This is a genomic window from Paenibacillus sp. WC2504 (assembly GCF_052682475.1).
On record NZ_JBQZFH010000001.1, the window covers coordinates 4,536,626 to 4,651,968 of the forward strand.

Below are 115,343 nucleotides of genomic sequence, written 5' to 3' on the forward strand. Positions count from 1 at the left end.
TCGCCAAGGAATGCACGGAAAGGAGCAACCCCAGTTCCAGGTCCGATCATAATGATTGGTGTATCTGAACTTTCCGGCAATTTGAAATTCGGATTGTTCTGAATGTACACCGGCAGCGAATCGCCTGCCTTCACTCTTTCCGCCAATTGCACAGAGCACACGCCGTAACGTTCACGACCACGCGCTTCATAGCGTACCGTACGAACCGTTACATGCACTTCGTCCGGATATGCTTTTGAGCTGCTGGCAATAGAGTATAAGCGAGCAGGCATTTTGCGAAGAACCGAGATGAATTCAGCTGCTGCAATACCTTTTAGCGAATAATCCTGAACCAGATCAAGCAGATCTTTGCCGTTGATGTAGGCTTTAAGCTCTTGTTCATTGCCTGCAGCTACAAGCCCGTTCAGGTCTGTATTTACAGTCAATTTTGCAACTTGTTCTACTAGTGGTTTTGTCAGAACTGTAATTTCAAAATTATGTGTTAATGCTTCACGCACAGAGCGTTTGTCACCGTTTTTATTAATCGTAACGAGCTCTTCCGCATTCCAGCCCATGGCTTGAATTAATTCCTCGACAAGTTGAGGATGATTTTCCGGATAAATGCCTAAGCAGTCGCCTGGCTCATACTGAAGGTTCGATCCTTCCAAGGAAATCTCCACATGCCGCGTTTCGCGGTCCGATCCGCGTCCATTCAGATTCAAGTTCTCAAGAACTTCAGCCTGGAATGGATTCGTTCTGGAAAACTCGGATTCAGGTGCGCTTGCAGTGCTTACAGCGGCGCCTGCTGCTGCCGCGGATGATGAGCCTGAAGATGCGCTCAGCGAGCTTAATACGCTGCTCATCCATTCTGCTGCAGGTTCGTCGAAATCAACATCGCAATCTACACGCGGAGCAAGCTGCTTGCCGCCAAGTTCACCCAAACGCTTGTCGAAATCTTTCCCCGTCTGACAGAAGAACTCATAGGACGTATCGCCGAGCGAAAGCACGGAATACTGAAGTCCGTCTAATTGAGGAGCTCTTTTACTATGAAGGAAATCGTGGAAGGAAATCGCATTATCCGGTGGAACCCCTTCGCCATGCGTGCTGACAAGAACCAACAAAGTTTGCACCTTTTTCAAAGCATTCGGCTTGAAATCGGACATCGAAGAAAGCGTTACCTGAAATCCTTGTTCTTCAAGCTTTTTGGAAAACTTTTTGGCCAAACCTTGCGCTTTCCCGGACTGTGATCCGAAGAGAACTGTTACTTCTTTGGAAATAGCCGCTACGCTTGGTACTGCATTAGCTGCTGGTACTGCAGGAACTGCGCCAGTGCTAACTGATCCCGCCACACCATTCATTGCTGCGAAATAACCGCTTAACCAGACTCTTTGTGAATCTGTTAAAGTAGGCAGTAGACGATTAAGCAGTTCTACTTGTTCCTGATTAAAAGGACTGTTTGTTACTTGAAGTTCCAACAAAATCCACCTCTCATATGCTGCAGTAATAAGAAATTCCCCAATTAATTTGTCACATAAAATTTCACTCTCTTGAACCTATCATAGGTTTAGTTGCAGGTCAATTATAATGAATTTATAAGTTCTATCAGATTATCTGATATGGCGCATAAAAAACCTTAGCGGCATTCCCGCTAAGGCTCTATGTAACTCCCCAATCACAGCCGCATCAACGCCCGACGTTCCGCCTGCGGCCTGCAATCGGAGCAAACCCCAACGACCCGCCCCTCTTCATCCGAGTAGAACGCCAGCTTTTTTTGCTTCTTCCGGCAGAAGGAACATGCCTGCGTATTCGTATTCGTAGGAGTTTTCTTTTTGGATTGATACGAGGACATTTGAATGACTTTCGAAGTCTCGACCTTAACCCTGGCTTTTCGAGTCATTTTAACCACGCCATAAATCATCAGTGCGAGTACGGGAATTAGAACAATTACATAGAGCATAGCTCACCCTCCCTATTTCATATAAAAACCTTTTCAGCCCACTTGATCCTCCAAAGTTGTTACACACTTATCAAGCGGAAGGAACAACGTCATTCGGGTGCCACGACCGACGCTGCTCTCGAAGCGAAAATGAGCATCATCGCCATAGTACATTTTCATACGGGCGACTACATTGCGCAGGCCAAACAGATCTTTCTCTTTTTTTCGATCCGTAGCATTGCCTTCAACTGCTTGTTTGGATGCTTCCTCCAGTTTACCACAGATGTAAGCAAGTCTTTCCCGATTTACGCCTACCCCATTATCACTAACCTCCAACACGAGATTAGGTTCCTGTAAATAGGAGGAAATGACGAGTTCTCCGCCTTCACTTTGTTTCTCCAATCCGTGAATAACGGCGTTTTCCACTAACGGCTGCAAAAGGAGCTTCAGCACAGGATAAGGTTTGCTTTCCTCCGCAATTTCGTACCTGACGGTAAAATGGTCCAAAAACCGCAACTGCTGGACTTTAATATAATATGTCAAATGAATGATTGTCTCTGCAACTGAAAAAGTCTCGTTTCCTTTATTCAAGCTTAACCGGAAAAACTTCGACAGATTCAAGACCATCTCGCTGATTTCATCTGCCTCATAATTTTTGGCCGTCCAATAGATCGAGTCCAGCGTATTATATAGGAAATGCGGATTAATCTGTGACTGCAAAAATTTCAGTTCCATTTTGGACAATAATAATTGCTTTTCATAATGGTCGCGGATCAACGTCTTCTGATTTTCCGCCATTCGGTTAAAGGACTCAATCACATATCCCAACTCGTCAACGCGTTTATCTTCTAATTGAATGGTAAAATTGCCGGTACGCAGCTGCTTCATCCCATAGGCCAGTTTCCGCAGAGGAGCTGAAATGCCGCGATAAACGATCCAGGAAATAATAATCGCAAGAACCAAACTGACGACTACAATGCCATAAGTAAACACTTTTAAGGAATCGGTATGACTTCGAATTTCCCACAGCGGCTGTTCCATTCTAAGCGACCAACCGGACAACTTCGACTTGACGCTAATGGTGACCATTTCTTGCCCGGTCTGAGGAGATTTGCGAATCGATCTCACTTCTTCTTTTTTTTCCCAAACTTGCGCATTGACGCCTGCACCCGTTCCGGTAATCAGCTTGCCGTTGCTGCCAAATAAGGAAATATTCGCATTCTTGGATGGCAGGAGCGGTTTGGCCTGCTCAATCAAAGCGCTCTTTTTAATCGATATGATTAGTAAATTGGGATTAATCAACGTTCGATTATAAGGATCCATAGTCCGGATCAAATGAACGCTGTCCGCATCGAAATACGACTCCCCATCTTGGGGAGTATAAAAATACGTCCCGCCTCCCGCTTCCATTAGCCGCTCATACCACTCCTGCTTCTCAGCGCCCTCAGGCAGCTTGCTGCCCCCCAGTTTCGTAGAAATCACGGTACGCGACGGCATATGGATAATCGTAATTTGATCAACCATGAGATTCACATTCGTCATACTTGTGATTTGGTCCATCACCTGAGCGAATTGAACGAACGATTGCTTCTTCGGCTCTTGACCAACAGACTGCAGGGTCGAATTGATATTCATATCAAAAGCAATTAAAGAAGAAAGCTGCTCAATGTTTTGAAGCGAGAGGTCAATGTAATCCGCCATCGTGTGCAAGGCCCCTTGGGTTCTCTCACCCGTCTGCACTTCCACGATCATCTGTGATTTGGCAATAGCAAAAAGACTGAATCCGGAAAGCGGGAGTAGAATCAGTAAAAAATACCATGTTAATCTAACCTGAATGAACCCGGTTAGCACTTTTTGCAATTTAGCCGCGATGTCTATGGCCATGCTGGTGATCCCTCCATTGGTACCAGGTCATTTTCCCGGCTGCTTCCCGGTATCCCGCCACCATTCGTTCACTTCCCCGGTAATCTCATCACCGCCTGCCTCCTTCCATTTTTTCGCAAAATTATCGAATTCCTCTATGGGACTCATGCCCGCTATCATGCGCGTGAATGTTTCTTCCTGCAGCTTGGAAAGCTTCACTTGATGCTTGCCCATTGCGGGGGTAGGCGGCCCATTAAAGCGATTTTCCATGAGATTGCCTTCAATCTGCTGCAAATTTTCATACAGCTTGAACGGTTCGCCCAGCGCTTTCAACCGATCCCGGGTCATCTCCGGGTCAACCGTATCCGCCAGAGCTCCATAAATCCCCCTATAACCTTGCTTGATATGCTCATCAAATCGAATGGACAGCTTGCCGCCTGCTTTTGTCCAAACCTCATTTTCAAACCCAAGCTTCAAATTTTGCTGACCTGGACCTGCAATGAAATCAAGAAATTTGACCACGGATTCTGCCTGTTCGCTCTTAAGAGGCACAACATTGTAGGATCGGACGTTGGACGTGCTGTATACCCCGTGTTTACCGCTGCGTCCAATTGGAAAATCAAGTGGAATCCATTCCGCTTTCGGATCAATCTTACGGTTTGCCGCAATAAGCGAACGGGTATCTGACCATGCCGCTGAGTAGAGGCCAACCTTTCCGGAAGCGATCTTTTCGCCAAGGACATCGATTTTGTTCAAAGGAAATTCCGGGTCTAGAATGTCCTGTTCATACAAGCTGTGCAGGTAGGTGAGCGCTTCTTTCATTTCGGGCATAATGCCGGAGTAGACCAGTTTGCCGTCTCTTTCGTACCAAGCGTTCATCTGAACCCCGAAGGCCCCCAGAAAGGGTGAGGTTCTCCCTAATCGCTCCAAGATGGAAAGTCCGTACGTGTCCTTCTGACCGTTGCCGTCCGGATCCCTTTCTGCAAAAGCTTTCATCACAGTGGTGTACTCCTGCAGGGTGCGCGGGGGACGAAGACCAAGCTTGTCCAGCCAATCCTTCCTGGCGTAAATAAGCTCCGTCCCTTTTACCTCATTCAGGCTCGGAATTGCATAAATTTTGCCGTCCACGGTTACGTTATCCCAGGCTTCTTTGGGAATTCTCGCTTTCAGGTTCGCGCCGTACTTATCGATGTAGTCGTTCAGAGGTGTCAGCGCTTTTTGATTGACAAAATTAATAAACCAAGAGGGACTGCTTGTATTAAGCAAATCCGGCGGCTCCCCGGACGTCATCATGACGTTCAACTTCTCATCATACCCATTCAACGGGGGCAATGTGACACCCACTTGAACTCCCGTATTTTTCTCGATGTAGGATAGGTACGGATTGTTGTTTTCATCCATGCCTTCCGGGAAAATCACACCCAGACTGTTTACCACAATTCGGATGGCGGAAGTTGTATCCTTTTGACCAGCTTCCGTACCTTCCTTATTATCTGCTTGAACGCTGCAGCCAGAGGCGGTGAAACAAGTGACTATCGCGAGAGCAACGAGACCGGACGATTTCGATCTTAGTTTCATTCAACCACCCCTTCAAGCAAACGTTATCCTAGAATCTCCCTTAGAATCGTCGTCAATCCGTCGGCCATCCGAAGAAAGCCAAGATCAGTCGGATGAGAACCATCTACTGTACATTCTTGCGCGTGTTCCCCTAAAAGCAGAGAACCGTCGCAGAAATAAATGTTGGCGTCATTTCTCTCACGCCGCTCTTCCACGGCCTGTCTGGCAATCTGTTTGCGGTCCGCCCGATCCTTCGCCATCTGAACATCAAAATACTCTTTCGCATGCGTAATCCGGGATATCACCAAGATGGGTGTTAAAGGGTGCTTCTCACGATAAATGGATATAAAATTCGGCAGCGTTTGCTGCAGCAGCTCCGTGGTTACACAGTTAGCCTCGTAGTCCAAGATCAGACAAGCCGGATCTTGGATTTCCGCCAATAGATGGGCTAACTCGGGCTCGCCTTTCCCGTTTCCAGAAAACCCTAGATTGAGGAATTCCACATTGAAACGGCGCGATAAAATGTTCGTGTAGGACATCCCCGGGCGCGAGGCGCAGGCTCCTTGGGTGATGGAGGTTCCGTACACGATGATTTTTTGATTATTCTCATACGCAGGAGGCTGTGTAATACGTGCTTCCGGATTCAAACCGATCCAGACCTCATCTACTCCTTGGTACAATGGAAAATTCAGTGTAATAACCCTTTGTTCACGGCTCATATCAGTAAATAATACGCTTTCATATTCCGTCAGCTGATGATTGTATTTTGTCGTATCGAAATAAATTTGCTCGCCAGGACCGCCTATATAGCAATCAAATCCGCATTGTCCAGTAGCCGGCATATGATACATATCCGCAGCCCCGGTCAGCTTTACCTTGACGGAAAGTGAGACCGCGTCTGTTGTAAAGCGAATTTGGCCGCCGGTCGTGCAGTTGGCCAGCAAATCAACCGCTAGCGGCAGCTTCCACGCTGGTGCTGATGGAAGTCGGCGATACCGCCGCTCTTCTTCCAACCAGCCGAAGCCAGCTACTTGAAAAGGTTTCTCCATCGGAGAGTGCCATTGAAGTCTATTGTCACTAGTCTCAATCTGCATATTCGTATCAAGTTGTACAGCGTTAACGGTTTTTTTATCGCTCATCCGGATAACGACCCCTTTTCGTCCACTGATAAATGCTTCTGTAAAAATTTTCGTCATCTAGACGTTGAATCCTTTTTTTCAATACATCAAAGGTTATTAAAGTACCAAAAGAAGTCATGGTCCTCTGCTGTGGCTATTTTCCCGCTGTAATACAATGAGAATAGCCTGTGCAGCCGCTGCGCAAACAGGAGAAAAGGAGGGATCTTTGTTGACTAACAAGATCAATACATCATACACCGCCGATATTGTCATAATCGGTGGCGGTACCGGCGGATGTGCCGCTGCGCTTGCTGCTGCCAAATCCGGGAAATCGGTGATTTTAACCGAAGAGACCGATTGGATCGGGGGGCAATTGACAAGCCAAGCCGTCCCCCCCGATGAACATCGATGGATTGAGCAATTTGGCTGTACGCGTACATACCGCGAGTTTCGCAATGAAGTTCGCGACTATTATCGACGCCATTTCCCGCTTACCGAAGAGGCACGATCCCGCATTCATTTGAACCCGGGTAACGGCGGCGTTTCCCGGCTGTGCCACGAGCCGCGAACCGCATTAGCCGTCCTGCAAGCGATGTTAGCTCCTTATGTTCACAGCGGCAGGTTGCAGATCCTATACCGATATCAAGTACAGGCTGTTTCCGTTGACGGAGATGACATTCAATTCGTTAGGATGAAGAATTTGCAGACAGATGAAGTTATTGAACTAACTGCCGCTTACTATCTGGATGCGACAGAATGTGGAGATGTTCTGCCGCTTGCCGGAGCGGAGTATGTGACAGGAGCGGAATCATTCAACCAAACGGGCGAGCCCCATGCCGTTAAGGGCGATGCGCTCCCTCAGGATATGCAGGGCTTCACCTACTGTTTTGCCATGGACTATATCGAAGGTGAAGATCATACGATTGAGCGACCTGAACGCTACGATTTTTGGCGTACGTACAAAGCCGACTTCTGGCCAGATCGCTTGCTCAGTTGGACGGGCGTCCGGCCACATACGCTTGAAGCTGTCGACTACGAACTATTCGAGGGTACGGAGCGTTACTCCCTCTTCTACTATCGTCGAATCATCGACGCTGCTCAGTTTGAGGAAGGGACTTATCCCGGGAGCATCACGCTGGTAAACTGGCCACAAAACGATTACTGGCTGGGCTCCGTCATTGATGTGAGCGAAAGTGAACGGCAGCGCCACCTGTGGGATGCCAAGCAGCTCAGCCTCTCCCTTCTCTATTGGCTGCAGACGGAAGCTCCCCGCCCTGACGGCGGCACAGGTTATCCGGGGCTGCGGCTGCGTAAAGACGTCGTCGGTACGGATGACGGGCTAGCGATGTATCCCTATATGCGGGAATCCCGCCGGATTAAAGCCGAATTTACCGTGCTGGAGCAGCATGTAAGTACGGATTGCCGCGCAGATGGCCAAGCAGAGCAGTTCCACGACTCCGTCGGAATTGGCTGTTATCGCATCGACTTGCATCCAAGCACAGGCAATCGGCATTATATCGATATTTCCTCCCTTCCGTTCCAGATTCCACTGGGCAGTCTGATCCCTATTCGGATGAATAATCTGCTGCCCGCCTGCAAAAATCTTGGCGTTACCCATATCACCAACGGCTGCTATCGTCTCCATCCCGTCGAATGGAATATTGGGGAAGCCGCGGGTTTTTTAGCTAGTCGTTGTATCGATCGCAAGCTGAAGCCACGGGACATTCGGAACCAAGAGTCCGAGCTTCGGGAATTTCAACGCATGTTGGTAAGCTTCGGAATTGAGCTGGAGTGGCCGACTATGCATGCTGTATAGACTTACCAAATATATCCAAAGATGAGGTGCTTTTTACGATGAGCAAATTACAAGTCGCTGTAATCGGAGCTGGCTCCATTTCTGAAATGCATTTAAGATCTTATCAGGGCAATCCGGATGTTGAGCTATACGCCATCTGCGATTTGAATGAAGAGCGCGCAAAAGCGAAAGCCGAGAAATATGGCATTAACCGTGTGTTCACGGATTATAAAGAGCTACTTGCTGACTCGGCTATAGATGCGGTAAGCATTTGCACGTGGAACAACAGCCATGCCCCTATTTCCATCGCTGCGCTTGAGGCAGGCAAACATGTGCTCACGGAGAAACCGCTCTGCAAAACTGTGGAAGAAGCGTTAGCTGTTGAAAAAGCGGTTCATCGTTCCGGAAAAACGCTGCAGGTTGGTTTTGTCCGCAGATATGCTTCGAATACCGGTATCGTCAAATCTTTTCTGGATCATGGAGAATTAGGTGAGATTTATTATGCCAAAGCTTCCTGTATCCGCCGTCTGGGCAACCCGGGCGGTTGGTTCTCCGACGTGGAACGTTCAGGCGGCGGGCCGCTTATTGATGTCGGCGTTCATGTGATTGATCTTTGTTGGTATCTTATGGGACGGCCGAAGGTCAAATCCGTTTCCGGCAACACGTATAACAAGCTTGGCAATCGTGCCAACGTGAAAAACCTCGCTTTCTATAAAGCGGCCGATTATGACTCCACCCACAATACCGTTGAGGATATGGCAAATGCGTTAATTCGTTTCGAAAATGGAGCTTCCATTCTAGTTGATGTCAGCTTCACGCTTCACGCCAAGGAAGATGAGCTTACGGTCAAGCTTTACGGCGATAAAGGCGGCGCAGAATTAGAGCCTGAGCTGGCCATCGTGACTGAGAAATACGATACGATTTTAAACCTGACACCGCAGATCAATAATCTCTCCTTCGATTTTGTGGCCGGTTTCCAGCAAGAAATTAATTACTTCGTTGAAGTGTGCCAAGGTAAAAAGGAAACTCTTTCGCCTGTGCAGGACGGCGTTGAGATGATGAAAATTCTTTGCGGCATCTATGAATCCAGCAGATTGGGAAAAGAAATAAGCTTCTAGGCTAAGGAAAGAAGTGATGAGAAGGTCAACCTGGAATTAGAGAGAGAATTGGATGAAATTCCATCCGGAGAGCTTGAATGAAGGTAGAATAGACGTGAAAAAGCATCCGTCTCCTCCTTACCGTGAGGGAGATGGATGCTTTTTTTGACGTGACAACCCCGCTAGGCTTTAATAAGGGAACTGGAGGCCTCTATTTCGAGGAAAACGAGCTTTTCCCTCTCGAAGCGGAACTACAGGGTCTTATCCGACCCCCGTGACACGTTTTTCCAGTGAAACCGCGGAAATAGCGGAACGTAGTTCCTTCCACTCGTGGAAAATGTTCGTTTTCACCGAAATGGTGCCCTGTAGTTCCCACTGGACGAGTATTTCCGCTCACTACGGCAAATCCACCCACTGAAACGGTAATGCCGCAGCCTTTTTGCCATATTCCAAAATAGCAGCGATGGCAATCGTTTCCTCACGTGGAACGGCAGGAACTCCCGTTTCAAAAAAACGGACAAGATTCGCAATAAATGCTCCGAAAAAATTGGAATCAATTTTCAGAAATTGCGACTCCCCCTGCTCGGATCGCAAGGCCATGCTGAACGGACAGTTAGGCCCATAATGGTTGATAGTAGCCTGGCGTCCATCTGTGAACCCAATGACTAGTGACGGCGCGTTCGGCGTGCCCGTCCACATCACACGTTGCACATCCGTTCCCATGAGCGCAACGATTGGCTCAACCTGGTGAATCGCATAGGTTTCAAAGCTCCCAGGACCCAAAGCGCAAATGGACTCAATTCCCTCCATGTTAAGCTCCGTATACTCCGCAGCAAACCGCAACGCCGAAGTCGAATACATTGGCGTCCCATGCTGCTCTGCGAGCTCAAACATCCGGATGGCGGCAGCCCTGTCCGGGGCAAAGGTTTTGTCGACGTAGGTCGGCTTGCCTGATTGAAGAGGAAGCTGCGAAAGCTCCTCATGGAACTCGGAATGATCCGGTGACAGCACGATCAAATAATCACTTTGCTCGACGACGGCTTCAATGGAATCGAGCAGCTGAATGCCTTTTTTCTCGCACCAAGCCGCATTGCTCAGTTTGCCTTCGAGATTTGTCATACCGTAGGCATAGGTGACTTTCATTCTGCCTTCGGATGCGGTTTCTATCCACTCCGGATATTTCTCCGCATGCCATTCATCCAAATAATAATCAATAAATCCGATTTTTTTCATCTCTTGTCACTCCTTCCAGAAATAAACCCCCGTGGAAGAACCACAGGGGATGCCTCTTCTTACTTCTTGTTCGCTGCGTACCATTCATTGGCCGCTTTCGTCATATCGTCGCCGCCGTCGGCTTTCCACTGAGCCAAGAATTTATCATAGTTTTCAAGCGGTTCAGCACCCGTGATGTACTTCAGGAAGGTGTCTTCCATCAGCTTTTGCAGCTTCTGGCTATTTTTGCCGATAGCCTCAAGCGGTGGTGCAAAGGCAAGGGGATCAACGACCATATTCCCTTTTGCAGCTTCTTGATTTTTATTAAACGCATCCGTCAAAATGGGATCTTTGCGCACGCGTGCTTGCCAGTAGATCGGATAGTTTTTCTCATCTACACCAGTCAGGAACGAAGAAGCGTTGTTGTATTGATCATTAAAAATCGGAAGAATCGGGTAATAGTTTCCATTTTCTACTTTATAATGAACGCCTTCTTTGCCAATACTCGCTTCTTTATGAATATCTTTGTCCAACTTCAAATCCAAATATTTGATGATCTCATCTTTCTTCTCCGCCCACTTCGGAATTCCTACGTAAAAGCTGATTCCTGCACTAGCCATGACTTGAACTTTGCCGTCGTCCCCCTTGAGGTAAGGCAGACTGGCAATTTTGGCGTTCGGCGAATTTTTAAGCAAAGCGTTTTGAACCGTTGGCGCATTAAAATAACCATTTGAAATGATCGCTGTCTTACCGCTTGTAAAATTTTCGATGACTTTATTCGCTTGGTTAAGCGACCATTCTTGGTCGATCAATTTCTCGGAGTAAAGTTTTTTCATGAACTCCAAATATTTTTTCATATTCGGATTTTCAACGGTATTCACGAGCTTTCCATTTATATCCTGCCAACCCGTTGTTAACGTTGATTGTATCATGGTTAGACCGAAGGTCGGTAGTACTTCAGGAAGCAGCGGGCTTTTACCACCTGACATGGCCATGACATTTTTCTTTTCTTTAATCGTTTTCATCACATTGTACAGTTCATCGCGCGTCGTTGGCGGCTTAAGTCCCAGCTCATCCATCCAATCTTGTCGTATGATTAGCGCCGAATTAACGACCGTTCCTGATCCCGTTTGCGGGATACCGTAAATTTTGCCGTTTAGCTTAGCCCCGTTCCACGAATTTTGGGAAATCACATTTTTCATATTGGTCCCGTATTTGTTGACCAGCTCATCAATTGGTTCCAAGGCGCCTGAGGAAGCCAGTTTTGAATACTGTGGACCCGTGAGCAGCATGAACGCATATTGCTCTTTATTCGCCATAAGCAAATTCAGTTTGTCGTCTGGATTTTCAACCGGCAGCATGTCATACGTGACTTTGTAGCCTGTTTTCTCATTCAGGAACTTCGCCACAACTTCCGCGTTTGGATCAAATCGCGCGTATTGCAGAAGCGCCTTGAATTCTGGCTTGGCTGCATTGGCACTTGCGGTTGTGGCAGGAGCCCCAGAAGTAGATGGTGTCGCCGTACCGGACGAAGCCCCTCCTCCACATGCGGCCAAAGACGCCGCCAAAGTTGTGATCGACAGTACAGTTAAACATTTTTTTAACATGCATGTGCCTCCCTTTTATTCATATCTCAAACAATGCCTTCTCCCCTGCAAAATGAAAGGTCCCCTCGACTTGCCCACCACCACCCTTCGAGTAGTTCCAGCTAGCCTTGCGGCATTTAACCTTTAACTGAACCAACCAGAACGCCTTTAACAAAATATTTCTGTAAAAAAGGATAAACGATCACGATGGGAAGCGTAGCCAGAATAATCGATGCGGCTTGAATCGATTGCGGTGATACATTCAGCGAGGCATCCACATTGGTACGCAGAAATGCATCCGTGGAAGAGACGAAAAGTTCTTTTAAATACAGCTGGAGTGGTTTCATATCGGCTGAATTGATATAAATCAAGGAAGTAAAATAATCGTTCCAGTAAGTAACCGCATAGAACAAACCGATCGTCGCAAGCACGGGCAGCGATAACGGCAAAATAATGCGCCAAAGAATCGTCATATTGCTGGCACCGTCAATTTTCGCGGATTCCTCCAGGCTGTCGGGCAAGCCCTCGAAATAATTTTTGATAATCAGCATGTTATACACGTTAATCATATATGGCAGAAAGAGCACTGGTAGTTTATCGATTAAATGTAGGGTGTGCATGAGCAAATAGGTTGGGATCAAACCGCCACTGAACAGCATCGTGAATAAATAGAGGAGGATAAAAAACTTACGGCCCCTCAGCCTTGGCTTCGAGAGCGGATATGCGGCCAGCGTTGTCATGAATAAGGAAAGCAGAGATCCTATCAACGTCACCGTGATTGAAATCGTGAATGCGTTAAGAAACATCGCGTTGCTGGCAACATACCGGTAAGTCCCTATTTGAAAATCGATGGGATATAGAGATACCATGCCCGAAACAACGGCTGCCTCACTGCTGAGCGATTTCGCGATCAGATTAACAAATGGAAATATCGTCGAAAGTCCTAATAAGATAAAGAACACATAGTTGAGTACGGTAAACACTTTTTCGCTTAGAGAAGTGCGGATTGCGCTTGTAGCTTTGGTGACCGGTGATTTCAAAGAATGATTCATTTGCATGACTTGCCTCCTTTCTTCCGTTTACCAAATCCCACGTCCAAAAAACTTTCGAGCCAAATGATTTCCGGTAAGTATTAAAATAAAGGCAACCACTGATTCAAACACGCCGACAGCAGTTGAAAAACTGTAATCCTGCTCACCCAAACCGACCCGGTATACATAGGTGCCTATCACATCAGCTACGTTGTATACGCTCGGGTTGTACATAACGAGAACTTGTTCCGTCCCTGCTTCCAAAACATAACCAAGGCGGAGGATAAACATCAGCAAGATGATAGGCAGCAAACCGGGAAGTGTAATATGGAGGATTTGCTTCCACCTGTTGGCGCCATCGATTTTCGCTGATTCATAGAGTCCCGGGTCGATGCTGGCAAGAGCAGCCAAGTAGATAATCGTATTCCAGCCCGTCTCCTTCCAACCTGCGGAGGACACCAGAACAGAACGGAAGATATGGCTGTCCAGAAAAAAACGAACGGGTTCGCCGCCCATAGCGACGATCATTTTATTGACGATTCCGCCATTGGTGGAAAGTAAATCGATGAACAAGCCGCTAACAATAACCCATGAGAGGAAATGCGGCAAATAAATAACCGTTTGGACACTTCGCTTGAACGCCATATTCTTTAATTCATTGAGAAGGATGGCGATAACGATCGGAAGCGGAAAAAGAAAGACGATTTTATAAATCGAGATGGCTAACGTATTCTGAAATACCTGCAAGAAGCTATCGGAGGACAACAATTTCTCGAAATGCTTCCATCCCACCCAAGGACTTGCGGCCATGCCTTCAAAAATATTGAAATCCTTGAAAGCAATGATAATCCCGTACATCGGCGTGTATTTAAAAATCAGCAGAAATGCGATACCTGGAATTAGAGCCAGATATAGATCCCAATCCTTTCGGATATCGATCCACAATTGCCGTGCATAGCTCTTTTTTGCGTTATTTGATGTAAGCATGACGGTTTCCTCCGTTGCGGTAGTTTCTCTCAAGCTGCCCGCTCCTTCTTGTCTGTCAGTTATAGATTTAGTGTATCATCCGCCGATTTATTGCGAATTAGAGTAATATTACTTGTTTTGGTACTTTCAGTACTTCTCGATCGAGTCACGGCTTCACAAGTGGAACAAAAAAACCTCCTCCGATAAAGGAGAAGGTTCTATTCAGAAATGAAGAGGAATCATGAACGAATTTCCCCAGGGGTTACCCCCCAATATTTACGGAATACTCTTGTAAAATAACTCACATCCCGGTACCCTACGGCCGCAGCTGCATCATAAACGCGAACGCCTTCTTGCAGCGTAGCCTTTGCCCGTTCCATTTTTCTTTCCATCACATAGGTCGAAAAGGCCTTCCCGGTTTCCTGCTTGAACAAACGGCTTAAATAAGAGGAATTGACATACAGCCGATCAGCTACGGCATGCAGCGTCATCTCCTGGTCGATTTCATTTTCCACGAGGCTTAAAATCGTTTTGATCATATCATGGCTTGTTGATTTTCGACGTTCTCTGGCATAGGTTAAATAAGCTTTGATCATTCTTTGCAGCCAAATTAAAATTTGCTCTTTGACCATCAGCTCCCGGTGATTGTGGAAATAAACATAATCTTCTCCTGCGACCTCCCGTACGGACCATCCCTGCTTTTGAATCATACGTACAAAAAGGCTTTCGAAATATAAAATATGCTCATGAATTTCCTCGATGGTTTCCGCTTTGGCCATGCCTCCCTCCCATAGTGCAGAGAGCATATCAGCCGCCTTATTCTCCTCTCCCGTTTCAAGAGCGATCTCCAGCGCTTTCTCCAAATTCGGCTGCAGCACGAACTCCGGCTCTCTTCCTTGTACTTCCTGATAGGGGATAGCGAGATCGTGACCCAGCATAATCCGATTCTGCAGCGCCCGTACAGCTTGTACGTACAGCTTATTCAGATCCTCGCAACCGCCTATCGTCCCGCTAATTCCCGCGCTCGCCGTAAGTCTGAGGCAGCTTAGGACGGTAAAAAGCAGCTTCTCCGTCAACACATTTATCCTTTGCAGGGCTTCCTTCGGGGCTTCATCCCCTGATAGCTTATACACGACAACCGTATAACCCGCATAATCCGACACAACCCAGCAAGGAGTAGACTGCAAATATTCCTGCACAATGCTTCCCAGTGAAAATTGGAGCAAGGACATATCTTTTCTGCTGAATCGGGTTTCCGTGTCCGGCAGCGGGTCCATATCGACAACAGCCACTGCAAATTGCGCGCCCTTCAGCATATTCATTTGAAGATACTTGCTTCGCTGTTCAATCTCCCACAACTCGAATTTACCTTTCAGCCATCCTTGCAAAAAGTCGTTCACCAAATAAGGAAGATGCTGCTCCCATCTCTGTTTCAGCTCATCCTCGTTATGGCGCTGTTCCAGTTCTGATCTCAGCTTCTCGGCCGCTTCGAGTACCGTCTCCAAAATTTCTTCGTCGCCAGCCGGTTTCAGCAAGTATTTCATGACTCCTATGGAAAGCGCCTCCTGCGCATAAGCGAAATCATCATGCCCGCTTAGCACGATGATCTTCAACAAAGGATCGCTCTGACGAAGCTGTTTCGCCAAAGTTAACCCATCCATCTCCGGCATCTGCAGATCGAGCAGAATGATTTCCGGCTTTTTACGGTCGATGAACCGCAGCGCTTCCACTCCGTTCCCTGCTTGCCCAACGACTTCAATCCCATGTTTGTCCCATGGAATGTTATTGGCCAGCGCATTTCTGAGGCGAACTTCGTCTTCCACAATTAATAAATTCATGAGATGGACTCCTTTATGGATACGATTTGTATGGAACTTCATTCGCTTCATGTGCTTGCTTTTCCTGCGAAAATCTTTGGATAAAAAAAAGGACCGAAAAGGCTGCTTCAGCCCTCTCCGATCCCTTATCTTCACGATTATTACGTTCTTTGCAATTGAACGCCGATTCTGCCGTCAAGTACGCTGACTTCGAACGTCTTCAACCAAATCTTCTCGCTGAACAGCGACTTGCCGGTTCGGATATCGAATTCCCAGCCATGCCAAGGGCAGCGCAAGATCTCCCCTTTTTTACCATACTCATATTCGTAGACGTCTGAAGGGAGCGTCGTTCCAGAGACGAGTCCGGCACACATGGGCGCACCTTGGTGCGGACAATAATTATTGATCGCGTAAAAGGCACCTTTAATCCGGTAAACACCGATACTTTTTCCCTCGATGGTGACGACGGCGTGCCCGCCTTCGGGAACTTCGTCTACATCAAGCACATAATGTACCGTCATAAGCTCCTCCATCCATTACAGGTTATATAAGCTTTTGGCGTTTTCATAAAAAATTTTCCTCTTGGCTTCGGGCTTTAATCTTCGCAGTATCATATCGGGTGAATCGAAATCCCAATGCGGATAATCGCTTGAATAGAGGATCATATTCTCTGCATCGATCATATTGAATAAATCAATCAAGTGCTGCGGATTGTCCGGCTCCTCGATGGGCTGCGTCGTCAAATAGCAATGCTCACGGATGTATTGACTCGGCATCTTCTTAAGCCATGGGACTGTGGAGCGCAGCGCTTTATAGTTCTTATCCAGCCTCCACATCAGATGCGGCAGCCAGGCAATGCCACCCTCGGTCAACACGACTTTCAGTCGAGGGAATTTCTCGAATACCCCTTCGCAGACCATCGACACGAGATGAGCCATGAACATTTGAGATAGACACGTATGCCACTCAATGTAACGGGAAGGATATCCAGCCGCCGTAGGCGCTGTTGAACCACCACCGCCCTCCGCTCCGGGATGCAGCGCGATAGGTAGACCATTGCGTTCAGCCGCCTCATAAATCGGATGAAACTGCCGTTGGCCGAGTGGCGCGCGCGCCGCACTGGAAATCATCACTTCGACGAAGTCGGGATGTCCTCCCATACGGTCTATCTCTCTTGCAGCGAGATATGGATCCTGCGTAGCGACAGCCAAAGCGCCCTTAAACGCCTTATGCTTGCCAAGCCACTCAGCGGCCAAATAATCATTATAGGCTGAGCAGATTACCGCTGCATAATCCGCATCATGCGTCGTTGAAATGTTATACACAACGCCTGTTAATATGCAGTATTCGACGTTATAGCCTTCCAGCAATTGTTTGATCATCAAATCCGGGTCTGAACCCGCTTTGCCCCCGCCCGGCGGAATGGCGTCTTTCTTCATGACGCCAACCGGTGAGTAATAGCCGGAACCGGAATATCCGATGCCGGTAGCCGCAACGCGTGAACGCCAAGGCTCAGCCAAGTACGGCAGCAAATCGGAATCGTTCTGCTCGTTGTGGACATCCACATCAATGACCTTCATCTTTTCGGCCATCCATCATCCCTCCATTTCGGAGGCCCGTTCTGGGTGAATGAGCCTCCTTGCAGTAACAGTGCTATTATTTTTTGCCGTATGTGCGCGTGTAAGAAGCATTGTACATATTCAGCAGTTCGTCGGCGCCCAGCTTTTTCGTTTGATCAATAAATTCTTGCCACGTTTTATCGTTGATCGGTGTTTTACCGGACACGAATTCAGTCAGCTTTTGTTCCAAATACTTGTTCAAATTGTTCAGCTTCGATTTTTCCAGCTCCAACTCTTCACTGGTTTTAACAATCTGTTTCGGTGCTGGGATAATAACCGGTTCATATAGTTTGTTAATCGCTTTGCTCTTATCGCTTAAACCGCTTTCCCATACCGCGCGGGATTTGGCATTGTCCAGCGTAATCATGTCATACCAGACGCCCCAATCTTTCCGCAGTGTTGTAAATGGCGACGCACCGAAATCCTTGTTATACACAGGCACGCCGTTTGACTTCGTATAGGTTTTGCCCTCGATTCCCAGGGATAGATAATTCGAACCTTCTTCACTGAGCAGGTAATCAAGGAATTGAACGGCTCTGTCTTTATCTTTGACCTTGGCGGAAATCGCGCGACCCGTGGCACCTACAACAGAACGCGAGAACTGATAGTTCTTAATGCCGTCGGCAGCGAACTGCGGAATCGCATCCAGCGTGTAATCGGCAATTCCTGCTTTACGTCCTTTATCCATAAGCGTCTCTAGATCGGCCTTCCAGAAGAAGGTAACCAACGATTTGCCCTTAAGAATCCGTTCCTCCCACTGCGCTTGCGTGATCATCGAGAATTCAGGATCCAGCAATTTTTCGTTATACAGTTTGTTGAGGAAAATCAGAGAGTCCTTATACCCTTTATGGTAAGGTGCAAAAGCATATTTATCCGTAGCTGGATCAACGTTATAGAAGCCGTGAATGCCTGTGAAGGCTCTGCCGAAGGTCGTGAATAACCCTGTATCGCCTGTAATTGCGTTATTGATCAATGGGTATGTATCCGGCTGTTTTTCTTTCAAAGTTTTCAGGAACTGGTAAAATTCTTCCACCGAGGTCGGCGCTTTCAAACCGTATTTATCCATAATGTCCTTACGCGTATACCAAATAAAGTTGAACCCTTTGCCTTCGGCATCGCCCTCGATAACCGGCACGGTGTAAATTCCTCCGTCGGCTCCCGTTGCAACAGCCTTAGCTTCCGGATATTTATCGAAAAACGCCTTCATATTCGGGGCTTTATCCATGTAATCCTTCAGATTCAGAAACACTTTATCCGGCCCATGCTGTCTGCCTTCCAATGTATCTACCTGAATGAAGTCAGTAACCGCATTGGTCGCGATCATAATCTGTTTCTTCTCTTTCAGACCTTCCTGACTGACCACTTGAAACTCCACTTTCACGCCGGTTTTTGCTTCGATTTCCTTGAATATTTCCCAATCTTGACGTACTTTCCCTTCGGGACGGTCATAAGCCAGCCAGGAAAAGGTGATCGGCTTCTTGGACTCTTCTGCTTTTTTGCCATCCCCGGATACGGGCATATCTTTTGACCCACTCGTACAACCTGCGACCAAGCTGGAAAGCATAACGGCTGATATTGCTGCTGCAACTGTTCTTTTTTTCATGAAAAAACCTCCCCAATGTGTTTAAAAGGCTGTTTTAAAAACGTCATTACTAGCTATAGTCGCAGTCGCATTCCGATCTTACCCTTTAATACCGCCGATCATCGTACCCTGAACGAAATATTTCTGGATGAACGGATACACACACAGGATCGGGAGCGTAGCCATCATAATGATGGCGTACTTCATAGTTTGCAGCAGACTCATATCGCCTTCTCCCTGAATCGTCGTTCCTGCTACTAGGATGTTGCGCAGCATAATTTGCAGTGGATACATAGAGCGGTCGTTCAAGTAAATGAGGGCATCGAAGAAAGCGTTCCACTGGTTTACAGCTGTGAATAGTCCGATTGTTGCCATCACTGGCATCGATAGCGGCATAACAACTCGCAAAAGCACCTGCAGAGAGGAACAGCCGTCAATCGTTGCGGCATCTTCCAACTCTTCCGGCAAAGCTTCAAAAAACGTCCGCATGATGAATAAATACCATGTGCTGATCATCGAAGGCAGAACGATGGCCCAGATGGAATTCAACATGCCCAGCTTTTGCACAACGAGAAACGTGGGGATCATGCCTCCGCTGAACAGCAGCGTGAATGCCGCCAACATCAAGATCAATTTGCGTCCGGGCAGCCATTTCTTCGCTAACGGGTAAGCCATAGCTGCCGTTGTAATCAACGTCAGAATGACATGAACGACTGTGTAACGGATCGTATTCCAGTAGCTGATCCATAGATCTGAATTTGCTGCCAACTGTTTGTAGGCGACCAGCGTTACTTTTTTGGGTAAAAGCAGGACATCACCGCTTGAAACCAGCGCATTGTCGCTTATCGAAGCACTAAACACATAGACAAGCGGATAAATCATTACAATCATAAGAAGGATCATAACGGCGTAATTCAATGTGTCAAAAATGACGGAGGCTGTTGACTGTTTAATTTTCAATAGCGTTCCTCCTTTACCACAAGCTTGTCTCTGAGTGTTTTCTAGCGATGCGGTTTGCGCCGATAACTAGGATGAGACCGATGACAGACTGGAATAACCCTACTGCTGTTGCGAAGCTGAAGTCCGCATCCAGTATCCCGCGCCGATAGACGAAAGTGTTAATCACATCGGAGGTTTCGTAGTTCATGGAGTTGTATAACAGCAAGATTTTCTGAAACCCCGTTTCCATAAAATGACCTAATGTCAGAACGAACAAAATAATCATCACGGGAACCATACCGATGAAGGTGATATGGCGCATCTGGTGATAACGGTTCGCTCCATCCATTTTCGCCGCCTCATACAATGTCGGATCGATCCCGGCGATCGCCGCCAAATAAAGAATCGTTCCCCACCCGATTTTTTGCCAGATTTCCGAGGAGACATAGATCGCTCTGAACCATTCAGGCAGCCCGAGGAATAGAATCGGCTCCATGCCAAATACCTTCACCAGCAAGAAATTAACGATGCCGGTTTGCGGCGACAGAAACGTGACAAGAATTCCCGCTATAACGACCGTTGATAAAAAGTGCGGCATATAGCTGATGCTTTGTGCGATGCGTTTAAACATTTTATTCTTTAATTCGTGAAACAAGATGGCCAGAATGATCGGCGCCGGGAAATGAAACAGCAAGTCATACACATTTAACATAATGGTGTTGCGAATCAGTTTCCATGAATCCGGATTGACATAAAAAAATTCAATAAAGTGTTTAAACCCTACAAATTTACTGCCCAAAATTCCTCTGCCGATCGAATAATCCTGAAAGGCAATGACGACCCCGTACATAGGCACATATTTGAAAATGATGTAGTATAAAATCCCCGGCAGCATTAACAAATATAGCGCTTTATGTTTCTTCAAAACGTACCACATTCCATTACGCTGCTGCATACTGCCTCCCTCCTCCTCCTTTCGGAAGTTGATAGCCTTACTATACAGAGAGCGGGGCATTCGCGTAAAGATCGCATAATTACCTTGTGTCTCTTTTTTTACAAGCCCGATTTTATGCGGTTTCTCGGTGGTTTCTCGGTGCTGGAAGAAAAAATAGAGACTTCGGAAAAAATGAAGTCTCCATCCTTAATGATGCATCGTGCGATATTTCGCCGGTGTGATGCCTTCGTATTTGCGAAAAGTTCGAATAAACGAATTACGGCCCCAGTAACCCACTTTCTCCGCGATGTCATCGATTTTCATATCAGTCTCCAGCAAAAATTGCTTCGCTTTCATAAGCCTGTATTTGGCAATGTACTCCACATACTTCTCGCCCACCGCCTCTTTAAACGTTCGGCTGAAATGCCCGTTCGACATGTTGAGCAGCCCTGCAAAATATTCAATCGAAAGCTCCTCGTTATAATGCTCATGAATATAATCCAGAATCTCCGAAAACTGCTGTGTGCGCTGATCGGGTTCTTCCGTTCGGAATAAAACGCCATGAATGTCAGAGAAACATTGATCCAATTCATCCCACGTCATACAACTATGCAGCCGATCGTACAAGCCGGAAAAAAATGGCACATTAAAATCGTTGTGCTCGGTTTCTACCGCACGAATCCATGTATTCAGCACGTCCGTACTTAAATATTTGACCTGCATAGCGGTTGCTTGTTTAAGTTTCCCCTCCTCTAGCTTCTCACGCACTGACTCCAACAATCGCTCATATTCCTTGGTTTTGTGCTGATTGAAAATTCGGTTCACTTCCTGGACGGATAAAAAGCTTTCCCACTGCGTACGTTCCCCTACAAGCGGTCCGCGGCATATTTCCACATCGGCATCCAATCCACGATTCTGCAGGACAGCTAACGCTTGCTCATACGATTCATGCAGCTCTTCTGCGGCGTTCACGGTTTTCCCGATGCCGATCGTTGCTTTGAAATATTGGCTGTATGACTCCAGCACCAATTTCGTAATGTCCGCAGCCTCTTCCGCACCTAAATGCAGGAACGAATCATGGGTAACCACGCAGGCTAACACATCCGGTTTCGTTTGACATAGCCAGACCATGGATGGGGTGGATTTGCGAATCAATTCTTTGATCTCCACGAACATGAAAGACTTGGTCGTCTCCGACAGCCGGTCATACACCTCCGAGTTGTAGTGAAAAGCAATGCACAGCACCGTGCGCATAGCCTGCTTGTCATAGGTAAAATCAATTTCCTTCGCATAATAAGCGATGGACAGCTCGTCTTGATATTCCCCTTGCAAAATTTTGGTGATAAAAAGCTCCTGCATCAAGGGGAACATGCCGTTCATTCGCTGTGACAGCTCTTTATTTTCATTGGATATTTCTTGAATCGGCCGATACAACCGACGGCTTAAATAATACGACACAACGCTGCCCACAACGAGAAAAAAGACTAGAAATCCCCAGCTAATCAACCTTGTCATATAAGCGGGTTTCATCAAGGTACGAAGATCGGCGATGGTCACGTAATACCAAGCATCGTTGAACCGGGATTTCACAAGTGACATGGCGATTTCATCTGTGACAAGGAATTGAGATTCAATAACCTTCGAGCGCGTATGCTCCAGCACCGCTTTAACCTCTTTATCCGTCAGGCTGGTCTGATTCAAAATTTCGCCCTGGCTAGTAGCAATCGCCGTACCTGTGACCCACTTCTCAGGGATTGAAATTTGTTCTTTCAATTTGTCCTGATCAAAATGCACGACCAAATAAACTTCCGGAGTTTCCGTATTAAACGGATAACTCATAACGGCTGACATGCCGAGCGTACTCGAGTCTATGATATCCATCATTTTTTTACCTGTAAAATGGGCGAGATATTCAGCCTTCTGCTGCTCATCAAGCGGATAAGTCATCGTAAAGTAGTACGATTTGTCCGTATAAATGTCGACATCCGCTACCAGGTCATGATTGGCAAAATATAAAAAAACCTTAGACACCAATTTATCCGACTGAAGCTTCATTAACTGCTCTCTGAGGGCATGAAACTGATCCGAGCGCTGCTGATTTTCCCTTGAATCGTCAACAACCCTTAGCAGACCTGTTACATTAGATGAACTGAGCATGTTGATCATATTGGTTTTGAGTGAATCTAAGGCTGTATCGGTTTGCTTGGAAAAATGGCTGATCACGACATCATTGAGCTTTTCGGCATCTTTCTCAATCGTGCGGACGGCAAGCACATGAGCAAGGATACTGGCGACAATAACAGGAATCAAAATCACAATGAAATAGTTGGTGAAAAGCCGCCAAAAAAGGGCTAATCGGAACTTATGCACCTTAGAAATGGCCATCTCGATCGCCCCTCCCCTGTTAAGTTGTCATCCTTCTTTCCAATCATTAGAATGACTATTTGTTTTTATACTATTGAAAAAGAATTGGAGGGTCAATAGATTTTGAAACTTTATTTTATTGCACAAATAACATAGTGAATTTTTATTTCTTTTTACGACAAAAAAAGACAAAAAAAAAACACTCGCATTCCCAATGGAATGGAGTGCTCTGCGCATCTAAAACTTGAGCTCAGCTATCGCTTTTTTGTACCTATCAATTCTTGCATAATCAGCTTCTGAGGGCTGCGGAATTCGGCTCATATCGCAGTTATCTTCCAGATCCAGAAGCTTCACCTTCGAGGCAAGCGGGTTTAGTTTAATTCGTTTAATAAATCCTTCATAGCTTTCATCCGCTCTCCTAGTCAGGCAATCCAGAGCTGCAATGACGTTTGAACTAAATCCTTCGTTTTTCAGATCAAATAAGGTCATATTTGAATCCTCAACGACATCGTGTAAGACAGCTACAATGGATTCTTCCGTCGTTTTGGCTTTACTTGCTAATCGAATGGGATGCAAAATGTAAGGATTTCCGCCCTTATCAGTTTGACCGTCGTGCGCTTTGGCTGCTAGTAGAATTGCTTTTGTTAATGTACTCATTTCTACACCTTCATTCCGTAATAGGTAACTTTCCCATCATAGCATTATTGCTAAATTACGGCTACAAATAAGCGCTTACCTTTAAGTGAGTAGGTATCACAATGTCTACTAAATAAAAGAAAAGTGCGTACTTCTGCCCCCTCTGAGAATCTAGTATGATGGGAGTGGTGGATAAGAACAAACTTTGCCCAACCTTAACTTTTGTGGAGGAGATTACGATGAAATATAGTTATTTGGGACGTTCAGGCTTAAAAGTAAGCCAATTGTGCTTGGGAACGATGAACTTCGGTGTAGATACCGATGAACAAGAAGCTTTTCGCATCATGGATGCTGCTCTAGATGCCGGAATCAACTTTTTTGATACAGCCAACATTTATGGATGGGGCGAAAATTCAGGCCGCACCGAGGAGATTATTGGCCGATGGTTCGCTCAAGGCGGCAATCGCCGTGAGAAGACCGTTATCGCCACCAAATTCTACGGTGATATGCATGACGCTAACGATGGACCGAACCGTGAAGGCGGGTTATCCGCTTATAAGCTACGTCGTCACCTGGACGCTTCCTTACGCCGTCTTCAAACCGATCATATCGAGTTGTACCAGATGCATCACGTAGATCGTAATGTATCTTGGGATGAGCTCTGGGAAGCTTTTCAAGTTCCTGTGTACCAAGGCAAAATCGGCTACGTGGGCTCCAGCAACTTCGCCGGGCGCGATCTGGTGAAAGCGCAATATGAAGCCAAATCCCGTCATCTCCTTGGCCTTGTGTCGGAGCAGCATAAATACAGCTTACTTTGCAGATTGCCTGAGCTGGAAGTCCTTCCAGCCGCTGAAGAGCTGGGTATTGGCGTTATCGCTTGGAGTCCGCTCGATGGCGGTCTGCTCGGTGGTAACGCATTAAATCCAGTCACGGGCTCGAAGCGCGCGAGCAACCCTGAGCGTGTTGAAAAACATCGCGCCAAACTGGAAGCCTTTTCCGCATTATGCAAGGAACTCGGCGAGAGCGAAGCGAATGTAGCCTTGGCTTGGACCCTCGTTCATCCGGCCATGACGGCACCGATTATCGGACCTCGTACGTTGGAACAATTCGAAAATACGTTACGTGTGGTTGACATCCAACTCGATGAATCCACATTAAGCAAGTTGGATGAAATCTTCCCGGGACCCGGCGGAGATGCTCCACGGGCTTACGCCTGGTAATAAAATAAGGGCTGTCCCAAAGTCACCACTGACTGAGGGATAGCCTTTTTTTTTGAAACTATGCGACTGAATCTTTAAGTTAACGGTACATATTACCGCTAATTTGTGGAATTCCTCAGATAAATCCGGAATAGATAGCAATTTCCAGTTAACCCTCGCTTTTATGACCTTCACCCAACAATATAAGCTATCAGCATCCGCTCAATAGTTTTGCCATGCTCCATTAACCACGTATCTCTATGTATGAATTGATTCAAAATGTAGGTGAAGTTATGTTGGATGTCGATGCCCGCATAATGCTGGCCGATATAGATGTGCAGCACAGCGACATGATAGAGCTGAGTTAAATTCCGCAGTTGTTCAATCTCTTGCACGCTGTGCGCTTTATAAGCTGAATAACTTTTTACAAAAGCCTCCGCCATCTCAATTGAACCATTCGACATCTGTAAAAGATGATTCAAGCAAATCGCAAACTCCAGAAAGCTCGTATCCACCGATATAAAATCAAAATCCAATACGCTGCAAATGCGGTTGTTTTGAGCTAACAAATTAAATATTAACAAATCATGGTGAACAAGCTGAATAGGAAGTTTTTTTATCTCCCTGACACTGTTTTCCACGGATTCGACCTTGGCTCTATAAAAATTCAAGGAAGCTTCTGGAATATGAAACGATGGATTTTCGATAAAAGCGTCAACAGCGCTTTGATCCGCAAGCGGATGAAGATTGTAAAAATCCAAAAATGATATGCCTTGATAATCGAGCCCACTTCTATCGAATTGTTGGAGTCCCTGGCTCATTTCACCAACAACACGTCCGAATTCAGCAGCATCATGGACATTTGCAAGCACGTGATTCGTGCCTTCAAGAAAGACGACAACAGCGCCTAAGCTTCCGTCAGACAATCGAACATAATCGTCCCCACTTAAAGTTGGAAGAAATTCTGGCACTTGAAAAGTCAGCTCTCTGTTCGCCAAAAATGATGTCGTCCTTGATTCCAACTCGATGCCCTCTACATGTTTCGTATGTCGATTATAGATACGGAGGACATATCTTCGGTCGTTTAACTTCACTATTTTTGTTAAATTGGTAAGTCCAAACGGAACGGCTTCCATCTCATAATCAGCTTCCTCAAAATAATAACGAACCAGCTCATCTAGTTGTTCCTGCATGAATTCACCTTAACCATACACATTTTCGAATTGTTTGTATCGGACAGACTCGCGATATTCCCCAGGAAGAACACCGTACTCTTTCTTAAATTGTTTGCATAAATAGGACGCATCCGTGAATCCACATTGCGCAGCAATAGATTCCAGCGTCTCTTCGCTCATTTCGAGCAGCTGCTTGGAACGCTTAAGACGCATATCTCGAAGCATTTGCATGGGGGTTAGTCCAAACTGCTGCTGAAACGCTCTGTCCATATAGTTCGCACTCAGACAAACTAGCGAAGCAAGTTCCTCTCTGGTCAGCTTCTCTTCCAGCCGCATGGACATTTGTCCAATTAACCGGGCGAAGCGATCGCCAGGTGAGCTGTATGCGCTTGAACGCTCCGGATTTCCTGCTTTTTCCCAACCGGTTAGAATCATTTCCGTTAGCTGCAGCATCGCAGTTGTGAGTTTCAAATCACGAAAAGACAGCTCCCGATTTCCCCAATCGGCAAGCAATTTGGTGAATACAGCCTCATAACGGCCAGGCTCAGGCAGGGTAATAACCGGTGAAACGCGATAGAGCATCAGGAGGTCGAATTGATGGGAACACAGAATGCTAACCTGCATCCATAAGTGAACACCGCCAACATTCGCATGCTCCGAAAAAGGCAGCCCAGGCGGATGAAGCATCACATCACCCGCTTTCGCCGTATGGGTTTCGCCTCCTGTGCCTGTCGTGACATGGCCGGTTTTCACATAACTAATGATCCAATTCGGAAAACTACGATTTTCCATGTGAAGCTTGACATACGGCGACCGATTCACGCTATGCAGCTGAACGGACCACGGTCCTTCTACCCATTCGGGCGGTTTCGTCGACATTGACAATCACCTCATATGTTCAACTTAACCGATTTCCCGTGTATTGCCTAGAATCACTAAGAACAATTCTCTCTAGTTACAAAACCTTCATACGCAGACTTCCCGTCTTTTGCAATCAGCGGTCCGTTCTTGAATAATTGACCAGTATTCGGGTTAAAAGATCCGTCCACCGAGTACTGCACCACATAACCTTTGCGTGTCTGCGTTTTGCTCAAGTTTGGCGTACTGCGATGGAAGAGCAAGGAATGGAAGACAACCATGCTGCCTTTTTTTAATTCAACCGGTATGCCTTTTTCTTCTCCAAAATAACAAACCCAGCCGAGATCTGTTTTCACATGCTCCACAAAACCATCCAAGTGCGTACGTGGCTGAACCCAGATACAGCCGTTATCCACCGTAGCGTCTTCAAGCGCTAGCCAACATGTGACATAGTGGATCGGCTCCGTCGGTACATATCCGTTATCTTGATGCCATGGAAAGTCTTTGTCTGCTTCCGGACGTTTGTACACGGACTGATCCCAGTACAGCTTGATGTCCGGTCCCAGTATTGTAGTCGTAATATCAACAAAACGCTGATCTGCAATAAATTGCTGCAGCTCTGCGCTTAGGAAATTCAAATTTGCAGTAAAATTAATTTGACCTGATCTGCTGATGAATTCCTTGCCTTTCGCGCGCAAGGCTTTCTCTGAGGCTTCGTCGAAGCCGTCAATGATACCGCAAATACGATCCATCTCTTCTTCTGAAAAGAGACTTTCAAAAATGATATAGCCTTGTTCCTGATAATGCTTCATCTGCTCAGATGTGATGTGGACCTGGTGACCTGTGTGGACGTTACGCATGGCGATTCGCTCCCCCAACAATGAGATTTACTTCCTATCCTCATTATCAAGCAGCGCTAAACCCTTAGCAATGAAGCGATTCCACCTCATCTGGTACTTTTTCCACCTTTAGGGTTCAAACGATGAGGCAATGGCATTATGAAAGCAATCCCTCAGCCGTACGACAGATTTCTCGCGTCCAAAGTGCACACGGTTGGTCAATAATACGGCGAAAACGCTGCTTTGGGGATCCATCCATACGCTGGTCCCTGTGAACCCCGTGTGCCCGTAGCTTTGCGAGGAAAACAAATCCCCCGAAGCGTCCCAGACATCCCCCTTCAGCACCCAACCAAGGCCACGGTTAGCATTTACCTTGTCTTCCGTGTAGCTACGAGTGGCTGCTGCTACGGATGCACTTGACAGAACATGGCCAAGGCCGTCTGCTGCAGGCTTCCCATGGTTCAGCCACATGGCCGCATATTTCGCAACATCCCTCGCCGTCGAGAAAACACCGGCATGCCCGCTGACGCCCCCCATTGCCCAAGCGTTCTCGTCATGCACCTCGCCCCATCGATAAGCGCCGTCCATGAACTCCGTTGCCGCTATTCGCGACTGCAATTCTTTCGCCGGACAATAACCCGTATCGTGCATCCCCAGCGGTTCAAACACATATCGGTTAGCGGCCTCATCTAGCGGCATGCTAAACAGCTTCGCAGCCAATTCACCAAGAATGATATAGTTAAAATCACTGTACGCATAACTGCTGCCGCAAGAATGGCTCAAACCCTCTCCGAGAACGGCAGCCTTAATCTGCTCAGGCGTCCAACCATGAGAATGCAAATCCTTGAAAGCCTGCAGCCCGGACGTGTGAGACAATAGATGTTTCACCGTCACCTCTTCCTTCCCATTCCCTGAGAATTCAGGGAAGAACCGGGTGATCGGGTCTCTGAGGCGCAACTCGCCACGATCGATCAGCTGCATAATCAAGGGAAGTGTCGCCATTACTTTGGTCAAAGAAGCACAGTCATAAATCGTATCTTCCGTTACCTTTAGCTTCGTATCGTCCGAAATAATCGAGTGACCAACGGCATACGTTCCTATGATGGTCCCTTTTCGACCCACGATGGCCACGCCACCTGGTATTTCACCGGCTTCCTCTTCACGATCTAACAATTGGAAAGCAAGTTGTAATTTATCACCATTTATCCCTAGTTGTTCTGGAGCCGCTTGCGGCAATGCCATATCCATGTTCATGTCTCGATGAGACCTCCTTACAATCAGTTATTTTCTTTATTCGAAATAAAACGGCAAATCCCTCCATAAACAGCGAAAAAGCTTGACCAGTCAAACTCCGTCAAGCCTCGCACCTCTCATTTTTTATTCAAAAGAACGACGGGATGGCCAAGATCCCTGCAGCTTCCGGATAAACATGATCTGTCCTGTGTGATAGGCATCATGCATAATCAGACTGTTCACCCAACGCCCAACGGATTGCGAACGATTCGGATACACATATTCAAAATCATGCTCCTCCCACTGCGCGATCCGATCCCGAATACCTTGGTGAACAGCTTGCAAACGAGCCAAAGTTGCCTCCCATGTCTCATCTGAAGTAGATGCCACAACAAACGTATCATCATTCGTCATATCCGGATATTCGGACTCTGCTCCAGTCATTCGATACAACAATCGTTCTTTATAAAAAATTAAATGATTCAAATTCTCGGCAATCGTATTCACATACTCGCCTTCCGGCCGCCAGTTGGCCTGCTCGGCAGTCAAACCTTTGAGGGCATCCGTAAGCGGCGGATACCAATCCTCATTCTCATAGCAGCTATCCCATCCATGAAGCAAAAGCTCGATTTTATTCATTCCATTGCCTCCTAAATTGATTATATCTACATGTATATAGTAGCTCATTCAAAGAGACTTGAAAACCTGATCCATTAGAGAATCGATCGGCTGAACCGTGTCCAAAACAAGTTCACCATCCAAAAATTCCAATCTAACATGCTTATAATGTTCCTTTAACTCATCTAAATCGGTTATTAATTGATTAGCCTTTGGCTCATTGCTTCTCTCAGCAAGTCGCTGCGCCCAAATAGACTCATCGCTGCATATGCAGATCAGCGTCTTCAACTTCCCACCTTTTTCTTCGATCCAATGCTTAAACTTCAACACATCATCCGAGTGATTAAAACCATAATCAAGAATTACATCTGCTTCCGTCGCAATAACCGTTTCAAGAAACCGGTACAGAAAATCAAAACAGATCTGATTTCTCGCCTCATGTGCGGAGACATGCTTGGCGACCGAATCATAAATATCATCTTTATGAAGCACAGCTGTCTTGAGCCTTTTACCAAGTTCATTGGATAAGGTAGTTTTGCCTGTCCCAGCTTTCCCGCGAAATAAAATAATAGTTGACATGTTTGTTCTTAACCTGATCCGTCTATCCCCAGGACTCCTTTTTATTTGGCATACTAAATAATTCTAACTATGACCTTTCATTTCCTTTCATAAAAAATGAGCAGGGCTCCCGCATCCGAATATTTAAGGGAACTGTGGTCCTCTATCTGGAGAAAAACGAGCTATTTTGAACTTTGAGTGGAACTACAGGCACTTATTTGTCCTCAACAACGCGATTCTCAGTAGAAATGACAAAATAGCGAACTGTAGTTCCCCATCCGAGTGGATGATGTGAGTTTTCACGGAAATAGAGGACCGTAGTTCCATCCACCTATTTCTGCGAGTTCGAAATCACAGACCTGACAGCCTTCCCAATCTCCTCATAACTTGTACAGCGGCAAATATTGGATTGAAGCCATCTACGCATCATGTCTTCACTCGCATTCGGGCATTGCTGGCTCAAAGCATGTGCCACCATAATGTAACCTGGTGTGCAGAATCCGCACTGAAAAGCAAAATGCTCGACGAAAGCCTTTTGCATGGGAGCATCTCCGCCTAACCCTTCAATGGTCGTGATGCTGCATCCCGGAGCTTCAATAGCCAACATCAGGCACGATTTGATAGGAACTCCATCCACATTCACCGTACATGCCCCGCAATCGCCATTTTCGCACCCCTCTTTTGCTCCAGTTAACCCCAATTGCTCCCGCAGCACTCGCAATAGCGTATCCGCGGATCGAATGACAGCATGATGCCGCTTATCGTTGACAACGAATTCAACTTCACTTTTGATCGTCCCGCTCATCCTCAACGCCTCCCCTGTTCCAGAGCTGCCATAGCATCCAATAGTGTGTTGCGAAGCACAAATGTCCGATAAGCAGATGAGCTAAGAATGTCATTCAAAATCGGCACAGGCCACCATTGAATGGCGATATCAACACGAGCTTCCAAGGAGAGTGAGGTATCGTTTAAAATTTCTTCGATTTTCTTTGATCGAAACGGTATCGCACTGACTCCACTGAAAGCCATGCGAATCTCTTCTCCTGTATGAAGCCCAGCTATGCGGACGATTGGATAATCAATTCGTTCCAATTTGGTCTTCTTTATCGTCACATACGGCATTTCCAAATAGTTGGCATTGGTTATGATTTGCACGAGAAGTTCACCCTTCTCCAAGCGCGGCTCTCCATTCAAAATCTGGCGAATGGGAATTTGACGCACTCCGCTAGGGCCGGCCAGAATAACCTCGCTGTCCGCTAGGAGAAAGGGCAGCAGCCCCTCCCGATAGATGAACTTTCCACATAGGAGGCCGCCAATTGTAATTTTATTGCGAATCGTATGATCAGCGATGTCTCGAACAGTGTCCGCAAGTAATGGAAACAAAGGCGACTCCGCAAGCTCATTGAGTGTAAGTGCTGCGCCAATGACAAGCTGGTTATGATGAAATTGAAATACGCGGCATTCGGGAATCCCTTTCATGTCAATTACCGCACCAGTGCGAAGCTGATCCATGCGCGCCATGGAGATGATTTCAGTACCACCGGCATAATACAAGGGTGATTTACCGCTTGCATTCATGTTCTGATAGATTGATACCGCTTCATCATAGGTAGTCGGCTTATAATATTCAAAGTCAAATGAAATCATTGGCTCCTCCCCATCGATTGCCAGATCACCTCTGGTGTCAAAGGCAGTACGTTCAATTCAATGCCGGCTGCAAGCGATAAGGCGTTCGCCAGAGCAGGAGCCATCCCTATGGTTCCATGCTCCCCAACACCGCGGGCACCAAAAGGACCTTCTGTGAAAGGCGTCTCCACAAATTCGACCAAATATTCCGGATGATCGCCGAACCGGGTTAATTTGTAGGACCGCAGCTGCGGATTAAGCACTTGCCCCGCCTGATTAAACAGAAACCCCTCCCGCGTGGCAAAGCTCAGCCCCATGTTCATTCCGCCTACCACCTGCCCGCGTGCTGTGGCTTCATTAATGACTTTTCCCGCATCAAAAACAGAAGCTGCCCGAAGAACACGATACGTACACTCGCGAGTATCAAATTCAACTTCAACGGCTTGTGCACCAACGGTCCATTGCTGGCTTGGGATTCCTTTCCCCGTTTCGGGATCAAGCCTCGTAATATCATGGACACGGTATCTGCCGCGGCCGATAACCGGTTTGCCCGAAGCACTGCCATTCGGATATTGGTAACCGCTGACCACTTCACTGACTTTTAGACTGATGATCGGATCGTCTTTGACATAAATCATGCCACGGCCGACTGCGAGATCTTGCGGCAGCACTTGCAGGACGATCGAGGCATTAGCTTTCAGTTGGGCGATCACATCTTCAGCTGCGTCCTGAACAGCACGACCGACCATCATCGTACTGCTGCTTGACACTGTTTTCCAATGTTCCGGTGTGATTTGGGTATCCACGTCCATTTTGACATGGACATCCTTCACATCCATATCCAGCTGCTCGGCAAGGATCTGCGCCATGACGGTGCGGTTTCCTTGGCCTATCTCGATCGAACCTACGCTGAGATTCGCGCTGCCGTCGTGATTGAATGTGATCGTAGCCCCGCTTCCGGTATCGATGCCGGAGCCCGAGGCTTTCCACACACAGGCCATACCTTTCACCCTGACTTTATCACGGTCAACCTTCGTCCATTGACCCTGATCCCACTCGATCAGCGTCTTCAACTTACGAATGCATAGAGGTAGATCCCCTACCGAGCTTCGTGTAAGCGGTGCTTGCGTTGGTGTCGTATCCCCCGGCTCAATCGCATTGCGAAACCGCAAATCCAAAGGATTCATCCCGAGTTTCTTCGCAAGCATATCCATCGTACGCTCCAGACAATAAAGGGCTTCCGTATGCCCAAATCCCCGAAATGCCGTAGCATAAGGATGATTCGTGTAGACACAGAGAGAGTCGCACCACACGTTATCCAAGCGATAAGGCCCTGTGCAGTCGATTGCTCCCGCTACGGTCACCGTAGCTCCCTCGTCTGTATAGCCCCCTGTATCAAATAAAAACGTGATTTCAGCTGCTGTTAGTCTGCCTTCTCGGGTAGCGCCGAGCTTCACTTTTGCTTCCAGCCCAATGTGACAAGGGGAACTGACCATATCCGTTTCACGGGAATTATTGATTTTGACAGGACGGCCGCCGCAAGCTTTGGACGCTAGATAAGCCATGTATTCCAATTGAATGGAGCCCTTGCCGCCAAATCCCCCGCCTACTAAAGGCACATGCACGATCACCTTGGACTGCTCAACTTGAAAAAAGCGCTCGAAAGCACGTTTAATCATAAAAGGATCCTGCGTCGACGTTTGGATGTTGATTATACCGCTCGGTTTTGCTTCAACGATGGCACAACGCGGTTCCATCGCGCAATGATCGGACGAGTTGAACGCATATGTTCCTTCCACCGTCACTTCACTAGCTGCCCAACCTGAGGCCATGTCACCTTTTCTGATTTTGACTAAATTGCCGATATTTGTTCCTGGAACGGGATACACATCCCCGAACTTTTGACAGCTGCCCAAATCTTCATGAATTAATGGGGCGTTCCGTTGTAAGGCGCCGCTGGGTGAATGAACAACAGGAAGCTGCTCGTATTCCACTCGTATACAGGCTGCTGCGCGTTTAGCCATCTGCTCCGTTTCCGCCACAACGACGGCAATCGGCTCGCCGTAATACCTCACTTTTTTCCAGGCAAGCGGCGGGCGGTCTGCTAGAAGAGTACCTGTTAGGATGGGGGAATCCTCTCCCCGAACTATGGCGTGAACACCGCTCACTGCCAGCGCATCCGTAATATCAATCGATAAAATTAACGCATGCGAATAGGGGCTGGTCACGAGCCAACCATGCAGCATGCCTGGAGATTGTGTATCGTTCGTATATGTAGCGAAACCGGTTACCTTATCTCGGGATTCAAGTCTTGGGATGCCCTTTCCTATTACGCTCAACTTCAACCACTCCTACTCTATTACGGCATACATGATGTATGAGAAATCTGGTGTTTTCTATCATCTTATCAAGATTAAACTCGTCCTATTCCGCTCCCATAAATAGGTCCTTTTTTGGTCGTCTGTCCAAACCAAGTTTGAAAGCGGTACATACTTTAATAGCATCTTGTTTCGAAAGGATGATGGGATCATGGCAAAAGTCAAGCAAGGAGATGAAGGACCTGTTCAGTTCAAACATCGAATGGAGGGTTTGACGACTCGCGTGCAAGGGCATCAACATGCTTTTGGGAATTTGACTGATTTGTTCATTCCTGATAATGGCAGACACCGTCACAATTTCCGCGGCACTACAACAACAGCGGACGGACACAGACATTCCTACTCCGGTCAAACAGGTCTCAACATTGGCAATGGTCCCAACCATTTTCACCGGTTTTCGATCCAAACGAACGTTGCTGACGGCCATCGTCATATCATTTCCGGAAGAACAACCGGACTGATTCGTCTCATGGGCATGCTCGGACATAAATTAATTATTGAAAAAGTCGTACGGGAACGCGTGAAAAAATAACCGTTCATCCATTATAAAAAGGACTGCTCCTAGTAGATAATCTACTTATGGAGCAGTCCTTTTTTTTGTTTTTAAGCTCATCTAACCGTACTTTCTTCATCAATCGGAAGAAATACTTGTACGGTCGTTCCCTGCTCAATTTCACTTTCAATTTTGAGGCATCCACGGTGAGCTTCGATGATTTTATGACAAACCATTAAACCTAAGCCCGTCCCTTTTTCCTTGGTTGTGTAGAAAGGTTCGCCTAGTAGCGCCAATCTCTCCGCCGAGATGCCGCAGCCATCGTCAATGAAACGAATCTGAACCTTGCCGTCATCCTGCTTCAACTCGATGGTGACATTTCCTCCATCCGGCATGGCCTCAATCGCATTTTTAAGAATATTAATGAAGACCTGTTTCAGTTGATTTTCCTCGCACTTGATGAAAGGAATTTCAGTCATGACCTCTGTATGAATTTGCACATTATTAAGAATAGCTTGGGTTTGTAGCAAGGAGATGACATCTTGAAGGATCTTCCGGATATCTCTCATTTCAAAATTGATCACCTGCGGTTTCGCAATGACCATAAACTCGCTCACGATATCGTTAATTCGGTCCAGTTCCGATAACATGATTTGAAAATAATACTGATAATTTTCTACTTTTGACTGTAGAAGCTGCACAAAACCTCTCAGCGAAGTCAATGGATTTCGAATCTCATGGGCAACCCCTGCCGCAAGCTGTCCAACGATAGACAGCTTTTCTGATTTGAGCAGCAGCTCTTCCGTCCGTTTACGTTCTGTAATATCTTTGGCTATGCCATATACGCCGTCAACTTTATCATTAATATAGATGGGAACCATTTTCAAATTTAATTCGATTTGATTTCCTTCTTTATGCATTAGCGTTATTTCCGTATTATTGGATTCGCCCTGCATCGCTTTTACAAATAGCTCGCATGCCTTCTCTTGGTCACTGGACACATGAAAGGGCTGAAATATTTGCTGCGTGCATTCTTCTTCCGTATAGCCAGTAATTTTCTCAGTAGCCGCATTAACTGACAGCACATTCCCCTTTAAATCCATCGTGAAAATCGCATCGGGATTGTGCTCCACAAGCGATTTATAGCTCTGTTCCCGCATTTCCAGCATGCATTGCGCCCGTTTATGCTCCGTAATATCTCGGCATAATAACTGCACCGCAGGTTTACCAAGAAAGACGATTGGCACCTCTCTTACATCTACATCGATAACTTGCTGATCGAGCCGTAAAAACTTTTGATCCATCGGTTCTGTTGGCTGCTTTTCTTCGATGATTTGACGGATACGTTTCATCGTTATATCTGCAAAATCGGGGTGCACAAATGTCATCACGGATTGCCCGATGAGTTCCTCAGGCGAGTTCGCACCTAAAACTCTGGCACCGGCAGGGTTAATGAAGATGATAATCCCTTCGCTATGAACCACGATTGGCTCCGGTGAATGTTCCACCAGGATTCGATACCGCTCCTCGCTTTCCAACAACGCCTTTTTCAACCGCTTTAAACAAAAATACAAAATAAATGCGGTAATAACGACATAAAAAAGTCCTTTTGATGAATTTACGGAAATGGCATCGGTCAACTTCACGCTATCGATGAATCGATCTGATAGAATGACCCATAAACTTCCAAACAAGACATAGAGGAAGGTCACTTTCAAAGAGCTTTTTACCCTTACTGCTGACTTCTTGTACATATCGATCTACTCTTCCTTAACCCTGCAATTTTATGGGACAGCGGTGTAATTTGCTTATTGATTATATCATTTATTCGGCAAAATACTTATTGGATCTTTCTCCCATTCCTGTCTATTCCCACGCACTAGTTCTATTGGACGAACATATACTAGAATAAGACAGCTAGAGAGGAGGTATCACGATGAAAAAAGCGGATTCCTATCGAATTTGTAAGAAGTACCTCAATCGAGAAGTAATGATCAAAACAACACACGGCACTTACAAAGGTACCATTGTCAAAGTGGACAATAATAAAGTCTATCTGAAGCCGTCCCGGAATGGGAACAAGGCGCAAATCTCATTTTTGCCGTTTATTTTACCGCTCGTCCTGTTTGATCTTTTGGCTATTGCCTTACTGGATACTAGACCATTTTTCCCTTTCCGTCCTTGCTAATGATCAATCGAAAACCCTCATCTACTTAGATGAGGGTTTTTTGCATGAAATTTCATCCATCTTAATAGTTTGAATCAGAAGGAGGTGTGTTTGAACATGGAGCCAACACGATCTTGTCGACTCATTCGTTCATCTCGCACATACCATGGCAAACAAGGCTTCGACTATGCGGAGGCCATATCCAAGGAAAGCGTTGACTCGCAAGGTATATGCATGCATCTGCTAACGATTCCCCCTGGCAAGAGAGCAAAGGCCCACCTGCATGAACAACATGAAACAGCCATCTACATGCTGCAAGGGAAATCGGCCATGTGGTACGGCGAGAAACTCGACCAGCATATGGAGGTGGAGGAAGGCGATTTTCTGTACATCCCTGCCGGGATGCCTCATATGCCCTATAACCCTAGCGAAAGCGAGTCCTGCACCGCCCTGCTGGCAAGAACGGATCCAAATGAACAGGAAAGCGTTCGTTTGCTCCCCGAGCTTGAAACGCTATGGCAGAAGCAGCGCTCATCCGCCGATTAACCGTAGAACAGGCAGCTGACCCTAAAGAAGATGGGCTGCCTGTTTTTTAGCGTGCTCCAAGAAAGCTGCGGCGTCATCCCATGACGGAAATCCCGCTTGGGCGATTTTGTCGCTCCCGCCGCCTTTCCCTTGGTAGGCAGCCAAATTCGCTTTGAAGAAAACGCCGCAGGATAACGATGCGCTATTATTCGCTAGTACAACTTTGTTCTCCGCAAGGGTGGCAAGAAGGACTGGGCAATCGCTCTGAACCGCCAGCTTGCCAGCGAGGTTTTGCAAATCTTTCAGGGACTTATTTTCGAACACGCGGACAATCAAGTTCCCTTCTCGTTGGGAGAGGAGCTCACCTGCTACATAAGTGTCGTTTTCCTCTTTTAACTGGGCTAATTCCGCTTGCAATTGTTTCGTCTCGAATTCCCATTTCTCCAAGCGATCGATAATTTCGTCTTTCCCCGTGTTGAATTTGATGGATAGTGCGCCCAAAATCTTCAGACTATCATTAAACTCCTGGAGTGCACGATATCCGCATTTAAAATAAATCCGCGTATTCCCCTTCTGCTTCTCCGCTTTCAGCAGCTTGATCATCCCGATTTCACCAGTTGACGAAACATGCGTGCCTCCGCACGCGTTATATTCCACACCTTGAATTTCGACAATGCGGATATTCTCCGTCACCTTGGGTTGTTTCACCAGCGGCAGTTTGGCCAATTCCTCTTCCGTAACGAAATAACTGGTGACTGTTCGGTTCTTATAGATCTGCTCATTAACTTCTCTCTCTATAGCTGCCAACTGGTCAGGTGAGAGTTCCGGCTGTTCCACATCAATGGTGGCATAATCCGTTCCCAAGTGGAAAGAGACGGTCATTGCCTGGTAGAGATCGCGGCATACCGCGGATAACAGATGTTGACCGCTATGCTGCTGCATATGATCGAACCTTCGCTGCCAATTCACCTCGCAGGACACAATGCCCTCTCCAGGTAGACTCGCCACTTTATGCAGCACATTCTCCTCTTCACTGATGACATCCAAGACAGGAACGCCGTTGATATGCCCTTCATCGCAAGGCTGTCCGCCCCCATGTGGATAAAAGGCTGTCTCATCCAAGAGGACATAATACCCGTCTTCTCTCTCCATAACGCGGCTGATCGTTGTTTGCCATTCTCGGATATAGGCAGAATCGTAGTACAGCTTTTTAGACATGTGAATCTTCCTTTCTTATTTGGGCTAGATCAGCTTCCGGAAAGACATGGTGTTCCATGACAACGTAATCTTTTCCGCCTTTAGTAAATTGTTTATCTGTTACGGTCAACCCGAATTTTTCATAAAAAGAAACCTTGTTGCTCCTCGCATTGCAAAAAATGCGCTTCACACCTGCTTGTTTAGCTTCCGTAAACATGTGGCGAAGCAGATGGCTGCCGTAGCCTTTGCCTTGATCGGATACTTTGGTGGCAAATTTTCGAAACTGAGCTTCTTCACCCTGGATAAATAGCGATACGACAGAAAGAAGTGCATCCCCTTCAAAAAGTCCATAGTGCACGCCTTCATCGTCATCCGAAAGTTGAACATAAGCCAGTTCCCGCTCCGGCCACATCACTTCATGCCGCAGCTGCCAGACCTGCTCTTTTTGAATGATTCTAATTTCCATTACATCATCTCCAAAGCTGACTGAATTAACGATTGCTGCGCTGGAAGACATACTTGTCAAAGAGCCATGCAGCAGCAATTCCTATCACATATCGAGCTAAATCAATGGTCAAAAAACCTCTTCCAAGGATCAGCGAGCCAACGACTGTCCTTCTAACCGCTACAATCCATTCCGCTTGGTATAATTGACTGAATTCAATGCCAAAGCAGAAGATTACGCTCCATCCTACTGCCCAAGCTAACGATCTTTTAGTACAAATAAACCGAAACCCAAAGTAAATCATGCTTGCCCAAAGGATGTCTCCGGCATTGACAGCGATGATATCAGGAAATACATTCGGGAACCTTCTTGAGCTTAGCCCCAAGACGATCGTTACCACGATGGCTGCAGCATATTTTAGCATGAATTCCCCTTTCCTTCGAATAAGAACTTAATTAAAGTGTAGAACTTTATCTACCTGGGAAATCTACCTTGTAGGGATACAGCAGGAGACTCACAACTAGCTTAAATAAAGGAGATTGCTTCATGTCCGATATCCATAAAAAACAGGAGATTGTCTCAAGTGTTCCACAACACGGCTTCCTCGGTCACCCGAAAGGGTTATTCACACTCTTTTTCACGGAATTTTGGGAGCGTTTTTCCTATTACGGCATGCGCGCAATTCTTGTTTACTATATGTATTATGAAGTGTCCAAAGGCGGATTGGGAATTGCCGAAAATACCGCTCTTGCCATTATGTCGATTTACGGCTCGCTTGTCTATATGTCCGGCATTATTGGCGGGTGGCTGTCTGATCGGATTTTTGGAAATTCAAAGGCTGTTCTATATGGCGGCATTTTCATTATGCTCGGCCATATTGTATTAGCCATACCAGGAAGCGTCGCGTTATTTTTTGTTTCTATGGTACTGATTGTGTTAGGGACAGGCATGCTAAAACCAAACGTATCCAGCATTGTCGGTGAAATATATAGTGAAGAGGACGCCCGCCGAGATGCAGGATTCAGCATTTTCTACATGGGTATCAATCTTGGAGGCTTCCTTGCCCCATTGCTCGTTGGCACTGTAGGGATGAATGTGAATTTCCATTTGGGCTTTGGATTAGCGGCAATCGGCATGTTTCTTGGGTTAGCTGTGTTTCTGTTTACGAAGAAAAAAAACTTGGGACTCGCTGGCACATTTGTCGTAAACCCGCTCTCTCCGTCGGAAAAAACGAAGGTCCTGACATGGATTGGGCTAGGCGCCGTAATCATCATCCTATTACTTGTCATAACGATCCCTGCCGGTTACCTCACTTTCCAGACGTTTAGCGCCATCGTTGGCCTGCTGGGTATCCTGATTCCAACCATTTATTTCATTGTCATGTACAGAAGCCCTAAGACCACAAGTATCGAGCGCTCCAGAGTTCTCGCCTATATCCCGCTGTTTATTGCGTCTGTCATGTTCTGGGCTATTGAGGAGCAGGGATCAACGATTCTCGCCAATTACGCGGACCGGCGGACACAACTTGATTTTGCAGGCATACATATCTCTCCAGCTTGGTTCCAATCCTTGAATCCGTTATTTATTATCGTATTTGCGCCGATTTTTGCGTGGATTTGGGTCAAGCTCGGTGACCGGCAGCCATCCATTCCCACCAAGTTTTCATTAGGTTTGCTGCTGGCCGGCGTATCCTTTCTCGTCATTCTGCTGCCCGCTTATTTCGGTGGCAAGGAGTCGCTCGTTAATCCATTATGGCTAGTGCTCAGCTATTTCATTGTCGTGATCGGAGAATTATGTTTATCTCCTGTAGGTCTCTCGGCAACGACCAAGTTAGCACCTGCGGCCTTTTTAGCCCAGACCATGAGTTTGTGGTTCTTGTCAAATGCCGCGGCCCAGGCCATCAATGCGCAGATTGTGAAATTTTACTCGCCCGACTCGGAAATGCTGTATTTCGGTGTTATCGGCGTGATTGCATTGGTCCTAAGCGTCATACTCTTTCTGATGACTCCAAAAATTCAAGGCTTTATGAAAGGTGTCCGCTGAAAACAAAAGAGCCTCCTCTCCCACCTATTTAGTGGAATGTGGAGGCTTCTTTGCATAAACTAATTTATGGTTTCTAACCATGACCATTAACGCGCTTTTCTTTTTCTGCGATGAAAAACAAACCAAGCGATTCCAATGATGCCAGCAAGCAGCACCGCACTGAAAAAAAGAATGTAACTCAAATGAAATAAACGAATGGGAATCCCTCCTGTTTAAATGATGGCCTGTTCAGGAAAGCCGTGCGACGCGATGGAAATGATGCGCCACGAGTCCTCCCCGCTCACGAAATCGAATTCGTTATACGCAGAATCTTCGTGACGATCACAAGCATGCAGCGCGTACTCGTCGTTACCGATCCGAAATGTTGCTGATTCCTCACAATACGAACATATTGCAGATTGACTCTTTTCTACTTTCAATCTTTTCACCCACCGTACAATCATGTCATTACTAACCAGAATGCCACTTTTTTAGCATTTCCATACCTTAGGCATGAAACTTGTCCCATGCACATAAGATGAATTAAAGAATAAAGCGTTTTCAAAAGGAGTTGATGTTCATGTTCGATCCGCGAGAATGGACTAAACAACTGAAATCGATCCATGGCATTGTTAGAATCATCTACGTCAACGAACATACCGGATTAGCCAAACTTCGTTGTACCTTCACCAAGGAGCAGCAGAAAGCACTGGAACGTGAGGACAAAAAACTATCTCATACGTAAATAGAGCTGCTTAAAAGGAACGCTGGATAGCGTTCCTTTTTTTGTGTGCTATAAACGAACAGGCCTAACTAGGCGAGGCGAGCACCTTGATGTTTTATGAATAACGCCGATTACTCCTGCTAATTCCCTCCTCTTAGCCACGTTTGGGCTATTTACATGGATTAACTCCATTTAACCAGAAGAGATTTAGGCTAATTCGGGAAGTGTGTGACGATTTAGCAGGAGCTTCTCCAGTTATTGCGCTGCCCGGACCGGCATTGAGCAGATTAACGGTAGTTTTTCCTGCCGCTGCGGCTCCAGTAATACTCACCCTAAAGCCATCCGCGACACTTGCTTCACCAAAAATTCAGACTAACTTAACTTCATTGTCCAAGAGGTCCCCACGACGCCGCAAAACACAAACCCGAGCTTCTCATACAAACGCACAGCGGCTTGATTACTCGGATCAACACTTAAAGATAAAGATGGGAAACCATCTTTCTGTGCTTGTTCGATTAACTCCTGCATCAGCTTAACGCCCACTCCTTGACCTCGATACGCAGGTAAAACAGCAATCCCTAGCTCCGGAGTCTCGCGATCAACAAATCCATACCCTCGATTGGAGTCATCAAATAACCTGTACCAACCTGCGCCTACCGGCACATTGTCCATTAAAGCTAGTAAAGCCATATCCCCTTGTCTTCCCCAGCCCTCGTGATATTTTTTAAGATGAGGAGCATTCAACAATTCCAGTTTAGGCGGTTTGTTCTCCAAAATGTGAATCGATTCATACTGCATATCCATCAAAAAGTCGTAGTCGTTCTCGTTCATTTTTCTAAAAGACAGCATCATATCCCCACCATCCTCATACCCTAAATTTTACTCATCAACTGCTTTACTTTAGAATCCGAATCCGAACCAGGTGACGCTGTATACACACTGCATCTTAAATCAGCTCGACCCTGCACCTGCAATGTCGTCAAATCAAATAAAAGCTTCCCTACCTTCGCATGACGAAACTCGATGAACACTTCCGGAGCACTGCTCACATCACTCTGATTCCAAAATGTCCGAAAATCCTGATTTTCTCCGCTAATGCGCTCAATAAACTCGCTATACCAATTATCTCCCAGATATTGCCCATAATAGGAACGAAACATCGCCAAAAAGCCCATCGCAAAATCACGCCAGTTCACAGCCAAAGCTTTTAATTCTTTCCTCGTAAAAAGCAGCCAAATCAGATTGCGTTCTTCCAGCGGAACCCGCGCAAAATCCAGAAAAACTGCCGCCGCCGCTTGATTCCAACCGACGATATTACATCTGCGATCCGAAATAATAGTGGGGCAATCGTGAAGCTCCTCCAAAATTCGATTCAAAGCAGGCGAAACTGTCGGTGCCTGATCAACAATCGTCGTGGGCGCGGGCTGCTCAAGAGCCAGCATGAACAAATATTGCCGCTCATCCTCGTTGAGCTGTAAAGCAATCGCGATTCGGTCCAATACCTGCACCGACATTTTGATTTCTCTACCCTGCTCTAACCACGTATACCAGGTTGTGCTCACACCAGCAATCGCCGCCACTTCTTCCCTGCGGAGGCCGGGTGTGCGTCTTCGGCTGCCGCCAAGAAGCCCGGCATCGCTAGGCTTAAGCCTTGCCCGGTGAGTAGTCAAGAACGCGGAAAGGGCTTGCAGCCGTTCCTTCGTATTCACTTCATTTTCCTCCTTCACATCTCATCATAGAAGTCATTATACCAGTATAAACGATAACTTGTAATAGGATAACAAGTGTGACATGCTATTGATATCAGGTACTAAGAGTAAGTTATGAAAGCTATCCAAGGAGGCGTTAGATATGAAGCGTGTAGTTGTGACAGGAATGGGCGTAATTACGCCCATTGGCAATCAAGTCGATCGTTTTTGGCAAAATCTCATAAATGGAACATCTGGCATTTCCACAATCGATCATATGGATGTATCCGAGTATAAAACCAGTATCGCAGGGGTTGTGCGAGATTTTGATGCGGAAGCAGCCGTCGGTCGACGAGAAGTCCGCCGTATGGACCGATATACACAATTTGCTATTGCAGCAACCAAGCAAGCCATGGAGGATGCTAACCTTACCATTGATGCAACGAATGAGGAACGCGTCGGCGTCTATATTGGTTCTGGTATTGGAGGGATTCATACCATTCTGGACAATTACCGGACTCTGCTGTCCCGCGGACCAAGCCGTGTCAGTCCGACCGTCGTGCCCATGATGATCGCCAACATGGCAGCGGCGCAAGTCAGCATTTTGTTCGGTGCCAAAGGCCCTACTCTGGCGCCGGTAACGGCCTGCGCCACAGGCAACAATGCTATTGGCGAAGCCTTTAAGCTGATCCAGCGCGGAGGCGCAGACGCCGTCATTGCCGGAGGCGCCGAAGCGACGATCACCGATCTCGCGCTGGCGGGATTCGGCAACGCGACCGCCTTGTCGACGCGGAATGATGCGCCGACGCAGGCGAGCCGCCCGTTCGATGCGCAGCGCGACGGCTTTGTCGCCGCCGAAGGCGCCGGCGTGCTCGTGCTGGAGTCGCTCGAGCATGCCGAGCGCCGCGGTGCCCGTATCCATGCCGAGATCATCGGCTATGCCTCAACCTCGGACGCCTACCACATCGTGGCGACCGATCCTGAAGGCGCGGGTGCCTACCGAGCCATGCGCGATGCGCTGGCTGATGCCGGCCTGGCGCCAGAGGAGCTCGACACCATCAACGCGCACGCAACAAGCACGCCTGCCGGTGATTTGTCGGAGACGCGCGCCATCAAGCGGCTTCTTGGCAGCCGCGCGTACGACGTTCCCATCAGCGCAAACAAATCCATGATTGGGCACATGCTCGGCGCAGCAGGCGGTGTAGAAGCAGTCGCGCTGATCAAAACCTTGCAAGACGGCGTAATCCCTCCTACCATTAACTTGGAGAATCCAGATCCAGAGTGCGATCTCGATTACGTACCGCTCGTAGCCAGAAAGGCGGAGCTCAATTACGGGTTATCCAGCTCCTTTGGGTTCGGTGGCCATAATGCCGTACTCGTTTTCAAAAAAACCACTACTTAACTGATGTCATAAAAAAACCTAATCCGTTCAGCGACTGCTGCATGGATTAGGTTTTTTGCTTTTACTTCTTAAGCATCAGAAGACGGTCATCGGTCGCTGAAGGACTTCCTCTACCGTCCGTGTTGTTAGTCAGCACATAAATATCACCATTATGGAGCTTGACATCGCGCAGTCTCCCTTCACTTTCCAATACGGCAGCCATTTGCTTGGTGTCGGGATTGAACCCGTATAGCTTCTTCCCGATCAAGGTTGCGATCAATATTTGCCCCTCCGAATCTATGGCAATCCCCGATGGTGCAATAGCGTTATCTCCCGTTTGATAAAGTGGCGTTACCATCCCTTCCTTTTTCTCGTTTCCGATCACGACTGGCCATCCGTAATTGTTGCCTTTCTCAATGAGATTAATCTCATCATGCCCGCCAGGATCTCCTGAAGGACCATGTTCAGAGCTAAACATTCGCCCCTGCTTGTCCCACGCAATACCTTGTGAGTTTCGGTGCCCATATGAATAAACATAAGACTTTGCGAACGGATTATCAGATGGAACCTTGCCATCCAGTGTCATGCGCAATATTTTGCCCGCTGTACTTTTCACGTCTTGTGCAAGCTTGTCTACTCCCGAGTCACCGGTTGTAATATACAACATATGATCAGGACCAATTGCAAGCCTGCCCCCATTATGGATATGACCGCCAGGAATGCCTTCGAGGAGTGATTTAACTTCCGCCCAATCGCCATTTTTCTCCTGCAGAACAATGACGCGATTAAGAATCTTGCCGCCTTCCTCATAGGTATGATAAGCATAGGCTTGGCGCGAATTATGAAAATCAGGAGTTAGTTGAATCCCAAGAAATCCTCCTTCTCCTTGTACCTTCAATGGTTTGCTGAGCTTCACCTTTTGACGTGTCACAGAGCCATTACTTATTTTGACAATACTTCCTTCACGCTCGCTTACGTAGACCGTTTCCTCATCGAACTGAATCGACCATGGTGTTCGTAGCTTTTCCGCGAGTATCGTGTAGGCGTTGCCTGCTTTTGTCTGACTATCTACCATCTTCGACTTTGTCGTTGAACTGAGTTTATCCGAGCAAGCTGAGCTTAGCAACACTACCGCCATCGTGATAATCCCTATTCCCACCGATCTAATCACACGCGCGCCCCCTTATTACGTAGTGAAAATAAACCTTTGACAAAAAAGATCATACTTATCAGCCAGAGAATACCAATCATCGCGATCATGAGGGAATTATAAATAGAACTGGTAAAAGCTCTAGTTTCAAGCAACCGTATCCACCAAAGAGCTCCAATCGAGAACAGCACCAGATGGATCAAAAACCATCCGTATCCCATCCTCTTGAATTTTAGCATTAAGAAAAGGACGACCGCCATCACTGGCAGCATTACGATCAGGAAACCCGCTCTCAAGTATACGATGACCTCCTCTTCCATAAACATAAACGCTCTTCCCTCCTCAATATCTGAGAAATAATTCCAATTATATCGACATCGAGAAGAGAAGTACAGTTTACATAATCCCCCTGCTTGTATGAAAATAGGGCTACCCAAAAGGCCTTTTCAGTCCTCTCGAGTAAGCCCTATCGCTAGCCCTAAATCCTTATTCATCTATCTTACTTTTTCTGATTTTTTGTAAAATCCCAACCACCCGTCACCGTACTTGTCGTCTTTCCATCAGGACCAACGACATTGTATTTAAACGTAATGGCTCCATACGTGAGTTCAATGCTCTCATGCGTATCGTATAAGCTAAAATTGCTGACGAGGACTTTTTCCAAATCAATGACAAGACTAACCTGCTTTTCATTTCCGGTATTTTTGACGAAAACAATTTGGCCTTTCTCAATTGCTTTTCCCGTCGTTGTATTTAAGAATAATGGAATCGAAGCTGAATCAAAATTTTTGTTGATCGATATCGGTTGGGCGGTAGCTTTGCCTGAGCCAGATCCACTTCCGGCAGCCACCGTCGCCTTATTTGCCACTTCGAACGAAAAATCATTCAGCTGGATCCACTTCTCATACCCTTTTGTTATCGAATCCCCGTTAATCCCATCCAGTTTCAAAAAAATGTCATAGTCATCACTTGCAGCTGCTGCCGGAACTACACTGAACGCGAGCACCAACACGCTAAGAATAAAGAAGATGAAAGCCTGCTTACGGAACTTGCTCAATCCCATCACTCCTCATCGGTTATGTTACAAAATGTAACTATCGACCTAATTATATAGGAGCAACTGACTTTCTATTCCGCAAATCTTTGTCCACATCCGAAAATACCGCGGTGTCGCCTACGGTGCTTTACACCAATCCAAATTCCCTGCCGACCTTTTGCAAGCTGTTCAAAGCAAACGCTAAATCTTCTTTCGTATGCTGTGCCGTTACGATCAAGCGGACACGCCCTTTGTCCATGGCAACGGTCGGGTAAACAATCCCTTGCGCGAATACGCCTTCTTCAAGCAGGCGGTCCGAGAAACGCATCGTTTGCGCAGGATCGCCGATAATGATTGGAATGATTGGCGTTTCACTTGCTCCGGTGTCGAAGCCCAAACGCTGCAATTCACTGCGGAAACCATTGGCATTCTCCCATAGTTTGGTTACCAAATCTTCACTATCGCGCAGCACCTGAATCGCCGCCAAACAAGTAGCTGCTACCGCTGGCGTCTGCGAGGTGCTGAACAGAAACGGTCTTGCCGTATGAATCAAATGTTCCTTTAACAATTGCGCACCGGCAACATAACCGCCAACAGCTCCAATCGCTTTGGACAGTGTCCCGATCTGAATGTGAACACGGCCATGAAGTCCGAAATGATCGGTTGAGCCTTTGCCGTTCTTCCCTAATACGCCGCTCGCATGGGCATCATCGACATACACAATGGCATCATAGGCTTCGGCCAATTGAACAATTTCAGGCAGCGGCGCGATATCGCCGTCCATACTAAATACGCCATCCGTTACCACAACACGCTTACGATGTTTTTGCGTTTCTTTCAGCACGGCTTCAAGCTGATTCATATCTTTATGGGCGAAAATTTTACGGCTCGCCTTCGTCAAACGAATGCCATCAATGATACTCGCATGGTTCAACTCATCGCTGATGACAACGTCGTCTGCGCCTAGAATCGAAGACAGTGCGCCTTGATTCGTTGTAAAACCCGATTGAAACACGAGCGCCGCTTCCGTGCCTTTAAATGCAGCCAGCTCAAGCTCAAGCTGTTCGTGAATATCCAGCGTCCCTGTAATGGTACGCACCGACCCGCTGCCAACGCCGTATTTCTCAATGGCTTCAATTGCAGCTTGCTTCAGTTTGGGATGATGGGTCAATCCCAAATAATTATTGGAGGACATTTGGAGAATTTTGCGTCCGTTCAAATTCATCCATGTATCCGAACCGCTTTCCCATACTTTTATCGTGCGGTAACGTCCATCGCGCTTCCAGCCTTCAATATCTGCCGCCAAATCATTTAAGTAATTCATCTTTGCCCTCCCAAGCTTGTGTTTTAATGAGTAAACACGATTTTTCCGCATTGCCCTTCATGCATCAAACGGAATGCTTCCTCGTACTGATCCAGCGTGAATCTGTGTGTGATGACGGATGCGAGATCAACCCGATGTTGGTTCAATAAACCTTTCATCTGATACCAGGTTTGGTACATTTTACGACCCGTGATGCCTTCTACCTTGAGGCCTTTGAAAATAATTTGATTCGTTACGTCCAAGCTTACTTCTTTCGTGGGAATTCCGAGCAAGGACACCCTGCCTGCATTGGCCGCAGCTTCAAAAGCATCTGCAATCGCCACTGGGTTCCCGGACATTTCAAGCACAACCTCAACGCCTTCGCCGTCCGTCAATCTGCGCAGTTCTTCAGATGTACGCGCTTCCATAGCGTTTATAGTTACATCAGCCCCCATTTGCAAAGCCATCTTTAACCGGTTTGGATTAATATCTACCGCATAAATGGCTCCAGCTCCGCAAGCTTTGGCTACTTTAATGGCAAGCAAGCCAATTGGTCCTACGCCGATAATCGCCACTGTTTTACCCACGATGTCTCCGGACAAAACGGTTTGCACCGCATTCCCTAGCGGATCTTGCAAACAAGCGATTTCAAAAGGCAGCTCAGGCGCATTATGAATAATATTACTTGCTTTCACAACCGCATATTCGGCAAAACATCCCGGTGCGGTAATCCCAAAGCTTTTCGTATTCGGGCAAACATGCCCATTTCCGGTTCGGCAAGCCTTGCAGGTGCCGCAAATCATATGTCCCTCTGCTGAAACATGATCTCCGATCTTAACGCCTCGTACACGGTCCCCGATGTCAACAACGATACCCGCAAACTCGTGCCCGAACACATTCGGAGTCAGCACCGTTTTATCAGCCCAAGCATCCCAATTGTAAATGTGCAAATCCGTTCCGCAAATGGAAGTTGCCTTAATGTGAACGAGCACTTCATCGTCGCCAATCGTGGGAACGGGAACTTCCTTCAGTGTAGCACCGGGTCCTCGGTGTTCTTTAACCAACCCTATCATTGTTGCGCCCATCATTTTTCCTCCTAGGACAAATATGCAATATAATACACATACGTGCGTTTTACTGTCTATATATACCATAGTACACGAATGTATGTTATATTGTAAATAGGCGATTTTTACGGACACAAATTAAATAAAAGGAGTCACGTTGATGCAGGAACCGATACACAAAATGGTAGGCAGAAAGCTGCTGAACATAAGGAAAACAAGAGGTTTAAGCTTAGATCAGGTTGCAGAATTGACGGGTGTCAGCAAAGCTATGCTCGGACAGATTGAGCGGGGAGATTCTAACCCAACGATCTCTGTTTTATGGAAAATTGTGAGCGGACTACAAATCTCCTTCACGAGCTTAATTGAGGATGACGAACCCAAGATTACGGTTGTTCGCTCCGAAGATCTTTCTTCCTTTGATGAGGAGGACGGCCAATATCGCGCCTATCCCCTTTTCCCTTTTCACCCGCAAAAAAGTTTCGAAATCTACACCGTCGAAATGGAGCAAGGCTGTACCCATGCTTCTGAGCCGCATAATGAGGGTGTCGAAGAGTACATTCTAATGGTCGAAGGAAAGCTGCAAATTTCTATTGCTCAAGAAAGCTACATTCTTCAACCTGGCGATGCGATCCATTTCACAGCAGATCGTCCGCACACGTATACGAATTTGTCTGATCGCAAAGCTGTATATAAGACGCTTATTTACTACCCGTCTTCCTAAAAAAACGCAAGCAGCCAGTCTCTCTGGTCGCTTGCGTTTTGTTTATATCGTAACGAGTTGTTTATAAAACTCTTCAATCGCAATGGGCTTGCCGCCGTTCAAGCGGGATTCCTCCGCTGCGAACGAAATCAGATGGCTGCGCACGGAAACGGAAGCGGAAGAGCTGCTTTCTCCGCCGTTATACGTTCTGACTTCGCTCAAGAAGCTGCGCACAATGCCCGCGTCTCCTCCGTTGTGCCCCTCTTCCGAGGCGTGCACACGCACGGTCGTTTTCTCATTCGTCACAAAATCATGGATGGTGAATTCGTTCTCTTCCATATTGCCGCGAAGATCGCCTTTCGTGCCCATGATTTGCAGAATGCGCGTGTTATCACGGGTAAATCCGCACATGCTGAACATCGCAGTCGCACCGCTCGCGAACTCCATATTGACAACTTGATGATCAACGACGTTATTATCGCTGTGATACACACACTTCCCGTAAGGCGTCGTACTCAGCGCTTCAATGATGCCTTCATTGCTGGTATCTGTTGTGAATTTACGCGCCCAACGGCGTCCTGCGCCCAAATAATATTTAGGTGCGTAGTACTGACAGCTCATTTCAGCCGGGCAACCGTCCAAGCATCGCGCAGGCGCACCTGCAGGCGCATTCTCTTCATTAAAGTGCATCAACGAACCGAAAGAGCTGACACGCTCGCATGGCTCGCCCATGATATAAGAGAGAATATCCATGTCATGGCATGATTTGGCTAAAATCATAGGGGAAGACTTATCGGAATTATTCCAATTCCCGCGTACAAAACTGTGTGCCATATGCATGTTACCGACATTTTCATTCAACTGAATATTGACGATTTGTCCGATTTTACCTTCTGTAATCACTCGTTTCATTGCCGTCCAGAAAGCTGTATACCGCAAAACATGGCAAATGGTTAGCAGCCTGTTGTGCTTCTTCGCCATGAGTTCCATCTCCACACACTCTTCCGGACTAGGAGACATCGGTTTCTCCAACAAAACATGGTAACCAAGCTCCAACGCCTTCAATGTAGGGTGATAGTGCATTTGATCCTGCGTACAAATGATCGCGATATCCGCCAGCTTGGGCTGTGCAAGCAGTTGTTCCCAATTCTCAACAGCGTGTTCCGGCGCAATCCCATGTGCGGAAGCAAAGGCAGCACGACGCTCCTCATTCGGTTCAGCGACTGCTACAATTTGTAATTCATGCGGGTAATTCAGTGCGTATGGCGCGTAAGCTTGTGCCCCTCGATCACCTGCGCCGAGCAGGATTGCCGTTACTTTTTGCATCAAATACTCATCTCCTGTGACTTCGTCTATAACGATATTGATACCGATAGGCTAATATATGCCATTGATTAAGACTTGCTTCCTGTGAATACAATCCCTTGAATAAAAGAACGTTGGAAAACAAAGAAAATAATGATCATTGGCAAAATTGCCATCATGGAGCCTGCCATAATGATCGTGTAATTCGTTTTGTGCTCCCCTTCCAGGAATGCGATTCCTGCGGACAGTACCATTTTATCCGGTGAGGAGTTGACGATGAGCGGCCACATCAGATCGTTCCATGACCACAACATGGTGAAAATAGCCAACGCAATCATCCCGGATTTTGCAAGCGGCATCATGATTTGCCAATAAATGCGGAACTGATTGCAACCATCTAACTTCGCGGCTTCTTCCAATTCATTAGGCAGCGTCATAAAAAATTGGCGCAGCAAAAACGTCCCGAAAGCACTGAATAAACCAGGTACAATAAGTGCTGTCAAAGAGTTCAACCAGCCGAGATCCTTCATAATCATATACTGCGGAATAAGAAACACTTGCCCAGGAACCATCAGCACCGACAACATCAGGATGAAAAAGAAGTGACGTCCTGGAAAAGCTATCCTTGCAAAAGCATATGCCGCCAACGAGCAAATAATCAGTTGACCAATCACTTTAACCAAAGTTGTTATGAATGTATTCCAATAAAAAGTAAAGAACGGCAAGTTTACAAAAACCTTCGCATAATTGCTCCATTGAAAAGCTTTTGGCAGCAAAACGGGAGGAATGGCCGTTGACTCTCCTAATGTTTTTACCGATGTAAGAAACATCCAGATAAATGGCGTAACCATGATAATTGCACCCAATATGAGGATAAGATGGATTCCGCCGATTCGAAGCGATTTCTGATTGACTGGTTTCGTATTCATACACTCGCCCCTCTCATTCGTAGTGAACCCATTTCTTCTGAATTTTCATTTGAATGTAAGTAATTAACATGATAATGACAAAAAGCATGACGGCAATGGAAGAGGCGTACCCCTTGGCATTTTTGAGAAACCCGTATTTGTAGTATAAAAATACAATCGACTGCGTAGATTCCATAACAATTTCGCCAACCATCATATAGATGTAATCAAATACCTGGAACGCACCAATGAGGGAGGTTACCATGACGAAAAAAATCGTCGGTGTTAACAGAGGCATCGTAATTCGAGTGAATTTGGTAAAAGAACCTGCCCCATCGATCGATGCGGCTTCATAATAAGACTCCGAGATGCCTTGAAGGCCTGACAAAAAGATAATCATGTGAGAGCCAATTGAACTCCAGATGGCAACGATGATAATAGATAATAATGCCGTACGATTGTCCGTCAGCCAGTGCGGCCCTGTAATGGACAATTTGCTGAGCACATAGTTAATCAGTCCAAAGTCGGAATTATACAACCACTTCCACACCATGGCAACCGCTGCAGGCATTGTGACGACAGGGAGAAAATACAGGGTTCTATATACCGATAACCCCTTTACCTTTTGATTCAGCAGAACAGCTAAGATAATGGATAAAACAATGCCGACCGGGACAGCCGTAATAATGTAGATGCCCGTATTCCGAAAGGCATACAGCAAATCTTTATCTGTAAAAAGCTGCTTATAATTCGCCAAACCTGACCATGTATACTTGCCGAATGAACCCCAATCCGTGAATGAAAAATAAAACGTTTGAAACACGGGCCAAATGTAGAAAACGAGCAAACCGAGCATTAAAGGTGTGATCATGATGTACGCCCACATCCAATCGGACCGGCGTTTCGAGCTGATTCGCATGAGTACTCACGCTCCCATGAGTGTAGTTAGGAGGGAGATTCGCTCCACTTGCAAACGAACCTCCGCACCGAAAGCTTATTTTTCTGCAGCTAGCGCTTGATTCATTTTGGCGCCGAGCTCTTTGGCTGCGTCAGCTACCGGTTTATCTCCTGTCCATGCATTTTTCAAAATCTCAGTTTCATAAGTTGTCCATACGGATGTATTCTTGGAAACCGGATAAGGAGAAGCATATTCCGTCATATCGATGAACGCTTTGGCGTGGTATTGCGGGAATGCCGCTAACCAAGCTGTTTCAGAACCTTTGAAAGCCGGAATCGCTCCTCCTTGTTTAGCGGCTACTTCTGCCGCCTCTTTCGAGCCAAGGAATTTCACAAATTCCCAGGCTTCTTTCGGATGCTTGGAATTCGCGGAGATGACGTGGCCTAATCCGTGAATGACAACGCCTTGTTTTTTCCCTTTTGGAAGCGGCGCCACATCGGCATTGTTTTTCATATCGGCATTTTGATTAATTGTGAAAGCTGCCCATGAACCGTCAAAATACATCGCCAGCTTGCCGGAAGTAAACAAATCCGAAGGCGCCGTTTCTGTCATTTGCGCCAGTGTAGGCGATACTTTATGAACTTGAATGAGATCCGTTAAAAATTTCAAACCTTCAATCGCTTCCGGCTGATCATAACCCGATTTCTTGTGATCATCGGAAATAATGTTGCCTCCGGCTTGAAGAATCGTGTTGTAATAATCCTCTTGATTCATCATTGGTGCTGCGAAGCCGTAGATGCCTTTGCCAGGATCGGTAAGCTTTTTCGCAGCTTCTGTTAGCTTATTCCAATCCCAAGTTGCGTCTGGATAGGCAACGCCTTTTTCATCGAACAGCTTCTTGTTGTACCATAATCCAATCGTGTCATAATCCTTGGGAATCCCGTAGTTCTTACCGCCAAGGCTGTATAGGGAAACGAGAGATGTCGGATAATTTTTAAGATCCAATTGATCCTTTTTGATGTTTTCGGACAAGTCCAACAACATTTTATTTTCCGCGTACTTAATGAAATTCGGTCCGTTCATCCATAACACGTCAGGCATCGTTCCGCCTTGTGCCGCTGTTTCCAATTTGGTGAAATATTGCTTATACGGTGTATTCTCTGCTTTAACTTCAATGTTCGGATGACTGGCTTGGAAGGCTTTGATAACCTCCGTCATCGTATCCAGGCCCCAACCGCCATAGGTAATGGTTACTTTCTCACCGCTGGCGGCTGCTGTTGCTTTTGCATCATTTGCAGGCGCACCGGATGAGACGGGATTAGAGGAAGAGGAATTACCGCAAGCACTTGCAACAACCATTGTAGACATCAACATAGTTAAGCAGACGATTTTTTTTGTATTCTTTACCATTTCGCAATCACCCTTTTTTAATTTTTGTGAAAGAAACATGACCTTGCTAAAAATGGAACCCGTAAAAGCTGATTTCACCTCCTTGACGTAGTAAAATAATTTGGCGCCAAATTCAGGATAACGTTATCCTGAGTAATAAAAAAAATTAGCTTCTAGCAAATGTGGACGATTCTCTCACAATAATTTTATGTGGTAGCAGTACTTTGGATAGCGCCAGCTGCTCTCCTTTTAACATATCCAACAAGGTTGCAGCCGCTGTCAAACCGATCTCGACTTTCGGCACATGCACCGAAGATAGCGGTGGCGTCGTGTATTGCGCGAAATCAATATTATCCATCGAGATGAAGGCGATATCCTCCGGAATTCGTAGCTGACTTTCGATCACAGCACGCATAGCCGGAATCGCCAACTGATCGCTTGCTGAGAAGATTGCCGTAGGGCGCTCTATATCGGATCGTTTTAACTGTTCTTTCACGTATTCGTAACTGCGGTCAATTTCCCAACGGGTGTCTATCACCCAGTCTTTATGTAAGGGAATACCGGCGTCATACATCGCGAATTTGTAGCCTTGGAACCTCTCTTCACTGTTTAGCTCTCCCGTATGACCTGGCCCGCCGATAAATCCGATAGAACGGTGGCCCTGCGCAATGAGGTGATCGACAGCGGATTTGGCAGCGTGGATACGATCATAGTCCACCATCGTAATCTCAGTCCCAATCGTACAAATGCCAATCAAAGCGAGATCCTCTACCTTTTGCAAATAATCCAGAATGGCCGGCCCGACTTCGCCAACGATGATGATGCCGTCCACTTGAATATCATGGATGCAGCGGTGAAGCAAAGCATCATCCGCGAGCTCGTCCGAAGTATGAATGAAGGCTAATGAATAGCCTGACTCCAAAATCTTTTTCGTAAAAGCCGTAATAATCGGCGAATAGTAAGGATGATCATCATTGAGTCGTGCCGCTTGAATAATGCAGCCGATTTGTTTGGTCTGTCTCTTCTCGGTCTTCTGTTTATTCACGAGATGGCGTGCTGACTCATTCGGCTTGTAATCGAGCTGGCGAACGGCCTCCCATACTTTGGCCCTCGTCTCCGGATTAATATGCCGGCTTGTATCATTTCGAACCACTCTCGAGGCTGTTGAAATGGAGACGCCCACTAAATCAGCGATATCCTTAAGTGTAGGCATAGTGACAGCTCCTTTTTATCCAAAACGATGATCCAAATTCTTGCCCAAACGTTTTCCTGAGCATGTTTACATATTAATGTATCCCCTTACATTGTGTCAATATAGTTACGATTAGAATTCTTATTTTTGTTTTTCGGCACAATTCTGACATGCTTGTTTGGAATTATCCGAGTTTGTTTTACGGAAATATCTTTTGCCATAGATTATATAGACAAAATATCAACGTGCTATTGCATAGAATTAATAATAAATTTGTAAGCAGCCCCAACACAAACAGTGCTTTCCGCTTCTTAATCTCAGCTAAATGGAGATAAGCTTTCATAAAATTTAATTCTTTGTAATCCAATAAACTCTGTAATACGCCAAAAGTAGATATTACCGTCCAAACCACTAGGAATATTGCAAATAAAAATGTGCAGTAGTAGAGGATCGCATATTGGCTAGAAAATAACCAAATAAGATAGCAAGTAGAAATTGACAAAAGTAAGACAGCCCAACCTATTGCCCCAACGATCACAGGTTTTTTAAAAAGCATTTTGCTTTCTGTGCTCATCGGTTCACCGTACCAAATGAAATCTTCAAGTTAGGAGCGTAGGTTAATACGGAGTCCTCGTTGAATATTTTTGAAAATAATAACTCCGCCTCGTATTGACTCTTTGCTTCACTTTCTGTTAGCCCCCGATTCATCAAGTTATGAATAAACTTGCATTCATCGCCTGGGAAACTGCCAATCCCTTCCTCTCTCAAGGAATTGTACAGCCGTTGATTCTTTTGTCGATCCGCATTCGGATCTAGAAAATTAACTTTATCGCTTACTCTGCATTGAACATTTGTTAAGCCTATTTCACTGAGATATTCGGGTATTTTTATCCCGATATTTCCGTCTTTTCCGTTACTTTTAGTATCCTGCTCAAATAGTTTTTGTAAAATTCCCAAGCGAATCACTTGGCTTTGATCAACACCATGCAAACTATAGTTAGACATGTTAGCAATCCAATGTGGCTCGAAGCAGATGACCCTCCCCTCATCCATCACGCAATCGATCATCTTGTAGAGTAATTTTTTCGCATCGGACAGATGCAATAATAACGCATGGCAAACGGCCAGATCATATTGCCTTTCGATCGCTAACGTTTCTACATCGGCCACGATAAAATTTGTTGTAAAAGGCAGCATAGCGAAAATTTCCCTTGCTGTGTTGACTAGCTCTATTCCTTTGTCAAGTCCCGTATACGTGGATCCTTCGGGTAAAAGCGGTAACAGCTTCAGCCCCAAATATCCGTACCCGCAACCATAGTCAACGACATTCACTGGCTGAGTGATTTTCCAAACTGACTTCACTAGAAACTCCAAGTAGTCATCGTTGTAATATAGATCTCTTGTGTTTCTTAAATATTCAATTTTGTTATCCCAATCATAATCGGACATTGAGGGCTCCTTTGCTTTTATTTGTCGCTTGGTTGGCATTCCATTTACATTAATTCCCTATGTCCTAGAATATCCCTGCACGTAGAGGGAACTATGGTCCGCTAATCTCAGAAAAGTAGCCTCTCCCATCAGCCCATGGGAACTACGTTCCCCTATTTCGCCGATTTCACCCGAAAATCGTATCGTGGAGGCTAAATAAGAGCCTCTAATTCCCACTCACCAAGGAATAAGCTGATTTACCTTCAAATAGTGGACCATAGATCCCTCTAGAAAATCTTTAGCGGAATTCTCGCTAGATCTCATGAAATTTGTTGTATGCTACTGAGGTGGAAGTTGGTTGTATTGTGCATTAGTGTGACTGGAAAGTGGAAGGTAGAAGTTTGCTGTAATATGCAAGTGTGACTGGAAAGTGGAAGGCCGGTGAAGTAGCTAGCTTAAAACCATGAAGGGGCTGTTCCGTCAAGTTTGATGTTGCACCCCGGCGTTGATCGTCGCTGCACGCGCTTCACACATGCAACAAAAAAGACAGTCTCTACAGACTGTCTCATCTTTCCTCAAAACTGATGGCCGCAAGATGAACAAAACTTCGTGTCGGCCACAACGACTTTACCACAAACGCATTCTTTCTCATTTCGCAGTTCAATGATTTTTTGATCCAATACGGCAATTTCTTGCTTAACCGCGTCGATGCCAAGACTGAATCTCTCGACAATCTCACCGGCACGGGCTATATCTCCCGACATATAAGCGGCATACACGGACTCTCCAATGAGATTATAAAATTTCTCTATCTCCTTCTCCTTGGAAGAAACTTGCGCTTTGAGCTTCGTCAGCTCAACGGTTTGCTGAGCTTTCTTCGCGGCATCCGTTGCACCTTGTTTGACTTTGTCAAAAAAAGACATGGGGTACCCCCTCCATTCATCGTTTTTTGCTCATAACGATTCATATGCGCCCCATGCCCAACTCATACGTCAGGTTCTCATGTTCCAAGCCAACAGATTTTAAATATGCCGCAGCATATGTACCTGCTCAACAAATGAGGTAAAGCCTAATCCGGCTAACAGCTCATTTAACCCCTCATTGGAATGTCTGATATTCATCGTTAATCGCGTACATGAAGAGGTCAGTGGTGCGAATACTTCCCTTAAAGCCGTTTTCAGAATTTCCGTTTCATCCTCGCGTCCTGGACATGCTTCACATTGATAAAGCATGAATGAGGTCAAGCTGCCATTCTCCGCATAAACTCGCTTGAATAGGGCATAGCCCACCACTTCCTCAGCAACGGTTACAAGTATGCTTTCGCCGCCTTTCATACTAGGCCATTGTGTCTGCCAGGCAGACATCGGCTTATTGAATGGCACAGCGTTAACTTCAACGGGATGTCCCTGACGTAAGCTATATTTTTCAGGGAATTTTGATTCCAGCAGGTTAACATGAAGTTCTCCCGTATGCTGCAAACAGACAAGCTGTTCGGTAATCTCATAACCGACTTTCTGGTAAAGATTAATCGCGGCTTCATTTTGGACAAGCGCTTCAAGCAAGGCAATGTCCACATCCTGCTCTTGATATAATTGCAAATTTCTAAGCATTAAGTGTTTTCCGAATCCCTTACCCCTGTAGTCAGGGATAATTCCGGTCCCGCCGTTCCACGCCACCTTTTTCCCTTCGATGGTGCGAAATCCGTTCATGACGAAACCGATCGCTTCCTCATTTTCATACAACACCAAAGAATGCTCCAAGGAGAGACCTTCATGAACGGTTCTAGCCATGAATTTGCTCATGTCCAGTGAACTGTTGAGATAGTACCCTTCGAAGCCCTTATTCCAAAGCGCAACCAGATCTTCGACTGACATTTCGCTCATTTTTTTGAAAACCATAACCTTCTCCTCCGGTTCAAAAGGATTACCCCATGATATAGCGGAACACCATACTTTCCATATCATCAATTGTGCGCTTATAGTCGGCTTCCTCGCCACTTAACATGTACTGCAGCGCAAGGCCATCCCGAATGGACCAGAATAACCGAGAAGCTGCCGCGCTATCCAAATCCGAGCGAAATTCGCCTGTTAGCTTGCCGCCATCCATGATGTCCTTAATGAACACTAAGGCTTTGTCCGCGTACTCATTCCATCGCTGCGTTAACTGGGGTTGGCGTGCCGCATACAGCATAAACTCCAAATGAAAGGCCATCCATTTGCGAAGTTCTGTCAATGATTGGCTGCGAAACCGGTTATACATGTAACGGATTTGATCCGCTGCGCTAGGCATGCTCTTGAAGGTCTCTGTAGAATTCTCCAGCATGGCATTCATTTTATCATCGGCCATCTGAATATACATTTCTTCTTTACTGGCAAAATAGCTGTAAATAGCGCCTTTGCTAATTCCCAAATGCCGCACGATATCATCCATTGTCGTAGCCTGGAAGCCTTTTTCCGTAAAGCAGTGGAGCGCTCCCTCAAGAATAACCGCCTTCTTCTCTTCCTTGTAGGCTTGCGTAACTTTCGGTGACATGCTGCTCCTCCGTTTCTACGAAATTACCCAGTCTCCATTGCGGAATACGGGCTCAACTTCGCCATTCATCTTAATCCCGTCGATGTCCATATCCGCTGAACCCATCATAAAATCTACATGCGTCAAGCTTTCGTTCAAGCCGCGTTTCAGCAGTTCTTCTCCGCTCATCGTCACGCCGTCTTTCAAGCAAAACGGGAATGCCCGACCGATGGCAAAATGGCAGGAGGCGTTCTCATCATACAAGGTATTATAGAAAATTAGATTCATATCCGAGATCGGCGAACGATGCGGAACTAGCGCAATTTCCCCCAGATAATGAGATCCTTCATCCATCTCAACGAGAGTTCGCAGCATCTCTTCGCCTTTTTCCGCTTCAAAATCAATGATTCTTCCCTCTTCAAAAGTCAGAGAGAAATTTTCGATAAGAACACCATTGTAGCTTAGCGGTTTCGTGCTTCTTACGGTACCATTTACACCGGTTCGCAAGGGAGATGTAAACACTTCTTCTGTCGGCATATTTGCAATAAAGGTATCACCTTGCTGATTATTGCTGCCGGCCGATACCCATAAGTGGTCCTGAGGCAATTCAACCGTAATGTCCGTACCTTCCGCGCAGTAATGCAGTGCCTTATATTGCTTCTGATTCAGCAAATCGGATTTGGTTAGTAATGTGCGCGCATGATTCCTCCATTCCTCGATCGGATCATCTTTCTCAACTCGCGTTGCTTGGAAGATGGCGCTCCATAGCGCATCTACCCGTTCCTCTGCCGGAAGTAGTGGGAAAACTTTATCCGCCCAAGCTGGTGTTGGCACAGCGACGATCGTCCAGCTGACTTTGTTCGTTAATCTTGCCATCGTTAATTCCTTGATTGCCGTGCTTGATGTTTTGCTGGCGGTTTGCAGTCGTTTGGGATCAATGCCATTCATCAGATCCGGGTTATTGGCAGAAACATAGAGGAAAGCGGCATTTTGACTTGCTAATTCTTCATAACCTTTTGCTTGCCACATCGGGTATTCAAGCAGTGCTTCAAATGGCGCCAATTCATATTTCAAACGTGTAATTTCACTGTCAACCCACTCCACGTAGACAAGCTTTGCCCCTATTTCATAGGCGTGTTTGACTAATAAGCGTACAAAATCCACCGATACTAGAGGTGCGAAAATGACTAGTGTTTGTCCCGGCTGCACATTTACTCCCAGTTGTATAGCCAAAGACGCATATTTAACTAATTGATCATGGTGTTTAGTCATTGAAATCCTCCTCATCTATTCTCTCTTAAAATGACTACTCAGTCGTTTTTATTATCATTCCAAATCGTTTCAACTGTCAAGAACATTTATTAAAAAAATGTTAAGTCGACCGGATCGTATGAATCATCTGCTCTCGTGCTTGCCAGGCTTCCGGACAGGGAAATAACGGCCAGACGTGAAGCATAGACGGGTATTCATAATAATTGATGGGAATACCTTGCATGCCAGCGAGTTTACTGAATTTATTCGCGTCAGGATATAAGATATCATGTGTTCCGATATACACGCTGATCCTTCCCAAGTCGTGGAAGTTCCCGTAAATTGGGCTGACCAAATAGTGCTTCACACTTTCTTCGCCCGCATACCACTTGGCAATCTCGTGCAGCGCCGGAGTAGCCGAGATCGGATCTTGTTTCTCGATCATTTTTATCATGGGATGGCTGAAGGTCATATCCAACAACGGGGAGATCAAAATGATATTCCCTGGCTGTTTAAGTCCCTTCTCCCGCAGGAATTGTGCCAATGCCAAGCTCATCCCGCCACCGGCAGAATCTCCCATCACCACGAGATCTCGTTCCTCCACATCCGCGTACACTTGGCGATACAGAGGGACGAGCATCTCAAAAACATCCTTGTGGCTATGCGCTGGCGCAAGTGGATACATCGGAACCGTGACCGTACAATGTAACGAATCAATTAAATACGCAATAAATTCCCAATGCAGCGAGGTGATTTTGAGCACATGGCCACCGCCGTGCAGATAGAAGATATGCTTGTTCCCAGCAGCTTGTTCCAGAGGTTTCACGACATAATAAGCATGACCATTTGCCTCATATTTGCGGCAATCATACTTTCTAAACATATTCTTAGGAGGTTCATAACTTTCTTTATGCTGCCTATTTTCTATTTCTCTTTGAAGGGCTTCGCCTGTCTTTTTCCAAATAGCATTAACTTGTATGAATCGTAATCCAGCTTTGATGAACCGACTTTTTATGCTTTCTTTTCCCATCCTGTCTGCCTCCTATGTCGTCTTGCGATCAACTATAACGGACAATGTTTAAGTGAATATAAACAAAAAAAGAGCTGCCAATGGCAAGCCCCTTAAGTAAGCTGTTATTCAACTTTTGTCAATATCCATGCGGAGCCGCTGGAAATGATATTTCAAATTCCGTCCCCTTGCCTACTTCGCTGGTAATATTTATTTTCCCCTTCATCGCTCGAATAAGACTGAATGAGACCATTGTACCCAGGCCCGTGCCTTTCTCTTTGGTGGAAAAATATGGCGTACCCAATCGGCTAATTTGTTCCTTTGTCATGCCAATCCCGTTATCACGTATCGTGATGATAATTTTATTGGTCTGCTCTTTTAGCCCTATTTCCAGAACACCACCGCTTTTGGACATCGCCTCAATGGCATTTTTCCCGATATTGATCAGCGATTGCCTCAGCTTATTCCGGTCCCCCTGGATAAACATTTGTCCATCCTGCAAGGTCACATCAATTTTGACATCGTTATAATTGGCAATCGTTAATAACACCTGAGAAATATATTGCACTTCATCCTTCATCAGGATTAATTCATCTTTCTCAGGTTCAGGCTTTGCGATGGCCAAGTAGTCGCTAATGATGACTTGTGCCCGCTCCAATTCTTCCAGTGAGATTTGCTGATAAAATTGGAGTTTCGATGGGGCCAAATGAGGTACCCCCATGAGTTGAATAAACCCTCTTACTGCCGTGAGTGGATTTCTGATTTCATGGGCGACTGAAGCCGCCATCTCGCTGACAATTCTCATTTTCTCGCCATGGATTGCGTCTTCCTGCATATGAATGTACTTCTGTTGAAACTCGATCAGATAAATATAGACGGCGATTACCACACTCTGCAGAATGTAGGTTTGAGAGGAGGAGATTAGGTTGGCAGTAAAAAGGTCCAGCTTACCGATGCTCGTCAAATAAATGAGAAAACTTACAATTTTAACAGCAACGCAAACGATAATGGCGGAAATTATTTTATGGGTTAAACGCATTTGTTGATATCTTTTTAGAAGCAAGACGATAAAAATAATTGTTGGAATAAAGGAAACGCAATAAATTAAATTATTTGGATTTCCGAGAACATATCGGACTACGATAATTGCCGCATACAGAAACATCGAAACATAAATCCCGCCGTACAGAGAGCCGACAATCAGCGGAATGGACCTAAAATCATAAACCAAACCATTTAAATTAACAGGTATGGACATCGCGAACCCAATAGCTACTGTGAAAAAAAAGCAAAGCCACAGCCGGTACTTCATGCTATGACTTTGTGATTTGTACAAATAGGGATAAACAACAAGCGGAGAGAAAATCAAGAAGATATTTAAGATAAAGTCTTTAAAAAAATCAATCATAGAAACATCATCTTCTAATAAGGCCCCCGAATGTAGTCTTTCACCCTGTCCTCATAAAAAGTTTGAAGTCGAGCCCATTCTTCTTCGGAAAAAGATGACGTCTGCGCCGTACCGAGGTTATCTGCGACTTGACGTTCGTTTTTGAATCCTGGAATCACACAGGTAATATTCGGATTGTCCAAAATCCAGCGCATAGAAGCTTGCGCCATGTTGCCGCGGCCTTCTGCGATCCATGCCAGTTCCCTTGCCAGCTCCACTCCCTTGGTAAATGGAAGCCCGGCAAACGTCTCACCAACGTTGAACTGCGCGCCATCCGCATTGAAATTCCGGTGATCATCCGCAGCAAATGTGCTCGTTTCAGTGAATTTCCCGGTCAGCAGACCACTGGCTAACGGAAGTCTGACAAGAATCCCTACCCCCGCGGCTTTCGCTTGCGGAAATAAAGTTTCGGCCGGTTTTTGCCGGAACAGATTATAAATCACTTGCAGCACCTTGACACCAGGCTTACTCAGTGCGAACAAACCTTCTTCCACCGTCTCGACGCTAACGCCGTAATGACGAATTTTACCTTCTGCTTTGAGCTTGTCCAGCACTTCGAATACGTGACCATCCTTCAAAATGGCTAAAGGCGGACAGTGGATCTGATAGAGATCAATTCGTTCGCGATTCAATCTTTTCAAGCTATCTTCACAATATTGGCGAACCGTTTCCTCTGAATACGTTTTTGAATCATAAATATCTCCTGCACGGCAAAACTTTGTTGCTATGTAAATGTCATCTTCTTTTCCTCTAGTTGCTTTGGCCAGCAGTTCTTCCGCATGCCCCGATCCATAAACATCCGCTGTATCAAAAAAGTTAACCCCTGCTTCCATAGCCAAGTGCAAGCCCTTAATGGCTTCATCATCGTTAGATAGTCCCCAGCTCCCACCGATGGCCCATGTACCGAAGCTAACCTCACTAATGCTAAGTTCCGTATCACCTAGTTGACGGTATTTCATTCCTATTTCCCCCTCCTCGTAATTGCGGCTTTTGTACAAAGTTCAGCATGTCTATATTCTCCATATATCTCTTGTTTCCCTCTTTTGAAGAATAACACCAAGACGGCTATGCACGCTTATTTCCAGAACCATTTTTCATAAACTAGGTAGCCTACGTAGGAAAGAATCCCTAGGGATATATTGAACCATCCGGTAAAAAGAGCCCCTTTTTTCTCCCTCTGCAAGTTTGCTTTGGTATAAATTTTCACATCAAAAACTAAGACGAGCAGTCCGGAGATCAGCAGCAGCAAAACCGTGTAATTATTAAAGGTGATCATGGGCCGAATCCTTCCTTACTTCGTTTTCGTTCCAATTCGTCTAATCTTAACGTGCATCGAGACATCTACGGCCATCTCTTTATATTTGCTCTCCCATTTTTCCTTGGTTTTAATTTCCTTGTTCCAATATGCCGGCTGCGTTGCACGTACATATTCCCCAAAGCCGAAAATGTCACTGCCATCTTCCTGTGTCTGCTGGATGAAATCTTTGAATCCCTCCGCGGCGTCTTTTTGAATTTTCTCTTCCAGCTTGATCAAATTATTTCTCGTCACGAGTACCTTCTCATCCGATTTTTCCGTTAAATCCCCTTCGACTTGGCATCTAATGGTCGCAAACACTTTCCCATTTTTGATTGTTGTTGTTATTTTTGATTTCCGATGTGTAGTTTTGAAAATAACGTTTGTATGAGAGCCCGGCATTTCCTGAAGGATACTGTAACCGCCGGGGTTTAATTGCTTTATGGCCATATAGTGGCCAATTTGCAAAGCTGTTGAGGTGCCCACCATTTTGTCATTTTTAAAATAAGCCATTCCGGCAAGTTCGATATTCGATTCCTTCTTTAACTCCAAGTAAGGAACCGTCCCTTCTTGACCTTTCGCCGAACTGGCACTGAAAAAAACACCTAAGAAAATGTTGGGCAGCTTGCCCATTTCTCTAGCATGCTCCAAAGTGGCAAGCAAATATAAAGACGGTACGCGCTCCAATTGCGGAGTAGCATTCATAATGTCTGCTGCGGCTCCTTTGGAAACAACCATCCAGACTGTTCTTCGAACTTGAGGCTGACGGCGAAAGAAATCATTCACGTTCTCAATCCCTCTTTTGGCAACCGCTTCCGACAGCACAATGACTCTTAAATGGCCATAGAACAACCGATCCGCGAGCTGCTGCTGTAAGTTCATTAACCCATCTTCAATGGTGTATCCTACGCTGGTCAAGACCCAAACTGGTTTTTGAGAAGCTGGCCCCCCTGTGTCGCCTCCTGTCCCTAGTGGAATGCGACCTGGAACGGCAATTTGAACGGTGATACGAATGAGTCCCTTTTTTGAGGATTCCTGATTAAGAATATGTGTTGCATTGCTAGTTTCTTTCTCATCTCCCGGCTTTGCTTCATCGATGCCAATGGCTAAGACAACCGCACGATCTTCGATTTCAAGGCGATCCCAGCAGCCTGTAAGCAAAGGGGTCATCAACACGAAAACAAGAATCTGTTTAATCAGATTTTGCCACAAGTTGATCACCCCGACTTTTTTTCTTACGAATCAACGCCACTATAAATAAGACAAGTGGATACACCACCGTGATGATTAATCCCCAGCGGCCGACAACTTGAATGATTTCATACATCTGCAGCAAATTTTGAGGAAACATAGCCATCACATAAATAAAAGGAACTAGAAAGAAGGTGAACATCTTGTGATCCTTGAGTCGCAAGAGCTGAGTGATAAAAAAAATGGCTAAGTAATATGTAGACAGTAATGTCGTAAATACCGCCGTCACCCATACAGCAAGAAAAGCCCCATCTAAACGCTCCAGAATGTTCGCAGGCAGTGAAGTTGTTTTGGCTAATTCCAAGGTTGGCCACACTAACTTTTTAATTTCCTCCGATCCAAAGACGCCAACCGTTGCAATGACAATAAGTACATATAAAGCCCCTGAAATGGCCATCCCGACATAGCCGGCAATCATGGCCTTCTCCGGTCTACGCATCGCAGGTATGACAATGGTCATGACGAAAGAGCCTTGAAATAGGGCTGCCATCGTGAGAATGCCACCAGACATGCCGCTTGGTTGATTCCCCCATAAAGGAAGCAAATTGACTAAATGCGCGTTCTTAAGCGATAGCACAACAATTAATAATCCAGGAAATACAATGACCGGAAAATAAAAATGATGGAAATAAGTAAACGTGGTAATATCTGCGCGTGAGGAAACAGCGGCTAGCAGCAGCATGACGATCACCGTCACTTCAAGCGGAGTTTTCATCAAAACGGACGTTACGACGACTTCACCAAATTCCCGAGCTGCCAGTGCTGTAATTAGAGCAAAGAAAGCAATGATTAATACACTGAATACGCCTGCCATCCATTTGCCGATTAAATCCTTACTGTATTCAATAATCGATTGATCAGGAAATCGCATTCCGAGCTTTGTTAGAAGCCAAAGACCTACTAATCCAAGCATTAAGCCTAGAAAAGTAACTAGCGGTGCCCCGGAATCAGCTGCGCGAACAGCAAAGAGTGAGAGAGCAAGCACCCCCACTCCAATAATCGTGCTAATCAGTATGATCGCGGCTTGAATCACTGTTATCTGGCGAGGATGCTCCATAGGTTACGTTCCTCCTATCTCCAACCTTCAATGGATCTAACGTATTATTTGGTGCTTTGCCACTCATGTCTTTCGTTAATTTACTTAGACGAGTGTCATTAGGGGTATGTAAAAGCCCAGGTCTTTTGGGCATCGACCATAGGGGCAATCGTGCCAGTGTATCTTTCATCCCCTGGAAATTTCCAGGCACAATCGGGCTCAGGTACGGAACGCCGAATGAACGTAAGGAGAGCATATGGTTCGCGATCAAAATTAATCCGATCATCACGCCATACAGACCGAAAATTCCTGACAAAATAACAAGCGGGAATCGCAACAATCTAAGAGCTAGCGCTGCATTATAAGCCGGTGTTGCAAAAGAACCGATCGTCGTTAATGCAATGATAACAACCGTAATCGGTGAAATAAATCCTGCCGCAACTGCCGCTTGTCCAACGACAAGCACGCCAACGATCGAAAGGGCTCCGCCAACTTGTTGCGGTAGCCGCAGCGTCGCTTCCCTCAGAACTTCCATGGAGATTTCCATGATTAACACTTCAATGACCGACGGGAATGGCACCCCTGCTCTTCCCCCTGTCACCGCGACGGCGAACTCCGTTGGAATAAGCTCCGGATTAAACGAGATCAGAGCTACATACAACGATGGAAAAATCAGCGAGAATACAAGCGCAACGAGGCGAGATAGACGTATGAAACTGACCAAGAGATACCGTTCCGAGTAATCCTCCACCGTTTGGTAAAATTGGCTGAAAACCGTTGGTAAGATAAGAGCAAACGGTGATCCGTCTACCAGGAGAATCACTCTGCCTTCCAGCAGATTGGCGACAGCCTTATCTGGCCGTTCTGTGTTTTGAATCTGCGGAAATGGCGAGACGTGATTATCCTCGATAAATTGCTCCAAATAACCTGCATCAAGAACGCCATCAATATCAATCAACGATAGACGCCTGAATACCTCTTTCACGAGTTCAGGGTTCACAATGCCATTAATATAACAAAGAGCTACCTTGGATTTCGTAACCCGCCCAATCCGTATGGTTTTTATCCGGAAATCCGGTGTCGGGAGCCGATAGCGGAGAAGCGCCAAGTTGGTGCCCATTATTTCGATAAAACCTTCCCGGGCTCCCCTGATCACCTGCTCGGTTTCCGGCTGCGAGATCGAACGCTTGTCAACTTGGCGGGTGCTGAAAACAAAAGCATCCACCAGACCGTCAACCAGAATGACGGTTTTCCCTTCGACGATGGCTTGGATGATCTCATCCAGCTCGGTTTCCGTTCTGCCTTCACAGGAATACAACGTATCGTTCAACAGATAATCTCTCATTGAACGGTTATCATCCTTTGGATATTCCTTCGAGGTCGTACGCATTAAAGGTTTTAATATATGATCGTTCAAATGTTGTTTATCAATTAAATCAGCGAAATATAAAGCTGCTGCCGCATGCTCGTCACATATACAAAAACGGCGCATAATAAAATCGTCATTGTCGCCAAGTATACCCTGAACGAAATCCAAGGAATCATCGAGTTTTTGGCTAACGGTAGCTTCTGCATATTTCTCCAAAATTTGATGCGCTGGCGTTTCGATCCGTGGAATCTTTGAAGGCTGTTGACTTTGGGATCCTGGTCTTGTCCGACGTCTATACCACTGCCAAATCGTCATCCGAATACGCCCCCTGTACATCTCATTAGATGATTGCAGCTTTCTCTCTCCATTGATTTCCTTCCATGTATTTTTATCCAAAATCGGGATTCTATGCATGAAAAAACTGCCCCCTCAAGTCTTACAAGACCGTAGGAAGCAGTTCTATAGGAATAATTGTTTATTTATATGGGTCTATCGTTTGAATTGTACCATCCGCGTTATACGTTAATTCCGTATATTTGACGCAGCGTTTATGGTTAACTCCGTCTGATAGGGAGCAATCATGATAAAATAAGTACCATTTATCCTCGAATTGAACAATGGAATGATGCGTTGTCCATCCGATTACCGGCGTCAGGATCGTGCCTTTGAACACATACGGCCCTTGAGGATGTTCGCTCATTGCATAAACAAGACAATGTGTAGTCCCCGTTGAATAGGACAGATAGTAATATCCATTGTATTTATGAACCCATGGACCCTCGAAATATCGTCTGTCCTCGTCGCCTGCTAGAATGGGATTGCCTTCTTCATCCACAATCTTGATTTCTTGCGGCTCGTCCGTGAAAGTGAGCATATCATCACTTAGAACAGCCACTCTTGGCCCCAGGGCTGGTTCATGCTCTGCCGGCCCCTTTGCATCAGGAAGGAATGTTCCTGTCTGCCATTTCTCCAGCTGGCCGCCCCATAATCCGCCAAAATAAATATAAGCTTTGTTGTCTTCGTCGATGAACACGGCAGGATCAATACTGTAGCTGCCCGGGATATAATTTTCCTGAGCCGTAAAAGGACCTGCAGGCGTTGAGCTTGTAGCGACACCAAGTCTGAAAATGTTCTCTTTGTCCCGAGCCGGGAAAAAGAGATAGTACGTATTGTTCTTGTATGCTGCGTCTGGCGCCCATAATTGCTGCTTCGCCCAAGGAATATCTCTCAGGTGCAAAGCTTCGCCATGGTCGACACAAGGTGAATTAAAATCGTCCATGGAGAGAATATGATAATCTTCCATCGCATATTGGTCGCCATTGTCATTAGACGGTCCATCGTGATCTAGGTCATGGGAAGGATAAATATAAATTTTACCTTCGAATACGTGGGCAGATGGATCAGCCGTGTAAATATGCGTAACTAAAGGTTCCTTAGGTTGTGCAGGCTTGTTCATGTCCATTTTCTCCTCGTTAAACTTAGTTTGTTTAATGTATAAACTTACATCTTTCATTATAACCAAGTTAGCCTAACAATCAAGAAAATTATATGGCTGGGCATGAAAAGACTCGAAATTGGCTTATTGGGTGCGTTTTGCTGCTGCAATCAAAAGAAAAATTGGACGCCGGGTTTCATCTTTCATCTCCGGATACTTGTCCAATGCTTCTTGCGTTGGTTGAGGCTCGGACAGCTTCATGATGTTGAATCCAGCCTCGACCAACGCATTCATATAGGTGGCAACCGTTCGATGATACTTCACGACGTCTGTTTCCAGAAATCTTGCCTGTCTTAGTCCCTCGTCCTGATAGTTATCAACTGGCCAATGCAGGCGTTCTCCTTGAGGACCATAATACCAATCTTGTTCAGCACGCGATGTGAAAATCGGATGCTCGACGGAGAGGATGAAGCTTCCCCCTTCTGCGAGGCAATGATGAACCTTTTGACAAAGAGCGTCGAAATGTTCCACATAATGAATGGCAAGTGACGAAATCACCACATCAAATTGGCCTGCCGGAAAATCGATGTCTTCAATCGCGAGACGGCGATAGGTGATGGCTTCATCCTCCGTTAGTTCTTGAGCGCGCTCCAGCATTTTCTCGGAAAGATCCACGCCTACAACGTAGCGAGCTCCATTCTTGCGTGCATATCGGCAATGCCAGCCATATCCGCAGCCAAGATCAAGCACGGACTTGCCTGAAAGATCGGGCAGCAGCGCGCGAAGTGCAGGCCACTCCCCTGCCGCATCCAGCCCGCCTGTCGAGCGTGCCATTTGGCTGTATTTTTCAAAAAAACTGTGATCATCATATTTGTTTTGTTTCATAACTATTTGATGGCTCCTGTCGTCTTCATATTTTTTCACACTATTAGCCTAATATATAAAAACCAATCATTTCAAGTATGATTGGTTTTCGTTCTTCTCTTTGAACTGCCCCATAGCAAGAGGCCCGAGAATCTCCGTGTCTACGACGAACATCTTCTTGTTTTTAACAGCAGAAAGGGAGTTCCAAACCAGCTATTTTAGGATCGGCGAAATTCCTGTTATTGCCGCTGTGAGGCACCGTAACAGATCGCAAAACAGCAAGTAGGCTGCAAGTGGCTCAATCATAAGTAAAAAGCCTGACAGGTCTAGACCCATCAGGCTACGTACTGCAACTTTTAGTGGAATTGCTTAATCAGACGTTTAGCTGTCCCGTTAGGGGTATTAATAACTTCGTACATATTGACGACGACACCTGAGTCTACTTGCTCATTTTTAAGTCCAGTGACAACAATTTTTTGCTTACCGCTCGTCAGTTTGCCAGTTCCCACTAGTGAGGACGTTTGAGTTCCTACGATTCGGCCAAGCGAATCCACCATGTCGAATTCAATGGTCGAGAAGTTCGAGTCAATGATGACTTGATCCTCATGCGTGATATCAAGATCAAGGTTTAGTTGATAAGAATAAGAACCGCCGCTGTACAGCCAACTGATTGACTCATCATTCACCTTCAATGAGAACGGATAAAGATCAATTGTGTCGCCTTCGTCCTCTTTCTGTAGAGCAACTTGATATGTTCCGAGTGATACTTTGCCTTCGGACACTGACTTATCATCATAAATATTCAGCGCAAAGGCTTCATCGTCCGCTGTTTTGCGATTCGGAAGCAGATAGGAATAGCTGACCACATAAGAGCTGCCCGGCGTAAGCTGCGTGGTGACAGAGCTTTGGCGTGTGCCCGTGTACGAATTGCCGCTGCTATCCAACAGCTCATTTTGAAGCTCAGGCAAGGCAATCGTGTTCGAGCTGTTATTTGTAATTTTGTATTTAGCGATTGCAGTTTTGTAGCCAAGGTCATCGTTTTCGTGAGCATGCAGCTCGACAAGCGAAACATCCACATTTTTGTTCACAATGGCATTATCCGTTAAAGTCAGCTTATTGCCAATCGAGTAGCTTACAGCTGTCGTAAAGCCGTTTTTGGCCTCGCTCGCACCTTTCAGCAGGAACACCGCTACAGGCATCTGCCCTGTAGTTCCGCTACCCGCTGATGCTGTTGCCGAATTGGACGTCTCGTTCGTTCCAGCCGTAGTTGACGTTGTGTCTCCGTTTGCACTATTAGTGCTATTAGTGCTGTTAGAGCTACTAGTGCTGTTAGCACTGCCCGTACTGCTACCATTGCCTCCGCTCGTCGTGCCCGATGTCTTCTCCCAGAGGACAAGCTGAGCCGCATTCGGATCAGTGCCGGACGGCAAAATCGCATTAAAGTAAAAGGTTGTTGTTTCTTTCGGAGCTAAAAATGCTGAGCGAGCCGTATTATCCGCTGCCGACAAAGCCGTGCCGGAATCTCCAACTTGGTAAGTCGCAATGAAGGATGGAATGGCCGCTGACGCTTCACCGTCATTACTTAACGTAACAACCGTTTGCACATGGACGCCGTCAGCTTGCGTCGAGTACTGGGATGTACTCGCTTGGACTGTCATCTGTTCTCCGTCTTGTTGTCCACTATACACCTGTTTCGTATTTAGCGCTGTTGTTTGGAGGGAGGCATTCAGGCTCATGTTCCCCAGCGTCACATCTTCGCTTTGATTCAAGTAATAAAATTCCAAAGATGCACCAGACATTGCCATTTGTTTAGAGATAGGCGTTTTTAACGTTAAGGTATCGGATTCACTTGGAAGGAACGTTGTACTAGATCCATTTGCATAGGTAGAAGCGTATTTCAATCCATTGGCATCTACTAACCTGAATTGAAGAGCCGCAGGCAGTTTAACGCTGCTGGAACCGAGATTTTTTGCAGAAACTTGTGTATACAGATACCATTTCCCATTCTCGGAAACCCGAACGCTCTGCCCTAATTGGAAAGCTAGTGAAGCATCATTGGCTAATGTACTGTCCAGTGTACGAAGATTAATAATCTCTTCCGGCACGGTCACTTGACCCTCTCCAAGCGCAGAACTTACAGGCAGTTGACCCAGAAGTTTCATGAAATTTGCCTGCCCTGCATCCCAACGGAAGACATCGATCTTAAGCTGATCAGCAGTTTCACCTTCCGCCAAATTAGCGTAGAAACGGAAGCTCGTATCCTGTCCGGGAAGAACGCTGGCGCTCTTCTTTTCACTCAATTTAGCTGTAAAACTATGCCCAGACGTATCGGTGACGCGCACGCCATATTGATTGAAGTCGATTGCATTTTGGTCCCCATTATGTAAGGAAACCGCGAACTGTAGCGATGAGGACGAGAGCGCAGCTTGGCTGATCGTAAAATAAGAGGCAGAAGTAATATAAACGGCTTCCCCTGCTGCTTGAGCCATCCCTGTGGGTAAGGAGGCAGCGGCTAGGCTGCCAGTCAATAACAAGGCTAAGGTCGTATGTTTCAAAGAAAGAGTTGTTAATTTGCGAATCATGATGTTTACCTCCCGTAGCTTATAATAGTCAAGAAATCATTCAGCATTATGAATTAATCGTAACGAAGAGCATCGATTGGCTTTAATTTGGACGCTTTATTGGCCGGGTACAATCCGAAAATAACACCGACTAATGCTGAGAATAAGAATGCGTAAAGGCCTACGTTAATGGAAAGACTTGTCGCCTGACTCGGATTGATATAGGGCCAAGCGAGCGACAACGCTACCCCTACAACAAGGCCGATAAAGCCGCCCATTCCGCTGATTAACGTAGCTTCCACCAGGAACTGCAAGAGAATATTCCGGCGTTTGGCCCCGATGGATTTACGAATCCCAATCTCTCGCGTTCGTTCACTAACGGTTACAAGCATGATATTCATAATTCCGATACCGCCAACCAGCAAGGATATCGCAGCTACAGCAACTAATTGATTCGTTAGCGTGCTTGACGCCGTTTGTTTGGCGCTGATCAATTCGGATGAGTTAAAAATGTTATAACCCGACGTACTCTTGAATTTGCTCGATAAATATCTCTCAAGAACAGCCTGCACCCTGCTAACGTCGTCCCCACTTGCTGCTTCTACATACGTAGAGCGAATAGAGCCTAGTTTAAAATCTCTGCTCATTGTAGGCAACGGCACAATAACAGCACTGTCTAGCGACGTTCCACTCGTGTTGGAACCTTTGCTTTTCAAAACACCGATAATTGTGTACATATAGCCGTTGACATTGATCTCCTCATTCAAAGGATCATCCTTGCCAAAAAATTTCGTCGCCACTTCACTTCCTATGACTGCCACATGATTGCGATAGTCCAAATCCGCTTCGGCTAAGAAACGCCCGCTGCCCATTTCTCCTTTTTGCATACTCAGATAACGGTCGTTCGTACCAATCACGTTGTACGTTTCTGTCGTGCGGTCATACTTGATGCTCGTGCTGTTTCTAGTCATCGTCGGGGCAATCCCGCTAATTCCCGCAGTGCCTTCGAGCTCCATGATCTCCTCATACTTCAGTTGCGTAGCGCGGCCATTGCCAAGCAGATTCACCGTAAGCAGGTTCGTTCCTAGTCCTTCATATTGCTTCTCAATCGATTTGGAGGTTCCCTGTCCGATTGATACCAGCGTAATAACGGAGCTAACCCCAATAATAACGCCAAGCATAGTCAGAACCGTTCTGAGCGGGTTGGAACGAACCGTGGCCATCGCCATTTGAAAAAGCTCCCAAGGTCTCATCTCGTCACCGCCTCCTCCACCTTCGGAATCGGCAACGGCTGATTGCGAACATCCTTGATGATTTCGCCGTCTCGAAGCGTCACAACTCGTTTGGCATGATCGGCAATATGATTGTCATGCGTAATCAGTACGATCGTGTTGCCCTGCTGATTGAGCTCCTGAATTAACTCCAGTACTTCAATCCCTGTTTTGGAGTCCAATGCTCCGGTCGGTTCATCAGCCAATATTAACGATGGTGAAATGGCCAGCGCTCTGGCAATCGCCACCCTTTGCTGCTGTCCGCCGGAAAGCTCACTTGGCTTGTGATGTCCACGTTGACCCATCCCTAACTTTTCTAGCATACGCTGGGCTTGGTCTCGGCGTTGTTTCGCAGGAATACCGGCATAAATCATCGGCAATTCCACATTTTCGATAGCGGATAGCCGGGGCAGCAGATTGAATTGTTGAAAAATAAAACCGATTTTCCGATTTCTGAGCTCGGCTAAGCCATTGTCGGACATTTTTACCGTAGAAACGCCATCGAGCGAGTATGTCCCTGAAGTTGGTATATCCAGCAATCCGATCGTATTCATTAGCGTGGATTTCCCTGATCCGCTGGGACCGATAATAGCAACGAAATCACTTTTGGCAATGTGCAGGGTAATTCCCTTTAGAATTTGTAATTCTTCTTCTCCACGTGCATAGCTTTTGGTGACTCCCGTTAATTCAATGATATTCATACGACTGGCTCCTTTCCTCGAAGCTGCCCATTACTGGCGCGCTCCTCCTCCGCCTTGACCTTGGAAGCCACCGCCTCCACCTTCGCCTCTTTGGAAACCAGCGGGAATACCGCCTTCGCCGCCAGGGAAACCGCCTTGCTGGTTAGTTGTCGTCGTAGCTCGGCGTGTCGGCATCACAACTTCATCGCCCTCTGCCAAACCGCTCAAGACTTCAACTTGTGTTTTACTGCGTATACCCGTTTTAATTTCATGCTGTTCTTCGACAGTTCCATCTGCTTTCTTCAAAGAAACGGTGGATTTGCCCTTCGTCGTCGTAATTGCTTGAATAGGGACTACGAGAATGTCCTTTTTATCTTGAATGTAAATTTCAGCCGTTGCCGTCATCGCGTATTTGAGTACGCTATCTGGATTCGGGATAGAGACAACGGCATCGTAGGTGGTTACTCCGTTGGTTGTCGTACCGACATTGGACACGGATGTCACTTCACCTTCAAAAGATTTACCCGAAATCGCGTCCACTTTCACGACAGCTTTCTGACCGACCTTCACACTCGTTAAATCCAGCTCATCCACAGCAATGGGCAGCTGCATCGTACTTAAACTCGCTACCGCACCAAGCGTGGTATTGGCTGTGATTTGTGCGCCCACCGGATAGTTGCGAAGCACATTGCTTTTGCTATTCGCAAAGTCTGCCGAGAACACACCGTCGAATGGCGCTGTGATTGTCAATTGATTCACCTTTTGCTGTGCATCGTCCACTTTAATTTTCTGGCTGTCGATGGCCGCTTGCTTACTGATGATGTTTTGTTGAAGATCATCGTTAAATAACGTTGCGATGAGATCACCTTGTTTCACAGTGTCTCCGTCTTTGAATTTCAAGCTTTTAACAGTGCCGCTAGCTTCCGAAAAAATAGGCGTTGTGCGCACATAATCTAAGGCGACAAGTTCCGTTGATTCAATTTTGCTATCGCCGCTTCCAATACTGCCTTTCACTTTCATGCCCGCGGAAAGTGTCCCGTCATTCGTAACCAATACCTCTACGTCAACAATCTTATTGCCGTTCGTATCAGCTTTCATTTCATGAGATACGGTTGATACCGTCCCAATTTTTGACAATAAATATCCATCTACCGTCAACTCGACGTTTTCCCCTTGCTGCAGTTGAACAGCTTCCTGCAGAGGGAATGCAAGTTTGACCTTAAACTGTGAAGTATCCGAAATCGTACCGATCTTCGTCGTTTTACTCACTTGACTACCCACATCCAAATTGGAAGCCAATGTAAGCTTTCCGCTCATGGAGGCGGAGATACTCATATGGTTTTGCTCACCTTGCAGCTCAGAGAGTTCCTTTTCCAGCTGCTGCTGAGTGACCTGCGCTTCTTTCAGATTTGTTTCTGTGGAAGGGACAGACAACTCTAGAAGTACGTCGCCTTTCTTTACCGCCTGATTCTGGGTCAAATTCATTGTTTTAATAATTGCGTCTACGGGAATTACGATATTTTGCTTATCTTTAGCATCCAGCTGAGAGGTTCCCGATATAGATGAAGATATGGCTCCTTTGGTTACCTTCATTGCCGATTGCTGCCCCGTAGCGGCTGCTACAGGCTTCGATTTGTTGTGTATGTAGTAATAAGTCCCAGCACCACATAACAACGCAGCCACAACGACAATGATCCATTTTTTCTTCCGATTCAAGTTCATTGTTGATTTCCCCTCTCCCATGTACCAAGACCACGATTGTCTTCGTCATATACATCTCACATTTAGGAGTCTAAGGGGTAAGGCTGAAACCATACTGAGCACGGGCTGAAAGAAAGTTGAAAGCCAACTTAACGTTTGCTGAAAATGGAAAATAATGCTTTGAACAATGCGTTAGAAAATCAAGTCCATTTGTTAGAATAGTGACGGTATTAGAATGATGAACCGTACTCGAAAGGAAGGCATGGCGTGAGACTGTTTATTAAGCTGTTAAGCCTCTTTATTTACCATGAAGCGATGGCGTGTTTATTCCCAGTGGGCATTTTCATAACACTTGCTTTAAGCAAATTCATCTCGATACCTGGGGTACCACGGTATGATTTTATTTTGGCAGGTTGTCTCCTCTTGCAAGTATTTATGTATCTTAGCAAGCTGGAAACAAAGGATGAATTAAAAGTTATTTGTGTCTTTCATGTCATTGGTATCGCTCTAGAATTGTTTAAAGTACATATGGGATCGTGGAGCTATCCAGAGCATGGGTTTAGCAAATTTTGGGGCGTTCCCCTTTACAGCGGCTTTATGTATGCAAGTGTAGCAAGCTTCATCTGTCAATCTTGGCGTCGATTATCGCTTTCCTTGAACGCTTACCCGCCAACATGGATCTCGATTCCTTTCGGTGCTTGCATTTATCTCAATTTCTTTACGCATCATTTCATTTGCGATGTGAGATACCCGCTCATTATATTGCTTTGCATACTCTTCTATCGTACAAAAATCACATTTAAGCTATCCCGATTTGAATTAGCAATGCCACTGCCATTATCCTTTTTGTGCATCGGCTTTTTCATTTGGATCGCTGAAAATATTGCTACTTATTTCGGTGCATGGCGGTATCCCAATCAAGATCACTTGTGGCATATCGTGCATCCGTCCAAAATTGTTGCTTGGTTTTTACTTGTGATTGTATCCTTCGTTATCGTCGCTGAACTAAAAAGACTGAAAACAAAAAAACGGTCAATTAGGTAGCTTCTACCTTCTTGACCGTTTTTTCGCGAACTATATTTAAAGCTACCCGTATAAATAGGATTTCACATCTTTTCCAACGTAAGCTTTCCAGATAATCAAATTGTACGGATTGTTCCAATCAATTTCATGATCCTCAAACATTTCATGAAGCCGGTTGTTGTTAAAAATGATGGAGCCCTTCTGATCAAAAGCAACCCCATCTACCCACAGCATCCGGTCGTCGGAAACGAATTTATGGAAACTGCGATCCCTTGCGTCGAAAAAACCGATCCCTTTTCCCTCCAACATCGTATAAAACAAATTGCCCCGATTATCTGCATGCATCCCGTCTGTCGTTGTCCCTTTGCTTCCGAGGACCTGCACGGAGCCATTTATTTGTTCGAGCGGAATTTGCTCGTTGCGTAATAGTTTCGTATGAACCGCGTACAAATTGCGGCCAGTTAATTGACAATAGTAGAGTGTAGAACGATCCCCTGACAAAGCAATGCCGCCGACTCCGATCCGTAGCGGTTTATTCTTAAACACGGGCTTATAGTCAATTTGAAAATGAAAGTCCGGGAAATCCTGCGTACTGAACTGCCGATCGAGCACACGCCGGAACAATTTGGTTTTCATGTTATATACAATAATGCCGCCGCGTAGGGGATGGTCCGGGTGCCCGCATCCAGAATCCGTGATATAAACAAAACCATTTTTGTTATCTACCACGAGGTCATTGAGGAAGGAAGTCCGATACGGTGCGATCTCATCCGGTATTACGATCGTATCAATCAGCGAATTGCTGCTTATATCCCAAATCACAAGCTTCTGAGATCCCTCCTGCGAAGGCTCGAAGGCAATTTTGCCTTGATCCAGCAGCCACATGCGATTATATTCATCAATTTCAAAGCCGAGGACAGATTGCAGGGAGGGACTATCGCCGACCTCATTCCATTCCCAACTTGGAAAAGCTTCAAGCAGAGGCTTATCTTCCTTGACCACAATGCGATTCATCGTTGCAGGAATATCGGGAGACCAACGCGGAACCGAAACATAATATTGTCCTTGATGATCGACTTTCACACTGGCGGGAATCGCCTTTTTCCAAATTTGCTTCGTTTCAAATTCTTCCTTCATCACAGTCTGAGGAAAATGCCAATCCAAACGGCTCCAATGACATATTATTTTATACATGGCTATGAGCCTCCTGTGACTTGTAAGTAGTCATGCACCTACCATATTGGTATGCGCTCAGGAATAAGGCGTGTGGGCTGGAGCATGAGGCCAATATTAGTGAGGTCTTGTGTTCACTTCAAAAATCCAGACAGTTCCCCTATTATCGATACCAAAATCATACCCTAGCATCCCAATTCCGGGATATTTGGCCTCTAATAACATGGTGCATGTCCGGGAAACACCAACCATGGTGTCGATTTTGGATTTGACAAGCGCAGCAGGGAACGTTCGACGTACGGCATGCCTGCCTTTCAGCTGCGTACCGCCTTGACACAGGTTCGTGACGAACAGTCCTGGACGCGCTAACCGGCCCACAACCGCACGAATCTCCCAAGTACGTCCCACTTTGGCCAGCTTGACCCGGTAATCCACGGGCCTACCATCGATGGTAGTCAAATGTATGCCCTGTTGGAGCATCAACGGGCGGTTCTGGCGTATGCGATGAATGGCTTGCAGCAGCTCATTCCAGTTATACACTCTTTTCGTACCCGCGTTGTGAAGCATGAATCCGCTGCCTGCCCGTTGAATTTTCATCACACGGCTCCCGCCGGTTCCAACGATTGGTTTGGCTACGACAAATTGAAATTGACGAAGCATTGCGGCAAGGTTCTCTGCGCTATACCGACGCATAGCTGGAATATGCTTGGCGACACCGGAATGCTGCAGCAGAACAGCGAACTTCGACCACTTACTAGCAACTCGACGCATGAAAGACTCCTCCTCTGTACATGCCTGCCTTTATGCTAAAGTATGCGTGGTTCGTCCGAAGCGCAAGGGACAATCTGGAACTAATTTCTGTACCTTTTGCGGTGCATGTAGAGGGGTGGCTGATACTCCGCCAGAAATACTTGGAAATAAGTCACTTGAAGATCCCGGAAAGATCTGGAACAGCCCTGAGCCGCACAAATAACGCACTCAGGTTCCTCTATGTACCGCCGCATACTCGCGGCAAAGCCGAGCCGAGGCTGTGACTCGGCTGAGGGGAACTACAGGGCCCTATTTCTGTGAAATAGGCCCATTTTGCGCTGAAGGGGAACTGGGGGCCCTTATTTCTAAGTATTTGGCTGATACTCGGGCAAATACTTAGAAATAAGGCCCTGTAGTTCCCCGGAAAGCTCTAGAACAGCCCTGAGGGCACAAATAGTGCCCTCAGGTTCATCTATGTGCCGCCGCATGCTCGCGGCAAAGCCGGGCCGAGGCTGTGAGTCGGCTGAGGGGAACTACAGGGCCCTATTTCTGTGAAATAGGCCAATTTTGCGCGGAAGGGGAACTGGGGGCGAAATATCGAAACGTACTCCCACTAACTGCTTAAATATGCTTTTGCGGTGAAATTAGTGGATTGTAGTTCTAAATAAAAAAGAAGCAGGCAGGGTTCCCCCGGCATCTGCTTCTCTTGGCTCTATTGTTCGTATCCCAATCTCAGTGGAATGCCGGACGGATCTTTTACCATTAAGATATTATCGATCTCACTCACTTGCACATTCGCCAGCTTCAAGCGCTCGACGGCCTCATTACGGGTCTGCTCGTCAGGAAACACTAAGGTGTAATAATCCAGCCCTGTGCCATTTGCAGGCCGTAATGGCGCCTCCTCACCTGCCCAAACATTTAACCCGATGTGATGATGATAGCCACCAGCGGAGATGAACAAGGCTTTCATTGCCATGCGAGCATCAGCCGCCACATCAAAACCTAGGATATCGCAGTAGAATTCCTTAGACTTCTGCAAATTTTTAACATGGAAATGAATATGCCCCATCACCGTACCAACAGGTAAACCGCTCCATACCGCACCTTCTGCTTCGTGCAGCAAGCCTTCCCAATCTATCGGATCTGCTGCCATGATGTAGTTTCCTTCGGCGTCGCGGCGCCATGTGCTTCTTGGCCGATCACAATAAATCTCAATTCCGTTATGATCCGGATCGGTGATATACAAAGCTTCGCTTACCAAATGATCCGCTTGACCAATATGGATGCCGGATTGAATCAAATTTTTTAAACTCAAACCAAGATCTTTACGAGTCGGCAGCAAAATTGCAAAATGATAAAGCCCGGCAGCCGACCTGCGCGGTGTAATCTGTGCATCAGGCATTTCTTCCAGTATTACAAAGGGTTTAATGCCGTCAATCGTCAATTCAGCGGATGTGGATGTTGTCTTGCCTAGGCGCAAACCGACCGTTTCTTGATAAAAGCGTATGGAACGTTCTAAATCGGAGACAAACAATTTGATGATGCCAATCTTCATATCCTTAGGCAGATTCGCAGACATGGAAAGCCCCCTTTAAATACTTACTATTTGTAATCAAGTTTAGTAAAGTTATTTAATTACGTCAAGGTGATGATTGCGTACCCAAACACGAGCCAGCCTTTTTTACTTATGTACGGTCCTCTCTCTCCGATGAGATTCCCTTATTCATAAATTTAAATTTTTTACAAAAATTATTTATCAAATTACATTTTTAATAAAAATCCATGAGCGTATAATTTTTCACATGAGATCTCTGCATAAAATTTCCAACAGAGTTTTCTCCCGTATCACATTTAGGAGGTGGCCAATTTGTAGCGATCAATCTGAAAGCGCTTCCCTACAAGTTCGAAGTAAAAGAATTCAACTAAGATATGAAATTGTCAATTAAAAAGGAGGTTATTTCATGGGAAAATTAAAAAAATCTAATTGGGTATTGTTCTGCGTTTCGATTGTATTTTGCTTGATAGTATCGTTACCGGGACTAGCTAATGCTGCTCCGATTCACGCTGGACCACAATTTGTGGATGGCTATTATGCAGATCCTGATGTACAGATCTATAATGGCACATATTGGGTGTATCCGACTCGTTCGACTCAAGTTGGTGAATCCGGCACTGGCGCAAAATCGGTGGACATCTTCTCTTCAACTGACATGGTCAATTGGACCAAATACTCAAATGTCATAAGTTCGGCCAATATCTCATGGTTGCAACATTCATTGTGGGCACCGAGCGGGGCTTATCGTGATGGGAAATATTACATCTATTTTGCTGCTAACGCTATCAATGGCGATGGACAATTAGGCGGTATAGGCGTTGCAGTCGCTGATAATCCACAAGGTCCTTATACCGACGCGATTGGCGCCCCCCTTATTAATGTTGTAAGAAATGGTGCAGGTCCAATGGATCAAGATGTATTTATAGATGATGATGGTCAGGCATACATGTATTATGGCAGCTGGGGTGAGTGTAATGTTGTAAAACTGAACGCTGACATGAAGTCTCTGGGAACATGGCCCGACGGAACCGTCTATAAGAAAGTTACGCCCGCTAAAACGGGAGATAATGATTATTTTGAGGCGCCAAAAGTGTTCAAGAGAAACGGGATCTACTATTTGACTTATGCTGCCGGTGTATGGGCAGATTCCTCTTATAAAGTCATGTATGCAACGTCGAGCTCTGTATCAGGACCATTTGTACCGCAAGGTATTATGCTGCATACAGATACGACAACAGCAGATGGCCCCGGTCATAATGGTATTGTTCAATCACCTACAACAAATGATTGGTATATTTTTTACCATAAACGTTATTTGAGTAGTTCGCAACGCGTACTTGCGTTAGATAAATTTGAGTTCAATGCTGATAATACGATTAAGCCAGTCGAAATGGCCGTAGAAGATAACTTTGATGACGGTAATGATACAGGTTGGACAAGATATGGCGGTGCATGGACCGTAGCTGGCGGTCAGTATAGTGTAACATCAGATCCGGGGGCCAAGGCTCTTTTGGATACCAGCTTCTCAGATGTGATTTATGAAGCTGATGTGACACCGGGGTCAACCGGCAATGCGGGTCTGGTATTCAGGGTATCCAATCCTGGAACTGGTGCGGATGCTTACCAAGGTTATTATGCTGGACTCGATGTTCCAAATCAGCAGGTTCTTATCGGAAAAGCAAACAACAACTGGACATCGCTTTCCACTGCTTCTATGAGCTTAACGGCTAATTCAAAGTATCATGTTAAAATTGTTGCACAAGATGATTCCATTAAAGTTTATGTTGGGGATATGACGACACCTAAGATTAGTGTGACGGACTCCACCTATAAGGGGGGGAGCGTAGGGGTTCGAACTTATGATTCAGCGGCCAAATTTGATAATATTTCCGTTCAAAGCAGCCGATACGAAACAGAAAATTTAGTTGTAAGCGCTACCCCAGGCGACAAGCACACGATGTTTGGAAATGGATCCGGTCGAGACCTCAGTTTGAGCGGTGGATTTGGAACCGCGCTGGGAGCCAATGCCGTCAATGACTACGTGACATACACGGTGAATGTGCCCGAGGCACGCAGCTATAGTGTAAGGGTCGGCGTCAAAAAGGGATCCAACAGGGGGCAGTTCCAATTGTCGGTAAACGGTGTAAATCATGGTTTGGTTCAGGATTTATACTCAACAGGATTTAACTATGTGGAACTGAATGTCGCCAATATCACTTTCAGCTCGGCAGGCGATAAATCTTTCAAATTTAACGTTGCAGGTAAAAATGGCGCAAGTTCAGCCTACCATCTGTCACTTGATTACATTAAACTAGTACCAAATTGATGAAAATAGATAACACCTAGGCCCCTAGTCTAGGTGTTATTTTCTATTTCGCGTCGTGAAAAATAATACCCAAACTGTGCCTTGTACCTGTAGTTACCGTACTTACACCGTGTCTGAGTGTTGTTCTATAATAACCACGCGTTCCTAATACGGGACGATGGTTGGTTGGAAAAATAAAACCTTCCCCTTGATTCAAGGTTATGACATGCCCACGGCTTTGCGCCCGCGGTCGCTGTTCCACCAATAAGAATTCACCGCCTGTGTAATCCTCTTCTTTTTGATTAAGAGCGAACACGACCTGAAATGGGAAGAATACTTTCCCATACAAATCCTGATGCAAGCAATTATACCCCCCTGCTTCATATTTCAGGATCAGTGGGGTTGGACGGTTCTGTCCCTCTTGATGACATTGTTCAAGGAATTCTTCCAGTGTTGCCGGATATGAAGCATCGTGTCCTAATTGTTTCAGCCAGCGATTCGCAGTTATAGCAAGCTCCGGATACAATCCTTCACGCAGCTTCTTTAACGAAGATGGGAGTGGAGCATTGTAATATTTGTACTCTCCAATCCCAAAGCGATACCGAGACATGTCGATCGTCGTTCGAAAGAGACTTTCTTCTTCATAAGTGTCGATAAGCTCTCGACATTCACTTTCTTGTAACAAACTGGGCAGTTTCGCATAACCGTTTTCGTCCAGCATTTGCTGAATGAAATTCCAATCCAAATTTTCTACGCTTAACAAGAGGTTTTCAGGCATATTGTAAGTCTCCCCATTATGAGAATTGTGTCAACAAACAGTATAACTCCAAAATAAGCTCTTGTACGTATTCTCGAATGTGACAGCAAGATAACGAAAATATACATGGTTACTCCGACGGCTCCCGCGGCTTCGAAAGTTCCAAACATTCAAAACAAACGAGACTTTTGTCCTCCAAAATAACTCCGTCCAAAAACCCTTCTCGGCAATAAATCGGTTTACCGCATAGGTTACACGTACCAACAAGTTCATGCATACTGCGCCCTCCCCCGATATGACTATCCACACACCACCGAGAAATAATGTTCAAAAAATCGCGTGCGGTCAACGGCTGAAGCTATTACATGTCTACCATCTGCCCTTTCACAAAAACTCATCATCCCAAGCTTCTGCTCATGCTTAAAATCAACCTCGATATGCCCTCTTTGATAGTCACAAAGATCTGGCTCGAATAAGCAGGCGGCCACCAATGGATCATGGAACGTCATCGGGTGATCCGCCAACCAGGGAGATCCGAAACTTTCCACCGCTCTCATCACATCCGTGTGAAAAAGATCCTCTTTTTCCTGCTTTTCTAAGACAAGCTTGGTCGTCACGTTAAGCCCGAATGTCTTCATATGCTGAACGTTTGCGTGGTAAACAATAGCCGCAGCGTGGGGATCAACCCATGCGTTCCAGTTATCTTGAGGCATATTCAAACTTTGTTCCAACGGCTCCGAAAATACGCCGCTCATGATAAACAATTCTTTGAGCAACGTGGGGATTTCCGGATCTAGGGAGAAAAGCAGTGCGATATTCGTTAAATGTCCGATGGCAACGAGAGAAATTTCATGCGGATGTGCTCTTATCGCCATGCGCATGCGATCCACGGCTTCATATTTACGAAAGTGTGTGTCATGCGGAAAAAGAGACAAATTGACAGCCCCGCCAGGAGTGGGATACAGATCGCTAGGTAAGAGCTGCTTGTCCGCACCAGCGAAGATGGGAATATGACGGCCAGCGACTTTGCAGATGCTATCGGCAATCATGGCTCTTTGCTCAACTTCACCTCCAACGGTCGATAGCCCGACCAATTCACATGCCGGTTGTCCGAGCAAGTACGCCAAACATAAAGCATCATCAATATCTCCGCCGATATCGGTGTCTAACCACACTTTTTTCATAGACGCCCTCCGCTCTATCCGACTTTAATCCTAGTATATCCCTTCCGCGTTCGCAGGAAGTTCTCTTACATGTGCCAAATGGGCTGTAACCTTCTCATCTTCCTCCAGGTTATAGGCATAACCACAATAGCGAGCTACTTCCTTGGCTGTTTCCCTGAAAAGCTCACACATGATAAACAGTCCTTGCCACATATGATCGTAATCCCCATCTGGATAGGTTTGAACAAATGCCGACCACTGAGCGGGTGCAAGATATTTCTCAAAATATTTGCCGCATTTTCCGGAGTCAACAGCAAAATCCGTTTGGATTCCGATCTGCCATTGAAGCATCCTGATTAACATATCCCGCACGGGGTGCTCATACATGAATTTCGCATAGGCAAGCTCTCTGCGCCATAATCCTTTCGCTATATAGGTGCTAACCCACCAGAACTCATTGCAGCAGCCCGCAAATTGAGCAGAAGTAGGAGGCTGCGTCACATAGTCGCGGTTGCTTGGTTCATCAAATGGCGCGATAATTCCATCCTTATCCAGCAGCAGTACGCTCAAACTGTCTCTATGCCAAGTTGAGATATGGTCTGCCTCGTAGAAGGATAAATCAATTCGGTTACCGTCCGTAAATTGCATAAGGAATGTAAATTTATGTATGGGTTCTGAAACTTCCTCCCCCATCTCATCCGGTGTTTGCATGATAATAAGATTCCCGAAGCGGTCAATCCAGCTGCGATCTTGAATAAATGATTGCAAAGAGGTCACCACGTACACAATGTCATAATCCTGAAAAATATCCCTCGGAACGTTCGGATTGACGCGTGAACCGTTCATGATGACCGCTCGTATGTATTCGCTCTCTTGTGCAAACCCTAGAAGGAGTGCAAGCATCTCTTTTTCAGTCCTCATTTCAATTCCTCCACAAACAGAATGTGAACCTCCATAAGATTGGACTACAAATATTCACGTTTCATAATCCTCACGTTTTCTTTATGGCACTCTTCCGTGAAGGAAGATGGAAAAGCATGCTCTTGATTAAGCGCCTCTAGTGCCGATTCATCGTTCGCGATAACAGACTGACGGAGCCTTTCCAGGTAATCGGCTGCCAGTTCTACGCGTCTCTTCATTTCGCCTTGATCGGATGTGGCTAAGCCATGACCAGGGACCAATAGCTGAACATGATGCTGCTCGAGGATTCTGTTACTTTTATCAAGTGTCTGACTGTACGCCTTCGCGCTATCGTAAATGAAAGGCAATTCAAAATCCGATAAATAGTCCCCTGCAATCAGAATGCCCAAGGGTTCAACTACCGTCATTAATCCATCTGCCGTGTGTCCTGGCGCCAAGTAGAAAGTCAATGTCGTTTCTCTCAGCTGCAACTGCTGACCGTCCTCCTGGATCACGATATCCAGCTCGGGAAATAGAATCGGATAGTTCCTGATCACATAATTCTCGTTGTCAAAGTTCCTGATAAGCTTCAGCTTATGGTCTTTCTTGGGGTGATTCTGGAGGGCCAAACTTCCGATTGTTTTCGCGCCCGGGAACGCCTGATAGCCAATGATATGATCGAAATCTCCATGTGTAAAAAGCAGATAAATCTCCCGCTCCCCCTGGATGGATTGGACATAATGTTGGATGGTTTCAATTTCATTCGGCAGCCAATTGGGATCCACGACGATGATCATTTCATTCGTTTGTATGACGGTCGAAGTGGTTTGAAACAGTGCGCTTTGGAAAACTGTCACGGCTTTATTTTGCAATTGAATCATAGGGTATCTCATCCTTCTTTCTTAGCGAAACGTATTCATTATCTTATCTTACGTTTAAATTTAATCACAACAATTACCATGGTTAATAAACCCTTCGTACCCATTAATCCACTAAAGCCCACCATGATTTTCTATGGTACAGTTATCCCATAAAGGCTTTTTACTACCAAATTTGGAATAAGGATGTGTCATCACATATGAAAAAACTAGTTATATCTACCACGGTAGCGCTTTCTGTACTATTTTCGACGGTTGGGGTGTCAATGCCTGCTTCTGCATCGGCACAAGAGATTTATGCCACGAACGGTCATAAATTTGTAAATACAGCAAAATCTTATATCGGTAAAGTAACTTACCGTTTCGGTACAAAAGATCCGGCGCATCTCGTCTTTGATTGCTCCGCATTTACACAATTTGTATTTAAGAAAAATGGCGTTAATATTCCATGGGGCTCCAAAGCTCAAACGAGTTTCGGTTCCCGCGTTCCAAGCAAGAGCCAATTAGCCATCGGTGACCTCGTCATGTTCAGCGTGAGCAAGCCTGGCCAAATCGATCATGTAGGCATTTATGTTGGAAATGGTAATTTCATAAGTAACACGAAGAGCTCCGGCGTTGTCATTTCGTCTTTAAACACTGGTTACTGGAGTACTCGCTACATAACAGCTAGACATTATTAATCCCTTATATATCAGGTTTACTTACTAAAAAAAGAGAGTTCAAGGAATATCCATTCCTTTGAACTCTCTCCTTTTTCAATTATGATTTCACCGATTGCTCCAAAATACGCTGCTTGATTTCCTCCGGATGATCGATCTGAAACACAACTTTGCCAAATTCATGATCCTCCAGTTCAAGGACGACGACATCCTTGTGATTTTCGTAAGAAATGAAGCACCATCTATTCCCAATCAAAAAACGTCCTTCTCGAATGTCGGCTACCGAAGTACCCACCCGGAATTGAAACATGGATAGTTGGAAATCTTCAATCGACACTTTCTTAATGTTTTTGAAAGGGATATCGACTTGACGTTTTAACGCGGCAGCGCTTGTTAATCCTGATAGATGCAGAATGAGGCTGTCACTCGTATATTCAACGGTTCTTGGCATAGGATTACCTCCGAGCTTCATTTTTTTTCATTCAGCCAATTACTTTCCTAAACTTATCTGAACATCTATAATACGATTAAGTGTACAAGATCGTTCACACGACCTATCGAGATCTGAGAATGATTTCATCTAAAATAGGTTTTGTTTTTATGTTTAGTTTTCAATAGAATGATTAAATTCGCTAACAACTATGCAAAGAAGGAATCAGCATGCCGTTTCTCCGTTTCAAAGGATTTCAGAAGGACTTTGTTTCTTCGATCTCAACTAGCGTGGTGCAGGAGTTTTCAAAGATAACCGGCGTCTTGCCGCAAAAGGTGAAAATCGAGCTTCTACTCGTAGAACAGCTTAGCAATTCACCGCAATCGCTCGAAATTCTCATGTTTCCAAGAGATCAGGAAATGCATGACCGCATTGCGCAAGAGATGAATAACCTGCTAGCCGCGCATGGCTATGGCGATGTTCATATCTTTTTTATTCTTTTGTCCCCTCATTTGTATTACAAAGAAGGACAACCCTTAAAGTCCATTCTGGAAGAACCCATCTCCTTAACATGATTCAGGTCATGAAGAACAAGTAAAAAACCTCCTTTACCACGACTGTGGTTTGGGAGGTTTTCTTTTTCTATATCTGCTGATCCGTTTTTATTTGGACGAGGGTAGCAATGTTGCGTGTGGTAATCGAGTGAACCCCCATTTGAATAAAATGCTTTATCTCTTCTACCTCATTGACCGTCCAAATGCAGACATCCAGCCCATACTCCGCTGTGATTGGCAGCAGTTCAGGTGCAACCACGCGATAGTTCAAATTAAGCCCGAAACAGGCCGAGGCTGAGGCATCTTTACAAATTTGATGAGCAACCTCCATATAAGGAGCATCTGTCATAAATACAGCAGGATCGACGTTTAACAGCTTGCGTAGACGCGGATTTACACGCTGAACAAGCTGGGCACGGTCTTTCTCGCAGCCGGACAAGAAAGCCTGTTCTAGAAGTTGATTCTGTTCAATCCATGCCGATATGGGCTCTACACAAGCATCTGATTTAAGGTCCAAATTCATCCGCACACCAGACTTCTGCAGGTAAGGAAGCAAAGCGTCCAAAGGAAGGATGCGCATGGTTTCGCCAGGAGCCCCGTTATGGGCTTTAACCTCTAATTTATGCAGTTGTTCATAACTCATTTGAGAGATCCAGCATTCCGTACCGTCTGCCAAATGAACGTTATCATCGTGGGAAAGAACAAGAATCCCGTCAGCGGTAACGAGAACATCTTCTTCCAGGATATCGGCTCCGCAACTTAATCCGGCTTCGATGGATTTGAGTGTATTATCCGGTGTGCCCATACAGCCGGTGTGGGCTGTCATTCGTGGAAATGAATTCATCTATTTTATCCTCCTCTTTAATGTACTTGTCTGACTCCTTGATACGTGATATCCAATGATTTTCCTCCGGACTCAGTCCAAATAACAAAATCCAAGGTATGTACTTTTTCCATGGCTTCCATAAGTTTGACTGGATTCTGCACGTTCAAGACAAATTGCAGCTGGAGGGTTGAGGCGTCTCCAGTATTTGCAGCAGCGTCTTTTCGCATCATTTTAACATTTACAATTTGGATGCCCTCGTTACTGAGCGCCGTAGCAATTTGACCAAGCGCGGTAGGATTATCAAGGGTTTTAATGGTCATCTCATGATTTCTTCGGTTACGCATGACGTACTTTTCCCACTTATTAAGGGCAAAAAGAGAGATCAGCAGGAGCATGGTGGAGAAAACAGCTGCGTAGAGAAAACCGGCACCTACGCATAAACCTATGCCAGCGACGACCCAAATGGATGCCGCAGTCGTCAAACCGCTGATGGTCGAACCATTGCGCAGAATTGCGCCGGCACCTATAAAGCCAATTCCACTGATGACCTGGGCTGCAAGGCGTGCGGGATCCAACCGCACATTCGGTTCATTGGCAAATTGAGAGAACCCATAGATCGAAAGCAGCATGATTGTCGTTGAGCCCAAGCAGACGAGGATATGCGTTCGGAATCCTGCGGCGTGATTATGCCATTCTCTTTCAATGCCAACTGCGCCTCCCATAATAACGGCCAAAACCATGCGCAATAGCAGCTCACTATGACTGATTGTCCAGATACCCATAGTTCCCGTCATTAGGACTCACTTCCCTTCTGTGAGATAAATCGCATTCGTAAATCCGATTAACGTATTAACGCTGCAAAAAACACCTGACATCTCCGCTCGCATCCACGTTACGCCCGTTAAATCAAGCTCTGTTGTCAGTTGGGATTGGTCTCGCGTCAGTTTTAATACGGCAAGTTCCCCCTTGTTGCTAACCAGTTTCATCTCTAATGGATGATCCGGAAGCTCCCAGTGGCCCTCTCTTGCTGTAAAATCGACGCCAATCGTGACTTCCGTCAGATCACCCGGCTTGACTGGAAACCTATCGCCGATATCCGCACCTTCACTGCCGGCTTGACCTACGCGGAGCTGCGGCATCGGCCCCATGGAAACCGCGACCGCTCCGCGCTTCAACGCATCAAGCGCTGCTGCGACAATACCTGAGCTTGCCACAAGCGAATCGTTAAGACCTAAATAAGTCGCCGAAATCGGCTCTGAAACCGGATCGGATACATGCCAATCTCTGCCGCTGGTCGCGGCAATCTGATAGCCCTGATTGAGCAGATCCGTCCACATACCGAATGCGCGTGCATTATTTCTCCGAATCGAAGGAAATAATCCCGACCATACCTCAATATAGTCGATCTCGTTCCAGTCCGAAACCTCGAATTCCCAGTAGCATCCTGTGCACATTGGACTGCCGACACGGAAAGGATGCGCTAGCCCGACAAGCCCGCCTTGGCGATGAACACCATCTATGCCTCTATGGATGTGAAACGGGCTTAAATTTCGCCAGTCAACATACTCGGACAATCCGAGTGTCAGCATGTGACCGAAGAAAGTGGTCCATTCCAATCCCGGGATTACCTCGACCCCTGTTGCGGCCACGACCTCATCACGATTCGAGAGACCTGTCATCGTGTTATGATCTGTTAGCGCGACTCCCCGCAGCCCTAATTCTCTGGCTGCTTCAGCTAGCTCTAGCAGGGATTGCTTGCCGTCACTGTGAAAGGTATGACAGTGCAGCTCAAATGGCAGCCATTGCTTCATGCGTCTTCACCTCCATCCCATACCTGCAAGCGATAGCGGCATTCCTCAGTTACAACACAATGAACATTAATCATGATCTTCAATTGCCCCCTCGGGAAAACACCCGGCGTAAATCCGGGAGATGCCTCCGTAGTAGTAACCGTAAGGTGCTGGACAGGATCATGGCGATGACCCGCGCCTCGAAAACCATGCTCATCATCGAAGGATAATGTCAATAAATTCTGCAAAGGTAGAAACTCCCGCCAGTTGTAGGAAGCCCTATGTTCTTCCAAGATGTATTGGTTAAGCCCTTCGCGAATCAACGCTTCCGCTTGAGCCTCATCCTCCAGCTTTTTCGGATCATAAGCGAACTTTACATGAAGTTCATGGCAATCTCTTGGCAGATGAAGCGTATAAGTAATATGGCTTTTCGAACAGCTCGGTGTTACGGTTCCTTCTGCAATCAACAAAGTTTTCATCCTATAACCTCCTTCTAGATAATAGCACCTTGCCCAAATGGGCAATATTAGGGTAAGCGCTTAACCCAATGTCAAAAATGCAGACCATCCTACCTTTTTAAACCTTTCACATAAAAAGGTAGAACGGCCTGATTTATTGCTCATTGTAAGACGTAGATGAGTTCCGTAAAACAAGCTCCGGCAGCAAAACAACCCGCTGTTTAAGCACTTTCTCTCCTTTAATCTCCTCTACTAACAGATCAACCGCCCTGCGTCCAATTTCTTGAATCGGTTGAGCGATAGTGGTAAGGGGAGGATCGATCAAAGTTGCTAGAATCGTATTATCGAAACCGACGACCGATAGCTCGTTTGGCAGCTGCATGCCCGCCACTCTCGCCGCGCGAATGGCGCCGATGGCTAACAGATCGTTGCAAGCGAACACGGCCGAAGGCTTGTCTTCCAGCTGTAGCAGTTGGGCCATCGCCTGCTGGCCGGTCTCTACAGAAAAGCCGCCTGTAGCGATCAACCGTTCCTCGACATGCAAACCGGCGATGCTCAATGCTTGCTTACAGCCTCTGATTCGCTCCCGGTTACTCATATTATCCATATCCTCTACGAGGATGGCAATTCGCTTATGACCTAATTCTAATAGATGGTTGCCCGCCTGGAAACCTCCAAGATAGTCGTCGACCATGACCGTATCCACGGCAAGCGTTGGCATTTCGCCCGTAATTAGAGCAATCGGAATGTTTTGCTGGATCAGCTTTTTCAGAAACTGATCATTCTGAATTCGAGTCGCGGAGATGATTCCGTCCACTCGCTTCTGTGAGAGCAGCGATAAATATTTCACTTCTTTGTCCGGATCGTTATCGGTGTTACAGATAAACACGTTAAAACCATGCTCATGCCCCCGATCTTCGACAGACCGGGCTATCTCGGCGAAGAAAGGATTCGCCAAGTCGGGGAGCGTAAGTCCGATTGTGTAAGTGCTTTTCCCCGTTAACGCTGCCGCTACCATACTTGGCTGGTATTTCAGCTGCTCCATTACGCTATGTACGTGCTTCCGCGTCTTATCGCTAATTCGGCCCGTGGCGTTAATAACTTTGGAGACGGTAGCGATGGACACCCCGGCGGCTTGGGCAACATCGTAGATGGTCGGTTTCATTCCTTGCCCCTCTCAATAAACGTTCCTATCACTGACAATCCATATTGGCTTTATCATACGATAAGAACCGCCGAGCTGTAAATGTGAGAATAGCAATTAATTGATAATTCTAAATGTATGAACTTCGAAAGGTTTTGTTATCAATCGAAGACGATGATTGTTTAATGGTACGTTTCCTTGATCGCGTTCCAGGAGATTCGTAACGCGGACTTCTTTGACCTGCTCCGGGAGAACAATCTCAACTTCTCTTCGAACGCCTGTGCATTCACGAATACGCAGGATGCAGCCTTCCCCATTTTCTGCAACTTTCCAGCAGCTAACGGCCATCCCGTCCAGCCCCGCTGGAAGGATATCTTGCATGGGTTGGAGCTCATCTGCAGGCGCTGCAATCGTAACCGTCTGCGACATCGTCTCCTGTGCGACTTTCCAAACTTCTCCTTCTCGCCAATCACCGGCATGAGGGACCAAACGAAAACGATAATGCAAGTCGCCGCCGCTCCATTGCGGGAAATTCGTCCCCCACCAATTGTTGAATACATTGAAATGCAGCTCTGGCTTCTCCGGTTTATACGCATGCTCGAAGTCCCACATGCCATTTTTCCCGATAAAAAAGAGCGGCGAATCGAGCGGAATGATCGCCATTCCCGCGAATCCATTGGAAATATCGACAAAATGCTCACAACAATGAAGCAGTGTGCTCGATGAGCGAATCGTATCCGTGAGCGGATTCACGACTGAGCCCAGCTTATTGATGCTGTATTGCGGGCGTTCCAGCTTCAGAGGGAACACGATATGCCCCGATTCTGCCAGCGGGGTTTCCTGTTTGGCATGCAGCTTGTAGGCAACATCCAGATACGGAGAATCTTCGGTCAACGAGAATGTCCACTCGATAGAATTCGCGTTGCCATACTCCGTCGAAGTTTCAATGTCTGTAGCTGCTTTGCAAGTAAGGCCAACGGAACCGCCATTTTCCCAGATTTGAATATCCGCAGCTTGCGTAGTAAACGTGAGCCTTTTCTGCTGTTCCGGATAATCGGTTTTACCAAAGTCATGTACACCCCAATCGTAAAAGCGATAGGCGTACTTCTTCAAATAGCGCGTGATCTCTTTATTGGAATAAATATCGTACTTATATTGACCAAAACCGGCTTCCGCGCGATCGTCAATCCATTCCTTCCGGAGCTTTTTATCCCAGAGGCTTTGAATCCAGCCCGTGTTTCGATCTACTTTTACGATGATAAAAGGATTCTCAATAACAGCCTGCGTCTCCGTTAAATAAACTTGCGCTTTTCCTTTATTTTCGACGAGAAGAGTCTGATCGTCTTTCTTCGCATACTTCAGCGTCTTATAACCAAGCGCAGGCAAGCCGGATATATAAGCTTCTGCGCCACCCTCGGAGCGCTCTAAGGCAATTGCTTCACCCGTTTCCGCATCGACTAGTACTTCATCAGCAGCAGGAAGATCGCTTTCTTGAATCCAGGTTTTGGCTGTACGGCTCCAACCCAAATTAGAATGGACTCGCAGCACCTTAGTCGCCTGATTATCTGTCCATTGCCCACTAGTCAATTCCGCTTTTGCTTCTTGCAAAGAGCTCTCTGCTTTGTTCAAATAATCAACCTGTTCAGCCCAGGACTGTTCCATACGTTGATAGCGTTCGCTCTGCTTTAACTGCAGGAATGACTTCTTATCGTAAGCAACTCTCGGAAAAAGGAACGTCTTGCAATCCATCCCCCACGTATGCTCACCAAACAGCAGCGTGTGCTCATAGCTTTCATCGATGGAGGCTTTTACTCTCTTCTCAGACGCTTGATTTGCACCCTCAAAATGATTCACAGCCACCGCGCTTTCCACTGCTGTAACTTGGCTTCTAAGCGCTCTTACCCTTGCCACCTCGCGCGGCGCAGTCCCAACCCCATGGATCCAGGAATCGGCCATATCGCCGCGAATAACCGGTATTTCCGGATTCCGCGCTAGGAAATCCGCTGCAAAGTCGCCCAAGCTGCCGATATGCAGCTCTGCGGTTGAACCGCTTTCACGAATGGAGGCTTTCATTTCTTCAATAATGCTCGCGTCATGCGGCCCGTGATTATCGCTGGTCTGAATCATCGCAAGCCACACGGGATGCGTCCACTCTTCCGGCGGCAAAATGCCCGTCCCATAGGACCCTTTGGAATAAAACGTCAACAAACGCTCGCCATCGGGGCCCTCCCAGTAAAACACCGGAGGAACGTCGGGCGGTGTAGTAGCCGGATTACAGCCGAGATGCAGAAACTCCACGCCTGCTTTTTTAAGGAGCGACGGCACGACCCAGGTATGCCCGGGTACATCCGTCATTTTGGCATCCTTCGGATCGTATCCATAGAGGTTAGTAAGTCCTTCAGATACATACATCCCTCGAATCCATTCCTCTAAGCCGCAAAATTCCGTATGTGTCGTATAAGGAAGCTTATGCCAAATCAGCTGTCGATTCTCCAGATAGGCAAGCGCCTTCTGCTTCTCTTCCTCTTGACTGCCTTTCAAGGATTGAAGCAGCGGCCAAGCAGACATGGTCCAAACGTATTTTTCATTCTCATCATTCGTATGGGTTTGATCACAAATCTCGATAACATCCTTCAGCATTTCGGTGCGATAACGCCCCACAACGTCTGACACTAGTCCTGTGAAACCAATGTCAAAATGCGTTTTAAAAACGACATAAATCTTCTCAAGTGTCATTCCTCTATCTCCTTCTGACTGTCATCTAGTTGTTCTTTTTAGAGGTTAATCTGAGCAATGACCGGGTAATGATCGGATGGATAACCCCCGCCAATTTCTCTTCGATCTACAAGCGCTCGAATCACGGCTACATCCGGCGATACAAAAATATAATCGATAGGCTCCCCTGCTTCGCCGCCTTGAAAATCATGTGCTGTCCATCCAATCGGACCAGGCAGCTGGGTATAGGCATCTTTTAGCCAGGATTGCTCGCCATCTAGATCGGTTTCTCCGCGCAGGAAACGAATCGGTAAATCCGCAGGGCGGCTATTGAAATCTCCCATCAGAATCACGGGAAGTGCATGTTCCTTATGATGAGCGTCGATGTATTCCCAGATTACTTTCGTGCCAAGATCTCGGGCTTGCTGGCTTTGATGATCAAGATGCGTGTTGTATACAATAAAACGCTCTCCCGTTTTCTTATGTTCGAAAATAGCCCACGTACAGACGCGAGGGAAACCGCTGTTCCACGAAATGGAAGCGGTCACTTCCGGCGTTTCTGACAACCAAAACTGTCCATGCTGCTGAAGAGCCAGCTCCTCTTGCTTGTAGAAAATAGCGCAATGTTCATTCTCGCGAGCGCCAAAACGGCCTTCGCCAATCCACGCATACTCGGCTAATTTTGGTTGCAGGTCATTCAACATCTCGTAATAGCCTTCCTGTGTTCCGACAATAAGTGGTGCATGCGTATGAATCATTTCCGCAACCCGGTCTATCCGGTTCGGCCAAGCGTTCTGTCCATCCCCTGGATTGTTGTATCTTAAATTAAATGTCATTACGGTATAGGTCATCTACACTCACCTCTGAAAATAGATTGGATTCGTCAACATCGCCATTAAGGTAAGATCGACTTCCTCAAAATGACGCCATACTTCAACGCGGTAAAAAGCTCTGCCCTTTTGCTCAACCGCAAGTTCCCATGATCCTGTTGAAGAGCAAACTTCTGTTAACTCTACGCCATGTTCACTAATGAGTTTGATTTGGTCACCTTCACGAATGTGTTCAACCATGATTAGTACGTTGTCAGACACGTCATTTGATACGGTATCGCCTGTCATATAGTCACCACAAGTTAGCTGCCCGAAAGGGCCTTCCGGTGAATAACTAATCACCACATGCCCTTTATCGATCCCTTGAAGAATGCCATTCACTGTTTTCGTTTCGGCATAAACCCATGTACACGGCATGGCATGTTTGACATAACGTTCAGGTCGGTGTACATCACTGCCGCCAGTTGCAACAAGCTTCCTGCCTGATGCGAGCTGCTCCTGCCACCAAGCCAGCGCTCGCTCATTGCGAGCTGTCCATGGGCCATTCCAGACTTCCCACCAGTCGTGATCCGTATTCAAATCCCACTCCCACGGGCAATAATCGCAATGGGGGTGGTTAAGGACAATTTTCGCCCCACGCTCACGTGCCGTTGCCAGTCGAAGATTAACATCCTCTTGATTCTTGACCCGAAAATCATCAATAGGCTCTAAAACGCCAAGAAAATTGCTATGCCCAAAATTGGTCGTAAACTCCATGCCCGGAATCATGACGACAGGCGTATTACGAGGATACGAATAATTTTGGCTAACCGCATTATGATCCGTCATCGCAATGAAATCGCAGCCTAGCTGCTCCATGATCGCCGCATTTTCCTCCAGCGTATAAGAGCCGTCGCTGTTTACACTGTGCGTGTGCAAATCCCCTTTAAGCCAGCGTGCTGTATGAAAAAAGAACGTGATGGTGATCGTAACTTCACAACCTTCTTCAGGAACCTTATAGGCGTTATGAAGAACGGCCCAGTCCCCGGCTTGCAGTTCGCCAGGCAAATAACCGGGAGTCGCCTTCTCTAGTCCGATCATAAACTCGGAGCGAGCCCCTCCGCTCCAGCCTCGCACTTTATGGCTGTCTCTGACGCCAAGATCAATGACAGGCTTTGCATCACCGTGAGATTGAACGACAAATTGCACATGAATCTCTTCCACCTTTTCAGGCATTTCGAAAGGAACTTCTACATATGTACTTTCCTCACTGTGATGAATCTCTCTGCGGTAAGTCGTGACTTGTTTTCTTCGGCTTGTCTGCGACATGACGAACTCCACGCTCCTTTTTCATATATGTTACTCTTTGTTAGCACCAACCAAAATGCCTTTGACGAAATATTTCTGCACATAGGGATAAATAATAACGAGAGGGAGAAGTGCAATCACAATCCCTGCCATCCTTACATTCGTCGTGACAATAAAGTTGCTGGATGTAGAATCAGTATCTACAATTAAGGATTTCAAGGCGATTTGCAACGTATATTTCGCGTGATCGCTAATAAATAAAAGCGCTGGCGTGAATTGGTTCCAACGGCTAACGAACTCGAAAAGCGTCACCGTCGCAAGTCCAGCAGCAGCTAATGGGATGTACATGGTAATAAAAATACGAAATGCTCCTGCCCCGTCCATCGTCGCAGACTCCGACATTTCCACAGGTACGGACAGGAAGAAATTACGCATAAGTAAAATACTGAAGCCGGAAACTAAGCCCGACATAATTAATGCCGTTAAAGAATTTAACAAGCCAAGCTCTTTGTTCACCACATAAACGGGGATCATGATCGCCTCGCCTGGAATCGTCATTGTAAGGAGAATAGCGGAAACCATAAACTTTTTCCCGGGCAACCCTCTTTGGATCAATACATAGCCAGCCATCGAGCACAGCAGCACATGACATACTGTCCCTACAAGCGTGACAATCACATTATTCAGGAACGGCGTATACAATTGCATGCGATTCCAAACCGTCGTGAAGCCCTCAACACTGAATTGTTTTGGAAATAAAATGATGCCTGGCTGCATGGAAGCAAAATTGGATGAGAAAGCCAGTGCGAACGTATTCAATAACGGAATAAGCATGGTAGCCAGAAGAATGAATAAAAATAATAAATTAACCCCATCGAATAACCGGCTTCCCCAGCTTGTAGGCAGATTGTTTGTTTTCATGGAGATCCCTTCACCCCTCGTCATAGCGAATGATCGCTCTGGTCACAAACGTAATGAGCAATGTCGCGAAAATCACTAAAAATCCTGCTGATGTTGCTAAACCGACTTTAAATTCCAGAATCCCTTTTTGGTACGTGTACATCATGATGACGTCCACTTTCTTGGCAATGGCCCCGTTGCGCATCACGATGATTTGATCAAAAATACGCAAAATGCTAAGCACATTCAGCATAATAACAACTTTCATCGTTGACACCAGCGATGGCAGTGTTACATAACGAACAAGCTGCCAGCGGTTCGCTCCATCCATTCTTGCTGCTTCATATAATGCTGGATTAATGGCTACAATCGTCGCTAGATAGAGGATGCAGATAAAGCCCATCTCTTTCCACACCGAAGTAAGCACCATGACCCAACGGGCAGAATCCGCACTGGCCATAAAAGTAATCGGTTTTTCTGCTCCAACCAGCTTGAGAATCGCATTCACAATACCGGTGTCCGGAGAAAGCATAAGAATCCACATCCCGCCTACGACAACCCAAGAGAACAAATGGGGGATGTAAACAATCATCTGAACCACTTTTTTAAACCATGCCTGTAGAATCTCATTAAGCGACAACGCAAGCAGAATTGGCATGATAAAACCGATCACCAGCATGCCTCCGCCTAGCAGCAGAGTGTTTTGCAGCATTTCCCAGAAAGCATGATCCTTAAGCACGGTAATATAATTATCAAATCCGATAAAAGGCCGGTTTCCAATCAATCGGAACTCTTGGAAGGAAATGATAAAGCCGCGAACGAGCGGATAATAAGAGAACACAAGAAAATAAGCCATGATTGGAAGCATCATTAAGTACAGGGCTTTGAATTTCCATACAACTTTCAAACGAAGTCACCACCTTGCCTTTAATTGTAAGGGGAGTATGTCGCGCATACTCCCCTGCCCATATGAACTAGTCGATCAATTTCGCTGATTTTAATTGTTCACGCATTTTCTTCACGGCATCCGCAGCCGGCATTTCGCCAAGAATTGCTTTGAAGGAATATTCATTAATAATTTTCTCAGCATCGGCCCATTTCGGTGGCGTCAGCTCCAACGTTGCATTTTTCAAAACAAGATCCTGCGCTTCTTTCACGCCTGGAAGTAAACCGAATGGATTCGGGAATTTTTTGTTATACCAGAAAGGTACGCCGTGATCCATAGCATGATCTTTCCCTGTTTGTGTAAGCTCGTATTTCCCGCCATTTTCCGTGTAGTCCGTATCTTTGATACCCATGCTGCCCAAAACAATGCCATCTTTGGAGTGCCACCACTCTATGAATTCAAAAGCTGTTTTTGGATGTTGCGCATTCACTGGAATAACCCAAACGTCCGGATCTCCACGGCGCAGCATATATTTCCCGTCAGCTCCGGCGATTCCTGGAAGGCCCTTCGCTTCAAATACGGTATTCGCATCGGCAATTTTTCTTGTATTGTTCAGCATGCCAACCCAAGCATCCCAGTAAGTAATCATCCCGACACGGTCCGCAAGGAATAGATTCCGCATTTTACCTGTATCGTTCGTAGCAAAGTTAGGGTCCAAAATACCTTCTTTGTACAATTTGTTCAACCATTCATAGACCGGAATGGCTGCGTCTGTTGAATAAGGAACGTCCAGCTTGCCGTCCTTCTCCACGTAACGTTGTTTCAAGCCGGCTCCGCTGAAGAAACCTTGCAGTTCATACATACCAGCAGTGCTTAATCCATATGTATCCTTTTTCCCGTTGCCATCGGGATCTTGCTCCGTGAATGCTTTCAGAACCTTGTAGTAGTCATCAAACGTTTTCGGTTCAGGCAGATTGAGCTTTTTGAGCCAGTCCGCACGAACGATCGGCATCGTTCCACCTTGGAATTTACTGAAGACGCCGTAGATCTTGCCGTCCTTGGTTTTCACTTGATCCCACTCCGACGTTGGCAAAACTTCAGGATCTTGAAGTGTTTTTGACCCTTTCACTTGATCTGTTAAAGGCATGAGAATACCTTGCTCAGTCAGCGTGTTCATCAACTCTTTGCTTACTTGCAGGAGGTCGTATTTCTCGCCGGAGGAAACAGCCGCCATCAGCTTCTGATTATAATCGGAAGCCGGCTTTTCCATCTTAACTTTGATGCCTGTCAAGCGTTCGATTTCTTTCTCAAACAGGACATTCTCTTCTGGTGTTTTACCGCCAACAACACCGGACATCATTCGCAAAGAACGCTCTTCCTTATTCCCTTCCGTCTTCGACTGATCGGATGCTTTCGGAGCTTCAGTTCCTGTGCTGCTGTTAGATGTACAACCCGCTGCTAAACTTCCGACAAGCAGAGCCGCCATCATCGACGTAACGACTTTCGCTTTTTTGGCCTTCATAGTACCCCTCCGTTATATGCGTTGTTATAGGATTAACCTTTACGAAACGTTAATAAAGCGCTTTCACGATAGACAATGATCCATTCTTCATGGCGTCTAATCCTTATAAACTTCGGGTAGACTCGCGTACAATGAGCTGTGCGTCCACGATAAGTTGTTCCACCGTTGACGGATCTTTCATTTTTTGAATCAAAATACGTCCTGCTTCTGCTCCCAGCGTTTCCGCAGAAAGCTCAACGGAAGTCAATTTCGGCGACATCTCTTCGGCTAGTCTCACATCGTTGCTTAATGCCACAATCGAAAGATCTCTTGGAACATGGATACCGAGTTCACGGGTGGCCCGCAGAATCCCTAATGCAACTCTGTCTGTATCCGACACAACCGCTGTGAAAGGAATCTGTTCATGCATTTCCAAGATAGACATGTAACCGTAATCCATCGGTGTCGCATGCTGCTGACGGACAAAGTTCATAACATGGACGTTATCATAAGAAACTCCACGCTCTTCATATGCCTTCCGAAGACCATTTACACGATCGGCTGAAACCGTCATGTTCGCTGATGCATTTAAAAATAAAATAGAACGGTGGCCTTGCGTCAATAAGTAGCTGCCAACCTCGTAGGCAAGCTGCTCATTGTCATTATCTACATAGCTGATTGAACTCTCCAAGGGGTCAGGTCTGCCTACGAGCACTAACGGAATTCTCATCTGCTCGAATCGCTCAATGCGTTGATCGTGCTTACGTGGATTCAACATAATAACACCATCGACAGGATCGCTTGAAAATTGTGTAAGATCTTCATGCTCTGGAAGCGTGTCTAGCAGAATACGATACCCATGCTTCGTACATTCCTTGATGACCCCATTCAGCATTTGAATTTCAAATTGCGTCGTCGAGCCCTCTTTAGAAATCGGCATCTTGAGTCCAACAATCATCGTCTTCTTAATTGCCAAACTTCTGGCAATATGATTCGGGAAATATCCCAGTTCTTTGGCTACCGAAAGTACTCGATCCGTTACCGGTTGAGAAATCGGTCTCTTTTTGCTGAAAACGCTCGAAACTGTTCCTTTGGAAACACCCGCAAGCTTGGCAACATCATCAATGGTAGCCATCCTTCCACCTCCTTTATGCAATTAAAATTAGCATTCACTTTCTAATCATTAAAGCGGTTTAATTAAACCGGTTTAACGCTCTTCATATTTCCTATTATAGTTAAAAACAAACAAATTACAACACGTTTTTTATTAATAATTCGTAAAATAAGGGAAAGCGGTTAACCTTATGATATAAAAGGAGTTTACACTATTTTAATAAAAATTGAAACCGCTTACCTTAACCATCTTTCCTCTTTGCTAGGATTCTTCTTTTTCGGACAAATTTCGACATTTTCCCCCGTCGATTCCATCCCATATATTCATCGAAATGAAACAGAAGACTTACACATACAATGGTATTGGAAGTATCCAACTTACTCGTTGCGGAGGGATTTCACCGTGAAAGCATTACTGCGGCTTGAAGATGTCGGACCAGGCGGTTATTACGAAAAAACAGAAAACCAAATGAAGTTACGTGCCGTTGCGGATTATTTATATATGCAAAAGATCCCTTTTCATGTGGCCGTCATTCCCCGATACATCAATCCGAATCTGCAATATGACTGCACCATCAGCAATCCGTTTGATGCCACTTCCGTGAGATTTGTTGAAACGTTACAAGCATTGCGAACTCGCGGGGCTTCACTAGGTATTCACGGGTACACCCATCAATATGGGCAATCCATCAGCGGCGAGGGCTATGAATTCGCATATCCGGACTGCCTCAAGGATTGCCCGCCGGATGACCCGAGGTCTTCCCTTTCTGACAGTCTGCATATTCAGAGGTCCTATGCGTATGGCAGATTTCATATGGCCTTATCCGCCTTTCAAGCCGCTGGCCTTCGTCCCGATTGGTTTGAAACTCCACACTATGCAGCTTCGGAGGTGCAGCGTACGATTATAGAATCATGCTCATGGTTAATGTACGAAGACAATCCCCATGACCCTACCAATCGCCAAGTGACCTATCAAATAGCCGCTTCGATCGTTGGAAGAACCTATTACGTCCCAACGCCACTGGGGTTTGTCAGAGGTGATGCCGTAGAGCAGGACGTCACAAGGATTATGGATCAAGTGAATCAATACGGTGAGGATGATTTGGCCTCATTTTATTACCACCCTTTTCTCGAATTTCCGTATATTCACATTCGAAAATATGCCCCACCTTATTACGAGGAACGAACCCCATTGAAACGGCTAGTGCACCACATGCTCTCGAAAGAGCGTCGGTTCGTTAACATTCAAGATTTGATTTATTCTTTTATGTCCACACAATCCGTATAGAAAGTTCCAAACTTTGACATACTACTCTTTGTTGTTTATTGAGCAAAGGAGGTGTCACTATGCCAAATCAAAATCAATCCAATCAAGCATCCAAAGCGCAAGTACAGACTACCGAACTAAATAAATTACCGGTTCCTGGTCAAGAGGATACAGAATTCTCCGCAGAGGAAGCGGCAGAAGTATTCCAATCCAATTCATCCTCTTCTTCTAATAGCGATTCGCAGGATTAAGAATTAGACAGCAAAGAGGCTGCCCGATGGCAGCCTCTTTTTATGTTTATGCACCAGATTGTTCCCGAAATAGATGGAAAAACTCACGTTAATCTGTGCTTCTTAGCGGCATGGAACGGATTAACAGGACAAGCTCCACCTAATTTCGCTGCCGTAACCCGATAAAGCCACATTTGGCGATAATAGCGGTAGATAATCCATTTAGATGGATAAAAATGGATTATCCGCTGGAAATAGAGGGAGTAATCGGCGTTAACCCCATTAAAGCTTAGCAAGATCAGTCCGTATTATTTGGCATCATCATCATCCTCATAAAATTCCATATGCGGCTTCTCTTTCCTATAGTAGGCTAACCGGTCTTCCAGGCTGCCGGTATGGAATTCGAATTTATGCCCGTCCGGATCGGTGAAGTAGACAGAACGCTTATCCTGTTCATCTCTCTCGCGCCCAGGAAGTATATTAACTCCTAGATGCTTCAGCTTTTCCACCACAGCATCGAAATCCGCCTCATCTACTGTAAAAGCCATATGGGTATAAGAATATCGAATCTCATTCCGAGGGATTTCTTTCTCTACATTCAACGCTAACCATATGCCACTTAAGTCAAAGTAAGCCAAGTTTCTCCCCTTGACCAACAGCTTGGCACCAAACACTTCTTGATAAAATGAAATTGACTTATCCAAATCCGTAACCGAAAAAAGAAAATGGTTCACACTTTTGATATTCAACTCTTCCGCCTCCTTCCACACGACATTTTCTATCGCTGCGTGAATGATTCCTGCGTTCTTGGGCATATTAACGAAGAAAAATTCCAACAATTAGGAGGTTCCTCCATGTCAGATCAACAATCCGATCAACAACAAAATGCAGAAATCCAAGCTCACAATGCCGTGGCGGATGCCCTGCACAATCTGAACGTAGCCCAGACTGCCAACAATAACCGCCGTCAGGTGATTCAAGGTGCGCAGGAGCAGCTGGACGCGGCGCATGCACAATTAGCCGAAGCACGTACGGCGCAATCATCTGCAAGCAGCGAGGATGACGAAAGTCTCTCGTAATGCCGAGCAACTAACACAGCAGCAAATACCCCTCGGCACCTGTTCGAGGGGTATTTTATTCCGTGCCGATAAAGTGAAGCTCCTGCATGTATGTTCTCATATGTTGCTTAATAGGATCAAACTGAATCGTACCGTTCCTAATTTGCACAGGAACAGCTTGATTCACCGGGAGCACCTTGAACTGCGTCATATTTTGGTAAGAGGTAAATGTCGGAAGAAAGGACGGATGTTTCAGCGTAACGGTCTTCTCTTTCCCTGTCGTCTTGACGACGTCAATCGTCGCCATTCCGCCTACTCGCTTGGCAACTCCGCCTTGGGCGGATATGAAATTGCCTAACGAGTATAAAACCAGCGTTTTGTGCCCATTAATGCCTGATACCCAAGCAGGAGGCTGCAAAACATGCGGATGATTCCCAATGACGATATGAACACCGTAGTCCGCCAACTTTTGAGCCAGCGCCATTTGACTCTCATTCGGTAAAGTTTCGTACTCTGTTCCCCAATGCATAGCCACCACAACAACGTCAGATATACGTTTGGCTTGTTCGACCTCTTGCGCAATCTGAGCGGTATCGATTCGATTAACCAAATACGCTTTCCCTTTCGGATGGGGGATGCCATTCGTGCCATAGGCGTAGCTCAGAAACGAAAACGTGATGTTATTTTTGACCATCGTACGCATATGCTTCTGATCTTCCTTTGATTTGAATGCTCCGGTATATGGAATGCCAAGACGATCCCAGTACGACAGAGCGCTTTGAATCACTTTTTCCCCACGATCCAGCGTATGATTATTAGCCACTGTAACAAGATCCACCCCAGCCGCCTTGAGGGCATCCCCAACTTCCTGCGGACTATTGAATGACGGATAACCGGAAAGTCGCAGCTCCTTCCCCCCAATCATCGTCTCCTGATTTGCTACCAAAATATCAGGCATACGCAGATAACTCTGCACATCTTCAAACATTTTGAAAAAGTTGTACGTGCCGTCCTTTTGCTTCGCATCTTGGTATATTTCGCTGTGGATGAGAACGTCCCCGATAGCTCCCAATGTGACTTTACTTACCCTAGGCTCCGAAACAACCGGTGGAATCGTCGGTACAGTTACAGTCGGTGGCTGATCTCGCTTAGCTTCGGGTTTAGCTTCGGGTTTAGCATACTGTTTAACATCTATCAGTTCTTGTTTAACTTCTGGCTGCGCTTCCTTGGGAGCAGAAGGGTTTGCGCGATAGAAGCAACCGGTGATCAGAGTCAACAAGAAAGCTATCACTACAACGCGTTTCCTTTGCAAGCGGAATCCCTCCTGCCGGACATTTTCCATTAGTATGCCCCAGCAAAATAATTCCCTCGCACTTTGATTAGCCGTTTGTCAGCTCGTTTGTCTACCCTCCCGGTACTCCGTCGGCGTTCGATTCGTAAGCGTTTTGAATACGCGGTTGAAATGGCGAATGTTCGTAAAACCTGTAGAATCCGAGATAACCTGAATTTTCTCATCGGAGTGAAGCAGCATAGCTTTCGCTTTCTCGATCCGTTTTTCCGTTAAGAAATCGATAAAGGACTGGCCTTGCTTGCTTTTAAACAAAGAACTCAAATAAGAAGGGTTGAGATAGACGAGCTCCGCCATCATATTCAGGGTAATGGATTCCGCATAATGCTCTTCCACATACCGGACCACCAATTCAACAGGGCTAGTCACGAATTTCTTTTTACGGTTCACCATGCACACACTCAAATCCCCCAGCAGCTTCTGGCAGCGCTCACTTAACTCTTTGCTGGACGAAATCGAATAAATCTCCATTAATACCTGCTTCATATCCGTACCTTGCAGCCACATCTTCACCACGGTTAAATTCACTGCCAGCTCGTAAAAATGCAGCAGCATTTTGCAAATTTGCTCATGAATCAGCTCGGGATCTCTCCATTGCTGACATAGCTTGGTAACGAATTGATCGGCTTGAAGATGCACATTCGCCAAATCGCCCTCTTGGACATACTGATTGAGTAAATTCCAATCGGCAGTGTGCCATTCAAGCTTTTCCATTGTCATTTCTGCAATTGTGTCACTGGAAAGAAGGCGATCCCCGCCAATAACTAAACGATAGAGCAGAGCCAAACCCGCTTCCTTGTAGGACTTGGAGATTGACTCCAAATCTTTCACAGGACTTCCGAGCCCGAATGAGATCGTAAAATTGGACTGTCCCCGAATCCCCTTACGGATTTGATTCGTTAATTTCTCGATGTCAGCAAAGGAAGCCGATGTATCATCGTGATTAATAAGCGCGACTACTTCATTCTCATTTAAAATAAACACATAACCAAGCAGCGGTTTTTCGATGCTCTCCTGGATAAACTGCTGAATATACACAGAAAATAATGATGGATTTAACTGGTAATACCTTTCATCCGTGACGGAATCACGGTCCAGCTTGGCTACCAAGCAGCTAATGCAGGGAAGCAGAAACTGTACGCCGACATTATCGAGCAACTCTGTTTCTCCATGAGGAATGCTTCCTGTCAACAGTCCGGCCAGCACATGCTGGCGCATTTGATTCTGAACTTGCTTGTCTTTCTTGTTCGTAGTCAATTGTTCCTTCTCAAGCGCGATTTCAACCTGAAGCTTTTCCAATAAAGTATAAAGCTCCGCACGTTCGAAAGGCTTCATCAAGTAGTCCTTCGCCCCTAATTTAAGCGATTCGCGTGCGTACTGAAAATCGTCATAGCCACTCATCACCACACAGGAAATATGCGGATATCTCTCTTTCACAATGTACTGCAGCTGAATGCCGTCCATGCGAGGCATTTTAATATCCGTAATAATCAGATCCGGCTGCAAGGCTTCAATTTTCTCTAAAGCTTCCACGCCATCTTTGGCTTCGTCAATAACCGACCATTCCGACTGCATATCAGCAATCATTAAACCAATGCCTTTGCGGAAAATAGTTTCATCATCCACGATAAGGAGCTTAGGCATCCAGTTTGCCCCCTTCAAGTTCATCTACGATGAGTGGTAATGTGAGAATAATCGTCGTTCCTCGGTGTAATAGGCTTTCAATCTTCATGCCGTATGGATGGCCATAACGAAGCACAATCCTCCGATGCACGTTCATTAATCCGTGCCCGCCTGTTCCCTCTTCGTTTGGGGTAAAATCAAATTGTTTCTGAAGCACTTGCTGCAGCCGGCTTTCACTCATCCCCGCACCATCATCCTGAATGATAATGACCATCGTGTCATCTTGCTTCTTCCCGGTGAGCGTGATTGTTCCGTACCCGCTTCCTTTTTCAAAACCGTGCACAATACTGTTCTCGACGATCGGCTGTAAGATGAAACGAATCACCGAATAGACAAGCAATTCAGGCTCGATATCGACACGAAATTGTATTTTATCCTCGAAGCGGATCTGCTGGATAGCCATGTAACCCTTCACGTGCTCCAATTCCATGTTCAGCGGTACTTGGCTTTTGTGGCTATTGATGCTGTAACGGAGCAGCTTGCTTAAATTATTTGTCATTTTGACAACTTCGCGATTGCCTTGAATTTCAGCATACATGCTAATGGAGCCCAGCGTATTGTACAAAAAATGGGGATTGATCTGGCTTTGCAGCGCAGATATTTGCGCATTCTTCTCTCTGATTTCCGATTCGTAAAGCCGGTAGCCTAGATCACTGAGCTTCGAAACCATGAGGTTAAAAGATTGGCTTAATTGACCGATTTCATCCCGGCTTCGAATGGGAATCGAAACGTCCAAATCGCCAAGAACCACTTTTTTCATGAGATTTCGCAGTTCGCCAATCGGATTTGTGATACGAAAAGCTAAGGCTGTAAACAAAATGACAGCCAGCAGCAAGCAAACGACGCCAATCAGAATGATGTAATTCCTCACATTCACTGTGTCCTGGAGCAAAGACGCGAGCGGCACCATCTCGATCATCGTCCATCCGGTATTCGGCGAAGTATAGTAGGATAACAGCTCTGTATCTTGACCTTGCTTATAAATAACTGTGCCTGTCCCCTGATATTGCTGCACTTTGTCCAAATCTACCCAAGAGTCAGCGCTTTTATATATGAGCGCCCCTTCGCTGTCGACAATCATAATGTTTTTCTTGTCATTGGAAATCGTTTCGATTTTGTTGCGAATGATATTTTTATCCACATCCAAAACGAGATAGCCCAGCACTCTTCCGGTATCTACACTGCGTATTTTCCTCGCAAAAGAGTATACCTGATTCGTCGTATCATACGCATTCTTGTTGTACGTGCCGATATAGACAACCTTCCCTGTCGTGGAAACCTTGGGGTACCAAGGTTCATTTTCAACCTTTTTCAGAGAATAATTCGCTTGCTCCTCTAACATCGCCGTATAAGTGCCGCCCGATAAGCGATACAGGGTTAATCCCGAAATATCTACACGTCCATTGGCATACACACGCTTGGCGAAATCTTCAACGGTTACGCGATCATCAAACGAGATTGTCGTTTCCGTCCCCTTATTCGACTCCAAATATCTCACAATATCCTGGGATTGATATGGCATTAAGGATAAAAGATTAAGCTCATTCATGTACGTATCAATGTTAGCCATAAGCTCTTTCACAACGTCCATTTGATATTTGCCTGTGTTTTTCTGAATCGAAGCCGAATAACTCGTAAACGTCAAATAACTGGCTATCCCCAGCGGAACGGCTATGAGGATAAAGCTGATAACGATTAATTTGGTGACGATCGGAAGATTCTGGATCCACTGCTTTTTAGTCTGGAGCTGTATTCTGCTGTATTTGAATATTCGTGTTAATAATCCTTTGCGCATTACGCAGCACCTCTTGCGGGGTGGATTGCCCCACCATCATCTTTTCAAATTCGCGAACAATCTCTTCATTCATTTTCCCCTGTCTTGGGTGATTCGGAAAATATTTCACATCGTCAGCGGAGCTTGCATAGTCCGGACGGTATTTCAAACTCTGAAACTCCGGGGATTGAACCGCTTGTTTCACCGCTGGAATATGCCCGGCTTTCGCCCAGCTAGCGCCGTGCGCCGCAACCCAATTCGCAAATTTGAGCGCTGCGATTTGCTTCTTCTTATCCGGTTTTTCGTGATAAGGCAAGGAAAAGGTATGGGAATCCCCCCAAGCAGCGGGATGATCGTATATTTGCGGTATTTTCGTAACACCGAAGTTAAGGTCCGGAATTTTCTCAAACGTGCCCGTAGCCCAAACACCCGTAATTAACAAAGCGGCATTACCCTTCGAAAAGGTTTGTACAGAATCATTAATATTTGGAATAATGAACCCCTGCGAATATAGGGTATTAACAAAATTCAGAGATTTAAGCGCAGAAGCATTATCAATGGCCGCTTCCTTCTCGTCGTCTGTATAAAATCGCCCACCATCTACATTCATCTGACTATAAAAGGAGTACCATAGCCAAAATGAGTCGATACGTACATTAGGTTCAGCCAATGGCGTAACAGTTGCGGGTACATGTTGTTTTATTTTTTGTAAAAATTGCAGGAACCCATCCTCGCCATTCATCAGTACTGGCTTCTCTTTCTCATCTAGAAGGCCTGCTTGTTTAAGCCAAGCCTTGTTATAGTACATCACTTCCAGATGGGTATCGAGCGGAATTCCGTAATGTTTCTCGTCGGCAACCGTACTTTTCAATATCGTCTGGTTAAAATCTTGCCAGTTCACGCCCGCTTCTGAAGCAAGCGTATTCAAGTCCGTTAAAAATCCAGCCGGAGCATACTGCGAATATTTGGCCGAATGGACAATTGCGATATCAGGCGCTTCTTCTGTCACAATCGCTGTTGACAGCTTGGTATAATAATCACCTGAATTATTATTAATTTGATCAATTTTGACATGATCTTTGTTCTCATTGTTATACTGCTGAATTAATTCAGCCATAAATTGGCCGTCTCCACCGCTAAATGGTGACCAGAACGTAATTCTGAGCTTATTTGATGCCGCATCATCACCTTGTGTATCCGGCTGAGAGCTGCAGCTTATAGTTAGTAAACTGAGTGGAATCAGAAGGATCATGGTGCTAATTCTAGCTCGCAGCTTGCCTCTCACAGTAATCCCTCGCTCCATACATAGTGTGTCTTCATTATACAAATTGCCCCTGCTGAATCCAATGACCTATTTCCACCAGACATGGACATATTTTTGGGTCCCTCAACAAATCGCGAAAAAAACATCCCCAATCATGGAGATGTTTCGAATGTTATTCACCGCTCGGTACAGGAATAGGGACACCCTCTGCAATCGGTACTCCGAAATCAGGAGAGCCGTCCGGATGCCACTTGAATGGCTGCATACGCACATTGCGATTCCAGCCAGAGCCTTGCGTCTTCGCACCGTGATACAGAATCCAATCCTCTTTGCCATCCGGCGATTTCGTAAAGGAGCTGTGGCCTGGTCCGAATACCTGATCCGTTTTGGAAAAAACAGCCTGTTCGTGCTTTTTCCATGACGCCGGGTTCAATAAATCACTACTCATCGTCGCACTCAGCATCCCTAAACAATAATCATCCGTCCAGCTGCCGCTCGCTGAGTAAATGACATAAATTTGATTCTTATGCAGCAAAACCTGCGGGCCTTCATTAATGGTTGGTGTACCATTCAATTCCCAATCATAGGTAGGTCTCGAAATTTCAACCGGCTTGCCGCTAATCGTGTAAGGATTACTCATTGGAGCAATGTACAAGTGCTGACTGACATTGACCGTTCCTTCCCAACCGGACCATATGAAGTATAAGGAACCGTCCTCTTTTTGCAGCGTCGTCCCGTCAATCGCCCACCTGCCAGCTGTATCCATCATTCCTTTATCGATATATCGGCCTTGCGGATCATCTGTTTCTGATTCCAGCACGAACATGCGATGGTTCTCATTCTGACCATCATCTGCCGCATAATAGATGTACCATTTTCCCTCCAAATAATGCAGCTCAGGCGCCCAGATGTTCGAAGTATTAGGGCCTGCTACAGGCGGGAACCACACATCCTTATATTCGGCGTCAGCAAGCCCCGTCAGCTTTTGCGATTTCCACACTCGAATGGAGTTACCTGTCGTATGCGTATAATAATAAGTGCCGTCTTTGGAAGTCACCCATGGGTCGGCTCCATTATCGAGAATTGGATTTGTAAAGGTCTTCGTCATTCCTTCTTTCCCAGCTCCTTTCGTGCAACCCGCTGCAAGCAGGAAGCAGATGAACACCACAAAAAACATGCGCATTATTGACCACACCGCCCTCGAGAAACAGCCTGTTTACTGCTTAACTCCCGTGGCTGTAATAGATTGAATAAATTGTCTCTGCCCGATTAGAAAAATTAGAAGGGTTGGAAGTGTGGACAGCGTGGCAAGTGCCATTAATTTACCATACGATTGCACAAAACTTCCAGTAGCCATAACGGCAATTCCCGCAGTGAGCGTGCGCATTTCCAAATCGGTCACCGTAAAAAACGGCCACACATAATCGTTGAAAACCCCCATGAACGTGAAAATGGCCAAGGTTGTCACAATCGAAACAGAAGACGGCAGCAGAACAGACGTGAACACATGCCATTTGTTTGCCCCATCCATTTTGGCTGCTTCAATAATCTCAATCGGGAACGATTGGAAAAATTGAATTAACAGAAATACGCCAAGCGCGCCGCCGGAATAAGGCAAAATAAGCACATAATACGTATTGATCAAATTTAAGTTGCTGAAATTCAAGTATTGCGGAAGAAAAGAAATAATGCCTGGCACCATCAAAGAGCCGACAAACAAGGCGATTAACGTCTTTTTAAAAGGCAAATCAAGCTTCGTTAACGCGTACGCCGCCATCGTGTCCAGCAAAATAACCAAGAAAGTCGCAGCAAAACCTACAAAAAACGAATTGAAAATCCAACGAAAAATCGGAACCTCGACGTCACCTCCGACAAAAATCGTATGGAAATTATCCCAAGTGAATTCCTGCGGCAATAAATGAAACACAGGAGACATTACTTCTACGTCGGTCTTGAACGAATTGGAAAACATCCACAGAATCGGCAAAATAAATATGATGCCTAACACACTGGCCAACACCACATAAAATAGCTTTAAAGGTTTCAACGTCCTCTACTCCTTTCTGCTCGTGACTTTAAATTGAATGACCGATACGATCATGATCGTTAATCCCATCAGAATGGCCATCGCCGATGCCGAGCCAATTTCCCGAGCTGTGTAAGCCGTTTGCAGAATGCCCATAAGCAGAACCTTGGTCTCGTCCCCGGCGTTACTCATGAGATTCGGCTGAGCGAATACATTATAAGAAGCAATCGTGGACGTAATCAGCACAAAGATGACCACAGGCCGGATCGATGGCAGCGTAATACTTCTCAGCCTATCCCAACCATTTGCCCCATCTATTCTGGCAGCTTCATACAGGTCTTCTGGAACACCGTTAAGCGCATTGACAAAGATAATCATATTAAAACCAATCGTCCACCAGAGTGTCGCCACGACCAACGCAATCCACACAAACGGTTTATCCAGCAGCCATGGGATCGGGTCAAATTCATGAATCCCCATCTTGGCCAAGAGCAAATTGATGAATCCCCCCGTAACATCGAACATCCTTTTCCAAATGACCGCCATCACAGTAGCCGAAACCGCATACGGAATGAAGTAGATCGAGCGGAAGAAGGAGCGCAGTTTGTCGGGAAGTGCATTTAACAATAAGGCAAAACCTAAGCCCACAAGGACTAAGAACGGAACGGAAAAGATGACAAATTTCAAAGTCGCTTTCATGCCGATAAAAAAGAGATCATTTTCTTGTGTACCCTCTGTGAAAATGCTCTTGTAGTTGTCCAGTCCAACAAACGGATGTACGGGATCAAGCAGGTTATATTGTTTTAGACTAATCACAAAACCATAAATAATCGGAATTAGCGTAAACGCCATAAAGGCCGCAAAATACGGAAGTATGAATAAGCTGGAAGTCAGCTTTGATTTCCAAGAGGATGTTGTAGGCAAGGGTTTCCCCTCCTTTTTTTAAAATGGCAGACGGGTAACTTGTACCCGCCTGCCTTCGTTCATCATTATTTTTTGTTCATCGCAATCGTGGATTTCGCAGCTGCATCGTCAAGTGCCGCTTTCGGATCCTTTTTCCCTTGCAGCGCATTCGCCAGTTCACTCCAAATACTGTCGGAGATTGGACCCCAGTTCAAAACTTTAGGTGCAAATTGCACATAATCAAATTCTTTGGCAACTTCCGTTTGTTGTTGTGTCATCGCTTTAAACGCTGCGCTGTCACGAACGACTTTGGATGCAACTGCCTGGCCGGACTCGGCCCAATCGATGGAATTATTCGATACATATTTCAAGAAATCGCCGACACCAGCCAGCACCGCTGCATCCGTCGTTGATTTAGGAATGACAAAGTTGTGCGATCCGGCGAAAACAGCTTGCTTCACTGTACCTAATTGCGGCACCTGCGCAACGCCATAGTTCACTTTCGCTTTATCGAAAGCGTCTTTCGCCCATGGGCCGTTGAAATGCATGGCGCTTTTACCTTGCTGGAACAAGTTGAAATCGCCGTCCGCCGCCACCGTAGGCGGGGAAACTTTCATCGTGGTTAAGCTTCTCATGAAGGTAACAGCTTCAACACCTGCCGGTGAATTGTAAGCAATGTTTCCTTTCTCATCAAGGAAGCTGCCGCCATTTTGGAATAATACCGTCGGGAATAAGAAGTTCTGAATCCAGAACGTTGGCATCGCCGCTCCCCATATCCCTTTGGACGGATCTGTAAGCTTTTTCGCTGCATCAACAAATTCTTGACGATTCGTTGGAGGAGCCGTGATGCCTGCCGCTGCGAACAAATCTTTATTGTAGTACATCACCAATGGGTGAATATCGAGCGGAATGCTGTACCATTTGCCGTCTTTGGTCGCATAGTCCACTGTTGCTGCCGGGAAGTTGCTCTTATCTACACC

Annotated in this window: 108 protein-coding genes (2 of these 108 running past the window's edge); 17 read left to right on the forward strand and 91 right to left on the reverse strand. The window is 46.0% G+C overall.

The window, feature by feature from the left end:
* The 5 genes from ACUN27_RS20405 to ACUN27_RS20425 form a co-directional block, all read right to left on the reverse strand.
* Positions 1-1,454 carry the 5' portion of an assimilatory sulfite reductase (NADPH) flavoprotein subunit gene (locus tag ACUN27_RS20405; protein WP_445559527.1) on the reverse strand. 382 nt of this gene lie to the left of the window's left edge, so 1,454 of the gene's 1,836 nt are visible here — the first part of the coding sequence; the start codon lies at positions 1,452-1,454; the stop codon falls past the left edge of the window.
* Between the two features lie 197 nt (positions 1,455-1,651).
* Positions 1,652-1,936: a hypothetical protein gene (locus ACUN27_RS20410; RefSeq protein WP_326059470.1), complete on the reverse strand. Its 285-nt coding sequence runs from the start codon at positions 1,934-1,936 to the stop codon at positions 1,652-1,654.
* 33 nt (positions 1,937-1,969) lie between these two features.
* Positions 1,970-3,799 (reverse strand): cache domain-containing sensor histidine kinase, encoded by a 1,830-nt coding sequence (locus ACUN27_RS20415; RefSeq protein WP_445559528.1) that lies wholly within the window; start codon positions 3,797-3,799, stop codon positions 1,970-1,972.
* 27 nt (positions 3,800-3,826) lie between these two features.
* Positions 3,827-5,356, reverse strand: coding sequence for an extracellular solute-binding protein (locus tag ACUN27_RS20420; protein WP_445559529.1), 1,530 nt, complete (start codon positions 5,354-5,356; stop codon positions 3,827-3,829).
* Positions 5,357-5,379: 23 nt separating this feature from the next.
* Positions 5,380-6,531, reverse strand: a complete 1,152-nt coding sequence (locus ACUN27_RS20425) for an SGNH/GDSL hydrolase family protein (protein WP_445559530.1) — start codon at positions 6,529-6,531, stop codon at positions 5,380-5,382.
* Positions 6,532-6,694: 163 nt separating this feature from the next.
* Between ACUN27_RS20425 and ACUN27_RS20430 the strand changes: the two genes are divergently transcribed.
* Both ACUN27_RS20430 and ACUN27_RS20435 read left to right on the forward strand, forming a co-directional pair.
* Positions 6,695-8,269: an FAD-dependent oxidoreductase gene (locus ACUN27_RS20430; RefSeq protein WP_418936885.1), complete on the forward strand. Its 1,575-nt coding sequence runs from the start codon at positions 6,695-6,697 to the stop codon at positions 8,267-8,269.
* Between the two features lie 38 nt (positions 8,270-8,307).
* On the forward strand, positions 8,308-9,366 hold the full coding sequence (locus ACUN27_RS20435; RefSeq protein WP_445559531.1) for a Gfo/Idh/MocA family protein: 1,059 nt from the start codon (positions 8,308-8,310) through the stop codon (positions 9,364-9,366).
* A gap of 375 nt (positions 9,367-9,741) precedes the next feature.
* Here the strand turns inward: ACUN27_RS20435 and ACUN27_RS20440 are convergent, their stop codons facing one another.
* From ACUN27_RS20440 to ACUN27_RS20495, 12 genes are all read right to left on the reverse strand, one after another.
* On the reverse strand, positions 9,742-10,578 hold the full coding sequence (locus ACUN27_RS20440) for a hypothetical protein (protein WP_445559532.1): 837 nt from the start codon (positions 10,576-10,578) through the stop codon (positions 9,742-9,744).
* A gap of 59 nt (positions 10,579-10,637) precedes the next feature.
* Positions 10,638-12,164: an ABC transporter substrate-binding protein gene (locus tag ACUN27_RS20445; RefSeq protein ID WP_326059484.1), complete on the reverse strand. Its 1,527-nt coding sequence runs from the start codon at positions 12,162-12,164 to the stop codon at positions 10,638-10,640.
* A gap of 116 nt (positions 12,165-12,280) precedes the next feature.
* Positions 12,281-13,195 carry a carbohydrate ABC transporter permease gene (locus tag ACUN27_RS20450; protein ID WP_315950390.1) on the reverse strand — a complete coding sequence of 305 codons (915 nt, stop codon included), beginning with the start codon at positions 13,193-13,195 and terminating at the stop codon, positions 12,281-12,283.
* A 27-nt stretch (positions 13,196-13,222) separates the two neighbouring features.
* On the reverse strand, positions 13,223-14,161 hold the full coding sequence (locus ACUN27_RS20455; RefSeq protein ID WP_326059513.1) for an ABC transporter permease: 939 nt from the start codon (positions 14,159-14,161) through the stop codon (positions 13,223-13,225).
* Between the two features lie 218 nt (positions 14,162-14,379).
* Entirely contained in the window at positions 14,380-15,978 is a 1,599-nt protein-coding gene (locus ACUN27_RS20460; protein WP_315949893.1) for a response regulator transcription factor, read from the reverse strand.
* A 140-nt stretch (positions 15,979-16,118) separates the two neighbouring features.
* Entirely contained in the window at positions 16,119-16,478 is a 360-nt protein-coding gene (locus ACUN27_RS20465) for a Rieske (2Fe-2S) protein (protein ID WP_315949892.1), read from the reverse strand.
* Positions 16,479-16,493: 15 nt separating this feature from the next.
* The gene (locus tag ACUN27_RS20470; RefSeq protein ID WP_315949891.1) at positions 16,494-17,549 is read right to left on the reverse strand and encodes an amidohydrolase family protein; all 1,056 of its coding nucleotides are present in this window, start codon (positions 17,547-17,549) and stop codon (positions 16,494-16,496) included.
* 64 nt (positions 17,550-17,613) lie between these two features.
* Positions 17,614-19,179, reverse strand: a complete 1,566-nt coding sequence (locus ACUN27_RS20475; protein ID WP_445559533.1) for an extracellular solute-binding protein — start codon at positions 19,177-19,179, stop codon at positions 17,614-17,616.
* 78 nt (positions 19,180-19,257) lie between these two features.
* The gene (locus tag ACUN27_RS20480; RefSeq protein ID WP_315949888.1) at positions 19,258-20,118 is read right to left on the reverse strand and encodes a carbohydrate ABC transporter permease; all 861 of its coding nucleotides are present in this window, start codon (positions 20,116-20,118) and stop codon (positions 19,258-19,260) included.
* Between the two features lie 13 nt (positions 20,119-20,131).
* The gene (locus ACUN27_RS20485) at positions 20,132-21,052 is read right to left on the reverse strand and encodes an ABC transporter permease (RefSeq protein WP_315949886.1); all 921 of its coding nucleotides are present in this window, start codon (positions 21,050-21,052) and stop codon (positions 20,132-20,134) included.
* Between the two features lie 186 nt (positions 21,053-21,238).
* Positions 21,239-23,416, reverse strand: a complete 2,178-nt coding sequence (locus ACUN27_RS20490) for a helix-turn-helix domain-containing protein (RefSeq protein WP_326059489.1) — start codon at positions 23,414-23,416, stop codon at positions 21,239-21,241.
* 216 nt (positions 23,417-23,632) lie between these two features.
* A complete protein-coding gene (locus ACUN27_RS20495) occupies positions 23,633-24,052 on the reverse strand; it encodes a GTP pyrophosphokinase (protein WP_315949883.1) in 420 nt (139 codons plus the stop codon).
* Positions 24,053-24,270: 218 nt separating this feature from the next.
* Between ACUN27_RS20495 and ACUN27_RS20500 the strand changes: the two genes are divergently transcribed.
* The gene (locus tag ACUN27_RS20500; protein ID WP_326059490.1) at positions 24,271-25,251 is read left to right on the forward strand and encodes an aldo/keto reductase; all 981 of its coding nucleotides are present in this window, start codon (positions 24,271-24,273) and stop codon (positions 25,249-25,251) included.
* A 170-nt stretch (positions 25,252-25,421) separates the two neighbouring features.
* Here ACUN27_RS20500 and ACUN27_RS20505 read toward each other — a convergent pair whose 3' ends face one another.
* The 9 genes from ACUN27_RS20505 to ACUN27_RS20545 form a co-directional block, all read right to left on the reverse strand.
* A complete protein-coding gene (locus ACUN27_RS20505; RefSeq protein WP_445559534.1) occupies positions 25,422-26,423 on the reverse strand; it encodes a phosphotransferase enzyme family protein in 1,002 nt (333 codons plus the stop codon).
* A 9-nt stretch (positions 26,424-26,432) separates the two neighbouring features.
* Positions 26,433-27,284: an AraC family transcriptional regulator gene (locus tag ACUN27_RS20510; RefSeq protein WP_315949880.1), complete on the reverse strand. Its 852-nt coding sequence runs from the start codon at positions 27,282-27,284 to the stop codon at positions 26,433-26,435.
* A gap of 56 nt (positions 27,285-27,340) precedes the next feature.
* Positions 27,341-28,123 (reverse strand): phytanoyl-CoA dioxygenase family protein, encoded by a 783-nt coding sequence (locus ACUN27_RS20515; RefSeq protein WP_315949879.1) that lies wholly within the window; start codon positions 28,121-28,123, stop codon positions 27,341-27,343.
* Between the two features lie 108 nt (positions 28,124-28,231).
* Complete coding sequence (locus ACUN27_RS20520) at positions 28,232-29,356, reverse strand: serine hydrolase domain-containing protein (protein ID WP_445559535.1); 1,125 nt, start codon at positions 29,354-29,356, stop codon at positions 28,232-28,234.
* A 123-nt stretch (positions 29,357-29,479) separates the two neighbouring features.
* Positions 29,480-29,974 (reverse strand): DinB family protein, encoded by a 495-nt coding sequence (locus ACUN27_RS20525; RefSeq protein WP_315949877.1) that lies wholly within the window; start codon positions 29,972-29,974, stop codon positions 29,480-29,482.
* A gap of 48 nt (positions 29,975-30,022) precedes the next feature.
* Positions 30,023-30,532, reverse strand: a complete 510-nt coding sequence (locus ACUN27_RS20530; RefSeq protein ID WP_326059495.1) for an AAA family ATPase — start codon at positions 30,530-30,532, stop codon at positions 30,023-30,025.
* Positions 30,533-30,842: 310 nt separating this feature from the next.
* Entirely contained in the window at positions 30,843-31,316 is a 474-nt protein-coding gene (locus ACUN27_RS20535) for a (2Fe-2S)-binding protein (RefSeq protein WP_445559536.1), read from the reverse strand.
* Positions 31,317-31,318: 2 nt separating this feature from the next.
* Positions 31,319-32,158, reverse strand: coding sequence for an FAD binding domain-containing protein (locus tag ACUN27_RS20540; protein WP_315949874.1), 840 nt, complete (start codon positions 32,156-32,158; stop codon positions 31,319-31,321).
* On the reverse strand, positions 32,155-34,476 hold the full coding sequence (locus tag ACUN27_RS20545; protein WP_326059500.1) for a xanthine dehydrogenase family protein molybdopterin-binding subunit: 2,322 nt from the start codon (positions 34,474-34,476) through the stop codon (positions 32,155-32,157). Before ACUN27_RS20545 ends, ACUN27_RS20540 begins: the two co-directional genes overlap by 4 nt.
* Positions 34,477-34,666: 190 nt before the next feature.
* On the opposite strand from ACUN27_RS20545, the gene ACUN27_RS20550 reads away from it, so the two are divergent.
* Complete coding sequence (locus ACUN27_RS20550) at positions 34,667-35,047, forward strand: YmaF family protein (protein ID WP_315949872.1); 381 nt, start codon at positions 34,667-34,669, stop codon at positions 35,045-35,047.
* Between the two features lie 77 nt (positions 35,048-35,124).
* On the opposite strand, the gene ACUN27_RS20555 is transcribed toward ACUN27_RS20550, so the two are convergent.
* Positions 35,125-36,762, reverse strand: coding sequence for a PAS domain-containing sensor histidine kinase (locus ACUN27_RS20555; protein WP_445559537.1), 1,638 nt, complete (start codon positions 36,760-36,762; stop codon positions 35,125-35,127).
* A 182-nt stretch (positions 36,763-36,944) separates the two neighbouring features.
* On the opposite strand from ACUN27_RS20555, the gene ACUN27_RS20560 reads away from it, so the two are divergent.
* Together ACUN27_RS20560 and ACUN27_RS20565 are read left to right on the forward strand one after the other, a co-directional pair.
* On the forward strand, positions 36,945-37,196 hold the full coding sequence (locus ACUN27_RS20560) for a hypothetical protein (protein ID WP_326059502.1): 252 nt from the start codon (positions 36,945-36,947) through the stop codon (positions 37,194-37,196).
* Between the two features lie 96 nt (positions 37,197-37,292).
* Positions 37,293-37,721, forward strand: a complete 429-nt coding sequence (locus ACUN27_RS20565) for a cupin domain-containing protein (protein WP_315949869.1) — start codon at positions 37,293-37,295, stop codon at positions 37,719-37,721.
* A gap of 21 nt (positions 37,722-37,742) precedes the next feature.
* On the opposite strand, the gene ACUN27_RS20570 is transcribed toward ACUN27_RS20565, so the two are convergent.
* Genes ACUN27_RS20570 through ACUN27_RS20580 form a run of 3 tightly spaced genes read right to left on the reverse strand, consistent with a single transcriptional unit; the run spans position 37,743 to position 39,766 of the window.
* Entirely contained in the window at positions 37,743-38,918 is a 1,176-nt protein-coding gene (locus ACUN27_RS20570) for an alanyl-tRNA editing protein (RefSeq protein ID WP_445559538.1), read from the reverse strand.
* Positions 38,911-39,363, reverse strand: a complete 453-nt coding sequence (locus tag ACUN27_RS20575; RefSeq protein WP_315949867.1) for a GNAT family N-acetyltransferase — start codon at positions 39,361-39,363, stop codon at positions 38,911-38,913. Before ACUN27_RS20575 ends, ACUN27_RS20570 begins: the two co-directional genes overlap by 8 nt.
* Positions 39,364-39,388: 25 nt before the next feature.
* Positions 39,389-39,766 (reverse strand): ribosomal maturation YjgA family protein, encoded by a 378-nt coding sequence (locus ACUN27_RS20580; protein ID WP_445559539.1) that lies wholly within the window; start codon positions 39,764-39,766, stop codon positions 39,389-39,391.
* A 122-nt stretch (positions 39,767-39,888) separates the two neighbouring features.
* Here ACUN27_RS20580 and ACUN27_RS20585 point away from each other — a divergent pair, with 122 nt between their 5' ends.
* Positions 39,889-41,385 (forward strand): peptide MFS transporter, encoded by a 1,497-nt coding sequence (locus tag ACUN27_RS20585; RefSeq protein WP_315949865.1) that lies wholly within the window; start codon positions 39,889-39,891, stop codon positions 41,383-41,385.
* Between the two features lie 212 nt (positions 41,386-41,597).
* Here the strand turns inward: ACUN27_RS20585 and ACUN27_RS20590 are convergent, their stop codons facing one another.
* A complete protein-coding gene (locus tag ACUN27_RS20590) occupies positions 41,598-41,828 on the reverse strand; it encodes a hypothetical protein (RefSeq protein WP_315949864.1) in 231 nt (76 codons plus the stop codon).
* A 116-nt stretch (positions 41,829-41,944) separates the two neighbouring features.
* Between ACUN27_RS20590 and ACUN27_RS20595 the strand changes: the two genes are divergently transcribed.
* The gene (locus ACUN27_RS20595; RefSeq protein ID WP_157326507.1) at positions 41,945-42,109 is read left to right on the forward strand and encodes a hypothetical protein; all 165 of its coding nucleotides are present in this window, start codon (positions 41,945-41,947) and stop codon (positions 42,107-42,109) included.
* Positions 42,110-42,460: 351 nt separating this feature from the next.
* Here the strand turns inward: ACUN27_RS20595 and ACUN27_RS20600 are convergent, their stop codons facing one another.
* Positions 42,461-42,940, reverse strand: a complete 480-nt coding sequence (locus ACUN27_RS20600) for a GNAT family N-acetyltransferase (RefSeq protein ID WP_445559540.1) — start codon at positions 42,938-42,940, stop codon at positions 42,461-42,463.
* Between the two features lie 20 nt (positions 42,941-42,960).
* Positions 42,961-43,797 carry a helix-turn-helix transcriptional regulator gene (locus ACUN27_RS20605; RefSeq protein ID WP_445559541.1) on the reverse strand — a complete coding sequence of 279 codons (837 nt, stop codon included), beginning with the start codon at positions 43,795-43,797 and terminating at the stop codon, positions 42,961-42,963.
* 142 nt (positions 43,798-43,939) lie between these two features.
* Here ACUN27_RS20605 and fabF point away from each other — a divergent pair, with 142 nt between their 5' ends.
* Entirely contained in the window at positions 43,940-45,178 is a 1,239-nt protein-coding gene (fabF, locus tag ACUN27_RS20610; RefSeq protein WP_445559542.1) for a beta-ketoacyl-ACP synthase II, read from the forward strand.
* Positions 45,179-45,239: 61 nt separating this feature from the next.
* Here the strand turns inward: fabF and ACUN27_RS20615 are convergent, their stop codons facing one another.
* The 5 genes from ACUN27_RS20615 to tdh all read right to left on the reverse strand — a co-directional run bounded on the left by ACUN27_RS20615 (position 45,240) and on the right by tdh (position 49,731).
* Positions 45,240-46,328: a PQQ-dependent sugar dehydrogenase gene (locus tag ACUN27_RS20615; RefSeq protein WP_445559543.1), complete on the reverse strand. Its 1,089-nt coding sequence runs from the start codon at positions 46,326-46,328 to the stop codon at positions 45,240-45,242.
* The gene (locus ACUN27_RS20620; protein WP_315949856.1) at positions 46,325-46,633 is read right to left on the reverse strand and encodes a hypothetical protein; all 309 of its coding nucleotides are present in this window, start codon (positions 46,631-46,633) and stop codon (positions 46,325-46,327) included. Before ACUN27_RS20620 ends, ACUN27_RS20615 begins: the two co-directional genes overlap by 4 nt.
* A gap of 173 nt (positions 46,634-46,806) precedes the next feature.
* Positions 46,807-47,364, reverse strand: coding sequence for an Hcp family type VI secretion system effector (locus tag ACUN27_RS20625; protein ID WP_315949854.1), 558 nt, complete (start codon positions 47,362-47,364; stop codon positions 46,807-46,809).
* Between the two features lie 127 nt (positions 47,365-47,491).
* A complete protein-coding gene (locus ACUN27_RS20630) occupies positions 47,492-48,667 on the reverse strand; it encodes a glycine C-acetyltransferase (RefSeq protein ID WP_315949852.1) in 1,176 nt (391 codons plus the stop codon).
* A 23-nt stretch (positions 48,668-48,690) separates the two neighbouring features.
* Positions 48,691-49,731, reverse strand: coding sequence for an L-threonine 3-dehydrogenase (gene tdh, locus ACUN27_RS20635; protein ID WP_315949851.1), 1,041 nt, complete (start codon positions 49,729-49,731; stop codon positions 48,691-48,693).
* 142 nt (positions 49,732-49,873) lie between these two features.
* Between tdh and ACUN27_RS20640 the strand changes: the two genes are divergently transcribed.
* Positions 49,874-50,434 (forward strand): helix-turn-helix domain-containing protein, encoded by a 561-nt coding sequence (locus ACUN27_RS20640; protein WP_127456006.1) that lies wholly within the window; start codon positions 49,874-49,876, stop codon positions 50,432-50,434.
* Positions 50,435-50,476: 42 nt separating this feature from the next.
* Here ACUN27_RS20640 and ACUN27_RS20645 read toward each other — a convergent pair whose 3' ends face one another.
* From ACUN27_RS20645 to ACUN27_RS20755, 23 genes are all read right to left on the reverse strand, one after another.
* Positions 50,477-51,739 (reverse strand): Gfo/Idh/MocA family protein, encoded by a 1,263-nt coding sequence (locus tag ACUN27_RS20645; protein ID WP_445560651.1) that lies wholly within the window; start codon positions 51,737-51,739, stop codon positions 50,477-50,479.
* Between the two features lie 68 nt (positions 51,740-51,807).
* The gene (locus tag ACUN27_RS20650; RefSeq protein WP_445559544.1) at positions 51,808-52,647 is read right to left on the reverse strand and encodes a carbohydrate ABC transporter permease; all 840 of its coding nucleotides are present in this window, start codon (positions 52,645-52,647) and stop codon (positions 51,808-51,810) included.
* A gap of 13 nt (positions 52,648-52,660) precedes the next feature.
* Positions 52,661-53,545, reverse strand: coding sequence for a carbohydrate ABC transporter permease (locus tag ACUN27_RS20655; protein WP_315949846.1), 885 nt, complete (start codon positions 53,543-53,545; stop codon positions 52,661-52,663).
* Between the two features lie 75 nt (positions 53,546-53,620).
* Positions 53,621-54,934, reverse strand: coding sequence for an ABC transporter substrate-binding protein (locus tag ACUN27_RS20660; RefSeq protein WP_326060623.1), 1,314 nt, complete (start codon positions 54,932-54,934; stop codon positions 53,621-53,623).
* 145 nt (positions 54,935-55,079) lie between these two features.
* A complete protein-coding gene (locus ACUN27_RS20665; protein ID WP_315949842.1) occupies positions 55,080-56,126 on the reverse strand; it encodes a LacI family DNA-binding transcriptional regulator in 1,047 nt (348 codons plus the stop codon).
* A gap of 549 nt (positions 56,127-56,675) precedes the next feature.
* Entirely contained in the window at positions 56,676-57,554 is an 879-nt protein-coding gene (locus tag ACUN27_RS20670) for a methyltransferase domain-containing protein (protein WP_445559545.1), read from the reverse strand.
* Positions 57,555-58,108: 554 nt separating this feature from the next.
* Positions 58,109-58,456 carry a hypothetical protein gene (locus ACUN27_RS20675; RefSeq protein ID WP_127456012.1) on the reverse strand — a complete coding sequence of 116 codons (348 nt, stop codon included), beginning with the start codon at positions 58,454-58,456 and terminating at the stop codon, positions 58,109-58,111.
* Between the two features lie 99 nt (positions 58,457-58,555).
* Positions 58,556-59,497, reverse strand: a complete 942-nt coding sequence (locus tag ACUN27_RS20680; RefSeq protein ID WP_445559546.1) for a GNAT family N-acetyltransferase — start codon at positions 59,495-59,497, stop codon at positions 58,556-58,558.
* A complete protein-coding gene (locus tag ACUN27_RS20685; RefSeq protein WP_315949839.1) occupies positions 59,457-60,065 on the reverse strand; it encodes a TetR/AcrR family transcriptional regulator in 609 nt (202 codons plus the stop codon). Before ACUN27_RS20685 ends, ACUN27_RS20680 begins: the two co-directional genes overlap by 41 nt.
* A gap of 15 nt (positions 60,066-60,080) precedes the next feature.
* On the reverse strand, positions 60,081-61,316 hold the full coding sequence (locus tag ACUN27_RS20690) for an aminopeptidase (RefSeq protein ID WP_315949837.1): 1,236 nt from the start codon (positions 61,314-61,316) through the stop codon (positions 60,081-60,083).
* Positions 61,317-61,416: 100 nt separating this feature from the next.
* Positions 61,417-62,325, reverse strand: a complete 909-nt coding sequence (locus ACUN27_RS20695; RefSeq protein ID WP_445559547.1) for an alpha/beta hydrolase fold domain-containing protein — start codon at positions 62,323-62,325, stop codon at positions 61,417-61,419.
* A 118-nt stretch (positions 62,326-62,443) separates the two neighbouring features.
* Positions 62,444-63,712, reverse strand: a complete 1,269-nt coding sequence (locus ACUN27_RS20700; protein WP_326060629.1) for an ATP-binding protein — start codon at positions 63,710-63,712, stop codon at positions 62,444-62,446.
* A 14-nt stretch (positions 63,713-63,726) separates the two neighbouring features.
* Positions 63,727-64,710 (reverse strand): aldo/keto reductase, encoded by a 984-nt coding sequence (locus ACUN27_RS20705; protein ID WP_326060630.1) that lies wholly within the window; start codon positions 64,708-64,710, stop codon positions 63,727-63,729.
* Between the two features lie 116 nt (positions 64,711-64,826).
* A complete protein-coding gene (locus tag ACUN27_RS20710; RefSeq protein WP_315949829.1) occupies positions 64,827-65,027 on the reverse strand; it encodes a CLC_0170 family protein in 201 nt (66 codons plus the stop codon).
* 15 nt (positions 65,028-65,042) lie between these two features.
* The gene (locus tag ACUN27_RS20715; protein WP_326060631.1) at positions 65,043-66,257 is read right to left on the reverse strand and encodes a Ger(x)C family spore germination protein; all 1,215 of its coding nucleotides are present in this window, start codon (positions 66,255-66,257) and stop codon (positions 65,043-65,045) included.
* Positions 66,238-67,353, reverse strand: a complete 1,116-nt coding sequence (locus ACUN27_RS20720) for a GerAB/ArcD/ProY family transporter (RefSeq protein WP_326060632.1) — start codon at positions 67,351-67,353, stop codon at positions 66,238-66,240. Before ACUN27_RS20720 ends, ACUN27_RS20715 begins: the two co-directional genes overlap by 20 nt.
* Entirely contained in the window at positions 67,301-69,016 is a 1,716-nt protein-coding gene (locus ACUN27_RS20725) for a spore germination protein (RefSeq protein ID WP_394358146.1), read from the reverse strand. The genes ACUN27_RS20720 and ACUN27_RS20725 overlap by 53 nt, the downstream gene beginning before the upstream one ends.
* A 160-nt stretch (positions 69,017-69,176) precedes the next feature.
* Complete coding sequence (locus ACUN27_RS20730; RefSeq protein WP_445559548.1) at positions 69,177-70,157, reverse strand: glycoside hydrolase family 43 protein; 981 nt, start codon at positions 70,155-70,157, stop codon at positions 69,177-69,179.
* Positions 70,158-70,280: 123 nt separating this feature from the next.
* The gene (locus tag ACUN27_RS20735) at positions 70,281-71,021 is read right to left on the reverse strand and encodes a class I SAM-dependent methyltransferase (protein WP_326060634.1); all 741 of its coding nucleotides are present in this window, start codon (positions 71,019-71,021) and stop codon (positions 70,281-70,283) included.
* Between the two features lie 335 nt (positions 71,022-71,356).
* Positions 71,357-73,582, reverse strand: a complete 2,226-nt coding sequence (locus tag ACUN27_RS20740) for a hypothetical protein (protein WP_445559549.1) — start codon at positions 73,580-73,582, stop codon at positions 71,357-71,359.
* Between the two features lie 53 nt (positions 73,583-73,635).
* Positions 73,636-74,814: an ABC transporter permease gene (locus tag ACUN27_RS20745; protein ID WP_315949818.1), complete on the reverse strand. Its 1,179-nt coding sequence runs from the start codon at positions 74,812-74,814 to the stop codon at positions 73,636-73,638.
* Positions 74,811-75,533, reverse strand: coding sequence for an ABC transporter ATP-binding protein (locus tag ACUN27_RS20750; protein ID WP_315949816.1), 723 nt, complete (start codon positions 75,531-75,533; stop codon positions 74,811-74,813). Before ACUN27_RS20750 ends, ACUN27_RS20745 begins: the two co-directional genes overlap by 4 nt.
* A 30-nt stretch (positions 75,534-75,563) precedes the next feature.
* A complete protein-coding gene (locus tag ACUN27_RS20755; RefSeq protein WP_445559550.1) occupies positions 75,564-77,234 on the reverse strand; it encodes an efflux RND transporter periplasmic adaptor subunit in 1,671 nt (556 codons plus the stop codon).
* Positions 77,235-77,480: 246 nt separating this feature from the next.
* Here ACUN27_RS20755 and ACUN27_RS20760 point away from each other — a divergent pair, with 246 nt between their 5' ends.
* Positions 77,481-78,257, forward strand: coding sequence for a DUF817 domain-containing protein (locus tag ACUN27_RS20760; protein WP_326060637.1), 777 nt, complete (start codon positions 77,481-77,483; stop codon positions 78,255-78,257).
* Between the two features lie 42 nt (positions 78,258-78,299).
* On the opposite strand, the gene ACUN27_RS20765 is transcribed toward ACUN27_RS20760, so the two are convergent.
* From ACUN27_RS20765 to ACUN27_RS20775, 3 genes are all read right to left on the reverse strand, one after another.
* Entirely contained in the window at positions 78,300-79,430 is a 1,131-nt protein-coding gene (locus ACUN27_RS20765) for an L-dopachrome tautomerase-related protein (RefSeq protein ID WP_326060638.1), read from the reverse strand.
* Positions 79,431-79,526: 96 nt separating this feature from the next.
* Positions 79,527-80,180, reverse strand: coding sequence for a YheC/YheD family protein (locus ACUN27_RS20770; RefSeq protein ID WP_315949811.1), 654 nt, complete (start codon positions 80,178-80,180; stop codon positions 79,527-79,529).
* 691 nt (positions 80,181-80,871) lie between these two features.
* Complete coding sequence (locus tag ACUN27_RS20775; RefSeq protein WP_445559551.1) at positions 80,872-81,738, reverse strand: VOC family protein; 867 nt, start codon at positions 81,736-81,738, stop codon at positions 80,872-80,874.
* Positions 81,739-82,120: 382 nt separating this feature from the next.
* Between ACUN27_RS20775 and ACUN27_RS20780 the strand changes: the two genes are divergently transcribed.
* The gene (locus ACUN27_RS20780; RefSeq protein WP_445559552.1) at positions 82,121-84,040 is read left to right on the forward strand and encodes a family 43 glycosylhydrolase; all 1,920 of its coding nucleotides are present in this window, start codon (positions 82,121-82,123) and stop codon (positions 84,038-84,040) included.
* Between the two features lie 43 nt (positions 84,041-84,083).
* On the opposite strand, the gene ACUN27_RS20785 is transcribed toward ACUN27_RS20780, so the two are convergent.
* The 5 genes from ACUN27_RS20785 to ACUN27_RS20805 form a co-directional block, all read right to left on the reverse strand.
* Positions 84,084-84,797, reverse strand: coding sequence for a 2OG-Fe(II) oxygenase (locus tag ACUN27_RS20785; RefSeq protein ID WP_326060641.1), 714 nt, complete (start codon positions 84,795-84,797; stop codon positions 84,084-84,086).
* A gap of 109 nt (positions 84,798-84,906) precedes the next feature.
* The gene (locus ACUN27_RS20790; RefSeq protein WP_315949805.1) at positions 84,907-85,053 is read right to left on the reverse strand and encodes a hypothetical protein; all 147 of its coding nucleotides are present in this window, start codon (positions 85,051-85,053) and stop codon (positions 84,907-84,909) included.
* A 22-nt stretch (positions 85,054-85,075) separates the two neighbouring features.
* A complete protein-coding gene (locus ACUN27_RS20795) occupies positions 85,076-85,960 on the reverse strand; it encodes a nucleoside hydrolase (protein WP_326060642.1) in 885 nt (294 codons plus the stop codon).
* A gap of 30 nt (positions 85,961-85,990) precedes the next feature.
* Positions 85,991-86,860, reverse strand: a complete 870-nt coding sequence (locus ACUN27_RS20800; protein WP_326060643.1) for an aminoglycoside 6-adenylyltransferase — start codon at positions 86,858-86,860, stop codon at positions 85,991-85,993.
* A gap of 44 nt (positions 86,861-86,904) precedes the next feature.
* On the reverse strand, positions 86,905-87,720 hold the full coding sequence (locus ACUN27_RS20805; RefSeq protein WP_326060644.1) for an MBL fold metallo-hydrolase: 816 nt from the start codon (positions 87,718-87,720) through the stop codon (positions 86,905-86,907).
* Positions 87,721-87,917: 197 nt separating this feature from the next.
* On the opposite strand from ACUN27_RS20805, the gene ACUN27_RS20810 reads away from it, so the two are divergent.
* On the forward strand, positions 87,918-88,397 hold the full coding sequence (locus tag ACUN27_RS20810) for a C40 family peptidase (protein ID WP_315949799.1): 480 nt from the start codon (positions 87,918-87,920) through the stop codon (positions 88,395-88,397).
* A gap of 79 nt (positions 88,398-88,476) precedes the next feature.
* On the opposite strand, the gene ACUN27_RS20815 is transcribed toward ACUN27_RS20810, so the two are convergent.
* On the reverse strand, positions 88,477-88,827 hold the full coding sequence (locus ACUN27_RS20815) for a hypothetical protein (protein WP_315949798.1): 351 nt from the start codon (positions 88,825-88,827) through the stop codon (positions 88,477-88,479).
* Between the two features lie 209 nt (positions 88,828-89,036).
* On the opposite strand from ACUN27_RS20815, the gene ACUN27_RS20820 reads away from it, so the two are divergent.
* Positions 89,037-89,381 carry a DUF1904 family protein gene (locus tag ACUN27_RS20820; RefSeq protein WP_315949797.1) on the forward strand — a complete coding sequence of 115 codons (345 nt, stop codon included), beginning with the start codon at positions 89,037-89,039 and terminating at the stop codon, positions 89,379-89,381.
* Between the two features lie 67 nt (positions 89,382-89,448).
* On the opposite strand, the gene ACUN27_RS20825 is transcribed toward ACUN27_RS20820, so the two are convergent.
* From ACUN27_RS20825 to ACUN27_RS20880, 12 genes are all read right to left on the reverse strand, one after another.
* The gene (locus ACUN27_RS20825; protein ID WP_315949796.1) at positions 89,449-90,204 is read right to left on the reverse strand and encodes a glycerophosphodiester phosphodiesterase; all 756 of its coding nucleotides are present in this window, start codon (positions 90,202-90,204) and stop codon (positions 89,449-89,451) included.
* Between the two features lie 17 nt (positions 90,205-90,221).
* Entirely contained in the window at positions 90,222-90,980 is a 759-nt protein-coding gene (locus ACUN27_RS20830) for an MgtC/SapB family protein (protein WP_315949795.1), read from the reverse strand.
* Between the two features lie 6 nt (positions 90,981-90,986).
* Positions 90,987-91,997 carry a CehA/McbA family metallohydrolase gene (locus ACUN27_RS20835; protein ID WP_315949794.1) on the reverse strand — a complete coding sequence of 337 codons (1,011 nt, stop codon included), beginning with the start codon at positions 91,995-91,997 and terminating at the stop codon, positions 90,987-90,989.
* Positions 91,994-92,455 carry a hypothetical protein gene (locus ACUN27_RS20840; RefSeq protein WP_315949793.1) on the reverse strand — a complete coding sequence of 154 codons (462 nt, stop codon included), beginning with the start codon at positions 92,453-92,455 and terminating at the stop codon, positions 91,994-91,996. The genes ACUN27_RS20835 and ACUN27_RS20840 overlap by 4 nt, the downstream gene beginning before the upstream one ends.
* Before the next feature lie 133 nt (positions 92,456-92,588).
* Complete coding sequence (locus tag ACUN27_RS20845; RefSeq protein WP_315949792.1) at positions 92,589-93,599, reverse strand: LacI family DNA-binding transcriptional regulator; 1,011 nt, start codon at positions 93,597-93,599, stop codon at positions 92,589-92,591.
* Between the two features lie 96 nt (positions 93,600-93,695).
* Positions 93,696-96,314, reverse strand: coding sequence for a glycosyl hydrolase-related protein (locus tag ACUN27_RS20850; protein ID WP_326060645.1), 2,619 nt, complete (start codon positions 96,312-96,314; stop codon positions 93,696-93,698).
* 38 nt (positions 96,315-96,352) lie between these two features.
* Positions 96,353-97,144 (reverse strand): endonuclease/exonuclease/phosphatase family protein, encoded by a 792-nt coding sequence (locus tag ACUN27_RS20855; RefSeq protein WP_326060646.1) that lies wholly within the window; start codon positions 97,142-97,144, stop codon positions 96,353-96,355.
* Positions 97,145-97,150: 6 nt separating this feature from the next.
* Entirely contained in the window at positions 97,151-98,431 is a 1,281-nt protein-coding gene (locus tag ACUN27_RS20860) for a CehA/McbA family metallohydrolase (RefSeq protein ID WP_315949788.1), read from the reverse strand.
* 30 nt (positions 98,432-98,461) lie between these two features.
* Positions 98,462-99,331 (reverse strand): carbohydrate ABC transporter permease, encoded by an 870-nt coding sequence (locus ACUN27_RS20865; protein WP_315949786.1) that lies wholly within the window; start codon positions 99,329-99,331, stop codon positions 98,462-98,464.
* 10 nt (positions 99,332-99,341) lie between these two features.
* Entirely contained in the window at positions 99,342-100,217 is an 876-nt protein-coding gene (locus ACUN27_RS20870; protein ID WP_315949784.1) for an ABC transporter permease subunit, read from the reverse strand.
* A 67-nt stretch (positions 100,218-100,284) separates the two neighbouring features.
* On the reverse strand, positions 100,285-101,718 hold the full coding sequence (locus ACUN27_RS20875; protein ID WP_326060647.1) for an extracellular solute-binding protein: 1,434 nt from the start codon (positions 101,716-101,718) through the stop codon (positions 100,285-100,287).
* A gap of 103 nt (positions 101,719-101,821) precedes the next feature.
* Positions 101,822-102,832: a LacI family DNA-binding transcriptional regulator gene (locus ACUN27_RS20880; RefSeq protein WP_315949782.1), complete on the reverse strand. Its 1,011-nt coding sequence runs from the start codon at positions 102,830-102,832 to the stop codon at positions 101,822-101,824.
* A gap of 381 nt (positions 102,833-103,213) precedes the next feature.
* Between ACUN27_RS20880 and ACUN27_RS20885 the strand changes: the two genes are divergently transcribed.
* Together ACUN27_RS20885 and ACUN27_RS20890 are read left to right on the forward strand one after the other, a co-directional pair.
* Entirely contained in the window at positions 103,214-104,098 is an 885-nt protein-coding gene (locus ACUN27_RS20885) for a DUF2334 domain-containing protein (RefSeq protein ID WP_315949781.1), read from the forward strand.
* Between the two features lie 59 nt (positions 104,099-104,157).
* The gene (locus ACUN27_RS20890) at positions 104,158-104,328 is read left to right on the forward strand and encodes a hypothetical protein (RefSeq protein WP_164819672.1); all 171 of its coding nucleotides are present in this window, start codon (positions 104,158-104,160) and stop codon (positions 104,326-104,328) included.
* A gap of 287 nt (positions 104,329-104,615) precedes the next feature.
* Here the strand turns inward: ACUN27_RS20890 and fosB are convergent, their stop codons facing one another.
* Positions 104,616-105,056 carry a metallothiol transferase FosB gene (gene fosB, locus ACUN27_RS20895; RefSeq protein ID WP_315950385.1) on the reverse strand — a complete coding sequence of 147 codons (441 nt, stop codon included), beginning with the start codon at positions 105,054-105,056 and terminating at the stop codon, positions 104,616-104,618.
* 105 nt (positions 105,057-105,161) lie between these two features.
* Here fosB and ACUN27_RS20900 point away from each other — a divergent pair, with 105 nt between their 5' ends.
* The gene (locus ACUN27_RS20900; protein ID WP_326060649.1) at positions 105,162-105,386 is read left to right on the forward strand and encodes a hypothetical protein; all 225 of its coding nucleotides are present in this window, start codon (positions 105,162-105,164) and stop codon (positions 105,384-105,386) included.
* 55 nt (positions 105,387-105,441) lie between these two features.
* On the opposite strand, the gene ACUN27_RS20905 is transcribed toward ACUN27_RS20900, so the two are convergent.
* The 8 genes from ACUN27_RS20905 to ACUN27_RS20940 all read right to left on the reverse strand — a co-directional run.
* Positions 105,442-106,677, reverse strand: a complete 1,236-nt coding sequence (locus ACUN27_RS20905) for a CapA family protein (RefSeq protein WP_315949779.1) — start codon at positions 106,675-106,677, stop codon at positions 105,442-105,444.
* 78 nt (positions 106,678-106,755) lie between these two features.
* The gene (locus ACUN27_RS20910) at positions 106,756-108,357 is read right to left on the reverse strand and encodes a response regulator (protein ID WP_326060651.1); all 1,602 of its coding nucleotides are present in this window, start codon (positions 108,355-108,357) and stop codon (positions 106,756-106,758) included.
* Positions 108,350-110,191 (reverse strand): cache domain-containing sensor histidine kinase, encoded by a 1,842-nt coding sequence (locus ACUN27_RS20915; RefSeq protein WP_445559553.1) that lies wholly within the window; start codon positions 110,189-110,191, stop codon positions 108,350-108,352. Before ACUN27_RS20915 ends, ACUN27_RS20910 begins: the two co-directional genes overlap by 8 nt.
* On the reverse strand, positions 110,133-111,473 hold the full coding sequence (locus ACUN27_RS20920) for an ABC transporter substrate-binding protein (RefSeq protein WP_315949776.1): 1,341 nt from the start codon (positions 111,471-111,473) through the stop codon (positions 110,133-110,135). Before ACUN27_RS20920 ends, ACUN27_RS20915 begins: the two co-directional genes overlap by 59 nt.
* Positions 111,474-111,606: 133 nt before the next feature.
* Complete coding sequence (locus ACUN27_RS20925) at positions 111,607-112,617, reverse strand: glycoside hydrolase family 43 protein (protein ID WP_445559554.1); 1,011 nt, start codon at positions 112,615-112,617, stop codon at positions 111,607-111,609.
* Positions 112,618-112,650: 33 nt separating this feature from the next.
* Complete coding sequence (locus tag ACUN27_RS20930; RefSeq protein WP_315949774.1) at positions 112,651-113,481, reverse strand: carbohydrate ABC transporter permease; 831 nt, start codon at positions 113,479-113,481, stop codon at positions 112,651-112,653.
* Positions 113,482-113,487: 6 nt separating this feature from the next.
* The gene (locus ACUN27_RS20935; protein ID WP_326060655.1) at positions 113,488-114,384 is read right to left on the reverse strand and encodes a carbohydrate ABC transporter permease; all 897 of its coding nucleotides are present in this window, start codon (positions 114,382-114,384) and stop codon (positions 113,488-113,490) included.
* A gap of 65 nt (positions 114,385-114,449) precedes the next feature.
* Positions 114,450-115,343 carry the 3' portion of an ABC transporter substrate-binding protein gene (locus tag ACUN27_RS20940; RefSeq protein WP_326060656.1) on the reverse strand. 432 nt of this gene lie beyond the right edge of the window, so 894 of the gene's 1,326 nt are visible here — the last part of the coding sequence; the start codon falls outside the window, past its right edge — the gene reads right to left on this strand; the stop codon is at positions 114,450-114,452.

Excerpts from the sequence above, each read along its gene's own strand:
- ACUN27_RS20855 (WP_326060646.1), bottom strand. The coding sequence starts at position 97,144 with ATGACCTATACCGTAATGACATTTAATTTAAGATACAACAATCCAGGG.
- ACUN27_RS20720 (WP_326060632.1), bottom strand. The coding sequence starts at position 67,353 with ATGGAGCATCCTCGCCAGATAACAGTGATTCAAGCCGCGATCATACTG.
- ACUN27_RS20475 (WP_445559533.1), bottom strand. The coding sequence starts at position 19,179 with ATGAAAAAAAGAACAGTTGCAGCAGCAATATCAGCCGTTATGCTTTCC.
- ACUN27_RS20810 (WP_315949799.1), top strand. The coding sequence starts at position 87,918 with ATGAAAAAACTAGTTATATCTACCACGGTAGCGCTTTCTGTACTATTT.
- ACUN27_RS20825 (WP_315949796.1), bottom strand. The coding sequence starts at position 90,204 with ATGAATTCATTTCCACGAATGACAGCCCACACCGGCTGTATGGGCACA.
- ACUN27_RS20820 (WP_315949797.1), top strand. The coding sequence starts at position 89,037 with ATGCCGTTTCTCCGTTTCAAAGGATTTCAGAAGGACTTTGTTTCTTCG.
- ACUN27_RS20800 (WP_326060643.1), bottom strand. The coding sequence starts at position 86,860 with ATGAGGACTGAAAAAGAGATGCTTGCACTCCTTCTAGGGTTTGCACAA.
- ACUN27_RS20485 (WP_315949886.1), bottom strand. The coding sequence starts at position 21,052 with ATGCAGCAGCGTAATGGAATGTGGTACGTTTTGAAGAAACATAAAGCG.
- ACUN27_RS20925 (WP_445559554.1), bottom strand. The coding sequence starts at position 112,617 with ATGCGCATGTTTTTTGTGGTGTTCATCTGCTTCCTGCTTGCAGCGGGT.
- ACUN27_RS20775 (WP_445559551.1), bottom strand. The coding sequence starts at position 81,738 with ATGTCTGCGAATCTGCCTAAGGATATGAAGATTGGCATCATCAAATTG.
- ACUN27_RS20850 (WP_326060645.1), bottom strand. The coding sequence starts at position 96,314 with ATGACACTTGAGAAGATTTATGTCGTTTTTAAAACGCATTTTGACATT.
- ACUN27_RS20665 (WP_315949842.1), bottom strand. The coding sequence starts at position 56,126 with ATGCCTACACTTAAGGATATCGCTGATTTAGTGGGCGTCTCCATTTCA.
- ACUN27_RS20830 (WP_315949795.1), bottom strand. The coding sequence starts at position 90,980 with ATGACGGGAACTATGGGTATCTGGACAATCAGTCATAGTGAGCTGCTA.
- ACUN27_RS20865 (WP_315949786.1), bottom strand. The coding sequence starts at position 99,331 with ATGAAAACAAACAATCTGCCTACAAGCTGGGGAAGCCGGTTATTCGAT.
- ACUN27_RS20535 (WP_445559536.1), bottom strand. The coding sequence starts at position 31,316 with ATGAGCGGGACGATCAAAAGTGAAGTTGAATTCGTTGTCAACGATAAG.
- ACUN27_RS20560 (WP_326059502.1), top strand. The coding sequence starts at position 36,945 with ATGAAAAAAGCGGATTCCTATCGAATTTGTAAGAAGTACCTCAATCGA.
- ACUN27_RS20835 (WP_315949794.1), bottom strand. The coding sequence starts at position 91,997 with ATGAAGCAATGGCTGCCATTTGAGCTGCACTGTCATACCTTTCACAGT.
- ACUN27_RS20425 (WP_445559530.1), bottom strand. The coding sequence starts at position 6,531 with ATGACGAAAATTTTTACAGAAGCATTTATCAGTGGACGAAAAGGGGTC.
- ACUN27_RS20600 (WP_445559540.1), bottom strand. The coding sequence starts at position 42,940 with ATGATGCTGTCTTTTAGAAAAATGAACGAGAACGACTACGACTTTTTG.
- ACUN27_RS20590 (WP_315949864.1), bottom strand. The coding sequence starts at position 41,828 with ATGATTGTACGGTGGGTGAAAAGATTGAAAGTAGAAAAGAGTCAATCT.
- ACUN27_RS20465 (WP_315949892.1), bottom strand. The coding sequence starts at position 16,478 with ATGACGGTACATTATGTGCTTGATGTAGACGAAGTTCCCGAAGGCGGG.
- ACUN27_RS20455 (WP_326059513.1), bottom strand. The coding sequence starts at position 14,161 with ATGCTTACATCAAATAACGCAAAAAAGAGCTATGCACGGCAATTGTGG.
- ACUN27_RS20730 (WP_445559548.1), bottom strand. The coding sequence starts at position 70,157 with ATGAACAAGCCTGCACAACCTAAGGAACCTTTAGTTACGCATATTTAC.
- ACUN27_RS20755 (WP_445559550.1), bottom strand. The coding sequence starts at position 77,234 with ATGAACTTGAATCGGAAGAAAAAATGGATCATTGTCGTTGTGGCTGCG.
- ACUN27_RS20705 (WP_326060630.1), bottom strand. The coding sequence starts at position 64,710 with ATGAAATACCGTCAACTAGGTGATACGGAACTTAGCATTAGTGAGGTT.
- ACUN27_RS20920 (WP_315949776.1), bottom strand. The coding sequence starts at position 111,473 with ATGGAGCGAGGGATTACTGTGAGAGGCAAGCTGCGAGCTAGAATTAGC.
- ACUN27_RS20525 (WP_315949877.1), bottom strand. The coding sequence starts at position 29,974 with ATGAATAAAATCGAGCTTTTGCTTCATGGATGGGATAGCTGCTATGAG.
- ACUN27_RS20845 (WP_315949792.1), bottom strand. The coding sequence starts at position 93,599 with ATGAAACCGACCATCTACGATGTTGCCCAAGCCGCCGGGGTGTCCATC.
- ACUN27_RS20435 (WP_445559531.1), top strand. The coding sequence starts at position 8,308 with ATGAGCAAATTACAAGTCGCTGTAATCGGAGCTGGCTCCATTTCTGAA.
- ACUN27_RS20805 (WP_326060644.1), bottom strand. The coding sequence starts at position 87,720 with ATGATTCAATTGCAAAATAAAGCCGTGACAGTTTTCCAAAGCGCACTG.
- ACUN27_RS20530 (WP_326059495.1), bottom strand. The coding sequence starts at position 30,532 with ATGTCAACTATTATTTTATTTCGCGGGAAAGCTGGGACAGGCAAAACT.
- ACUN27_RS20660 (WP_326060623.1), bottom strand. The coding sequence starts at position 54,934 with ATGGTAAAGAATACAAAAAAAATCGTCTGCTTAACTATGTTGATGTCT.
- ACUN27_RS20565 (WP_315949869.1), top strand. The coding sequence starts at position 37,293 with ATGGAGCCAACACGATCTTGTCGACTCATTCGTTCATCTCGCACATAC.
- ACUN27_RS20695 (WP_445559547.1), bottom strand. The coding sequence starts at position 62,325 with ATGGGAAAAGAAAGCATAAAAAGTCGGTTCATCAAAGCTGGATTACGA.
- ACUN27_RS20900 (WP_326060649.1), top strand. The coding sequence starts at position 105,162 with ATGTCAGATCAACAATCCGATCAACAACAAAATGCAGAAATCCAAGCT.
- ACUN27_RS20515 (WP_315949879.1), bottom strand. The coding sequence starts at position 28,123 with ATGCGTAACGTCCACACAGGTCACCAGGTCCACATCACATCTGAGCAG.
- ACUN27_RS20735 (WP_326060634.1), bottom strand. The coding sequence starts at position 71,021 with ATGAAACAAAACAAATATGATGATCACAGTTTTTTTGAAAAATACAGC.
- ACUN27_RS20860 (WP_315949788.1), bottom strand. The coding sequence starts at position 98,431 with ATGTCGCAGACAAGCCGAAGAAAACAAGTCACGACTTACCGCAGAGAG.
- ACUN27_RS20875 (WP_326060647.1), bottom strand. The coding sequence starts at position 101,718 with ATGAAGGCCAAAAAAGCGAAAGTCGTTACGTCGATGATGGCGGCTCTG.
- ACUN27_RS20505 (WP_445559534.1), bottom strand. The coding sequence starts at position 26,423 with ATGCAGGAACAACTAGATGAGCTGGTTCGTTATTATTTTGAGGAAGCT.
- ACUN27_RS20470 (WP_315949891.1), bottom strand. The coding sequence starts at position 17,549 with ATGGCCGAAAAGATGAAGGTCATTGATGTGGATGTCCACAACGAGCAG.
- ACUN27_RS20645 (WP_445560651.1), bottom strand. The coding sequence starts at position 51,739 with ATGCAAAAAGTAACGGCAATCCTGCTCGGCGCAGGTGATCGAGGGGCA.
- ACUN27_RS20745 (WP_315949818.1), bottom strand. The coding sequence starts at position 74,814 with ATGAGACCTTGGGAGCTTTTTCAAATGGCGATGGCCACGGTTCGTTCC.
- ACUN27_RS20910 (WP_326060651.1), bottom strand. The coding sequence starts at position 108,357 with ATGCCTAAGCTCCTTATCGTGGATGATGAAACTATTTTCCGCAAAGGC.
- ACUN27_RS20685 (WP_315949839.1), bottom strand. The coding sequence starts at position 60,065 with ATGTCACCGAAAGTTACGCAAGCCTACAAGGAAGAGAAGAAGGCGGTT.
- ACUN27_RS20675 (WP_127456012.1), bottom strand. The coding sequence starts at position 58,456 with ATGTCTTTTTTTGACAAAGTCAAACAAGGTGCAACGGATGCCGCGAAG.
- ACUN27_RS20575 (WP_315949867.1), bottom strand. The coding sequence starts at position 39,363 with ATGGAAATTAGAATCATTCAAAAAGAGCAGGTCTGGCAGCTGCGGCAT.
- ACUN27_RS20890 (WP_164819672.1), top strand. The coding sequence starts at position 104,158 with ATGCCAAATCAAAATCAATCCAATCAAGCATCCAAAGCGCAAGTACAG.
- ACUN27_RS20670 (WP_445559545.1), bottom strand. The coding sequence starts at position 57,554 with ATGTCCGATTATGATTGGGATAACAAAATTGAATATTTAAGAAACACA.
- ACUN27_RS20740 (WP_445559549.1), bottom strand. The coding sequence starts at position 73,582 with ATGATTCGCAAATTAACAACTCTTTCTTTGAAACATACGACCTTAGCC.
- ACUN27_RS20725 (WP_394358146.1), bottom strand. The coding sequence starts at position 69,016 with ATGACGATTTGGCAGTGGTATAGACGTCGGACAAGACCAGGATCCCAA.
- ACUN27_RS20880 (WP_315949782.1), bottom strand. The coding sequence starts at position 102,832 with ATGGCTACCATTGATGATGTTGCCAAGCTTGCGGGTGTTTCCAAAGGA.
- ACUN27_RS20585 (WP_315949865.1), top strand. The coding sequence starts at position 39,889 with ATGTCCGATATCCATAAAAAACAGGAGATTGTCTCAAGTGTTCCACAA.
- ACUN27_RS20595 (WP_157326507.1), top strand. The coding sequence starts at position 41,945 with ATGTTCGATCCGCGAGAATGGACTAAACAACTGAAATCGATCCATGGC.
- ACUN27_RS20440 (WP_445559532.1), bottom strand. The coding sequence starts at position 10,578 with ATGAAAAAAATCGGATTTATTGATTATTATTTGGATGAATGGCATGCG.
- ACUN27_RS20510 (WP_315949880.1), bottom strand. The coding sequence starts at position 27,284 with ATGTCGACGAAACCGCCCGAATGGGTAGAAGGACCGTGGTCCGTTCAG.
- ACUN27_RS20785 (WP_326060641.1), bottom strand. The coding sequence starts at position 84,797 with ATGCCTGAAAACCTCTTGTTAAGCGTAGAAAATTTGGATTGGAATTTC.
- ACUN27_RS20620 (WP_315949856.1), bottom strand. The coding sequence starts at position 46,633 with ATGTTTATGGAAGAGGAGGTCATCGTATACTTGAGAGCGGGTTTCCTG.
- ACUN27_RS20450 (WP_315950390.1), bottom strand. The coding sequence starts at position 13,195 with ATGAATCATTCTTTGAAATCACCGGTCACCAAAGCTACAAGCGCAATC.
- ACUN27_RS20915 (WP_445559553.1), bottom strand. The coding sequence starts at position 110,191 with ATGCGCAAAGGATTATTAACACGAATATTCAAATACAGCAGAATACAG.
- ACUN27_RS20630 (WP_315949852.1), bottom strand. The coding sequence starts at position 48,667 with ATGAATTACTTAAATGATTTGGCGGCAGATATTGAAGGCTGGAAGCGC.
- ACUN27_RS20555 (WP_445559537.1), bottom strand. The coding sequence starts at position 36,762 with ATGTACAAGAAGTCAGCAGTAAGGGTAAAAAGCTCTTTGAAAGTGACC.
- ACUN27_RS20750 (WP_315949816.1), bottom strand. The coding sequence starts at position 75,533 with ATGAATATCATTGAATTAACGGGAGTCACCAAAAGCTATGCACGTGGA.
- ACUN27_RS20765 (WP_326060638.1), bottom strand. The coding sequence starts at position 79,430 with ATGTATAAAATAATATGTCATTGGAGCCGTTTGGATTGGCATTTTCCT.
- ACUN27_RS20690 (WP_315949837.1), bottom strand. The coding sequence starts at position 61,316 with ATGACTAAACACCATGATCAATTAGTTAAATATGCGTCTTTGGCTATA.
- ACUN27_RS20795 (WP_326060642.1), bottom strand. The coding sequence starts at position 85,960 with ATGAAAAAAGTGTGGTTAGACACCGATATCGGCGGAGATATTGATGAT.
- ACUN27_RS20540 (WP_315949874.1), bottom strand. The coding sequence starts at position 32,158 with ATGATTTCATTTGACTTTGAATATTATAAGCCGACTACCTATGATGAA.
- ACUN27_RS20520 (WP_445559535.1), bottom strand. The coding sequence starts at position 29,356 with ATGAACATGGATATGGCATTGCCGCAAGCGGCTCCAGAACAACTAGGG.
- ACUN27_RS20815 (WP_315949798.1), bottom strand. The coding sequence starts at position 88,827 with ATGCCAAGAACCGTTGAATATACGAGTGACAGCCTCATTCTGCATCTA.
- ACUN27_RS20700 (WP_326060629.1), bottom strand. The coding sequence starts at position 63,712 with ATGATTGATTTTTTTAAAGACTTTATCTTAAATATCTTCTTGATTTTC.
- ACUN27_RS20580 (WP_445559539.1), bottom strand. The coding sequence starts at position 39,766 with ATGCTAAAATATGCTGCAGCCATCGTGGTAACGATCGTCTTGGGGCTA.
- ACUN27_RS20420 (WP_445559529.1), bottom strand. The coding sequence starts at position 5,356 with ATGAAACTAAGATCGAAATCGTCCGGTCTCGTTGCTCTCGCGATAGTC.
- ACUN27_RS20495 (WP_315949883.1), bottom strand. The coding sequence starts at position 24,052 with ATGAGTACATTAACAAAAGCAATTCTACTAGCAGCCAAAGCGCACGAC.
- ACUN27_RS20680 (WP_445559546.1), bottom strand. The coding sequence starts at position 59,497 with ATGATATGGAAAGTATGGTGTTCCGCTATATCATGGGGTAATCCTTTT.
- ACUN27_RS20490 (WP_326059489.1), bottom strand. The coding sequence starts at position 23,416 with ATGGCCATTTCTAAGGTGCATAAGTTCCGATTAGCCCTTTTTTGGCGG.
- ACUN27_RS20445 (WP_326059484.1), bottom strand. The coding sequence starts at position 12,164 with ATGTTAAAAAAATGTTTAACTGTACTGTCGATCACAACTTTGGCGGCG.
- ACUN27_RS20415 (WP_445559528.1), bottom strand. The coding sequence starts at position 3,799 with ATGGCCATAGACATCGCGGCTAAATTGCAAAAAGTGCTAACCGGGTTC.
- ACUN27_RS20550 (WP_315949872.1), top strand. The coding sequence starts at position 34,667 with ATGGCAAAAGTCAAGCAAGGAGATGAAGGACCTGTTCAGTTCAAACAT.
- ACUN27_RS20655 (WP_315949846.1), bottom strand. The coding sequence starts at position 53,545 with ATGCGAATCAGCTCGAAACGCCGGTCCGATTGGATGTGGGCGTACATC.
- ACUN27_RS20500 (WP_326059490.1), top strand. The coding sequence starts at position 24,271 with ATGAAATATAGTTATTTGGGACGTTCAGGCTTAAAAGTAAGCCAATTG.
- ACUN27_RS20460 (WP_315949893.1), bottom strand. The coding sequence starts at position 15,978 with ATGAATTTATTAATTGTGGAAGACGAAGTTCGCCTCAGAAATGCGCTG.
- tdh (WP_315949851.1), bottom strand. The coding sequence starts at position 49,731 with ATGGGCGCAACAATGATAGGGTTGGTTAAAGAACACCGAGGACCCGGT.
- fabF (WP_445559542.1), top strand. The coding sequence starts at position 43,940 with ATGAAGCGTGTAGTTGTGACAGGAATGGGCGTAATTACGCCCATTGGC.
- ACUN27_RS20570 (WP_445559538.1), bottom strand. The coding sequence starts at position 38,918 with ATGTCTAAAAAGCTGTACTACGATTCTGCCTATATCCGAGAATGGCAA.
- ACUN27_RS20640 (WP_127456006.1), top strand. The coding sequence starts at position 49,874 with ATGCAGGAACCGATACACAAAATGGTAGGCAGAAAGCTGCTGAACATA.
- ACUN27_RS20650 (WP_445559544.1), bottom strand. The coding sequence starts at position 52,647 with ATGAATACGAAACCAGTCAATCAGAAATCGCTTCGAATCGGCGGAATC.
- ACUN27_RS20410 (WP_326059470.1), bottom strand. The coding sequence starts at position 1,936 with ATGCTCTATGTAATTGTTCTAATTCCCGTACTCGCACTGATGATTTAT.
- ACUN27_RS20790 (WP_315949805.1), bottom strand. The coding sequence starts at position 85,053 with ATGCATGAACTTGTTGGTACGTGTAACCTATGCGGTAAACCGATTTAT.
- ACUN27_RS20780 (WP_445559552.1), top strand. The coding sequence starts at position 82,121 with ATGGGAAAATTAAAAAAATCTAATTGGGTATTGTTCTGCGTTTCGATT.
- ACUN27_RS20840 (WP_315949793.1), bottom strand. The coding sequence starts at position 92,455 with ATGAAAACTTTGTTGATTGCAGAAGGAACCGTAACACCGAGCTGTTCG.
- ACUN27_RS20710 (WP_315949829.1), bottom strand. The coding sequence starts at position 65,027 with ATGATCACCTTTAATAATTACACGGTTTTGCTGCTGCTGATCTCCGGA.
- ACUN27_RS20770 (WP_315949811.1), bottom strand. The coding sequence starts at position 80,180 with ATGCGTCGAGTTGCTAGTAAGTGGTCGAAGTTCGCTGTTCTGCTGCAG.